At 73.1% G+C, this 115,343-nt stretch carries 85 protein-coding genes and 1 pseudogene (1 of these 86 running past the window's edge); 33 read left to right on the plus strand and 53 right to left on the minus strand.

Annotated elements, in window-relative coordinates; translation table 11 throughout:
- Positions 1-445: 445 nt before the first annotated feature.
- Together IF09_RS0109810 and IF09_RS0109815 are read left to right on the plus strand one after the other, a co-directional pair.
- Entirely contained in the window at positions 446-682 is a 237-nt protein-coding gene (locus tag IF09_RS0109810) for a helix-turn-helix transcriptional regulator (protein WP_030294031.1), read from the plus strand.
- A 74-nt stretch (positions 683-756) separates the two neighbouring features.
- Positions 757-2,034, plus strand: a complete 1,278-nt coding sequence (locus IF09_RS0109815) for a tyrosine-type recombinase/integrase (protein WP_030294033.1) — start codon at positions 757-759, stop codon at positions 2,032-2,034.
- Positions 2,035-2,046: 12 nt separating this feature from the next.
- Here IF09_RS0109815 and IF09_RS0109820 read toward each other — a convergent pair whose 3' ends face one another.
- Both IF09_RS0109820 and IF09_RS0109825 read right to left on the minus strand, forming a co-directional pair.
- Positions 2,047-3,576: a helix-turn-helix domain-containing protein gene (locus IF09_RS0109820; RefSeq protein WP_030294036.1), complete on the minus strand. Its 1,530-nt coding sequence runs from the start codon at positions 3,574-3,576 to the stop codon at positions 2,047-2,049.
- Positions 3,577-3,733: 157 nt separating this feature from the next.
- Positions 3,734-5,644: an amidohydrolase gene (locus IF09_RS0109825; RefSeq protein ID WP_037634482.1), complete on the minus strand. Its 1,911-nt coding sequence runs from the start codon at positions 5,642-5,644 to the stop codon at positions 3,734-3,736.
- 104 nt (positions 5,645-5,748) lie between these two features.
- Here IF09_RS0109825 and IF09_RS0109830 point away from each other — a divergent pair, with 104 nt between their 5' ends.
- The 6 genes from IF09_RS0109830 (at position 5,749) to IF09_RS46880 (ending at position 13,542) form a co-directional block, all read left to right on the plus strand.
- On the plus strand, positions 5,749-6,765 hold the full coding sequence (locus IF09_RS0109830) for a LacI family DNA-binding transcriptional regulator (RefSeq protein ID WP_030294040.1): 1,017 nt from the start codon (positions 5,749-5,751) through the stop codon (positions 6,763-6,765).
- A 199-nt stretch (positions 6,766-6,964) separates the two neighbouring features.
- Positions 6,965-9,682 (plus strand): aconitate hydratase AcnA, encoded by a 2,718-nt coding sequence (gene acnA, locus IF09_RS0109835; RefSeq protein ID WP_030294042.1) that lies wholly within the window; start codon positions 6,965-6,967, stop codon positions 9,680-9,682.
- 313 nt (positions 9,683-9,995) lie between these two features.
- Entirely contained in the window at positions 9,996-11,423 is a 1,428-nt protein-coding gene (ngcE, locus tag IF09_RS0109840) for an N-acetylglucosamine/diacetylchitobiose ABC transporter substrate-binding protein (protein ID WP_037634517.1), read from the plus strand.
- 22 nt (positions 11,424-11,445) lie between these two features.
- Positions 11,446-12,390, plus strand: coding sequence for a carbohydrate ABC transporter permease (locus IF09_RS0109845; protein WP_030294045.1), 945 nt, complete (start codon positions 11,446-11,448; stop codon positions 12,388-12,390).
- Between the two features lie 13 nt (positions 12,391-12,403).
- Complete coding sequence (locus IF09_RS0109850; RefSeq protein ID WP_030294048.1) at positions 12,404-13,339, plus strand: carbohydrate ABC transporter permease; 936 nt, start codon at positions 12,404-12,406, stop codon at positions 13,337-13,339.
- A 65-nt stretch (positions 13,340-13,404) separates the two neighbouring features.
- On the plus strand, positions 13,405-13,542 hold the full coding sequence (locus IF09_RS46880; protein WP_234320952.1) for a hypothetical protein: 138 nt from the start codon (positions 13,405-13,407) through the stop codon (positions 13,540-13,542).
- Positions 13,543-13,650: 108 nt separating this feature from the next.
- Here IF09_RS46880 and IF09_RS46885 read toward each other — a convergent pair.
- Positions 13,651-13,728 (minus strand): annotated as a pseudogene (locus IF09_RS46885) (hypothetical protein); the annotation flags it as partial.
- Positions 13,698-14,264: a hypothetical protein gene (locus tag IF09_RS46890; RefSeq protein ID WP_030294050.1), complete on the minus strand. Its 567-nt coding sequence runs from the start codon at positions 14,262-14,264 to the stop codon at positions 13,698-13,700. The pseudogene IF09_RS46885 and the gene IF09_RS46890, both read right to left, overlap by 31 nt.
- A gap of 509 nt (positions 14,265-14,773) precedes the next feature.
- Between IF09_RS46890 and IF09_RS0109865 the strand changes: the two genes are divergently transcribed.
- The 6 genes from IF09_RS0109865 (at position 14,774) to IF09_RS0109890 (ending at position 23,363) form a co-directional block, all read left to right on the plus strand.
- Positions 14,774-15,976 carry an ROK family transcriptional regulator gene (locus IF09_RS0109865; protein ID WP_030294052.1) on the plus strand — a complete coding sequence of 401 codons (1,203 nt, stop codon included), beginning with the start codon at positions 14,774-14,776 and terminating at the stop codon, positions 15,974-15,976.
- A gap of 117 nt (positions 15,977-16,093) precedes the next feature.
- Positions 16,094-17,209: a substrate-binding domain-containing protein gene (locus IF09_RS0109870; RefSeq protein WP_030294054.1), complete on the plus strand. Its 1,116-nt coding sequence runs from the start codon at positions 16,094-16,096 to the stop codon at positions 17,207-17,209.
- A 279-nt stretch (positions 17,210-17,488) separates the two neighbouring features.
- Positions 17,489-18,277 carry an ATP-binding cassette domain-containing protein gene (locus tag IF09_RS0109875; protein ID WP_030294056.1) on the plus strand — a complete coding sequence of 263 codons (789 nt, stop codon included), beginning with the start codon at positions 17,489-17,491 and terminating at the stop codon, positions 18,275-18,277.
- Positions 18,278-18,306: 29 nt separating this feature from the next.
- Entirely contained in the window at positions 18,307-19,566 is a 1,260-nt protein-coding gene (locus tag IF09_RS0109880) for a sugar ABC transporter permease (RefSeq protein ID WP_030294058.1), read from the plus strand.
- A gap of 264 nt (positions 19,567-19,830) precedes the next feature.
- Positions 19,831-21,747, plus strand: a complete 1,917-nt coding sequence (dxs, locus tag IF09_RS0109885; RefSeq protein ID WP_030294060.1) for a 1-deoxy-D-xylulose-5-phosphate synthase — start codon at positions 19,831-19,833, stop codon at positions 21,745-21,747.
- A 131-nt stretch (positions 21,748-21,878) separates the two neighbouring features.
- Entirely contained in the window at positions 21,879-23,363 is a 1,485-nt protein-coding gene (locus IF09_RS0109890) for an amino acid permease (protein WP_030294062.1), read from the plus strand.
- Positions 23,364-23,426: 63 nt separating this feature from the next.
- On the opposite strand, the gene IF09_RS0109895 is transcribed toward IF09_RS0109890, so the two are convergent.
- The gene (locus tag IF09_RS0109895) at positions 23,427-24,494 is read right to left on the minus strand and encodes an LCP family protein (RefSeq protein WP_030294064.1); all 1,068 of its coding nucleotides are present in this window, start codon (positions 24,492-24,494) and stop codon (positions 23,427-23,429) included.
- Positions 24,495-24,619: 125 nt separating this feature from the next.
- On the opposite strand from IF09_RS0109895, the gene IF09_RS0109900 reads away from it, so the two are divergent.
- Positions 24,620-25,768 (plus strand): hypothetical protein, encoded by a 1,149-nt coding sequence (locus IF09_RS0109900; protein ID WP_158709942.1) that lies wholly within the window; start codon positions 24,620-24,622, stop codon positions 25,766-25,768.
- A 45-nt stretch (positions 25,769-25,813) separates the two neighbouring features.
- Here the strand turns inward: IF09_RS0109900 and IF09_RS41670 are convergent, their stop codons facing one another.
- The 12 genes from IF09_RS41670 to IF09_RS0109960 form a co-directional block, all read right to left on the minus strand.
- Positions 25,814-27,415, minus strand: coding sequence for a glycosyltransferase family 2 protein (locus tag IF09_RS41670; RefSeq protein WP_051832300.1), 1,602 nt, complete (start codon positions 27,413-27,415; stop codon positions 25,814-25,816).
- A gap of 16 nt (positions 27,416-27,431) precedes the next feature.
- The gene (locus IF09_RS0109910) at positions 27,432-28,232 is read right to left on the minus strand and encodes an Ig-like domain-containing protein (RefSeq protein WP_030294069.1); all 801 of its coding nucleotides are present in this window, start codon (positions 28,230-28,232) and stop codon (positions 27,432-27,434) included.
- Positions 28,229-29,047 carry a rhamnogalacturonan acetylesterase gene (locus IF09_RS0109915; RefSeq protein WP_030294071.1) on the minus strand — a complete coding sequence of 273 codons (819 nt, stop codon included), beginning with the start codon at positions 29,045-29,047 and terminating at the stop codon, positions 28,229-28,231. The genes IF09_RS0109910 and IF09_RS0109915 overlap by 4 nt, the downstream gene beginning before the upstream one ends.
- Positions 29,048-29,049: 2 nt before the next feature.
- The gene (locus IF09_RS0109920; protein ID WP_030294073.1) at positions 29,050-30,555 is read right to left on the minus strand and encodes a bifunctional cytidylyltransferase/SDR family oxidoreductase; all 1,506 of its coding nucleotides are present in this window, start codon (positions 30,553-30,555) and stop codon (positions 29,050-29,052) included.
- A gap of 97 nt (positions 30,556-30,652) precedes the next feature.
- Entirely contained in the window at positions 30,653-32,647 is a 1,995-nt protein-coding gene (locus IF09_RS0109925; RefSeq protein ID WP_030294075.1) for an integral membrane protein, read from the minus strand.
- 170 nt (positions 32,648-32,817) lie between these two features.
- Entirely contained in the window at positions 32,818-33,858 is a 1,041-nt protein-coding gene (locus tag IF09_RS0109930; protein ID WP_030294077.1) for a hypothetical protein, read from the minus strand.
- Positions 33,859-34,022: 164 nt separating this feature from the next.
- Positions 34,023-36,152 (minus strand): 3-hydroxyacyl-CoA dehydrogenase NAD-binding domain-containing protein, encoded by a 2,130-nt coding sequence (locus tag IF09_RS0109935; RefSeq protein ID WP_030294079.1) that lies wholly within the window; start codon positions 36,150-36,152, stop codon positions 34,023-34,025.
- Positions 36,149-37,375, minus strand: coding sequence for a thiolase family protein (locus IF09_RS0109940; protein WP_030294081.1), 1,227 nt, complete (start codon positions 37,373-37,375; stop codon positions 36,149-36,151). Before IF09_RS0109940 ends, IF09_RS0109935 begins: the two co-directional genes overlap by 4 nt.
- Before the next feature lie 213 nt (positions 37,376-37,588).
- Complete coding sequence (locus tag IF09_RS0109945) at positions 37,589-38,326, minus strand: ferritin-like domain-containing protein (RefSeq protein WP_030294083.1); 738 nt, start codon at positions 38,324-38,326, stop codon at positions 37,589-37,591.
- Positions 38,327-38,445: 119 nt separating this feature from the next.
- Positions 38,446-39,717 carry an HRDC domain-containing protein gene (locus IF09_RS0109950; RefSeq protein ID WP_030294085.1) on the minus strand — a complete coding sequence of 424 codons (1,272 nt, stop codon included), beginning with the start codon at positions 39,715-39,717 and terminating at the stop codon, positions 38,446-38,448.
- Between the two features lie 125 nt (positions 39,718-39,842).
- Positions 39,843-40,505, minus strand: coding sequence for a helix-turn-helix transcriptional regulator (locus IF09_RS0109955; protein ID WP_007267191.1), 663 nt, complete (start codon positions 40,503-40,505; stop codon positions 39,843-39,845).
- Positions 40,506-40,811: 306 nt separating this feature from the next.
- Positions 40,812-41,468 (minus strand): DUF3000 domain-containing protein, encoded by a 657-nt coding sequence (locus tag IF09_RS0109960; protein WP_030294087.1) that lies wholly within the window; start codon positions 41,466-41,468, stop codon positions 40,812-40,814.
- 187 nt (positions 41,469-41,655) lie between these two features.
- Here IF09_RS0109960 and hemE point away from each other — a divergent pair, with 187 nt between their 5' ends.
- Complete coding sequence (hemE, locus tag IF09_RS0109965) at positions 41,656-42,663, plus strand: uroporphyrinogen decarboxylase (RefSeq protein WP_234320951.1); 1,008 nt, start codon at positions 41,656-41,658, stop codon at positions 42,661-42,663.
- Between the two features lie 17 nt (positions 42,664-42,680).
- Here the strand turns inward: hemE and IF09_RS45535 are convergent, their stop codons facing one another.
- Positions 42,681-42,842, minus strand: a complete 162-nt coding sequence (locus IF09_RS45535; protein WP_158709943.1) for a hypothetical protein — start codon at positions 42,840-42,842, stop codon at positions 42,681-42,683.
- A 176-nt stretch (positions 42,843-43,018) separates the two neighbouring features.
- Between IF09_RS45535 and IF09_RS0109975 the strand changes: the two genes are divergently transcribed.
- Positions 43,019-44,698 (plus strand): replicative DNA helicase, encoded by a 1,680-nt coding sequence (locus IF09_RS0109975; protein WP_051832301.1) that lies wholly within the window; start codon positions 43,019-43,021, stop codon positions 44,696-44,698.
- Positions 44,699-44,746: 48 nt separating this feature from the next.
- Here IF09_RS0109975 and IF09_RS0109980 read toward each other — a convergent pair whose 3' ends face one another.
- Entirely contained in the window at positions 44,747-46,129 is a 1,383-nt protein-coding gene (locus IF09_RS0109980) for an FAD-dependent oxidoreductase (protein ID WP_030294093.1), read from the minus strand.
- Positions 46,130-46,189: 60 nt separating this feature from the next.
- Positions 46,190-47,209 (minus strand): DUF4349 domain-containing protein, encoded by a 1,020-nt coding sequence (locus tag IF09_RS0109985; protein ID WP_037634488.1) that lies wholly within the window; start codon positions 47,207-47,209, stop codon positions 46,190-46,192.
- A 165-nt stretch (positions 47,210-47,374) separates the two neighbouring features.
- Here IF09_RS0109985 and hemG point away from each other — a divergent pair, with 165 nt between their 5' ends.
- Together hemG and hemQ are read left to right on the plus strand one after the other, a co-directional pair.
- On the plus strand, positions 47,375-48,835 hold the full coding sequence (hemG, locus tag IF09_RS0109990; protein ID WP_051832311.1) for a protoporphyrinogen oxidase: 1,461 nt from the start codon (positions 47,375-47,377) through the stop codon (positions 48,833-48,835).
- A gap of 23 nt (positions 48,836-48,858) precedes the next feature.
- Positions 48,859-49,572, plus strand: coding sequence for a hydrogen peroxide-dependent heme synthase (gene hemQ / locus IF09_RS0109995; RefSeq protein WP_030294100.1), 714 nt, complete (start codon positions 48,859-48,861; stop codon positions 49,570-49,572).
- 131 nt (positions 49,573-49,703) lie between these two features.
- Here hemQ and IF09_RS0110000 read toward each other — a convergent pair whose 3' ends face one another.
- The 4 genes from IF09_RS0110000 to IF09_RS0110015 form a co-directional block, all read right to left on the minus strand.
- Complete coding sequence (locus IF09_RS0110000; protein WP_078613175.1) at positions 49,704-51,410, minus strand: alpha/beta fold hydrolase; 1,707 nt, start codon at positions 51,408-51,410, stop codon at positions 49,704-49,706.
- 241 nt (positions 51,411-51,651) lie between these two features.
- Positions 51,652-52,728, minus strand: a complete 1,077-nt coding sequence (locus IF09_RS0110005; RefSeq protein WP_030294103.1) for a TIGR04222 domain-containing membrane protein — start codon at positions 52,726-52,728, stop codon at positions 51,652-51,654.
- The gene (locus IF09_RS0110010) at positions 52,725-54,083 is read right to left on the minus strand and encodes a DUF692 family multinuclear iron-containing protein (RefSeq protein ID WP_030294105.1); all 1,359 of its coding nucleotides are present in this window, start codon (positions 54,081-54,083) and stop codon (positions 52,725-52,727) included. The genes IF09_RS0110005 and IF09_RS0110010 overlap by 4 nt, the downstream gene beginning before the upstream one ends.
- A gap of 127 nt (positions 54,084-54,210) precedes the next feature.
- Positions 54,211-54,978, minus strand: a complete 768-nt coding sequence (locus tag IF09_RS0110015; protein ID WP_030294107.1) for an aminoacyl-tRNA hydrolase — start codon at positions 54,976-54,978, stop codon at positions 54,211-54,213.
- A gap of 71 nt (positions 54,979-55,049) precedes the next feature.
- Between IF09_RS0110015 and IF09_RS0110020 the strand changes: the two genes are divergently transcribed.
- Genes IF09_RS0110020 through IF09_RS0110035 form a run of 4 tightly spaced genes read left to right on the plus strand, consistent with a single transcriptional unit; the run spans position 55,050 to position 57,401 of the window.
- Entirely contained in the window at positions 55,050-55,724 is a 675-nt protein-coding gene (locus IF09_RS0110020; RefSeq protein ID WP_030294108.1) for an AIM24 family protein, read from the plus strand.
- On the plus strand, positions 55,721-56,536 hold the full coding sequence (locus tag IF09_RS44520; RefSeq protein WP_030294110.1) for an ABC transporter ATP-binding protein: 816 nt from the start codon (positions 55,721-55,723) through the stop codon (positions 56,534-56,536). Before IF09_RS0110020 ends, IF09_RS44520 begins: the two co-directional genes overlap by 4 nt.
- Positions 56,533-57,186, plus strand: a complete 654-nt coding sequence (locus IF09_RS44525; RefSeq protein WP_030294111.1) for a hypothetical protein — start codon at positions 56,533-56,535, stop codon at positions 57,184-57,186. Before IF09_RS44520 ends, IF09_RS44525 begins: the two co-directional genes overlap by 4 nt.
- A 14-nt stretch (positions 57,187-57,200) precedes the next feature.
- Positions 57,201-57,401: a hypothetical protein gene (locus tag IF09_RS0110035; RefSeq protein ID WP_030294113.1), complete on the plus strand. Its 201-nt coding sequence runs from the start codon at positions 57,201-57,203 to the stop codon at positions 57,399-57,401.
- A gap of 16 nt (positions 57,402-57,417) precedes the next feature.
- Here IF09_RS0110035 and IF09_RS0110040 read toward each other — a convergent pair whose 3' ends face one another.
- The 5 genes from IF09_RS0110040 to zapE all read right to left on the minus strand — a co-directional run bounded on the left by IF09_RS0110040 (position 57,418) and on the right by zapE (position 62,545).
- Positions 57,418-58,338: a polysaccharide deacetylase family protein gene (locus IF09_RS0110040; protein WP_030294114.1), complete on the minus strand. Its 921-nt coding sequence runs from the start codon at positions 58,336-58,338 to the stop codon at positions 57,418-57,420.
- Positions 58,339-58,422: 84 nt separating this feature from the next.
- Complete coding sequence (locus IF09_RS0110045) at positions 58,423-59,253, minus strand: PPK2 family polyphosphate kinase (protein WP_051832315.1); 831 nt, start codon at positions 59,251-59,253, stop codon at positions 58,423-58,425.
- A gap of 212 nt (positions 59,254-59,465) precedes the next feature.
- Positions 59,466-60,818: an alkaline phosphatase PhoX gene (locus tag IF09_RS0110050; RefSeq protein WP_030294118.1), complete on the minus strand. Its 1,353-nt coding sequence runs from the start codon at positions 60,816-60,818 to the stop codon at positions 59,466-59,468.
- 167 nt (positions 60,819-60,985) lie between these two features.
- Entirely contained in the window at positions 60,986-61,411 is a 426-nt protein-coding gene (locus tag IF09_RS0110055) for an OsmC family protein (protein ID WP_030294119.1), read from the minus strand.
- A gap of 69 nt (positions 61,412-61,480) precedes the next feature.
- Entirely contained in the window at positions 61,481-62,545 is a 1,065-nt protein-coding gene (gene zapE / locus IF09_RS0110060; protein WP_106975026.1) for a cell division protein ZapE, read from the minus strand.
- An 84-nt stretch (positions 62,546-62,629) separates the two neighbouring features.
- Here zapE and IF09_RS0110065 point away from each other — a divergent pair, with 84 nt between their 5' ends.
- The 4 genes from IF09_RS0110065 to msrB all read left to right on the plus strand — a co-directional run bounded on the left by IF09_RS0110065 (position 62,630) and on the right by msrB (position 65,928).
- Positions 62,630-63,403, plus strand: a complete 774-nt coding sequence (locus tag IF09_RS0110065) for a pyrimidine reductase family protein (RefSeq protein WP_030294122.1) — start codon at positions 62,630-62,632, stop codon at positions 63,401-63,403.
- A 148-nt stretch (positions 63,404-63,551) separates the two neighbouring features.
- Entirely contained in the window at positions 63,552-64,019 is a 468-nt protein-coding gene (locus IF09_RS0110070; protein ID WP_078613165.1) for an indole-3-glycerol phosphate synthase, read from the plus strand.
- A gap of 81 nt (positions 64,020-64,100) precedes the next feature.
- Positions 64,101-65,498 (plus strand): UDP-N-acetylmuramate--L-alanine ligase, encoded by a 1,398-nt coding sequence (gene murC / locus IF09_RS0110075; protein WP_030294126.1) that lies wholly within the window; start codon positions 64,101-64,103, stop codon positions 65,496-65,498.
- A gap of 22 nt (positions 65,499-65,520) precedes the next feature.
- Positions 65,521-65,928 carry a peptide-methionine (R)-S-oxide reductase MsrB gene (gene msrB / locus IF09_RS0110080; RefSeq protein ID WP_030294128.1) on the plus strand — a complete coding sequence of 136 codons (408 nt, stop codon included), beginning with the start codon at positions 65,521-65,523 and terminating at the stop codon, positions 65,926-65,928.
- Between the two features lie 50 nt (positions 65,929-65,978).
- Here msrB and IF09_RS0110085 read toward each other — a convergent pair whose 3' ends face one another.
- The 4 genes from IF09_RS0110085 to IF09_RS0110100 form a co-directional block, all read right to left on the minus strand.
- Positions 65,979-66,722: a hypothetical protein gene (locus IF09_RS0110085; RefSeq protein ID WP_030294130.1), complete on the minus strand. Its 744-nt coding sequence runs from the start codon at positions 66,720-66,722 to the stop codon at positions 65,979-65,981.
- 19 nt (positions 66,723-66,741) lie between these two features.
- On the minus strand, positions 66,742-67,671 hold the full coding sequence (locus tag IF09_RS0110090) for a hypothetical protein (protein WP_030294131.1): 930 nt from the start codon (positions 67,669-67,671) through the stop codon (positions 66,742-66,744).
- A 90-nt stretch (positions 67,672-67,761) separates the two neighbouring features.
- The gene (locus tag IF09_RS40050; protein ID WP_234320942.1) at positions 67,762-68,184 is read right to left on the minus strand and encodes a helix-turn-helix transcriptional regulator; all 423 of its coding nucleotides are present in this window, start codon (positions 68,182-68,184) and stop codon (positions 67,762-67,764) included.
- Complete coding sequence (locus tag IF09_RS0110100; protein WP_030294133.1) at positions 68,181-68,813, minus strand: helix-turn-helix transcriptional regulator; 633 nt, start codon at positions 68,811-68,813, stop codon at positions 68,181-68,183. Before IF09_RS0110100 ends, IF09_RS40050 begins: the two co-directional genes overlap by 4 nt.
- Before the next feature lie 333 nt (positions 68,814-69,146).
- Here IF09_RS0110100 and IF09_RS0110105 point away from each other — a divergent pair, with 333 nt between their 5' ends.
- The 3 genes from IF09_RS0110105 (at position 69,147) to IF09_RS0110115 (ending at position 75,743) form a co-directional block, all read left to right on the plus strand.
- Positions 69,147-72,416: a type 2 lanthipeptide synthetase LanM family protein gene (locus tag IF09_RS0110105; RefSeq protein ID WP_051832303.1), complete on the plus strand. Its 3,270-nt coding sequence runs from the start codon at positions 69,147-69,149 to the stop codon at positions 72,414-72,416.
- 41 nt (positions 72,417-72,457) lie between these two features.
- Positions 72,458-72,682, plus strand: coding sequence for a hypothetical protein (locus IF09_RS0110110; protein ID WP_030294135.1), 225 nt, complete (start codon positions 72,458-72,460; stop codon positions 72,680-72,682).
- 130 nt (positions 72,683-72,812) lie between these two features.
- Positions 72,813-75,743, plus strand: coding sequence for a helix-turn-helix transcriptional regulator (locus tag IF09_RS0110115; RefSeq protein WP_030294137.1), 2,931 nt, complete (start codon positions 72,813-72,815; stop codon positions 75,741-75,743).
- A gap of 49 nt (positions 75,744-75,792) precedes the next feature.
- Here the strand turns inward: IF09_RS0110115 and IF09_RS0110120 are convergent, their stop codons facing one another.
- The 9 genes from IF09_RS0110120 to IF09_RS0110160 all read right to left on the minus strand — a co-directional run bounded on the left by IF09_RS0110120 (position 75,793) and on the right by IF09_RS0110160 (position 99,714).
- On the minus strand, positions 75,793-77,052 hold the full coding sequence (locus IF09_RS0110120) for an MFS transporter (protein WP_030294139.1): 1,260 nt from the start codon (positions 77,050-77,052) through the stop codon (positions 75,793-75,795).
- Between the two features lie 20 nt (positions 77,053-77,072).
- Positions 77,073-78,431, minus strand: a complete 1,359-nt coding sequence (locus tag IF09_RS0110125) for a cytochrome P450 (RefSeq protein ID WP_078613166.1) — start codon at positions 78,429-78,431, stop codon at positions 77,073-77,075.
- The gene (locus IF09_RS0110130; RefSeq protein WP_030294143.1) at positions 78,428-85,768 is read right to left on the minus strand and encodes a non-ribosomal peptide synthetase; all 7,341 of its coding nucleotides are present in this window, start codon (positions 85,766-85,768) and stop codon (positions 78,428-78,430) included. The genes IF09_RS0110125 and IF09_RS0110130 overlap by 4 nt, the downstream gene beginning before the upstream one ends.
- Positions 85,769-85,820: 52 nt before the next feature.
- Complete coding sequence (locus IF09_RS0110135) at positions 85,821-92,096, minus strand: non-ribosomal peptide synthetase (RefSeq protein ID WP_030294145.1); 6,276 nt, start codon at positions 92,094-92,096, stop codon at positions 85,821-85,823.
- A gap of 253 nt (positions 92,097-92,349) precedes the next feature.
- Positions 92,350-94,365: a lantibiotic dehydratase gene (locus tag IF09_RS40055; RefSeq protein ID WP_234320943.1), complete on the minus strand. Its 2,016-nt coding sequence runs from the start codon at positions 94,363-94,365 to the stop codon at positions 92,350-92,352.
- Positions 94,366-94,545: 180 nt separating this feature from the next.
- Positions 94,546-94,827, minus strand: coding sequence for an acyl carrier protein (locus tag IF09_RS0110145; RefSeq protein WP_051832304.1), 282 nt, complete (start codon positions 94,825-94,827; stop codon positions 94,546-94,548).
- Positions 94,824-95,978 (minus strand): threonine ammonia-lyase, encoded by a 1,155-nt coding sequence (locus tag IF09_RS0110150; protein ID WP_234320944.1) that lies wholly within the window; start codon positions 95,976-95,978, stop codon positions 94,824-94,826. The genes IF09_RS0110145 and IF09_RS0110150 overlap by 4 nt, the downstream gene beginning before the upstream one ends.
- Positions 95,975-97,480, minus strand: coding sequence for an amino acid adenylation domain-containing protein (locus IF09_RS0110155; RefSeq protein WP_030294150.1), 1,506 nt, complete (start codon positions 97,478-97,480; stop codon positions 95,975-95,977). The genes IF09_RS0110150 and IF09_RS0110155 overlap by 4 nt, the downstream gene beginning before the upstream one ends.
- Positions 97,480-99,714: a lantibiotic dehydratase gene (locus IF09_RS0110160; protein WP_030294152.1), complete on the minus strand. Its 2,235-nt coding sequence runs from the start codon at positions 99,712-99,714 to the stop codon at positions 97,480-97,482. Before IF09_RS0110160 ends, IF09_RS0110155 begins: the two co-directional genes overlap by 1 nt.
- A 226-nt stretch (positions 99,715-99,940) precedes the next feature.
- Here IF09_RS0110160 and IF09_RS0110165 point away from each other — a divergent pair, with 226 nt between their 5' ends.
- Positions 99,941-100,144 (plus strand): MbtH family protein, encoded by a 204-nt coding sequence (locus IF09_RS0110165; RefSeq protein WP_030294153.1) that lies wholly within the window; start codon positions 99,941-99,943, stop codon positions 100,142-100,144.
- Positions 100,145-100,337: 193 nt separating this feature from the next.
- On the opposite strand, the gene IF09_RS0110170 is transcribed toward IF09_RS0110165, so the two are convergent.
- The 5 genes from IF09_RS0110170 to IF09_RS0110190 all read right to left on the minus strand — a co-directional run bounded on the left by IF09_RS0110170 (position 100,338) and on the right by IF09_RS0110190 (position 106,579).
- Positions 100,338-101,282 carry an NAD-dependent epimerase/dehydratase family protein gene (locus IF09_RS0110170; RefSeq protein WP_030294159.1) on the minus strand — a complete coding sequence of 315 codons (945 nt, stop codon included), beginning with the start codon at positions 101,280-101,282 and terminating at the stop codon, positions 100,338-100,340.
- A gap of 446 nt (positions 101,283-101,728) precedes the next feature.
- Positions 101,729-103,294 carry a hypothetical protein gene (locus IF09_RS46315; RefSeq protein ID WP_051832305.1) on the minus strand — a complete coding sequence of 522 codons (1,566 nt, stop codon included), beginning with the start codon at positions 103,292-103,294 and terminating at the stop codon, positions 101,729-101,731.
- Positions 103,291-104,814: an AMP-binding protein gene (locus tag IF09_RS0110180; protein WP_030294163.1), complete on the minus strand. Its 1,524-nt coding sequence runs from the start codon at positions 104,812-104,814 to the stop codon at positions 103,291-103,293. Before IF09_RS0110180 ends, IF09_RS46315 begins: the two co-directional genes overlap by 4 nt.
- The gene (locus IF09_RS0110185; RefSeq protein ID WP_234320946.1) at positions 104,814-105,560 is read right to left on the minus strand and encodes a glycosyltransferase family 2 protein; all 747 of its coding nucleotides are present in this window, start codon (positions 105,558-105,560) and stop codon (positions 104,814-104,816) included. Before IF09_RS0110185 ends, IF09_RS0110180 begins: the two co-directional genes overlap by 1 nt.
- A complete protein-coding gene (locus tag IF09_RS0110190; RefSeq protein WP_030294167.1) occupies positions 105,557-106,579 on the minus strand; it encodes a 3-oxoacyl-ACP synthase III family protein in 1,023 nt (340 codons plus the stop codon). The genes IF09_RS0110185 and IF09_RS0110190 overlap by 4 nt, the downstream gene beginning before the upstream one ends.
- A 200-nt stretch (positions 106,580-106,779) precedes the next feature.
- On the opposite strand from IF09_RS0110190, the gene IF09_RS0110195 reads away from it, so the two are divergent.
- Together IF09_RS0110195 and IF09_RS45540 are read left to right on the plus strand one after the other, a co-directional pair.
- Positions 106,780-108,276, plus strand: a complete 1,497-nt coding sequence (locus IF09_RS0110195; RefSeq protein ID WP_037634493.1) for a hypothetical protein — start codon at positions 106,780-106,782, stop codon at positions 108,274-108,276.
- Positions 108,277-108,301: 25 nt separating this feature from the next.
- Positions 108,302-108,628, plus strand: a complete 327-nt coding sequence (locus tag IF09_RS45540) for a hypothetical protein (protein WP_030294169.1) — start codon at positions 108,302-108,304, stop codon at positions 108,626-108,628.
- Positions 108,629-108,669: 41 nt separating this feature from the next.
- On the opposite strand, the gene IF09_RS0110205 is transcribed toward IF09_RS45540, so the two are convergent.
- From IF09_RS0110205 to IF09_RS0110230, 6 genes are all read right to left on the minus strand, one after another.
- A complete protein-coding gene (locus tag IF09_RS0110205) occupies positions 108,670-110,001 on the minus strand; it encodes a protein kinase domain-containing protein (RefSeq protein WP_030294171.1) in 1,332 nt (443 codons plus the stop codon).
- Positions 109,998-110,846, minus strand: a complete 849-nt coding sequence (locus IF09_RS0110210; protein ID WP_063607352.1) for a PP2C family serine/threonine-protein phosphatase — start codon at positions 110,844-110,846, stop codon at positions 109,998-110,000. Before IF09_RS0110210 ends, IF09_RS0110205 begins: the two co-directional genes overlap by 4 nt.
- Before the next feature lie 92 nt (positions 110,847-110,938).
- Positions 110,939-111,601 carry a vWA domain-containing protein gene (locus tag IF09_RS0110215; protein WP_030294174.1) on the minus strand — a complete coding sequence of 221 codons (663 nt, stop codon included), beginning with the start codon at positions 111,599-111,601 and terminating at the stop codon, positions 110,939-110,941.
- A gap of 36 nt (positions 111,602-111,637) precedes the next feature.
- The gene (locus IF09_RS47885) at positions 111,638-111,766 is read right to left on the minus strand and encodes a hypothetical protein (protein ID WP_266634302.1); all 129 of its coding nucleotides are present in this window, start codon (positions 111,764-111,766) and stop codon (positions 111,638-111,640) included.
- Between the two features lie 57 nt (positions 111,767-111,823).
- Positions 111,824-113,488: a TRAFAC clade GTPase domain-containing protein gene (locus tag IF09_RS0110225; RefSeq protein ID WP_234320947.1), complete on the minus strand. Its 1,665-nt coding sequence runs from the start codon at positions 113,486-113,488 to the stop codon at positions 111,824-111,826.
- On the minus strand, positions 113,479-115,343 hold the 3' portion of the coding sequence (locus tag IF09_RS0110230; protein WP_078613167.1) for a GTPase-associated protein 1-related protein. Its footprint extends 640 nt past the window's final position; the window shows 1,865 of its 2,505 coding nt (coding positions 641-2,505); its start codon lies beyond the right edge, outside the window — the gene reads right to left on this strand; the stop codon is at positions 113,479-113,481. Before IF09_RS0110230 ends, IF09_RS0110225 begins: the two co-directional genes overlap by 10 nt.

Below are 115,343 nucleotides of genomic sequence, written 5' to 3' on the forward strand. Positions count from 1 at the left end.
GGGCGTGCTCCTCTTGTAGTTCCGGCGGCTTGCCGCCGCTGCAAGGGACGTGCCGCGCAGCGGCCCGCTCTTTCACGTTCTAAGACGCACCGCACCACAACAGACACCACCCCCTCTTTTCCTAAGAAAAGAGACGCTGCGTCACCCGTGTCACCACCGGGCACCGAACGGCCCGTGACCTGTGGCTACAGCGGTGACGCAGACGGCCAACGGCTGCGTCATCACGCGTCACCCACGTCACCAGCCCGCGTCACCCGGTGACACGGGTGACGCGGACGGGTGACACAGGACCGACCCCTATGTCACCGAAAACTGCAGGTCAGACAGGTAAATGACACAGGCGCCGCAGTGACGCAGAAATCCCAACCTCGGACACACCCGCAGCCCCGCCGCTTCCCCGGCAGGGCTCAACAGCCCTTGCCCAGCCCAATCCGCTGGAGGAGCAATGCCTGTCCCAAGCGACCCCCGCGCCATCCTGCGCGGCGGACTCCCCGACCGCTACCTCACGCCCGATGACGTCTCCGAACTTCTCGAAGTACCAGTGGAAACCCTCTACCAGTGGCGCAAGAAGCGGACCGGCCCGCCCGGATTCCGCGTCGGCAGGCACACCCGCTACGACCCCGCCGACGTCTACGACTGGATCGCCGAGCAGAAGCGCAAGGACATCAGCCGCGCCGCCTGAACCGACCACACCACCGCCGAGGGCGGGCCCACCCGGGCCCGCCCTCTCCCGTTCCCCCTCGAAAGGCCCCTCACGTGGCAGGACACATCCAAGACCGCTGGTTCAAGACCGAGACCGGCCCCGATGGCAAGACCCACCGAGTCAAGAGCGACCGGCACGGAAGCGGGATGCGGTACCGAGCCCGCTACGTCAGCCCGACCGGTGCCGAGAAGAGCAGGTCGTTCCCCGACAAGCAGAGGCGCCTCGCCGAGGCGTGGCTGACGCAGATCGCCGCCGACATGTCGCGCGGGCAGTACATCGACCCTGATGCGGGCAAGGTGACGTTCCAGGACTACGCCACCACGTGGTTGGCCTCCCAGACGACCGACATGTCGACGATCGACGCGATCGACCAGCGCTTTCGGCTGCACATCTTCCCGCACATCGGCCACCGGCCCATGAGCGCCTTCCTGCCGGCGCACATCCGGGCCTGGGGGCGCGTCCTGCAAGACGCGGGACTTGCATCGTCGTACCAGCGGGTGATCTTCGCCAACGTGTCAGCGGTGTTCGGCGCCGCCGTCGACGACGGCGTCATCCACCGGAATCCCTGCCGTGCGGGATCGGTCCGGCCGCCCCGCAGGGACGTACGGAAGCTCAAGCCGTGGCCGCGTGAACGCGTCCTCGCGGTACGCGAGGCCCTGCCCGTGCCGTACCGGAAGGTGGTCGACGTCGGCGCGGGATGCGGCCTGCGGCAAGGGGAGATCTTCGGGCTTGCCGTCGATGAAGTCGACTTCCTCGGGGGCGTCGTGCACGTCGTGCGTCAGGTGAAGATGGTCAGGGCGAAGCTGGTGTTCGCCCCGCCGAAGGGCGGGAAGCTCCGCGACGTGCCGCTGCCCGACTCCGTGGCGTTCGCTCTCGCCGAGCACATCACCCAGCGGCCGCCGATCAGCGTCACGCTGCCGTGGAAGACGCCGGACGGGCCGCCGGTCACGGCGTCGCTGCTCTTCTACTCACGAGAGCGGAAGACGGTGAATCGCAACTTCTTCAACATGCGGGTGTGGAAGCCCGCGCTAGTCACGGCCGGCGTCATCCCGCCGCGCGAGCCGGGGAAGCGGTTCACTCAGTCACGCGAGCACGGCATGCACGCCTTACGGCACTTCTACGCGTCCGTCCTGCTCGATGCGGGGGAGAACATCAAGGCCCTGTCGGAGTACCTGGGTCACGGCGACCCCGGGTTCACTCTGCGGACCTACACGCACCTCATGCCCAACAGCCAGGCGCGAGCGCGAAGGGCCGTCGACGGGGTCTTCCGCGGGGGCGGAGACACCGGCGACGGCCCACAGACGGCCCAGGAGGACGGGAATCCGTCCTGACCTGCGGCGTACTTAAATGTCGCGGAAGATTTCGATCTGGGCGCCCACCGAGTTGAGGCGTTCCGCCAGTTCCTCGTAGCCGCGGTTGATGACGTAGACGTTGCGCAGGACGGAGGTGCCCTCCGCCGCCATCATGGCCAGGAGGACGACCACCGCCGGGCGCAGGGCCGGCGGGCACATCATCTCCGCCGCGCGCCAGCGCGTCGGGCCCTCGACCAGGACGCGGTGGGGGTCCAGGAGTTGGAGGCGGCCGCCGAGGCGGTTCAGGTCCGTCAGGTAGATGGCCCGGTTGTCGTACACCCAGTCGTGGATCAGGGTCTGGCCCTGGGCGGCGGCCGCGATGGCCGCGAAGAACGGGACGTTGTCGATGTTCAGCCCGGGGAACGGCATCGGGTGGATCTTGTCGATCGGCGCCTCGAGCTTCGAGGGGCGGACCGTCAGGTCGACCAGGCGGGTGCGGTTGTTGTCCGCCGTGTACTCCGCCGAGCGGTCGTGGTCGAGGCCCATCTCCTCCAGCACCGCGAGCTCGATCTCCATGAACTCGATCGGGACCCGGCGGATCGTCAGCTCCGACTCCGTGACCACCGCGGCCGCGACCAGGCTCATCGCCTCGACCGGGTCCTCGGAGGGCGAGTAGTCCACGTCCACGTCGATGTTCGGGATGCCGTGGACGGTCAGGGTCGTCGTGCCGATGCCCTCCACGCGCACGCCCAGCGCCTCCAGGAAGAAGCACAGGTCCTGGACCATGTAGTTGGACGAGGCGTTGCGGATGACCGTGACGCCTTCGTGCCGGGCGGCGGCCAGCAGTGCGTTCTCGGTGACCGTGTCCCCGCGCTCGGTCAGCACGATCGGGCGGCCCGGGGAGACCCCGGCCTCGACCTTCGCGTGGTAGATGCCCTCGGTCGCGGTGATGTCCAGGCCGAAGCGGCGCAGGGCGATCATGTGCGGCTCGATGGTGCGGGTGCCGAGGTCGCAGCCACCGGCGTACGGCAGGCGGAACTGGTCCATCCGGTGCAGCAGCGGACCCAGGAACATGATGATGCTCCGGGTGCGGCGGGCCGCGTCCGCGTCCATGGCGTCCATGTCGAGGCGGGCCGGCGGGACGATCTCGAGGTCCACGCCCTCGTTGATCCAGCGGGTGCGGACACCGATGGAGTTCAGGACCTCGAGGAGCCGGTAGACCTCCTCGATGCGGGCGACCCGCCGCAGGACCGTACGGCCCTTGTTGAGCAGCGAGGCGCACAGCAGCGCCACGCACGCGTTCTTGCTCGTCTTGACGTCGATGGCGCCGGACAGCCGGCGGCCGCCGACGACCCGCAGATGCATCGGGCCGGCGTAGCCCAGGGAGACGATCTCGCTGTCGAGAGCTTCACCGATTCGGGCGATCATCTCAAGGCTGATGTTCTGGTTGCCGCGCTCGATCCGGTTCACGGCGCTCTGGCTGGTGCCGAGTGCGTCCGCGAGCTGACTCTGCGTCCAGCCCCGGTGCTGCCGGGCGTCACGGATGAGCTTGCCGATGCGTACGAGGTAGTCGTCTGCCATGGATGCACCGTATCTCAGATATGAGATGCCTCCTGCTTCGGGTGTGGCAGACGGGTGTTACCGACCGTCAGATGCCCTGATGTCGCTTTCACCCGCCTCTTCGCCCGCCTCCCTCAACGCATCACTCCCATTGCGGACATTCTGCCCATGGTGTGCATCAGTGTCCGCAGGCGTGGTGCCGGCCGCCGTGCACCGCCGCGTACGAGGCCGGGCGCGGACCGGATGCCGCCCGGGCTGCCCGGGCCGCCGCGGCGCGGCCCGTCGCCGAGTCCGCGTCGTGCACCACCCGGCCGCCGACCAGGGTCATCCGTACGCCCGTCCCGCTGATGTCGGCCACCGGACAGCGGGTCACATCCCGGTCCAGCACCACCAGGTCCGCCGCCTTGCCCGGCTCCACCGTCCCCGTCATCCCCTCCTGCCTCAGCTGCCATGCCGTCCCCGACGTGTGCATCCGCAGCACCGAGGTCCGGCTCAGCCCCTCCGACTCCCGGTGCAGCTCGCCCGTGCCGTACGCGCCCTGCCGGTCGATCGCGGTCCGCAGCTGGTTCCACACCTGCAGCGCGTCCACGGGCCAGTCCGAGCCGCCGGTCAGCCGGGCCCCCGCCCGCTCCAGGCTGCGTGCCGGGTACATCCACCGGTGGCGCTCGGGCCCGATGTACGGGAGCAGCGCCTCCATCGTCCAGGTGTCCTCGGCGGCCCACTGGAGCTGCATGCACGCGGCGACGCCCAGCTGCGCGAAGCGCCGCAGGTCTGCCGGGTCCACGATCTGCAGATGCGCCACGGCATTGCGCGCATCCCGCTGTCCTGTCACCCGGCGGGCGTACGCGTATCCGTCCAAAGCCGTCCGTACCGCCCGGTCTCCGAGGCCATGGGCGTGCAGCTGCCAGCCGGCCTTGTTGAACGCGGCCGTGAGCCGGCCGTAGTCCGCCGCCGAGGTGTACAGCTCGCCCCGGTTGCCGGTCGGCTTCCCGTGTCCGTCCAGGTACGGCTCCAACAGCGCGGCGGTCTGCGCCGGGTACTCGATGACCCCGTCCAGGAACACCTTGACCATCCCGAACCGCAGGCCCCGTACCCCCTCGAACTCCTCTCGCAGCCCGCGCGCGTACGCGAGCGAGGCCGCCGGGTCCTTGGTCTGCTCCGCCTCCAGCCGGATCGCCGGCACGATCCGCTGCGGCAGCTTCCCCGCAGCCGACAGGGCCTGGTAGAGCTCCAGCTCGTGCCGCCCCACCAGGGCGTCCATCATCGTGGTGACCCCGGACGCGGCAGCCAGCTCCAGCACCTTCGCGCAGGCCGCCACCAGTGCGGCCCGCGAGGGCTCCGGGATATGCCGCTTCACCAGCTCCTGGGCGTCGTCCTTCAGGACGCCCGTGGGCTGCCCGTCCGGGCCCTTCACGATCCGGCCGCCGACCGGGTCCGGGGTGGCGGCCGTGATCCCGGCGATCTCCAGGGCCCGCCGGTTCACCCAGAGGTTGTGCCCGTCGCCGCCGACCAGCGCGACGGGTCTGCGGGTCGCCAGCGCGTCCAGCACCGAGTGGTGCGGCACGCTCCCGGTCGGCAGCAGCCCGACCGGATTCCAGTCCTCCACCACCAGCCAGGCGTCGGGCTCCGCACCAGCGCCCCCCGTGTCGGCGAGGAAGCCGGCCAGCAGCTCCCGGAGCTCGGGCAGGGTGGTCTCCGCCCCCTCCAGCGAGGGCCGCAGGGAGCGGTCGCCGGCGCCCAGCGGGTGCACGTGCCCGTCGTGGACGCCGCTCATCACGGTGTTCCCGTGCGCGTCGACGACCTCGGTGTCCCGCCCGATGTGCCGGCGCACCGCCGAACCGCTTCCGGTGGCCAGGATCTTCCCGTCCCGGCCGACCGCGACGGCCTCCACCGGTGCCCCGCCGCCGGCGGTACCGGTGAACACCCGCGCGTGGTGGATCACCAGGGCGGCCGAACCGCGCGACCCGGAGCCGGAGGGGGCGGCCGCCGCCGGCCCCGCACCCAGCAGACCGGCCGCGCCCGCCGCGCCGACGGCCCCGAGAAGGCCCCGCCGCGAGAGGGGAGAAGGCGAAGCAGAAGTAGAGGTCATGGCCACTCCAAACGTTGGTGTGGCCCGGACACTGTTTGATTAACCCCTTAACCAGAACCCACCGCCGCCGACGAAATCCGCACCGCCGTCCGTACGATGACCCCGTGCCCGGGCCCGGACCGACCATCGCCGACATCGCGCGCGCCGCGGAGGTCTCCACCGCGACCGTCTCGCACGCGCTGGGCGGCACCGGCCGCGTCGGCGAGTCCACCCGCCGCCGGGTCCGCGAGGTGGCGGCCGCCCTCGGCTACAGCGCCGGCCGCGGCCCCCGCACCCGTACGCTCGGCCTCGCCGTCACCACGTACGCGGGCTCCGCCTGGAACTTCGTCGAGATCGCCTACTTCTCGCGGCTGCTGACCGCCGCCACCGCCGCCGCCCACGCCCGCGGCTACGCCCTCACCGTGCTGCCCGCCGAGCGGGGCGCCGAGCCGCTCTGGCACACCCTCGCCGTCGACGGGATGCTCCTGCTCGACAGCCCGGCCGGCGACCCGGTGCTCCGCGCGCTGCGCGCCCGCGGCCTGCCGGTGGTCTTCGACGGCCGTCCCCCGGACCCGCGGCCCGCGGACGTGTGGGTGGACAACGATCACGAGGCCACCACCCGGGAGGTCCTGGACCACCTCGCCGCGTCCGGGGCCCGGCGGACAGCGCTGCACTCCGCCTACGGCCGGGAGTACTACACCGAGGCCGTCACCACCGCCTACACCCGCTGGTGCGCCGAGCGCGGGGCGGCCGCAGTGGTGGTCCCCTTCGACCCCGAGGACGCAGCGGGGCACGCCTTCGACGCCGCGTTCGCCGCGCCCGGCCGCCTCCGTCCCGACGCCGTGTACTGCGTGTACGACCCCGGCGGCCGCCAGGTGCTGGCCGCCGCCGCCCGGCACGGGCTGCGGATACCGGACGAGCTGCGTCTGGTCTGCGCGAGCGAGGATCCCTCGTACGCGGCCGGAGACCCGGCAGTGAGCACGGTGACGCTGCGGCCGGAGGTGATCGGCGAGAGGGCCGTCGCCGCGCTGGTCGCGCTGCTGGAGTCCCCGGACGGCGTACCGCCCGGCCAGCTGACCGTCCCGGCCGCGCTGACCGCGCGCACGTCCTCCCGTGCCGCTCCGGGCGGGCCTTCGCTGTGATCTGGCCCATGCCGTGCATGACCAGGGCGCGGCAATGCACTAGAGTTATCTCGACATCGAGATATCTGCCGAAGGCGTACCGCAGCCGCCCCTGCTGGTAAGGATTACCTAACTTAGCCTTACCTTAGCGGATTGGCCACAGGGCGTGGCGGCAGGATTGCGGTAAAACGCGCGAATTTCATGCATGAAGGAGACTGTCGTGTCGGCGAACAGCTTCGACGCCCGCAGCACGCTGCAGGTGGGCGACGAGTCGTACGAGATCTTCCGGCTGGACAAGGTTGAGGGCTCTGCCCGCCTTCCCTACAGCCTGAAGGTGCTGCTGGAGAACCTGCTCCGCACCGAGGACGGCGCGAACATCACCGCCGACCACATCCGGTCGCTCGGCAACTGGGACTCGCAGGCCCAGCCCAGCGAGGAGATCCAGTTCACGCCGGCCCGCGTGATCATGCAGGACTTCACCGGCGTCCCCTGCGTCGTCGACCTCGCCACCATGCGTGAGGCCGTGAAGGCCCTCGGCGGCGACCCGGCGAAGATCAACCCGCTCTCGCCCGCCGAGATGGTCATCGACCACTCGGTCATCGCCGACAAGTTCGGCACGAAGGACGCCTTCGCGCAGAACGTCGAGCTGGAGTACGGCCGCAACAAGGAGCGCTACCAGTTCCTGCGCTGGGGCCAGACGGCCTTCGACGACTTCAAGGTCGTCCCCCCGGGCACCGGCATCGTCCACCAGGTCAACATCGAGCACCTGGCCCGCACCGTCATGGTCCGTAACGGCCAGGCGTACCCCGACACCCTCGTCGGCACCGACTCGCACACCACCATGGTCAACGGCCTGGGCGTGCTGGGCTGGGGCGTCGGCGGCATCGAGGCCGAGGCCGCGATGCTCGGCCAGCCGGTCTCCATGCTGATCCCGCGCGTCGTCGGCTTCAAGCTGACCGGCGAGCTGCCGACCGGCACCACCGCCACCGACCTCGTGCTGACCATCACCGAGATGCTGCGCAAGCACGGTGTCGTCGGCAAGTTCGTCGAGTTCTACGGTGAGGGCGTCGCCGCCACCTCCCTCGCGAACCGCGCCACCATCGGCAACATGTCGCCGGAGTTCGGCTCCACCGCCGCGATCTTCCCGATCGACGACGAGACCCTGAAGTACCTGCGCCTGACCGGCCGCGACGCCCAGCAGGTCGCGCTCGTCGAGGCGTACGCCAAGGAGCAGGGCCTGTGGCTGGACCCGGCCGCCGAGCCGGACTTCTCCGAGAAGCTGGAGCTCGACCTCTCCACGGTCGTCCCCTCCATCGCCGGCCCGAAGCGCCCGCAGGACCGCATCGTCCTGGCCAACGCCGCCGAGCAGTTCGCCCAGGACGTCCGCAACTACGTGGACGACGTGGACGAGGCGGGCAAGGAGTCCTTCCCGGCCTCCGACGCCCCGGCGAACCACCCGAACGGTGCCCCGTCGAAGCCGACCCCGGTCACCCTGGCCGACGGCACCTCCTTCGAGATCGACCACGGCGCCGTCACCGTCGCCGCGATCACCTCCTGCACCAACACCTCGAACCCCTACGTCATGGTCGCCGCGGCGCTCGTGGCCAAGAAGGCGGTCGAGAAGGGCCTGACCCGCAAGCCGTGGGTCAAGACCACCCTGGCCCCGGGCTCGAAGGTCGTCACCGACTACTTCGACAAGGCCGGCCTGACCCCGTACCTCGACAAGATGGGCTTCAACCTCGTCGGGTACGGCTGCACCACCTGCATCGGCAACTCCGGTCCGCTGGACGAGGAGATCTCGAAGGCGATCAACGAGCACGACCTCGCGGTCACCTCGGTGCTCTCCGGCAACCGCAACTTCGAGGGCCGGATCAACCCCGACGTCAAGATGAACTACCTGGCCTCCCCGCCGCTGGTCGTCGCGTACGCCATCGCGGGCTCCATGAAGGTGGACATCACCAAGGACGCCATCGGCATCGACACCGAGGGCAAGCCGGTCTTCCTCCAGGACATCTGGCCGTCCGAGGCCGAGGTCAACGACGTCGTGGCGAACGCCATCGGCGAGGACATGTTCAGCAAGTCCTACCAGGACGTCTTCGCGGGCGACGCCCAGTGGCAGGCGCTGTCGATTCCGACCGGCAACACCTTCGAGTGGGACCCGCAGTCCACCTACGTCCGCAAGCCCCCCTACTTCGAGGGCATGACGATGGAGACCACTCCGGTCTCCGACATCGCCGGCGCGCGCGTGCTGGCGAAGCTGGGCGACTCGGTCACCACCGACCACATCTCCCCGGCCGGTGCGATCAAGGCCGACACCCCGGCCGGCAAGTACCTCACGGAGCACGGCGTCGAGCGCCGCGACTTCAACTCGTACGGTTCCCGCCGCGGCAACCACGAGGTCATGATCCGCGGTACCTTCGCCAACATCCGCCTGCGCAACCAGATCGCGCCGGGCACCGAGGGCGGCTTCACCCGCGACTTCACGGTCGAGGGCGCGCCGGTCTCCTTCATCTACGACGCCTCGCAGAACTACCAGGCCGCCGGCATCCCGCTGGTCATCCTGGCGGGCAAGGAGTACGGCTCGGGCTCGTCCCGTGACTGGGCGGCCAAGGGCACCGCGCTGCTCGGCGTCAAGGCCGTCATCGCCGAGTCCTACGAGCGCATCCACCGCTCGAACCTGATCGGCATGGGCGTGCTGCCCCTGCAGTTCCCGGAGGGCGCCTCGGCGGCCGCGCTGGGCCTCACCGGCGAGGAGACCTTCTCCTTCACCGGTGTGGAGGAGCTGAACAACGGCACCACCCCGCGCACGGTCAAGGTCACCACCGACACCGGTGTGGAGTTCGACGCGGTCGTCCGCATCGACACCCCGGGTGAGGCGGACTACTACCGCAACGGCGGCATCATGCAGTACGTGCTCCGCAACCTCATCCGCGGCTGAGCACCTTAGCCGCACCAGCGGCACCAGCGGCACCAAAGGGCCGTATCCCCGTTAAGGGGGTACGGCCCTTCCGCTTTTCCCGGCCCGGGCCAGGTTTCGGGGAGGTCTCAACTCGGAAAAGCTGACGGTCAACCCTGTGCATGATCTTGCTCACACGAGCGGAAGTGGACTATACCTGTGCCCGTCCGGATCACCGCGTTACGAGCGGTACCGGACCGGGGGATGGCGGGGACCTGCGGTGATGTCCGTATGCGCGGTGACCGTCGCGATTTCCGGCCTCCTTCACACTTCTGACGAAGGCGAGGACATGAGCATGGGATCCACTGGTGAGGGCATCGGCCGCCGTGACCTGATCAAGCGCTCCGTGGCACTGGGACTGATCTCGGTCCCCACGATGAGCTTCCTGTCCGCCTGCGCCTCCGGCGGCGAGGACACCTCCACGAAGGGGCCGGGCAAGGGTGCGGTGACCAAGGAGAACCCGTTCGGCGTGGCCAAGGGCGGCAAGCTCGACGTCGTCGTCTTCAAGGGCGGGTTCGGCGACGACTACGCGAAGGCCTGGGAGGCCGCCTTCGACAAGAAGTGGGGCACCACCAGCTCCCACCTGGGTACCCAGGAGATCGCCGCCAAGCTCCAGCCCCGCTTCAACGGCGGCAACCCGCCGGACGTCATCGACGACTCCGGCGCCCAGCAGATCAAGATCGACGTCCTCGCCAAGGGCGGCCAGCTCGCCGAGCTCACCCAGGTGCTCGACGCGCCCTCACTCGACGACCCGAGCAAGAAGGTCCGGGACATGCTTATCCCCGGCACCGTCGAACAGGGAACCCAGGGCGGCAAGTTCGTCGCGCTCTACTACGTCTACACGGTGTTCGGCTTCTGGTACTCGGGCAAGCTCTTCAAGGAGAAGGGCTGGGCCGAGCCGAAGACCTGGGACGAGTTCCTCGACATCTGCACCAAGGCCAAGGCCGCCGGCATCGGCGGACTCGCCCACCAGGGCAAGTACCCGTACTACATCAACGTCGTCATCATGGACCTGATCGCCAAGAAGGGCGGTCTGGAGGCCATGAAGGCGATCGACAACCTCGAGCCGAACGCCTTCGAGGGCAACCCCGCCGCCCTCGCCGCCGTCGAGGCGGTCTACGAGATCGTCGAGAAGGACCTGCTGATGGCCGGCACCAACGGCCTCACCCACACGGAGTCCCAGACCGCCTGGAACCAGTACAAGGCCGCCTTCATCCCCTCCGGCTCCTGGCTGGAGAACGAGCAGCTCAAGCAGACCCCGGACGACTTCGACATGAAGTTCCTGCCGGTGCCGACGCTCGCCGACAGCAAGCTGCCCTTCGAGGCCATCCGGGCCGGCGCCGGCGAGCCGTTCATCGTCCCGGAGAAGGCCGCCAACAAGCCCGGCGGCCTGGAGTTCCTCCGTTCGATGCTGTCCCGCGAATGGTCGACCCTCTTCGCCCAGCAGGCCAACTCCCTCACCGTCGTCAAGGACGGCGTCGACCCGAACGTCAAGCTGCGCCCCGGCACGGCGTCGGCGGTCGCGGCCGTCAAGACGGCCGGCACGAACACCTTCAACTACCTGTACCCCGACTGGTACAGCGAGATGGACACGGAGATCCAGAACGCGTCCAATGAGCTGATGGCCAAGCGGATCCAGCCAAAGGAATGGATCAAGCGGGCCCAGGCTGCGGTAGACAAGGCTGCCAAGGACCCGAACGCCAAGAACAACCACCGCAGCTGACCTCGTCCAAGGGGCGGACACCATGAGCCAAGTAGCCCAGGGCAAGGGAAGGGCCGGCTTCATCGCCGGCTTCCTCATCCTGCCGCTCGCGCTGTACCTGACTTTCGTCATCTGGCCGTACATCCAGACGTTCGGCTACTCCTTCACCAACTGGTCCGGACAGTCGCCCACGTTCGACTTCGTCGGCCTGGACAACTACGCCGCGCTGATGAAGGACGAGGTCTTCCGCGGCGCCCTGTGGCACAACCTGCTGCTCCTGGTGTTCGTCCCGGCCGTCACCATCCTGCTGGCCCTCTTCTTCGCCTTCATGGTGAACGCGGGAGGGCGCAGCGGGGCGGGCGGGGTGCGGGGCGTCCGCGGCTCCTCCGTCTACAAGATCGTCTACTTCTTCCCGCAGGTCCTGTCGCTGGCCATCCTCGCCGTGCTCTTCGGCGCCGTGTACCGCAGCGACGAGGGCGGCCTGCTCAACGGATTCCTCACCAAGCTGGGCCTGGTCGACCCGGCCCACCCCGTCGAATGGCTCAACCAGCCGGACCTCGTGCTGTGGTGCCTGCTCCTGGTGGTGGTCTGGCACGGGGTCGGCTTCTACCTCGTCCTCTTCTCGGCCGCCATGCAGTCCGTACCCAAGGACATCTACGAGGCCGCCCTGCTCGACGGCGCCGGGCGCGCCCAGACCTTCCTCAAGGTCACGCTGCCCCTGCTGTGGGACTCCGTGCAGACCTCGGCGGTCTACCTGGGCATCGCCGCGATGGACATGTTCGTCCTGGTGTCGACCATGACTTCCGGCCAGTTCGGCGGCGGGCCCGACCACCACAGCGAGGTCATGGCCACGGTGCTGATGCGCAACTTCCTGTACTTCGGCAAGAGCGGCTACGCCTGCGCCATGGGCGTGGTCATGCTCGTCCTGACCATGATCCTCTCCGTCGTCACGCTGCGCGCCACCCGCCGCGAGCGCATCGAGTTCTGAGAGGAGATCCCCGATGACTGCAGAGTCCACAGTGATCAAGGCGCCGGGCGAGGCCTCGGCCGAGCGGTCCGGCGGCAGCGGCCGCTCCAAGGAGGGCGGGACCACCGGCTCCGACGGCATGGTGCTGAACGTCTTCTCGCACGGGTTCCTCGCCGTCTGGGCGATACTGATCGTCCTGCCCCTGATCTGGCTGGCGCTCGGGTCGTTCAAGACCGACTCCCAGATCGGCGGATCGGCCCTCAGCTGGCCCTCCAACTGGCACTTCGACGCCTTCTCCCGGGCCTGGGACAAGGGCATCGGCGACTACTTCGCCCACACGCTGATCGTGATGGCGTTCTCGGTGCCGCTGACCATGCTGCTCGGCTCGATGGCGGCGTACGTGCTGGCCCGCTACCCCTTCCCGGGGAACCGGCTCTTCTACTACTTCTTCGTCAGCGGGGCGATGTTCCCCGTCTTCCTGGCGCTCGTCCCGCTGTTCTTCATGGTCAAGCGCCTGGACATGCTCAACACGTACCAGGGTCTGATCCTGGTGTACGTGGCCTACTCGATGCCGTTCACCGTCTTCTTCATGCACTCGTTCTTCCGCACGCTGCCGACGGCCGTGCACGAGGCCGCGGTGATCGACGGGGCCTCCGACACCCGGATCTTCTTCCAGGTGATGCTGCCCATGGCCAAGCCCGGCCTGATCAGCGTCGGGATATTCAATGTCCTGGGCCAGTGGAACCAGTACATCCTGCCCTCCGTGCTGATGCAGCCGCAGACCGGATCGGACCCCGAGCGCTACATGCTCACCCAGGGCCTGATCCAGCTGCAGTACCAGATGGGGTACGAGACGGACCTGCCGGTGCTGTTCGCCGGTGTGACCATCGCGATGATCCCGATGCTGGTGGTCTACCTGTCCTTCCAGCGCCAGATCCAGGCCGGCCTGACCTCCGCCACCCTCAAGTAGCGGGGCGGCGACGGCCGGGGGCGACGCCGATCGCCCCCGGCCGTCCGCCGGGGCTCGCGGTCCCCATGGCCGCCCGTTGCCGGGCCTTCCCGGTCAGCTCGGTCTTCGACATCGCGATGTTCGTGATCATGTGGAACGTGTTCGGCGCCGACAGCGAGGCCGACCAGACGCTGTTCCAGTCCGGCTGCCGGTGCAGACCATGAACCGGCCGATGCCCTTGGCATCCCGGCGGAGCGCGGGGGAGCGTCGGCCTTGGCCCCCGGCAGGGACTCGCCCGAGAGCGCGGCCTGGCCGACCATCAGGTCCTTGGCGGTGATCAGCCGCAGGTCTGCCGGGATCAGGTCACCCGCGGCCGGTTTCACCACGTCGCCCGGGACCACCTGGTCCATGCGCACCTCGACGGTGGCCGCGCCCGCGCCGCTGCGGCCCGGCGCTGCACCGCGCAGGTGGTGGTGACGAGCTCCTTCAGTGCGCCGGCGGCGCGGCCGGAGCGGAACTCCTGCCAGAAGCGCAGCAGTCCGCTGATCCCCACCATCACGGAGAGGATGACGACGCCCGGATCGGCCGGGTCCTGCCACCGCATGACGGCGCCAGGAAGACCAGGACGGCGATGAAGGGGTTCCAGAACGCCTCCGCGAGCCGGACCCACCAGCGCGGGGCGGGGCGCGCTCGTGGGCGACGACGTCGGCGCCGTGCGCTCCCGGCGCAGCGCCGCCTCGGCGTGCGTGAGGCCGCCCGGGGTGGCGGAGAGGTCCTGCAGGACCTGGGCGCCGGGGCGGGTGCTGAATCCGGCGAGCTGCTCGCCGGCGAGCCGGGTACGGGACTCCAGCTCGGCGGCCTTGCGCTCGCGGCGTCCCCCGTCCGGCGGTCCGAGCTTGGCCGGGTACCGGTGGTGAACATGGTCATGACGAATACCTCCCTCCACTGCGTCCGGGCAGCACGGAGCCGCGCGGTCACGGGGAGCGATCACGGGTCGGCGCGGGGTGGCACGAAGCGCCGGCGGGCACGCCGAGGGGAGCAGGCCGCAGGCAGCGGTGCGTGCCGCAACCGCACCGCGTGTACCGCGGCCGTGCGCACTCAGGGAAGGATCAGCTGATCGAGGCCGGCCGACGGGAGCGCTGCAAAGACTTCGACCGGGACTCATCCCGAACACCTCCTTGCGCAGCGCCGTCAGGACAGGGCGCCCGATCCGGCCGGAAAGGCCGCAGAGGACCGGCGCCTCAGCGGCCGTATCACGATCTAGAGGGATGTCTCTCATACTTATGACCGGTAGTGGCCGATTCGTTCCGCGTCAGCCTCTTGACGTCTGGAGGGCCAAAGGCTCGACTTAAGGTTCACAAGTTGGAGAGACGCCGGGGTCTCGGAGCACCAAGCCGCGATGCCGGCTCGGGGGGCGACGGTCGGCCGTCGCTTATGGGCAGGAGTGGATGAGTCGTGCAGACTCCCGGATCGCAGTCTTCGCTGCACCGCGCGAATCTCGAACGGGTCGTGCGGGCGGTGCGGCTCGCGGGTTCGCTGACCCAGGCGGAGATCGCCCGGTCCACCGGACTGTCGGCGGCCACGGTCTCCAACATCGTCCGCGAGCTCAAGGACGGTGGGACCGTCGAGGTCACGGACACCTCGGCCGGCGGCCGGCGGGCGCGCAGCGTCTCGCTCAGCGGCGACGCGGGCATCGTGATCGGCGTGGACTTCGGCCACACCCACCTACGGGTGGCGGTCGGCAACCTCGCCCACCAGGTGCTGGCCGAGGAGTCCGCCCCGCTGGACGTGGACGCTTCCTGGGCGGACGGCTTCGACCGGGCGGAAGCCCTGGTCGGAGAGCTGATCGCGGGCATCGGGGTGGGCCTCGACAAGGTCATCGGAGTGGGGCTCGGTGTCCCCGGCCCGATCGACGTGGAGTCCGGGACCCTCGGCTCCACCGCGATCCTGCCGGGCTGGGCCGGGATCAACCCGCGCCAGGAGCTCTCGCAGCGCCTCGGCGTGCCCGTGTACGTGGACAACGACGCCAACCTCGGAGCGCTCGGGGAACTGGTGTGGGGGAGCGGCCGCGGGGTCAAGGACCTCGCGTACATCAAGGTCGCCAGCGGTGTCGGAGCCGGCCTGGTGATCAACGGGCAGATCTACCGGGGACCCGGCGGCACCGCCGGCGAGATCGGGCACATCACCCTCGACGAGTCCGGCCCGGTCTGCCGCTGCGGCAACCGCGGCTGCCTGGAGACCTTCGCCGCGGCCCGGTACGTGCTGCCGCTGCTGCAGAGCACCCACGGCCCCGAGCTCACCATGGAGCGGGTGGTCGAACTGGCCCGCGAGGGCGACCCGGGCTGCCGCCGGGTCATCGCGGACGTAGGCCGCCATGTGGGTAGTGGTGTCGCGAACCTGTGCAACGTTCTGAATCCGAGCCGCGTGGTGCTCGGCGGTTCGCTGGCGGAGGCCGGTGAACTGATCCTGGCCCCCATACGTGAGTCCGTGGGGCGGTACGCGATCCCCAGCGCGGCACGGCAACTGTCCGTACTCACAGGGTCGTTGGGCAGCCGGGCCGAGGTGCTGGGGGCGCTGGCCCTGGTGCTGAGCGAGATGGGCGATTCGACCCTTCTGGCCGGTTCTCCGAGCCTCAGGCTCTTGCCTTCAGTTAGATAACGGATGGCACCGTTGTCATCTCGTTAAGGATTCACTCCTTGACGGCAAACTGCGGCCGAGGTTGACTCACGTCCACCTCGGCCGCAATGTTGCGGCCTCGTCAGGGAGGTTCAAGAAATGAACACGCGCATGCGTAGAGCCGCCGTAGCCGTCGCCGCCACCGCGATGGCCGCTTCCCTTGCCGCCTGTGGCAGCGCCAAGGAGGCCGGTGAGAAGCCGAAGGAGTCCGGCTCCGCCGCCGCGGGTGGTGCGATCAAGATCGGTCTGCTCCTGCCGGAGAACCAGACCGCGCGCTACGAGAAGTTCGACAAGCCGCTCTTCGAGAAGAAGGTCGCCGAACTCACCGGCGGCAAGGCCGAGGTGGTCTACGCCAACGCCAAGCAGGACGCGACCACGCAGAACTCGCAGGTCGACACGATGATCACCAACAAGGTGAACGTCCTGGTCATCGACGCCGTGGACTCCAAGGCCATCGCCGGCTCGGTGAAGAAGGCCAAGGAGAAGGGCATCCCGGTCGTGGCCTACGACCGCCTCGCCGAGGGCCCGATCGACGCCTACACCTCCTTCGACAACGAAGAGGTCGGCAAGGTCCAGGGCAAGGCCCTGCTCGAGGCCCTGGGCGACAAGGCCAAGGCCGGTGAGATCGTCATGATGAACGGGTCGGTCACCGACCCGAACGCCGCCCTCTTCAAGAAGGGTGCGCACTCCGTCCTCGATGGCAAGGTGACCATCGGCAAGGAGTACGACACCAAGGAGTGGAAGCCGGAGAACGCCAACACCAACATGGCGGGTGCGATCTCCGCGATCGGCAAGGACAAGATCGTCGGCGTCTACTCCGCCAACGACGGCATGGCCGGCGGCATCATCACCGCCCTCAAGGCGGCCGGCATGGACCCGCTGCCCCCGGTCACCGGCCAGGACGCGGAGCTCGCCGGTGTGCAGCGGATCGTTGCGGGCGAGCAGTTCATGAGCGTCTACAAGCCGTACGCCCCCGAGGCCGAGGCCGCCGCGAAGATGGCCGTCGCGCTCGCCAAGGGCGAGAAGCTCGACGGTGTCACCACCTCCAAGGTCGACAGCCCGACCGACAAGGGCATCGCCTCGGTCCTGGTCCCCGTCGTCTCGCTGACCAAGAACAACATCAAGGACACTGTCATCAAGGACGGTGTCTACACGGCCGACGAGATCTGCACCGACAAGTACGCGGCCGCCTGCACCACCCTCGGCCTGAAGTAGGCCGGCCGGGCCTCCCGTAGGCCCTCTGCAGGCCATCCCGGCCCCGAAGCGGGCCGGTCCCGGCCGCAGGCAGGCTCCTCCCGGGCCTGCCGAGGCCCCAGCGTCCTGCCGGCCGGAGGCCCGCCCCCGCGGCCTCCGGTCCACCAGGACCCCCGCGCCTGCCCGGCGCCCCGCCCTCTTCCCCCGCCACCCGCGGGGCGCCGGGCAGAAACGATTCCCCAGTCCACCCCGCTCCTGCACTTACTGCACGACATCCCCGCCGGTCAGGCGGCGAAGGAGATGGTTCATGTGTCCGCTGCGCCCGTGCTGGCGTTGCGAGGGGTCTCGAAGCGATTCGGTGCCGTCCAGGCGCTCACCGACGTAGAACTCGAGATCCATTCCGGCGAGGTGGTCGCCCTGGTCGGCGACAACGGCGCCGGCAAGTCCACGCTCGTCAAGACGATCGCCGGCGTCCACCCCATCGATGACGGAGTCATCGAGTGGGAGGGCAAGCCGGTCTCGATCACCAAGCCCCACGACGCCCAGAACCTGGGCATCGCGACGGTCTACCAGGACCTCGCGCTGTGCGACAACATCGACGTCGTCGGCAACCTCTTCCTGGGCCGCGAGCTCAAGCGCCGCGGAGTCCTGGACGAGGTGGAGATGGAGCGCCGCGCCCGCGAGCTCCTGACCACCCTGTCCATCCGGATCCCCAGCGTCCGCATCCCCATCGCCTCGCTCTCCGGCGGCCAGCGCCAGACCGTGGCGATCGCCCGTTCGATGCTCGGCGAGCCCCAGCTCGTCATCCTCGACGAGCCCACGGCCGCCCTCGGCGTCGAGCAGACCGCACAGGTCCTCGACCTGGTGGAGCGGCTGCGCGAGCGCGGCCACGCCGTCATCCTCATCAGCCACAACATGGCCGATGTGAAGGCCGTCGCCGACAAGGTGGCGGTCCTGCGGCTGGGCCGCAACAACGGCGTCTTCACCGTCAAGGACACGTCGCAGGAAGAGATCATCTCCGCCATCACCGGAGCCACGGACAACGCCGTGACCCGCCGGGCGGCCCGTACCGGGGAGGCTCGCAAGTGAGCACCGAACACCACACCCATGCGGAAGAGGTGGCCCAGCTCGCCAACCCCGCCGCCCCGGCCGACTCCATTCCCGTGGTGGACCCCCGGCTGCTCGTCCGCGAGCAGGGTCTGGCCGGCTACCTGAGCGAGTTCGGCCGCAAGATGAAGGCCGGTGACCTGGGCTCCCTCCCGGTCGTCGTCGGCCTGATCATCATCTGCGGCATCTTCCAGGGGCTGAACGCGAACTTCCTGTCCCCGGAGAACCTCACCAACATCGCGATCACCATGGTCGCCACCGGCATGATGGCCGTGGGCATCATCTTCGTGCTGCTGCTCGGCGAGATCGACCTCTCGGTCGGCTCGGTCAGCGGTGTCGCGGGTGCCCTCTTCGCCGTCCTGGCCGTCACCCACGGGGTCAACGAGTGGGTGGCGATCCTGGCCGCCGTCGCAGGCGGTGCCCTGATCGGCGCAATCCACGGCTTCTTCTTCGCCAAGATCGGCGCACCGGCCTTCGCGGTCACCCTGTCGGGCCTGCTGTTCTGGTCCGGCGCCATGCTGCAGATCCTCGGCAGCAACGGCACGATCAACATCGACTCCGACGGTGTGGTGGGCCAGCTCACCACGTACTTCTTCACGGACGTGGCGGCCGGCTACGGCCTCGCCGCGATCGCGGTGATCGGGTACTTCCTGGCGAGCTTCTTCGACAACCGCCGCCGCGAGGCCGCGGGCGTCCCGTCCCGTCCGATGAGCGAGATCGCGCTGCGCACGGGCCTGCTGGCGCTGTTCACCTTCGGTCCCGCCGCGGTGTTCAACCAGTACAAGGGCCTGCCGCTGGCGGTCGTGCTCTTCGTGGTGGTGCTGGCCGGCACGGACTTCCTGCTGCGACGCACCACGTTCGGCCGGAACGTCTTCGCCCTCGGCGGCAGCGTCGAGGCGTCCCGCCGCGCCGGCATCAGCGTCGTCGGGATCCGTATCGCGGTGTTCACGATCTCGGGCACCTTCGCCGCCATCGGCGGGCTCTTCTGGGCCTCCAAGATCGCGGCGGCCAACCAGAGCGCCGGCGGCGGCGACCTGCTCATGAACGTGATCGCGGCGGCCGTGATCGGCGGCACCAGCCTCTTCGGCGGCCGGGGCCGGACCTGGAACGCCCTCCTCGGTGTCATGGTCATCACCTCGATCCAGTACGGTCTGGCCCTCCAGGGCATCGCCACGCCGATCCAGTACATGATCACCGGCGCGGTACTGCTGGCCACCGTGGTGATCGACTCGGTCACCCGCAAGACCCAGAAGACGGCCGGACGCGCCTGACACCGCGCCCGTCGCGGTAAGACCGGTCACAGTGCCCGGTGCCACCCCGTGTGGCACCGGGCATCCGTGCGTACGTCTGACGTACATCTGTGCGTACGCCTGTGTGGGTATGCGCCCGAATGTGATGTGTGACTTGGGGGTGATCTGCACAGGGATGTGTACAGCCATGACGAAGCTGTGACCCGTGTGCGGCAGCCCGATGACCGCGGTCGCCGACGGAACATTAGACTCGACAGACCAGCAAGCAACTGCAAGGAGGCACGGGTGCTGCTGACCCGCATCAAGGGACCGCGCGATCTGGACCGGCTCAGCCAGGAGGAGCTCGACCAGCTCGCCGCCGAGATCAGGTCCTTCCTCGTCGACGCCGTCTCCAAGACCGGCGGGCACCTCGGCCCCAACCTCGGGGTGGTCGAACTGACGATCGCTCTGCACCGGGTCTTCGACTCGCCCAAGGACAAGGTCCTCTTCGACACCGGCCACCAGGCCTACGTCCACAAGCTGCTCACGGGCCGCCAGGACTTCGCCGGACTGCGCACCAAGGGCGGCCTGTCCGGCTACCCCTCGCGCGCCGAGTCCGACCACGACGTCATCGAGAACTCCCACGCCTCCACCGTGCTGGGCTGGGCCGACGGCCTCGCCAAGGCCAACGAGGTGCTCGGCCGGGAGGACCACCACGTCGCCGCCGTCATCGGCGACGGCGCGCTGACCGGGGGCATGGCCTGGGAGGCGCTGAACAACATCGCCGCCGCCAAGGACCGCCCGCTGGTCATCGTCGTCAACGACAACGAGCGCTCGTACGGCCCCACCATCGGCGGCCTCGCCAACCACCTGGCCACCCTGCGCACCACGGACGGCTACGAGCGCTTCCTGGCCCGCGGCAAGGAGCTCCTGGAGCGCACCCCGGTCGTCGGGAAGCCGCTCTTCGAGACCCTGCACGGCGCCAAGAAGGGCCTGAAGGACTTCATCGCCCCGCAGGGCATGTTCGAGGACCTCGGCCTGAAGTACATCGGGCCCATCGACGGCCACGACATCGAGGCCCTGGAGTCCGCCCTGCAGCGCGCCAAGCGCTTCAGCGGCCCCGTCATCGTGCACTGCCTCACCCAGAAGGGCCGCGGCTACACCCCGGCCCTGGAGCACGAGGCGGACCGCTTCCACGCGGTCGGCGTGATCCACCCGGACACCGGACTGCCGGTCAAGACCGCGGCCGCCAGCTGGACCTCCGTCTTCGCCGACGAGATGGTCAAGCTCGGCCACGAGCGCGCGGACATCGTCGGCATCACCGCCGCCATGCTCCACCCGGTCGGCCTCAACAAGTTCGCCGAGGCCTTCCCGGACCGCATCTACGACGTGGGCATCGCCGAGCAGCACGGCGCCACTTCGGCGGCGGGCCTGGCCACCGGCGGCGTCCACCCGGTCTTCGCGGTGTACGCGACGTTCCTCAACCGCGCCTTCGACCAGGTCCTGATGGACGTGGCCCTGCACAAGTGCGGGGTCACCTTCGTCCTGGACCGGGCCGGTGTCACCGGCGACGACGGCGCCTCCCACAACGGCATGTGGGACATGTCCATCCTCCAGGTCGTGCCCGGCCTGCGGCTCGCCGCCCCGCGCGATGCCGAGCAGCTGCGCGCCCAGCTCCGCGAGGCCGTCGAGGTCAAGGACGCCCCGACCGTCGTGCGCTACTCCAAGGGCGTCGTCGGCCCGGCCGTCCCGGCCGTCGGCCGCATCGGCGGAATGGACGTCCTGCGCGCCCCGGCCCCCGAGGTCACCCGACCGGACGTACTGCTCGTCTCGGTCGGCGCACTCGCCCCGATGTGCCTGGAGATCGCCGGCCTGCTCGACAAGCAGGGGATCTCCACGACCGTCGTCGACCCCCGCTGGGTCAAGCCCGTGGACGAGGCCCTGGCCCCGCTCGCGGACCGGCACCGCGTGGTCGTCACCGTCGAGGACAACGGCCGCACCGGCGGCGTGGGCTCCGCCGTCGCCCAGGCGCTGCGCGACGCGGGCGTCGACGTACCGCTGCGCGACTTCGGCATCCCGCAGCGCTTCCTCGACCACGCCCTGCGCAAGGAGATCATGGCCGAGATCGGCCTGACCGCGCCGGACATCGCACGGCAGGTCACCGGCCTGGTCGCCAAGCTGGACGGGCGGTTCGACAGCGAGCCGGCCGCCGCCGTCGACTAGGACGGGTTCCGGCCACTAGATCGCCGCGCGGTTGCACGTCACGGGCCGGGAGATCACCCTTGGAGGGTGGGCCTCCCGGCCCGTTCGCGTGCGTCGACACCTGTTTCGGAGGTGCGTCGGTGAGTAGGGATATGAACAGCCCCTTCCGCACCAAGACGGTGGAGCAGTCCATCCGTGACACGGAGGAGCCGGAGCACGCGCTCCGGAAATCACTCTCGGCCTGGGACCTGACCGTCTTCGGCGTAGGCGTCATCATCGGTACCGGCATCTTCGTCCTCACGGGCATTGCCGCCCGGAACAACGCCGGTCCCGCCACCGCCCTGGCCTTCGTGGCGGCGGGCATCGTCTGCGCTCTCGCGGCGCTCTGCTACGCCGAGTTCGCGTCCACCGTGCCGGTGGCGGGATCCGCGTACACCTTCTCGTACGCCTCGATCGGTGAGCTGCCCGCCTGGATCATCGGCTGGGACCTGGTGCTGGAGTTCGCGCTCGGCACCGCCGTCGTGGCGGTCGGCTGGTCCGGCTACGTGCGCCACCTGATGCACACCAACCTGGGCTGGGACCTGCCCACCGCGCTGTCCGGACCGGACGCGGGAGGAACCTTCGACCTGCTGGCCTTCCTGCTGATCCTGGCGCTGACCGCGATCCTGGTCGTCGGGACGAAACTCTCGGCGCGGATCACCGCGATCGTGGTCGCCATCAAGGTCACCGTGGTCGTGCTGGTCATCGTCGCGGGCCTGTTCTTCATCAAGGCCGACAACTACTCGCCGTTCATCCCTCCGGCCCAGCCGCAGGAAGCGGGCGGCGACCTGCACGCGCCACTGGTCCAGCTGCTCTTCGGCTACGCACCCACCAATTTCGGTGTCATGGGCATCTTCACCGCGGCCTCGCTCATCTTCTTCGCCTTCATCGGCTTCGACGTCGTGGCGACGGCCGCCGAGGAGACCAAGAACCCCCAGCGGGACATGCCGCGCGGCATCCTCGGCTCGCTCCTCATCTGCACCGTGCTCTACGTCGCCGTGACGCTGGTGGTCACCGGCATGCAGAAGTACACGGAGATGTCGCCGACCGCGCCGCTGGCCGAAGCCTTCAAGTCGGTGAACCAGCCCTTCTTCTCCGGCGCCATCAGTCTCGGGGCGGCCGTCGGCCTGATCACCGTGAGCATGATCCTGCTGCTCGGCCAGACCCGTGTGTTCTTCGCGATGAGCCGTGACGGACTGCTGCCGCGCGTCTTCTCCGTCACCCACCCCAAGTACCGGACCCCCTACCGGGCGACCCTCCTCCTCGGTGTGATCATCGCCGTGGTGGCGGGCTTCACCAGCCTGGAGAAGCTCGCGGAACTGGTGAACATCGGCACGCTGTTCGCCTTCGTGCTCGTCGCCCTCGGCGTGATCATCCTGCGCAAGACCCGTCCCGACCTGCACCGGGCCTTCCGTACCCCGTGGGTACCGCTGATCCCGATCCTGTCGATCGCGGCCTCGCTCTGGCTGATGCTCAACCTGCCGGCCGAGACCTGGATCCGCTTCGGCATCTGGATGGCGATCGGCATCGTCGTCTACTTCGCCTACGGGCGCTCGCACAGCCGCCTCGCCAAGGTCGGCCCCGACGCGAAGTTCTAGCGGAGGAAAGCCGGAAGCCGGCCGTACGGGTCACCCGTACGGCCGGCTTCCGTGTCCGGCCGGTCAGCCCTTGGCAGGGGACTTCTTCGCCTCCGCCGGGATCTTCTGGTCGGTGCGCAGGGCCTCCCACAGCCGGCCCGCCTGCGGCTCCGCGACGACCACGCGGTTCGGGTCCACCTTGTCGTAGGCGACCGGAAGCATGATCGTCTCCATGGTGTCGGGGTCCACGCCCTTCATGCTCTGGGCGAAGTCTGCCAGGGAGGTGAGGGAGGCGAGGTCGGAGTCGGTCGTCAGCGACTTGGTGCCGGCGTCGGCGAGCTTGTAGAGCCGGGCCGGGTTGCCGAGGGCGTCCTGCCTCTTGATCTCCGACAGCATCGCCATCATGAACTGCTGCTGGAGGCCTATGCGCCCGAGGTCGCTGCCGTCGCCGTAGCCGTAGCGGGTACGGACGAACTTCAGCGAGTCGGCGCCGTTCAGCCGGTGCGTGCCGGCGTCGAGCTTGAGCCCGCCCTTGGCCCCGCTCATCGGCTTGTCCAGGGTGACGGTGACCCCGCCGAGCGCGTCGACCAAGCCCTTGAAGCCGGCGAAGTCGACCTCGACGAAGTGGTCCACCCGGATCCCGGACATCTGCTCCACGGTCTTGACCACGCAGGCCGGTCCGGCCAGCGAGTAGACCGAGTTGAACATGACCCGGTTCGCGGCCTTGACGGTCTTGCCGTCGGCGTCCTTGCATTCGGGCCGGCTGATCAGGGTGTCGCGCGGGATGCTCACCGCGGTGGCCTTGGACCGGCCCTCGGGTATGTGCACCAGCATGGCGGTGTCCGAGCGGGCGCCGCTCACATCGCCGTGGTCGAGGTCCGCATTGGCCCCGGCCCGCGAGTCGGAGCCGAGTACGAGGACGTTCTGCGCGCCCGCGACGACCTTCTTCGGGCGGTTGTCGCCGATCGCCTGGTCCAGGTCGACGCTGTCGATGTTGCCGTTGAGATGGCTGTAGGCCCACCAGCCCGCGCCACCGGCCGCGAGGATGAGCACGGCCACCGTCAGCAGCACGATGCGCAGGGCACGTCGCCTGCCACCGCGCCGTGGCTTGCGCCGGGACGGGGGAGTGGTGGCCGAGGGCCGGTCGGTCATGGAGGCAGAGCCCTTCTATTATCGATGGGGTGCATCATAAGACACACTTTCGAGTGGCTGGTTCTTTCCGGTGAAGAGCCCTGCCGCTTGAGCAGGACATACTCGGCAGAAGGGTGGACAGTGGCGTGATCCGAGGCAAAAGCGGGAGCCGGGGCGCCACTTCCGACCGCACCGTGCAGGACGCAGCCCCGGGCGGACCAGGTTCTCGCCGGCCGCCGTCGGTGGCCGGAAACTGGCTGTTCAAGGGCGGCGACGGCCGCCTGACGGCCTACGCGTGCACCCCGCACGGCCTGCTGCGCTGGACCGAGGCCGCGGCCCCCCACGCCGGCTGGACCGGCCCCGACGTTTTCGAGGTCCCCGGCTGGCTGGGCACCGTCGCGATGGCACAGAGCCGCGAGGGGTACGTGCACTTCGTCGCCCTGCGGGCAGGCCAGGACGGCGCGGAGCGCCCCGAAGTCATCGTCTCGACCCAGTTCCAGCCGGGCCGCGGCATGATCGACTGGCACAGCCTCGGCACCCCCGGCCTGCGGGGCGGCCCCGCCGACGACCGGCTGGCCGGGCCGCCCCGCATCGCCGTCAACCAGCGCTCGGGCTCCACGCACGTCCTCGTCTCCCTGCGCCACGGCGGCGTCCTGCGGCGCAGCCGCAACGCCGAGGGCGCGTGGGGCGGCTGGAAGCAGGTGGCGCCGGAGCCGTACGGGGGCGACGTGGCGCCGCTCATGTCGGCGGGCGGGCCGCTGGAGCTGCTCGCCCTCGGGCGGGCCGGAGCCGACCGCTGGGTGGGTGTCGGCCAGGGCCGCTTCCAGCTCGCCGACCGCATCCCCACGCCGGTCGTTCCCGGCACCCCGGTCCTGTGCGAGACGGGCCCGCGCAGGGTGACGTACTTCTGGCGCTACCCGGGCGACGGTTCGCTGGTCGCCTGGCGGGCCGGGCAGCAGGGCGCCCAGGGCGGCGGCCTGATGGCCCTCGGCGGCGCCGGCGGCAGGGGCGCACCCGGCGTGGTCCGGGCCGTCATCGGCGGATACGACTGCACGGTGCTCGCACAGACCGGTGCCGAGGGCGACGTCGAACTCACCGCCTACGTCACCGAGAACGAGGGTTACGGCACCTGGTGGGCCTCCCTCGGCGGCCACGGCGCGCACGCGCCCCAGGTGGCGGTCGACGCGGCAGGCCGCATCGTCGTGGCCGCGTTCGACGCGGACGGCGCACTGATCTGCACCCGCCAGGACACCACCCAGCAGGGGCTGGCCTTCGGCCCCTGGGACGCCGCCTGAGCCGGACGGCAGCGCGGGGCGGCAACGCCGCCCCGCGACCCCCCGTCAGGCGTGCCGCGGCAGCGGCGTCCGCTGCGACACCTCGATGCTGAGACCGCCGGACTCCGTGTAGTACGGGGTGGCCGCCAGCTCCATGCCCTGCGCACCCGGCGCGGGCGCGATCCGCACCGGCATCCGGGCGGTCGTGTCGAGGTCCTCGGCGCGCCGCGGGCCGAGCCGCACCTCCCGGGTCACGCCCTCGAAGCCGACCGCGAGGTGCAGGTCCCAGGTGCCCGGCGGGAGCGGCCAGCCGCTCGAGGTCTGCGCCAGATTGACCCGGCAGGAGAAGCGGCCCATCGCCCGCGGCCTGCCCTTGGCGTTGGTCAGCGCGTCGTCCCGGCGGGCCGTGACCTGACAGCTCTCCACCGCACCGCTCGTCCGCTCGCGCAGCACCACCCGGGTGGCACGGTCCTTCGTCGACAGCTGCTCGAAGAACGCGAAGCCCTCCAGCAGCAGCATCGGCCCGTCCCAGCGGGCCTTCTCCAACTGGTGGGTGACCGTCATGTCACCGGTGATGTCGAACAGCTCGTCCGGCAGGGGGACCTGCGGGTCGCGGAAGAACGGCAGCGTCGTGTACACCCGGCCGTTCTCCACCGTCTTGCGGACGGCCGGACGCTCCTTGTCCGCCTCGAACGCGGCCATCCGCTGCGCCTCGGCGAAGCGGCCCTGCGCCAGCAGGGCGAACCGTACGGCCACCATGCGCGGCAGCAGCGCCAGCGCCCCCGGGGACGCCTGGGTGCGCAGCACCTCGGCAGCGGCCCACAGGGCCTGGTCCCGCTCCGCCGCATCGGTGGCGGACAGCAGCGCGGCCGCGGTCGCCTTGCCCAGCTCCACCTCCAGGTGCCGGGACTGCAGCTTGTCCCGGCGCGGCCCCTCCGGCAGCTGCGAGGCGACCAGGCCCAGCATCCGGGAGACCAGGGCGACCCGGTCCGGCAGCGTCACCCGCTCCGCCGGCGAGGGGCCCTTGACCACGCAGGTCGCGTCGCCGACGACCGAGACGTTGTCCGCCCCGATGAAGGCACCGGCCGTGAAGGCCTGGTCGTCGCCGATCACCATGTCGGTGGGGAAGGCCAGCCCGCGGCGCTGCAGCAGGCTCGTGCGGAACAGCTTGTCCGGCGTCAGCGACCAGTAGACGCGCGAGTCGTAGACGTCGGTGTAGGCCTGGTTCTTGCGGAACATCGACGTCGCGACCGCATGCCGGCCCGAGCTCTCCAGCTTGCCGAGCACGACGTCGGCCTCGTTCGCGTCGGCCGCCGCGACCATCCGCTCCAGCGCGTCGGGCGCCAGCCGGTCCGTGGCCTCCAGGAAGATGACGTACCGTCCGCGCACCTGGCTCAGCGCCCAGTTGCGGGCGCCCGCCGGACTCAGCCCGTGCGAGACCTGCCCCACGCGGACGAAGGCGGGGTACTGGTGCGCCGCGCGCGCGAGCACGGACCCGCTCTCGTCGGTCGAGCCGTCGTCGACGCCGATGATCTCCAGTCGCTCCGTGCCGATGGACTGCACGAAGACGGAGGCCAGGCAGGCGTCGAGCGCGGCGGCCTGGTTGCAGACCCGGACGGCGACCGTCACGTCCTTGACGTCGGCGGGGCCGACGGCGGCGGTGTTCATGGTGTCGGGATCCTCGTCAGTTCTGCGGAGCGGCGGGGCGGGGCCACGGCATCTCCCCGGTGAGTTCGGGCCATTGCCAAGGTCGCGGGGCGCTGTCCGACGGATGCTGCGGGAAGGCGCCCGGGATGTGCTCCAGGGAGCCCACGAAGACGTTCACGTGCGAGGTCAGCTTGGCGGCCGCGGCCGTGCCCACCGTGTACTCGAACCGGTCGTAGCCGGTGAAACCCGGGGCGGGCGCGTACGTGACCCAGCCGTCCTGCGACAGCTGCGCCCGGCCGCCCCGCGGCTGCGTCACGGAGATCGCGGTGCTGCCCGCCGGGGCCGCCGAGAGCACGTTGACGGTGCCCGGCCGGTCCGGTTCGGTCGCGATCCGCAGCCCACGGGCGGTGGCCGGCCGCAGCGGCAGGGGCTCGGCGGCGAGCTTCCCCGTCCGTACGAGCCTGCGGCCCGAGGCGTCCGGGACGCCCACGAGGATCCGGGGCCGGATGCTGCGCGCCGTGGCCGAGTCGCCGACGCGCAGGTGCAGGACCCCCGTCGTCTGCTCCCCGGCGTCGGCGCGGGCCCGGAACCAGCGCTGGCGGGGGAAGTACTCCAGCCCCTGCACGCCGACGATCTCGCCGACGGCGGTCAGCGGTTCCTCCGCCAGGTACGCGCAGCCCCGCGGGGCGCCCTGATCGGGTGCCACGGACAGGCCGAACTGGACGGTCTCGCCCGGGGAGACACCGCGGCGCGGGTCGGCCGAGCTGTACAGGGCCGCGTACACGGCGCCCAGTGACGGGGTGTCGCCGACGGCCTGCCCGCGGCGGAGGAGGTTCACGCGCTGGACTCCTTGCGTGCCGCGGGCGCGGACACCCGGGACTTCGTACGGTGCGAGAACGTCTCCTCGTCCAGCCAGCCCATCTCCTCGTAGGAGAACCGGCGGCGGTCGAGGTCACGGACCCACGGGGAGGGGATGACGCCCTGCTCGGCGAGGCTGCGGGCGACGAACCGGGCGCACTCGATCGCGCCCTCCGCACGCAGGTGCACGTTGTCCCCGTCCTGGACGTTCTCCAGGAGCGGTTCGCCCGGCCGCAGATACGTGAAGACGAGCTTGGACTGCTCGGGCCCGAGCTCTTCCCACCACTGCACGCTCTGGCCGTACAGGTCGACGACCGGAACGTGCTCGTCCTCGGCCAGCTGCCGGGCGGCGAGCGGGTAGTCGCCCAGGAAGCGGGCGACGTTGCCGTGCGCGTCCATGCGGCGCCGTTCGTACGGCAGCAGGATCACCGGGTGGGCCTGGCGCTCGCGCGCGCCGTGCACGAAGGCGGCCATGTTCTCCTGGAAGGTGGAGAACGGCTTGGTGTGCAGGCCGGGGTCCGTCTTCCAGTCGATCTGGCCGAAGCCGAACAACAGGTAGTCGCCGGGCTCGAGGTTGTCGAGGATCCACTGGAGCCGCCCGCGCTCGCGGAAGCTCTTCGAGCTCGCGCGGGCGCGGGCGCAGTTGACGACCTCGACCGCATCGGTGAGGAAGAGGGGCAGGGCCTGGGCCCAGCCCACCATCGGCAGATAGCTGTACGGCCGGGCGACCGCCTCGGAGTCGCCGGCCACGAAGATCCTCCGCGGCGGCTGCTGCTGTCCGGGTGTGTACGTCACGCCTAGACCCCCTGGTCCTCCGTGGTCTGGATCAGTACGGACGCCAGCGCCGCCTCGAAGCCGGAACGCTGCGCCGGAGTCGTGGTCGGGTCCTGCTTGCGTACGTCGATCACGTGGCCGGTCATCTCGGACAGCAGGACGTCCAGGGAGGTCAGGGCGACCGACTCGGACGTGAGCAGCGAGGCCGAGGGCTCCTGGCCGAACGCCTTGGTGCGCATCGGGGTGGCGGTGCGCTCCGGGTTCACGCAGTTGACGCGGATGCCGTCCTCGGCCCACTCGTCGGCCAGCGCCTGGGTCAGGTTGACCATGGCGGCCTTGGTCGAGGAGTACAGGCTGTACTCGGCGCGGCCGCGGGTGTAGCTGCTGGAGGTGAACAGCAGCAGCTGGCCCTGGGTCTCGCTCAGGTACTTGTACGAGGTCCGGGCGATGTTGACGGGCGCGAGGTAGTTGACCTCGAGCGCCTCGCGGATCGTGTCGTTGTCGGTCGCGTCGAGGCGGCCGACGCGCAGCACGCCCGCGGTGTTGACGACGTAGTCGATGCGGCCGGTCTCGGCGTAGGCCTTGGCCAGGGCCTCCTCGACGTGGTCGAGGTTCTCGACGTGCGTGCCGGTGGTGGAGCGGCCCAGGGCGAAGACGCGGGCGCCGAAGCCCTCCGCGATGCGGGAGATGTCGGCGCCGATGCCGTACGAGCCGCCGAAGACCACCACCGTCTTGCCGGCCAGCTGCTCGCGGTACGCGGTCTCGCCGGCCTGGGCGGGCGCGGCGTGGGAGGCGAGCTGGAACAGCTTGTCGGCGATGAAGACGTCGACGGGCTGGGTGACCTTCATGTTGTAGTCGTCGCCGGTGACCACGTGGACCGGGACGTCGGGCAGGTACTTCACGACGACGGAGCAGTCGTCGGTGGCCTGGAAGAAGGGGTCCGCGGCGGCCCGCTCGTACGCGGCGCGGATCGTGGAGAGCCGGAAGCCCTGCGGGGTCTGGCCGCGGCGCAGCCGGGAGCGATCGGGGACCTCGGTGATGAACTCGCCGTCGTCGCCGTGGGTGCGCGTCACGATGACGGTGTCGGACGACGGGATGGCGACGTCGACGGCCTGGTAGCGCTCGAGGGACTCGACGCATTCGCGCACCACGCGCTGCGACAGCAGCGGGCGCACCGCGTCGTGGAAGAGGAGGTTGCAGTCCTCGCCCTCCGCGAGCCCGGCGGCCACGGCGTCGATGGCGATCCGGGTGGTCTCGCTGCGGGTCGAGCCGCCGGCCAGGACCCGGGTGACCTTGCCCAGCCGGGCCCGCTCGACGATGCGGCGGGCGTCCTCCACGAACGCGGGAGTCATGAGGAGGATCACCTCGTCGACGTCCGGCGCGTTCTCGAAGACGTGGAGCGTGTGCTCCAGGATCGGCTTGCCCGCGATCTTGAGCAGCTGCTTCGGTATCTCGAGACCGATGCGCTGGCCTGTGCCCCCAGCGAGAACGACGGCGACGGTGCGGTGGGGGACGGGCCTGGAGGTCAAGGCTCCTTCTTCCTGAGCTGAGGGTGCGGCACGGCGGTCGGGCGGGCAGGGCGGTGGGCGGACGGGCGGTGCGACTCGAGCACCGGGGCGGGCACGCCTACACGGGGTAGGCGGCCTGCTCCGGGTATTCGATGGGGAAGTCGCGCAGCCCCCGCCGGTAGAGGTTGTTGGCGGCCGCGTTGAAGCGGACGATCGACGGCGGGTACTCCTCGCCGAGGAGGTACTCCTTGAGCTGCTCGCGGTACGGGGCCATGAGGTCCTCGCGCGGGTTCAGCGTGGCCTCGATGGCCTCGGCGAGACCGTTGCAGTCCCCGTCCAGCAGGTAGGAGGCGTACGCCGTCCGCTGCTCGTTGCGGAACTGGTCGTCCGGCAGACCGTCGAGGTTGAAGATCGCGTACGGCTTGAGGGTCGCGACGAAGTCGGAGACGACGCTGGACATGTCGCCGATGAGCAGGTCGGACTGGTTGAAGCAGTCGTACAGGGCCGGGATCCGCTCGGTCACCACGTGGTGCGCGGCGTCGGGGACGGCGCTCCAGTACAGGGCGCCGGCCTGGTTGCGGCTGCGCCGGATGCGCGCGGTCCGCTCCTCCTCGGTGAGGTCCGGGTACTTGGAGCGGACGCCGCGCTCGGAGAGGTCGGCGATGCGCTGGTCGATCCGGGCGAGCTTCTTGGCGGCGGCCTTGGAGTCGGTGAGGTTGCGGCCGAAGCGCCGGGCGTTGTCCTCCTCGAGGAGGGCGATGACGCGGCGGTGGGCGGCGGCCGCCTCGGCGGAGCGCGAGCCGGTGAGGGGGTGCGGCTTGTAGATGATGCGGATGTCGCGGTCGTAGTCGAGCAGCGCCTTGATCAGCTTCTCGCCGGCCGGGATGACGGAGGTGTAGCAGGCGTCGTCGGTCCAGCCCTCCCAGGTGGGGGCGTAGATGACGGTGGGTACGGGGCCCGCGACCCGGCCGGTCCAGCGGTGCAGGGGCATCAGCTGGGGGCGGCCGACCTCGACGATCTGGTGGTGCGACACGGCGTGCTTGATGCGCTCGTAGCGGTCGCGGCCCGCCCGGCCGGCCACCCAGATCTCGTCGAAGACCTTGCTGACCCGGTTGCTGCTCGCGAGTTTGTCGCTGTCGCCGTGACCGATGAAGACGTGCTTGACCTCGGCGCGCTGGAGCATGTGCACGTTCTTGCCCGCGTTGCCGGGGTAGAGGGCGACACGGAGTTCGTTCATCTCGATGCGGGCGAGATTGTCCGCCTTCGGAATGCAGATGACGGGAACCGAGGTGGCGTCCAGATAGCGCAGGGTGGCCCGCTCGCGCAGCACGATGATGGGCCGCAGCTCCAGTGCCTCCAGCGACTCCAGCCACATGTTCACCTGGTACATGAAGTCTTTGGAGACGGCGGCGAAGGTGAAGTAGAGCGCGACCTGGGGGCGGTATTCGGCCAGCTGGTGGTTGAGCTCCTCGATGGCCTCGTCGGTAGTGGGCAGCTTGAGCGCGTTGCGCGCGTCGGGCACCAGCACCAGCAGCGAGAAGTAGGCGAGGAAGACGGTGGTGATCATGCCGTACGTGACGAAGCGCCAGTCGTCCGTCGCGATGGTGGTGAGCGAGCCGGCCACCAGCGGGATGTCCAGGTGCAGCGTCTTGCGGACGTGCTTGTTCATCAGGAACGGGTGGGGCATGCGGCGGATGCCGAGCGCCTCCAGGTCCAGCCCGCGCGTGGTGAACGGCAGTTCGTTGCGCATCTTGCGGACGTGCTTGAGGAGCGCGCCGTACGCGAGCTGCAGGATGAACAGGAGGAGCAGGCCGATGGTCGTCATCTGCGCCACGAACGACTCGATGTCGGCGATGGCCCCGCACAGGCCCAGCAGCAGGAACTGCCGGATCAGGAAGCGCATGGTGAGGCCGAAACGCGAGTCGCGCAGCTTCTCCAGCGTCGGCGACTCGGTGTTGTGGAGCATCAGGTCGGCGACGTAGCTGAGCGCGGCGCAGCCCGCGAACAGGGGGAGCGAGACGAAGGCGACGGCGACCAGCATCCCGACGAAGCTGAGGATGAGCCCAGCCGTGATCAGAACGCCGAACACGGCTCGCAGCCGCTTGGAGCCCATGGTGCGGTGCCTCCCCTGTGGAGGTATAAGGATCCTGTGAAGTGTCGCAGTAGTATAAGCAGCCTCATGGACGGCTCTAGAACGGCTGGTGAACCACAGCCCAATGATTTAGGGCTTCTTCACAAAGGCGTGTGACATCAGTCCCTCTTGAGTTCCTGTCATGCGGGTCCTCAGGGGGTGTAGCGATACAGCGCCAGCTCGCGCCGGTCCTTCGCCTTCACGGAAAATCCGACGCACAATGCCGGTCGTCCGCCGGCCAGGCTGACCGCGATTCCCTCGGGTTCCCGGTAGACCAGATCCGGTGCCACGGTCACACGGTGACGCCCTTGTGCTTTGCCGGTGCGGACGTCGATTGCGGAGACAAATGTATTTCCACCGGACTTCCGAGGATTGTCCCCGTTCTGTCCGGTATACGGGTTGCCGGTCAACACGTAGATGAAGTCCCCGTACAGCGCGCAGCCCTGGAACCACTCCTCTTCCTTGACCTGCACCCCGGCCTTGATGACCTGTGCCGGGCTGAAGCGCCCGGCCAGGAAGTCCGCCATCCCGTACACCGAGAACCGGTGTACGCCCTCCTCCTCGTGGCTCACCAGGACCCGCTCACCGGGCAGGTCGAGCGCGGGGGAGACGCCGGTGGATCCGGGAACCGGATCGAAATGGTGGACGGACTCGTCGGAACTGTCGAGGACCGAACCGTCCTTGAACGGCACCCGGACCACCGTGCGGCCGTAACCGCTCTCGGCGTCGGCCCTGCCCTCCACCCATATGTACGTGCGCTGGCCCGTCGGCTCGACGCCGCAGGAAATTCCGTGACCGAAGCCGCGCAGATACATGTGCCCCAGCGTCTGCCCGGAACTGCTCAGCCGGGTCAGGCACATGTCGCCGGAGGTCTTCCGGTCGCCCGCGTCGACCGCTTCCTCCTCGTCGTCGAGCCGGATACCGGCCTGGACGGTCTGCAGGGTGTAGACCTGACCGTTCGTGTCGTCGAAGGCGAACGACTGCGGACCCGTCGTATTGAACAGCGGAGTCGAAGCGAGCAACTGCGCACCGGCCCGCATGTCGAACTCACCGGCCACCGGCCGGGAATCGGCCTGCTCACCGGGCTCGGCGCGCAGCGCCCAGGTCAGACCGCCCGTGGTGAGGCCGGCGGCCACCGCGCCGCCCGCGAAAAGCAGGGTCCGGCGGCTGAAAGGTGTCTTGCCATCCGCCATGGACCGTATTCTGCCAGCTCGGACGGGCAGGTTCGGCGCCGGGCCCGGTGCCGGGTCCCGCCCCGCCCCGCGGAACGGCGGGCGCCCGCCCCCACGAGGGGGACGGGCGTCCGCGGTGCTCACGCACCGCCCGGCGTACGGGCGTACATACGGGCGTACGGGCCTCAGGCCGGGACGCTCGCCAGGCCCGGGGCGAGGAACTTCTTGCCGTTCACGCGCTCCGAGACACCCTCGCGGTCCAGGTACGGCGTGATGCCGCCCAGGTGGAAGGGCCAGCCGGCGCCCGTGATGAGGCAGAGGTCGATGTCCTGGGCCTCGGCCACGACACCCTCCTCCAGCATCAGGCCGATCTCCTGCGCCACCGCGTCCAGGACGCGGTCGCGGACCTGCTCCTCGGTCAGGACGGAGTCGCCCTGTACGAGGAGGGCGGCGACCTCGGGGTCCAGCTCCGGCTTGCCGGAGTCGTAGACGTAGAAGCCGCGCTTGCCCGCCTTGACGACGGCGGCCAGGTTCGGCGAGACGGTGAAGCGCTCCGGGAAGGCGCGGTTCAGGGTCTCCGAGACGTGCAGACCGATCGCCGGGCCGACGAGCTCCAGCAGCACCAGCGGGGACATCGGCAGGCCGAGCGGCTCGATGGCCTTCTCCGCCGTGACGACCGGGGTGCCCTCGTCGATGACGTTCTGGATCTCGCCCATGAAGCGGGTCAGGATGCGGTTCACGACGAACGCCGGGGCGTCCTTGGTGAGGACCGCGGTCTTCTTCAGCTTCTTGGCGACACCGAAGGCCGTGGCCAGCGAGGCGTCGTCGGTCTGCTCACCGCGGACGATCTCCAGCAGCGGGAGGATCGCGACCGGGTTGAAGAAGTGGAAGCCGACCACGCGCTCCGGGTGCTGGAGCTTCGAGGCCATCTCCGACACCGACAGCGAGGAGGTGTTGGTGGCGAGGATCGCGTGCGCCGGGGCGACCGCCTCGACCTCCGCGAACACCTTCTGCTTGACGGACATCTCCTCGAACACGGCCTCGATGATGAAGTCCGCGTCCGCGAAGCCCTCGGCCTTGTCCAGGACACCGGTCACCAGGGCGGTCAGGCGGTTGGCCTTGTCCTGGTTGATACGGCCCTTGCCGAGCAGCTTCTGGATCTCGGCGTGGACGTAGCCCACACCCTTGTCCACGCGCTCCTGGTCGATATCGGTGAGGACCACCGGCACCTCCAGGCGGCGCAGGAACAGCAGCGCCAGCTGCGAGGCCATCAGGCCCGCGCCGACGACGCCGACCTTGGTGACCGGACGGGCCAGCGACTTGTCCGGGGCACCGGCCGGGCGCTTGGCGCGCTTCTGGACCAGGTTGAAGGCGTAGATGCCCGAGCGCAGTTCGCCGCCCATGATGAGGTCGGCCAGGGCCGTGTCCTCGGCGTCGAAGCCGGCCTGCAGGTCGCCCGACTTGGCCGCGGCGATGATGTCCAGCGCGCGGTAGGCGGCCGGAGCGGCGCCGTGCACCTTGGAGTCCGCGATGAAACGGCCCTTGGCGACGGCCGCGTCCCAGGCCTCACCGCGGTCGATCTCCTCGCGGACGACCTCGGTGGTGCCGTTCAGGACGTTCGCCGTCCAGAGCAGCGACTGCTCCAGGAAGTCGGCGCCCTCGAACAGCGCGTCCGCGATGCCCAGGTCGAAGACCTGCTTGCCGCGCAGCTGCTTGTTCTGGTTGAGCGAGTTCTCGATGATCACCGAGACCGCGCGCTCGGCGCCGATCAGGTTCGGCAGGATGGCGCAGCCGCCCCAGCCGGGAACCAGGCCGAGGAAGACCTCGGGGAGCGAGAAGGCCGGGATGGCCTTCGAGACGGTGCGGTAGGTGCAGTGCAGACCGACCTCGACACCGCCGCCCATCGCCGCGCCGTTGTAGTACGCGAAGGTGGGGACCGCCAGCGCGGACAGGCGCTTGAAGACGTCGTGGCCGCCCTTGCCGATGGCGAGCGCCTCGTCGTGCTGCTTCAGCAGCTCGACACCCTTGAGGTCGGCGCCGACCGCGAAGATGAACGGCTTGCCGGTGATGCCCGCGCCGACGATGGAGCCCGCGAGGGCCTCCTGCTCGACCTGGTCGATCGCCGCGTTCAGGTTGGCGAGGGACTGCGGGCCGAAGGTGGTCGGCTTGGTGTGGTCGAAGCCGTTGTCCAGCGTGATGAGCGCGAAGCGCCCGGCGCCGAACGGCAGGTCCAGGTGGCGGACGTGCGCGGACGTGACGACCTCGTCCGGGAACAGCTCGGCCGCGCCCTTCAGGAGCTCAGCGGTGGTGCTCACTTGGAGTCTCCCTCGGCGTTGAAGTTCGGGTTCTCCCAGATGACCGTGGCGCCCATGCCGAAGCCGACGCACATGGTGGTCAGGCCGTAGCGGACGTGCGGCTGCTCCTCGAACTGACGGGCCAGCTGCGTCATCAGGCGCACGCCGGAGGAGGCGAGCGGGTGACCGAAGGCGATGGCGCCGCCGTACTGGTTCACGCGGGCGTCGTCGTCGGCGATGCCGTAGTGCTCCAGGAACGCGAGGACCTGGACCGCGAAGGCCTCGTTGACCTCGAAGAGACCGATGTCATCGATCGTCAGGCCGGCCTGGGCCAGGGCCTTCTCGGTGGCCGGGATCGGGCCGTAGCCCATGACCTCGGGCTCGACACCCGCGAAGGAGTACGAGATCAGGCGCATCTTGACCGGGAGGTTGTTCTCCCGGGCGAAGTCCTCGGACGCGATGATCGCGGCGGTGGCACCGTCGTTGAGACCGGCGGCGTTGCCCGCGGTGACCCGGCCGTGCGTACGGAACGGGGTCTTCAGGCCGGCCAGGTTCTCCAGCGTGGTGCCCGGGCGCATCGGCTCGTCGGTGGTGACCAGGCCCCAGCCCGTCTCACCGGCCGCCTCGTTGGTGTTGCGCACCGAGATCGGGACCAGGTCCTGCTGGATCTTGCCGTCGGCGTACGCCTTGGCGGCCTTCTCCTGCGAGCGCACGGCGTACTCGTCGGCGCGGAGCTTGGTGATCGTCGGGTACCGGTCGTGCAGGTTCTCGGCGGTCATGCCCATGAAGAGGGCGGACTCGTCGACCAGCTTCTCGGAGACGAAGCGCGGGTTCGGGTCGACGCCCTCGCCCATGGGGTGGCGGCCCATGTGCTCGACACCGCCGGCGAGGGCGACGTCGTACGCACCGAAGGCCACGCCGCCCGCGACGGCGGTCACGGCGGTCAGCGCGCCGGCGCACATGCGGTCGATGGAGTAGCCCGGGACGGACTGCGGGAGGCCCGCGAGGATGCCGGCGGTACGGCCCAGCGTCAGGCCCTGGTCACCGATCTGCGTGGTCGCGGCGATGGCGACCTCGTCGATCTTCTTGGGGTCCAGGTCCGGGTTGCGGCGCAGCAGCTCCCGGATCGCCTTCACGACGAGGTCGTCGGCGCGGGTCTCGTGGTAGATGCCCTTCGGGCCCGCCTTGCCGAACGGGGTGCGGACGCCGTCGACGAAGACGACGTCCCTGACGGTACGAGGCACGTTGGCTCTCCTCCAGGTGCGGGTGTGCACTGCTGCGCGGGGGCGCGGTCGGCCGGTGGCTGAGCGCCCGCTCACCCGGCCATGCTACTTGCCGGTAACCGGCGTGCACACCCCCTCCCGGAGGAGCGGCGAAGGTCACACTCCGGCGGCGCCGCTGAGCAAGCGCCCCGGTCTGCGCCCGGCCTCCCGGGGCTCCGCCCCGGACCCCGCGCCTCACACGCGGGCGAGGGCGGATCCGGCAGGGGTGGGAAGGGTGGACATCGCCCTGGCCAGGGGGCCCGAGGAGCGGAGCACGTCCGCGGTGAACCGGCGGCGCCGGACGCCGAGGTGGCGTAGCGCCGGGCCGTGGTCCACGGCGACGATCACGGCCGCCCCCGCGAGCAGGGCCTGCCAGGCCAGGGTGGCGCCCCGGCGGGCCGGCGCCGGGAGGGGTGCCAGCGCCTCGTGCAGCCGCCGGCAGTGGAAGGGGACGTGCCGCTCCTCGTCCGCGAGGATCCGCCCCGCCACCTCCGCCGCCAGCGGATCGGGGGCTCCGTCCCGCACCGCCCGGTAGTACCCCAGGGCCACCGCCTCCGCCACCATCAGCACCAGCAGTTCCACCCGCAACCCCAGCAGCCTGCGCAGCCGTACGAACACCGCGTCGCTCCAGTGCCCGTCCAGGGTCCCGGCCCCGCCCGCCGCCAGCAGCAGCGCCAGCATCCGCGCGTGGTTCTGCTCCTCGGCCACGAAGAGCCGTACCGCCTGCGCGTACACCGGATCCCCGGCCCGGTCCGCCTTGCCGATCAGAGCCGAGCCGTCCCCGTCCTCACCGACCTGGAACCGCTGCAGGCTCCGTACGAGCGCCGGATCGAGCGCGGCCCCCCGGCCCCACTCCGGATCCCCGACCGCCGCGCGGCGCTCCTGCTCGGCCTTGAAGTCGCCTACCCATGCCTCGTACCCGTGGTTGATCATGTTCAAAAAGCTAGCCAGGTTTGAGCATGTTCAAAAGTGGTTCCGCGCCCCTGTTGCGGAACCGGGACAGAAAGAGCCCCCGGCCGCTGGGGCCGGGGGCTCGCTCGGAAACCGGGGCGTCAGGCGGTCGCCGCCAGGGCCGTGACCAACGCCGGCGTCACCTGTTCGATCTGCCACGGACGGGCGCCGTAGTCCGCCAGGGCCTGCGCCACCGTGTCCGCCTCGAGCCGCTGCGGCGGCTCCCAGCACAGCCGGCGGACCGTGTCCGGGGTGATCAGGTTCTCCTGCGGCAGGCTCAGGCCCTCCGCGAGCGCCGAGACGGCGGTACGCGCGGCCGCCAGCCGCGCCGCGGCGGCCGGGTCCTTGTCCGCCCACGAACGCGGCGGCGGCGGACCCGCCGGGGTCGCACCCGGCTGCGGCAGTGCGTTCTCGGGCAGGGCCTTCGCCCGGTCCACGGCCGCCATCCACTGCTCCAGCTGGCGCCGGCCCATCCGCTGCCCGTACCCGGGCAGGGCCGACAGCGCCTGCACGTTGGCCGGCAGCGCGAGCGCGGCCTCGACGATCGCGGCGTCCCCCAGCACCTTGCCGGGCGACACGTCGCGCCGCTGCGCGATCCGGTCCCGGGACTCCCACAGCTCCCGTACGACGGCCATCTGCCGGCGCCGGCGCACCTTGTGCATGCCGGACGTACGGCGCCACGGATCCTTGCGCGGCGGCGCGGGCGGGGCGGCGGCGATGGCGTCGAACTCCTGCCGGGCCCATTCCAGCTTGCCCTGCCGGTCCAGTTCCTTCTCCAGCGCGTCCCGCAGGTCCACCAGCAGCTCCACGTCGAGCGCGGCGTAGCGCAGCCACGGCTCCGGGAGCGGGCGGGTGGACCAGTCGACGGCGGAGTGGCCCTTCTCCAGCGCGTAGCCGAGCACGCTCTCGACCATCGCGCCCAGTCCGACCCGCGGGAAGCCGGCGAGGCGGCCGGCCAGCTCGGTGTCGAACAGGGAGGTGGGAACCATGCCTATTTCGCGCAGGCACGGCAGGTCCTGGGTGGCGGCGTGCAGGATCCACTCGGTACCGGACAGGGCCTCGCCGAGTGCGGACAGGTCGGGGCAGCCGACCGGGTCGATCAGCGCGGATCCTGCGCCCTCGCGGCGCAGCTGCACCAGATAGGCGCGCTGGCCGTAGCGGTATCCGGAGGCGCGCTCGGCATCGACGGCCACGGGCCCGGTGCCCGCGGCGAAGGCCGCGACCACCCGGGCGAGTGCGTCCTCGTCGGCGACCACCGGAGGGATCCCCTCACGGGGCTCGAGCAACGGAATCGGCGCCTTTTCGACGTCGTCCGGGGGGCCGCCCCCGGTGGTGGTGCGCAGGTCTGCTGCGGTCTCTTGGGCGTCGGTCACCGCTCAAGGGTATCCGCGGATACGGCGCGCCCGTCGCCGGAACGTTCCGTCGACGGGCGCGAGGTGGAGGCTCGGGTGTTTCCCCGGCTTCCCCCGGAGTTTCCCGGGGAGCCGCCGGGCGGGTGTCAGTGGATGATCCCGGTCCGCAGGGCGACGGCGACCATCCCGGCCCGGTCGCCGGTGCCCAGCTTGCGGGCGATCCGGGCGAGGTGGGACTTGACGGTCAGGGCGGACAGGCCCATCGAGACGCCGATGGCCTTGTTGGACTGGCCCTCCGCGACGAGGCGCAGGACCTCGACCTCGCGGCCGGAGAGCTCGCGGTAGCCGCCCGGGTGGCTCGGGGCACCCGGGGGGCGGCGGTGCATACGGGCGGCTGCGGCACCGATGGGGGCGGCGCCGGGCCGGGTGGGGAGCCCGATGTTGGTCCGCGTGCCGGTGACGACGTAGCCCTTCACTCCGCCCGCGAGGGCGTTGCGCACGGCGCCGATGTCGTCGGCGGCGGACAGGGCCAGGCCGTTCGGCCAGCCGGCGGCCCGCGTCTCGGAGAGCAGGGTGAGACCGGAACCGTCGGGCAGGTGTACGTCGGCCACGCAGATGTCGCGCGGGCTGCCGACGCGGGGGCGGGCCTCCGCGATGGACGACGCCTCGATCACGTCACGGACTCCGAGGGCCCACAGATGGCGGGTCACGGTGGAACGCACGCGCGGGTCGGCCACGACGACCATGGCCGTCGGCTTGTTCGGGCGGTAGGCGACCAGGCTTGCGGGCTGCTCGAGAAGAACGGACACCTAGGCCTCCTGGGGGAGTGGCGGGACGGCCGGCTCGGGGAAGGAAGCCGGTGCGAACCGTGCGGATGGTCACTGACTCCTTCGGCACGTCACCCGCCCGGCTTTAGGGAATGATCACGATTTGGTGAGTAACAATTCGGGCAATTCGGACGCACGATCGATCATCGGGTGATCAGAAGCCCACAACGGGCGCCCGGTTCCGACACCCCGCCGCCGACGCTCGATCGGCCGTTCTACGGGGCTCGGTGCATTCGGACGGTGCGCGGAGCCTCTGGGCCGACCGGGTGCCGCCGTACGGCCGTGCGGCTACGGGTGGTGCGGACCGCGTCGCTGTGGCAGGGAGACCACACCCGTCCCCGAGTCCGTCGGCCCGACCGGCGGCAGCCCTGCGATCTGGCACAGCAGCTCGCACCACGCCGCCAGGTGCGCCGAGGTGTCCGGCACCCCGCCCACGCCCTCGCGCGGCGTCCACGAGGCTCTGATCTCGATCTGCGTCGCCGGCCGCCGCTCCGCGAGCCCGCCGAAGTAGTGCGAGCTCGCCATGGTCACGGTCCCGCTCGCCTCCCCGTACGCCAGGCCGCGCGCCTCCAGCGCCCCCGTCAGCCAGGACCAGCACACCTCGGGGAGGAGGGGGTCGGCGGCCATCTCGGGCTCGAGCTCGGCGCGTACGAGCGTCACCAGCCGGAAGGTCCCGTGCCAGGCCTCGTGCCCCGACGGATCGTGGAGCAGGATGAGCCGGCCGTCGGCCAGGTCGTCCTCGCCGTCCACGACCGCGGCCTCGAGTGCATAGGCGTGCGGGGCCAGGCGCTGGGGCGGTCTGGTGGGGTCGATCTCGATCCCCGGACGCAGGCGCGCCTTCTTCAAGCCGTCGACCGCGCGTCGGAACGGGAGCGGGACGGAGCTCTCCTTCGCGCTGTCCACACCGTCAGCGCCATCTGAAAATCGTCCCTGAGCCGCAGCCATGCGGGGAAGACTAGGCGGAACGAGCGTCCGTGCGGCGCAGGGACACCCGCACCGGGCCGGGCACTTCTTCATACGTGCGAAGATTTGGCGCGTGAGCGCCAACGACCTTCCCCTCGCGCACGGCTCCGCCGGCGCCGGGGAGACCCCATTCCAGGGCCAGCCGAGTCAGACGTACGATTCCGCCTTCCTGAAGGCGTGCCGGCGGGAGCCGGTGCCGCACACCCCGGTGTGGTTCATGCGGCAGGCCGGGCGCTCGCTCCCCGAGTACCGCAAGGTGCGCGAGGGGACCCAGATGCTGGAGTCGTGCATGCGGCCCGACCTGGTCACGGAGATCACGCTCCAGCCGGTCCGCCGCCACAACGTGGACGCGGCGATCTTCTTCTCCGACATCGTCGTCCCGCTGAAGGCCATCGGCATCGACCTGGACATCAAGCCGGGCATCGGCCCGGTCGTCGCCCAGCCGATCCGCCGCCGCGAGGACCTCGCACAGCTGCGCGACCTCACCCCGGAGGACGTCTCGTACGTCACCGAGGCGATCGGCATGCTCACGGGTGAACTGGGCGCCACGCCGTTGATCGGTTTCGCCGGTGCGCCTTTCACCCTCGCGAGCTACCTGGTCGAGGGCGGCCCGTCGAAGAACCACGAGCACACCAAGGCCCTGATGTACGGCGACCCGGAGCTCTGGGCCGACCTGCTGGACCGCCTCGCGGACATCACCTCGGCCTTCCTCAAGGTCCAGATCGAGGCCGGCGCCTCCGCGATCCAGCTCTTCGACTCCTGGGTCGGCGCGCTCGCGCCGGCGGACTACCGCCGCTCGGTGATGCCGGCGTCGGCCAAGGTCCTGGAGTCCGTCGCCTCGTACGGAGTCCCGCGCATCCACTTCGGCGTGGGTACGGGCGAGCTGCTCGGCCTGATGGGCGAGGCCGGAGCGGACGTCGTGGGCGTCGACTACCGGGTCGCGCTCGACGAGGCGGCCCGCCGGGTCGGCCCCGGCAAGGCGCTCCAGGGCAACCTGGACCCGGCGGTGCTCTTCTCCACCGAGGAGGCCGTGCGGGCGAAGACGGACGAGGTCCTCGCGGCGGCGTCGGGCCTGGAGGGCCACGTCTTCAACCTGGGCCACGGAGTCCTCCCCACCACACCCCCCGACGCCCTGACCCGCCTGGTCGACTACGTCCACACCCGGACGGCCCGCTGAGCGACGCCTCCGCCCCGTCACCGGGTGCGCAGCCGCCACAGCAGAGCGGCGACGACCGCGCTGCCCAGCGCGGTCGAGGCGCCCCGGGCGAGCCCGAGGAGAACGGTGCGCCGCAGGACCGCCGTCCTGCGGCGCGGCGTCGCGGCCGGATCGTTCCCGGCGCCGTCGCTCATGGTCATGGGATCCCCTTCCCGAGTACGTGTCACCAGCGTGCGCCGACCGCGACAGCAGGTGACCGCTTCTCGACGGAACGCGACACATCCGGCGTTCCCGACCGGCATGATCTGCGGTGCCGGCCCTCGCCGACCGTCGCTGCCGGCTCCGGGGGACAGTTCGCGACGCTTTGGGGACAGTGATGACGGACGCACGGGGCAAGCGCGGGATCGTTTTGCCCGACGAGTCCTCGGTGCCCGCAGGGCCGCACCGCGATCTGCTGATCGCCCTGCACCAGGTGTATGCCGCGGCAGGGCGGCCCGGGCTGCGCACGATCGCCCGTGGGGTCACGGAGGACGACCGGCTGCCCAGCACCTTCACGCACCATGTCGTCGGCAAGATCCTCAACGGCTCCGTCGTTCCCTCGCCGCGGCAGGCGCATGCCCTGGGGGCGTGGCTCGCGGAGGAGGCCCACGCCGGGGCGGGCGGCGGGGAGCCGGTACGGGAGGCGGTGGACCGGCTGGTCCGGCTCTGCCGGGCGGCCTCGCCGGCCGGGCGGGAGCCGGACCCCGGCGATGCCGACGTCCATGCCGTGGAAAGTGAGCGCAGGGCCCTCGGGGCGATGCTCGTGTCGGCCGATGCGGTGGCCGACGTCGGGGAACTCCTGGCCGCCGAGGACTTCCTCCTGCCGGTGCACCGGGCCCTCTACGAAGTGATCGTCGAACGGTACGGGGCCGGCGCGGACCCCACCCCGGCCGAAACGGCCCGCGAGACGGCCGCGCGGGTGCCCGAACTCGCCCCCGGACAGGCGGCCGCCCTCGTCGCGGAGCTGACCGCGCTCCTGCCCCGCCGCCCCACCCGCAAGGAGGCCGCGGACGCCGCGGAGGCCGTACGCCGGCGGGCCCAGCTGCGGCGGCTGGTGACCGCGGGACAGCGGATGGCGGAGCTCGGTTCGGCCGCCCTGCGCGGTGCGCCGGGGGACACCCGCGCCTGGCTCGACGACGCCGAGGCAGAGTTCGCCGCAGTGTTCCGGGAGTCGGCCGACGCCGTCCCCGGGCGGATCGCGAACCCGCTGAAGGCCGCGCTCGACCGGATCGACGCAGCGGGCGGTGAAGGTGTCGTCAGCACCGGATGGCAGGACGTGGACACGCTGCTGGGCGGGCTCCGGCCCGGCCGGCTCCTGCTGCTCGCCGCCGCGGCGGGGATGGGGAAGTCGATGCTCGCGCTCGGCATCGTCCGAAGCGCCGCCATCGCCCAGCGCGTGCCCACGCTCTACCTCGCCCCCGACACCGGACAGGAAGTGGCCCTGCTGTGGCTGCTGTCCGCAGAGTCACGGGTCAACCTGAACACCATGCTCGCGCGCACGATGAGCGACGACGAGCGGCTGCGGGTCGTGGGCTGCACGCCCGCCGTCAACGAGGCGCCGCTCACCCTCCACGACCGGGCCGACCTGTCCGTCCGCGAGATCCGCCGGCTGTGCAGGAGGCGGAAGAGGCGCCACGGCCTCGGACTCGTGGTCATCGACCCGGTCCAGTGGATCAGGCCCGACGATCCCCGCGGCCCCCAGGACCGGTCCGCCACCGTGCAGGCCCTGGCGCTCATGGCGCGGGAGCTGCAGGTGCCGGTCGTCCTGGTCGCGCGGCTCACGAGGCAGCCCGGCCACGCGCCCTCCGAGCCGCCGGGCCTGGACGACCTGGAGACCGGGCTGGCCGAACACGCGGACGCCGTGGTCCTCCTGCACCGCGAGGACGCGTACGACCGGGAGTCCCCGCGCGCCGGCGAGGCGGACCTGTGGGTCGTCAAGAACCGCTTCGGACCCACATCGGTGGTCACCCTCCTCTTCCAGGGCCATTACGCCCGTTTCACCGAAGTGTTCTGGTGAAGCCGGACCCCGCGGCCCGCCGCGCATGACCGGCCGCCGCGGCGCGGATCAGACGCCCGCCGAGCGGACGGCGCTCACCGCCTTGCGGGCCGCCACCAGGACCGGGTCCCAGACCGGGGAGAACGGTGGGGCGTAGCCCAGGTCCAGGGTGACCACCTGGTCCACCGTCATGCCGGCCGTCAAGGCCACCGCCGCGATGTCCACCCGCTTCGCGGAGCCCGCGCCGCCGACGATCTGTACGCCGAGCAGGCGGCCCGTGCGGCGTTCGGCCAGCATCTTGACCGTCATGTCCGCCGCCGTCGGGTAGTAGCCCGCCGTCGTCGTCGAGCTGATCGTCGCCGTGACGAAGCGCAGGCCCGCCGCCAGGGCGTCCTTCTCGCGCAGGCCCGTACGGGCGATCTCCAGGTCGCAGACCTTGCTCACCGCCGTGCCCACCACTCCCGGGAAGGTGGCGTAGCCGCCGCCCACGCCCGAACCGATCACCTGGCCGTGCTTGTTGGCGTGCGTGCCCAGCGGGATGTGCCGCATCCGCCCCGCCACCAGGTCCAGGACCTCCACGCAGTCGCCGCCCGACCAGATGTTCTCGTGGCCCCGGACCCGCATCGAGAGGTCCGTGAGGACGCCGCCGGACTCGCCCAGCGGCAGCCCCGCCGCGCGGGCCAGCGACGTACGGGGCTCCACGCCGATGCCGAGGACCACCACGTCCGCCGGGTACTCGTCCCCCGCCGCCGTGGCCACTGCGCGGACCGCGCCCTGATCGTCCGCGAGGATCTTCGTGACCTCGGCCCCGGACACCGTACGGATCCCCATCCGGTTCATCGCGGTGTGCACCAGAGCGCCCATGTCCGGGTCCAGGGTCGCCATCGGCTGCTGCCCGCGGTGCAGGACCGTGACCTCGTACCCCCGGGCGACCAGCGCCTCCGCCATCTCCACGCCGATGTAGCCCGCGCCGACGACGACCGCCCTGCGGCCCTCCGTACGCTCCAGCGTGTCTGCCAGCCGCTGGCCGTCGTCCAGGGTCTGCACCCCGTGCACCCCGTGCGCGCCGATCCCGGGCAGCCGAGGGCGGACCGGCCGGGCTCCCGTGGCCAGGACGAGCTTGTCGTAGCCCGTCCAGGATTCGGATCCGGATTCCAGATCCCGGGCACGCACCCGGCCCCCGGCCAGGTCGAGCTCCACCACCTCCGTGCGCATGCGCAGGTCGATGTCCCGGGCCCGGTGCTCCTCGGGTGCACGGGCGATCAGCTCGTCCCGCCCGGCGACCCGGCCGCCGATCCAGTACGGGATCCCGCACGCCGAGTACGACGTGAAGTGCCCGCGCTCGAAGGCGACGATCTCCAGCTCCGCCGGGCCCTTGAGCCGCCGGGCCTGTGACGCGGCGGACATCCCCGCCGCGTCACCGCCGACCACCACCAGTCGTTCCGTCGCCATCGTCCGCCCCGTCCTCCGCACCGCCGTCTCGTACCGAACACGCTACGGCCGAATGCGTGTTCAGTCCGGGACGTCGGTCTTTTCCGTCGGTTCCGCGGACCGCGCCCCCGGTACGGCCGGGACCTCCTTCGCCGCCGGCCCCGCCTTCGGCTTCGCCGGGCGCAGCCGCCGGTGGAAGCGGAAGCACAGCAGCACGACCGCGGCCGTCACCGCGAACGGCAGCAGGACGGCGACCACCAGGGTCAGGTACCGCACGATCGCCGTGAAGACGTCCCAGCCGCCGCTCAGGGCGCCCAGGAAGGTCGGCTCCTCGTCCTTCGGCTTCTGAGCCGCCCTGGGCGCCGGCTCCGAGACCTCCATCGTGATCGTGCCCATCGAGGTCTGGTCCTTCAGCGCCGTCTGCTGCGCGAGCAGCGACTCCAGGTCCGACTGCCGCTTGCTCAGCTCGCTCTCCAGCATCACCACGTCGCCGAGCGCCGAGGCCCTGTCCATCATGTCCCGCACCCGGGCGACGCTCGCCTGCTGCGACTTGACCCGGCTGTCGACGTCCGCGACCTTCTCGGTCACGTCCTTCGTCTCGACCTTGCGGCTGCGCAGCTTCCCGCTGCCCTCCAACGCGCCGAGCACCGCGTCGAAGCGGTCGCCCGGCACGCGCAGCGTCAGCGTGGACGTCATCCGGCCGTCCTCGCCGCGCCCGGTGGACTCGGTGCCCACGTACCCGCCCGCGCCCTCCGCCGCCGTGCGGGCCGCGGCCAGGGCCTTCTGGGCGTCCGCCGTCTCGAGGGCGAGCGTCGCCGTACGGATGACGTGCGGACGTACGGCGGCCGGCTGCTGCCCGTTCTTGGCCGCATCGGAGCCCGAGTTCCCCGCGGCCGCCGGGGGAGCCGCCGCTGCCGCCCCCGGCTTGCCCTGGGCCGCGCCCTCCCGGGCGCCGACCGCGGCCTTGTCGGCCGAGGCCGGGCCGGCGGTGTCCTGGCCGGCGCCGCAGCCCGTGAGCGCGAGGGCTCCGGCCAGGGACAGGGCGGCCAGGGTGAGCGCGCCGCGGTGTCTCACGGCGGTGCCTCTGGTGATGGTGCGCATCGGTGGTACCCCCCGAGGATCGGCTGATGTCGCCGGTGTGACGTACAGGGGCCCGTCGCGGGTTTCGCTGCGGCGGTCCCGAGCCGGTCCCGATGCGGTCACGGTCCGGCCTCGGTGATCGGTACGGGAACGGTCTGAGACGATGTGTCCATGCACGAAGCGGACATGCGTACGGACGGCGCGGCAGCCCCGGCGGGCGCGGCGGCGCCGGCCCGGCACGCCGTCGTCATCGGCGGCGGCATCGCCGGCCTCGCCGCGGCCCACCGGCTGCTCGCCGACGGCCTGAACGTCACGCTCCTCGAGGCGGGGCCGCGCCTCGGCGGCAAGCTGCTCGCCGGCGAGCTCGCCGGCGCCCCCGTCGACCTCGGCGCCGAGTCCGTGCTCGCCCGCCGCCCCGAAGCACTGGAACTGGCCCGGGCCGTGGGCCTCGGCGAGGCCCTCCAGTCTCCCGCCACCGCCACCGCCCACCTGTGGACCCGCGGCGCGCTGCGGCCCATGCCCCGCGGCCATGTCATGGGCGTCCCCGGCGACCTGGCGCCGCTCGCCGCCTCCGGGGTGCTCTCCGCCGAGGGCCTGGCCCGGATCGAGGCCGAACGCGCGCTGCCGCCCGCCGAGATCGGCGACGACGTCGCCGTCGGCGAGTACGTCGCCGCCCGCCTCGGCCACGAGGTCGTCGACCGCCTGGTGGAGCCGCTCCTCGGCGGGGTCTACGCCGGCGACGCCTACCGCATCTCCATGCGCGCCGCCGTCCCGCAGCTCTTCGAAGCCGCCCGTACGCACGCCTCGCTGGGCGACGGTGTACGCGAACTCCAGCACCGGGCCGCCGCGCAGCAGCCCCAGCAGGCCGCCCGTCCCGTCTTCTCCGGCATCGACGGCGGTATCGGACGGCTCCCGCAGGCCGTGGCCGAGGCATGCCGGGCGGCCGGGGCGCGGATCAGCACCGGTACCGCCGTGCGCGAGCTCCTCCGTACGGCCGGGGGCTGGAGGGTCGTCACCGGCGCGGAGGTCATCGACGCCGATGCCGTGGTGCTGGCCGTCCCGGCCGGGCCCGCCGCCCGGCTGCTCGACGGGCTCGCGCCGGCCGCGGCCGCCGAGCTGCGGACCGTCGAGTACGCCTCGATGGCCTTGGTGACGATGGCGTTCCGGCGCTCCGAGCTGCCCGCCGCGATCACCGAGGGCGGCGCCAGCGGGTTCCTCGTACCGCCCGTCGACGGCCGGACGATCAAGGCCTCCACCTTCTCCAGCAACAAGTGGGCCTGGGCCGGCGCCGACCCCGGGCTCTTCCTGCTGCGCACCTCGGTCGGCCGGTACGGCGACGAGGGCGACCTGGGGCGCGAGGACTCCGAGCTGGTCGAGGTCTCGCTGCGCGACCTCGGGGAGGCCGTGGGCCTCGCGGCCCGGCCGGTCGCCTCCACCGTCACCCGCTGGGACGCCGGCCTGCCCCAGTACCCGGTCGGCCACCTCGCCCGCGTGGCCCGGATCCGCGGTGCCGTCGCAGCCCTGCCGGGCCTCGCGGTGTGCGGAGCGCTGTACGACGGGGTGGGCATCCCGGCGTGCATCGCGAGCGCCGGCAAGGCCGCCGACGTGGTGAAGGCCACGTTGGGCACCCCTGGCACGGACCACTGATCAGCACACGGGACAATGGACACATGACTGCACCAGAGAAGATTCCCAACGCGGGGAAGAAGGCGAAGGACCTCAACGAGGTCATCCGCTACACCCTGTGGTCCGTCTTCAAGCTGAAGGACGTCCTGCCCGAGGACCGCACCGGCTACGCCGACGAGGTCCAGGAGCTGTTCGACCAGCTGGCCGCCAAGGACATCACCGTCCGCGGCACCTATGACGTCTCCGGCCTGCGCGCCGATGCGGACATCATGATCTGGTGGCACGCCGAGACCTCGGACGAGCTGCAGACCGCGTACAACCTGTTCCGCCGCACCCGGCTCGGCCGCGCGCTGGAGCCGGTGTGGTCGAACATGGCCCTGCACCGCCCGGCCGAGTTCAACAAGTCGCACATCCCGGCCTTCCTGGCCGACGAGGTCGCCCGCGACTACGTCAGCGTCTACCCGTTCGTGCGCTCGTACGACTGGTACCTGCTGCCCGACGAGGACCGCCGCCGCATGCTCGCGGACCACGGCAAGATGGCCCGCGGCTACCCCGACGTCCGCGCCAACACCGTCGCGTCCTTCTCGCTGGGCGACTACGAGTGGATGCTGGCCTTCGAGGCCGACGAGCTGTACCGCATCGTCGACCTCATGCGTCACCTGCGTGCCTCCGAGGCCCGTATGCACGTCCGTGAAGAAGTGCCCTTCTACACCGGACGCCGCAAGTCCGTCGCCGATCTGGTGGCCGGACTCGCCTGATACCTCCCCTGGGGGGAAGGAACCGGAAGACCGCTCTCTTGACTGGGGAGCGGCCTCCGGTGGATCGGGAGGCTGGTCCGGATGACGGCCTGACCCCCGAAACGACGCAGCCGGAGATCCCGCCCGGAAGTTCAGACGACTGGCGGCAGCAGGGCCCTGGGTACCTTCCCGGGGGTTCGTGCTGCCCGGTCGTCCAACGACACCGGTGCGGGCTCCGGATGCGGCGCACACGTGACACGCCACCCCGAGGTGTCACCCGTCAGCAAGTACCGCTCCACGTGACGGTCCACGCAGTCATTGCGTCCGCCGACCACTCCGTGGGCCCCGGCCCCCTCCTCGGTGACCAGCGCGGCCCCGTCGCCGAGCCGCCGTTGCAGCTCCAGCGCGCCCGGGTACGGGGTCGCCCCGTCCCGCTCCGCCGCGACGACCAGCGTGCGGGGGACCGCCCCCGGCTGCGCGCCCACCACCACCGGCTGCTTCCGCTCGGCGACCGGCCAGTACGCGCACGGCAGGTTGAGGAAGGCGTTGGCCCAGGTCTCGAACGGCGCCCGGCGCGCCAGTTCGGTGTTGTCGCGGTCCCAGGTCTCCCAGTCCGCGGGCCAGGCGGCGTCGTTGCACAGCACCGCCGTGTACACCGCCCGCTCGTTCTCCCGCGCGGCCGCCGACTCCGGGTCCGGGCGCGCCTGTTCGGCCAGCGGAACCGGATCGCCGGCCAGGAAGGCGCTGAGGGCGGCCGCCCGCTCCGGCCAGACGTCGTCGTAGTACGCGGCCTGCAGGAAGGCGGCCTGGAGCTCACCGGTGCCGACGGTCCCGTCGGCCGGAGTGCGCGCCACCGCGTCCCGCACGCGCTCGTAGCTCGCCTGTACGGCGGCAGGGGTGGCGCCCAGCCGGTACGTGGCGTGGTGCCGGGCGGCCCAGGCGCGGAAGTCGTACCAGCGGCGCTCGAACCCCGGTGCCTGGCCGAGGTTGTTGAGGTACCAGATGTGGCGCGGGTCGGGGTCGACCGCGGAGTCGAGGACCATCCGGCGGACGCGGCCGGGGTGGAGTGTGGCGTAGACGGCGCCCAGGTAGGTGCCGTACGAGGCGCCCATGAAGGTCAGCTTCTCCTCGCCGAGCGCGGCACGGAGCACGTGCAGGTCGCGGACGTTGTCGAGGGTCGAGTAGTGCCGCAGGGCCGCGCCGGCCCGCTGCGCACAGCCGCGGGCGTAGGCCCGGGCGGCGGCGACGCGCTGCTGCTTGTACGCGGCGGAGGGCTCCGCCGGGACCTGGGTGGGGCCCTTCGCGCGGACGGCGGGGTCCTCGCAGGACAGCGGGGCGGAACGGCCGACTCCGCGCGGGGCGTAGCCGACGAGGTCGTAGGCGGCAGCGATGCGCTCCCACTCGGGGAGGTCGCCGACCAGCGGGAAGAACATCCCGGAGGCGCCGGGACCGCCGGGGTTGTAGACGAGCGCCCCCTGGCGCGCGGCGCCACCGCTGCCGGTGGCGGCGACCCGGCTGACGGTGAGGGAGATCTGAGGCCCGTCGGGCCGGGCGTAGTCGAGCGGAACCCGCAGGCTCGCGCACTGCACGCTGGAGGGCAACTCCTCGACGGAGGCACACCGCCCGAAGCGGAGCCCGCCGGCCGTGGCCGCCTGGGCGGAACGGTGGGCGACGAGTTCGGCGCCGGCGTCCGCAGCGGCTGTCCGCGCCGCGGAGCCTGCGCTTGCGGCGGCCGCCCCCGCGGCGTGGCCGACGCCGTCGGGGCCGGGGGCGGTCGCGTGCGCGTGCGGGGTCGGGATGCACAGGGTGAGGGAGAGGACCGCCGCGGCGACTGCGCAGCGGGCGAGCGGAGTCCGCATCATGGGCCGCCTTCATCTCTTCGGATGAGCTGATGAGATGCGCTGGGCGGGGCCCTGTACAGGACCACCGCCGGGTGTCGGCCGCAATCCCCCGGTTGCCCCCCGATGCCGCCCGTAGGGCGGGATCCTCGGGCACCGGGACCCCGCCCGGCCGCACCGCCGTGGGGGACTGCGCGTCACCCCGCTCCCGGTCCAGCACCACGAGCAGCAGCCACCAGATGCGGAGGTGGGGGAATGCCGGTCAGGAACTGCTGCTGCTGCAGCTCGAACCGGACGAACTGCTGCAACTCGAACTGCTGGAACAGCTGGAGCTGCTGCTCGCGCAGCTGCTGCCGCCGGACGAGGACCCGCAGCCCGAGCCCGAGGAGGAACAGCTCGACCCCGAGGACCCGCAGCCGGACCCGGTGGATCCGCAGCCGGACCCGGAGCCTCCGCCGCCGTCGCTGCTGCCGGCGCACCACACGACGGGCAGGACCGCGGCGGAAGACCCGCAGTAGTCCGACGAGGACGAGGACGAGTTCGACGAGGACGGGCCCCGGCGCGCGGAGCGCGACTGCGCGGCCGCCAGCCGGGTGCTGCGCGCGGCCGGCACCAGCTGTTCCCGCAGGTACGGGTCCCGCAGGCCGCGCAGCCCGTACAGGGCGGTCTGCACGTGCGGGGTCTGGTCGTTCAGGTACTGCGTGCGGATCTCGCGCAGCGCCGCCTGCCCCGCCGGGGTGAGCCGCTGCCTGGCCCGGGCGGCGAGGGCGCATCCCATGACGATCCCGCCCATCAGCGCGGGGAAGACCTTGATGGCGAACGGCACCTGCGGGCCGGAATCGAGCGCCAGCGCCACGAAAGTGAGGGGCAGGGAGAACACCACCCACACCGCGCACACCACGGCCTGGGCCAGCGCCCAGCGCCGCCATTTCCGCCCGGAGCCGGGCGCGGCGAGCAGCCCGCGCGCGGCCAGCGCGTCCCCGGTCTCCTGGACGGCGGGGTCGGTCATGGCGGCGTACCGCACCTGGTAGAGCCAGCCGGACGGAGCCTGCCGCAGGGCCTCGATCACGGCCCGCTCGGCGGTGTCGCCGGCCCGCGCGCCGGGGCGTACCTGGACGATCCCGGGACCGCCGACCACCAGCCGGCCGTCCCCGAGCATCGAGACGAGCGCGGAGTCCACGACCGCGCCGGGACCGCCGGCCATGAACGCGGCCTCGGACAGATCGTGCAGACGCGGGGCCGGACCGGCCCACGGCGGGCGGGAACGCCGGATTCCGCGGAGCAGCAGGACGGTGGAGACGACGACGGCGATCCAGATCGCGACGGCGAGTACGTTCATGCCGCACGTCCCACGAGGGACCGGGCCCAGCGCACGATCCGGCGCGGCGGCCGCGCCCCGACCCGGTCCCGCCACCAGGTGGTGAGCCGGTGCCGGGCCGCGGGGTCGGCGGGCAGGTCCTGGATCAGCAGGTGCTCGGCGAAGTCGAGGGCGTCCCGCCGGTATCCGGCGGTCATGGGCCGGTTGCGGGCGTACGCGAGGAAGGCCTCGCGGTACGGGTCCTCACCCCCCAGGATCCCGGGCAGCTCGGGGGCGAGCTTCGCGACGACACCGGCCCGCTTCGCGGCCAGAGCCCGCGCCTGCACCCGTACGCGCTGCCGGTCGAACCCCTCGGGCACGGGCGTTCCGGCCACGAGCGCCGACAACAGCGCCCCCTGCTCCAGCCCGACCCCGGTCCGAGCCCGCTGATCCGGCCCGGCCGGCTCTTCACCCTCCGGCCCCGCCGGCGTTCGAGGCGCGGGGTCCGGGGCGGAGCCCCGGGTGGGGGTCCCTTCCGGCCGGAGTCCGGGGGAGGGGGAAGGGCGGGTAGGGGACAGCCCCGCAGGGCCCGTCACCCCCCGAATGGCGGCCAGTTCCCCGGCCAGCTCCGCCTCCGCCGGAAAATCGTCGTCCCGCTCCAGCAGCACGCCCGCCGGCTCCACCCGCTTCCGCAGCTCCGCCAGGATGTCCAGCACCACCGCCGGCACCGGATGCGCATGCGTGTCGTGCCACACCCCGCCCCGCTCCACACCCCCGGCGACGTGCACGTACGCCAGCGCCTCCAGCGGGATCGCGTCCAGCACGGCGAACGGGTCCTCCCCCCGGTTCACCCGGTTCGTGTGCAGGTTGGCGACGTCGATCAACAGCCGGACCCCCGTCCGCTCCACCAGCTCCGTCAGGAACCGGGCCTCCGTCAGCTCCTCCCCGGGCCACGAGATCAGCGCGGCGATGTTCTCCAGCGCCAGCGGCACCGGCAGCGCGTCCTGCGCGATCCGGACGTTCTCGCACAGCACGTCCAGCGCGTCCCGCGTCCGCTGCACGGGCAGCAGGTGCCCCGCCTCCAGCGCCGGCGATGCCGTCCGGACGAACGCGATGTGCTCGGTGACGAGCGGCGCCCCCAGCGCCACCGCCCGCTCCCCGAGTGCGGCCAGCTTCTGCGCGTCGGGCCGTTCGGCGCCGCCGAGTCCCAGCGAGACCCCGTGCGGTACGACACGCACCCCGCGCTCGCGCAGCCGCAGCAGTGATGCGGGCAGGTGGCCGGGGCAGATGTTCTCGGCCACCACCTCGACCCAGTCCAGGCCCGGCAGCCGCTCCACCGCGTCAGCGATCTCCGGCCGCCATCCGATGCCCACCCCCAGGTGCGCCATGGTCTCCATGTCCCCTCGCCCCCTCTCATCGGTCGTGTGCCGGTGTGATGGCCCCGACGGAGTCAGGCCAATCGCGGAAAGGGACGTTCAGAGCAACATTTGAGGTTCCGGGTGCGCGCTGTCCGGGCCGGCCGGGTCAGCGCGACACGCCGCCCGAGAGCCGCGCCCGCAGGGCCGGATGGTCCGCGACCACCGTCGCCGAGCCGGGGGCGATCTCCGTGAAACCGGCATCCCGGACCACCGGCAGCCCGCTCCCGCTCAGCTCCGCCCACCGCTCGCGCGCCGCCGTCCGTACGGCCAGCCGGAAACCGGAGTCCTGCCAGGCGGTGCGCTCCGCGCCGGTCAGCTCCCACCACGCCAGCTGCGCCGCGTGCCCGGCCTGGGCCATCGCCTTGCCGGCGGACATCTCCAGGTCCGGGTTGAGCCACAGCACCGCAGTCCCCGCGGCGGCCGGGGCGGCCGGCTCCGGGTCGTCCAGGTCGGTCCCCGAGACCTGGAGCTTCGCGAGCTCCTTGGGCCAGCCGTCCAACGGCACCGGCGGGAAGACCCGTACCTCCACCGCGTCACCGTGCACCGTGACGCCGGGCAGGGTGCCGGCCTTGCGCCACTCCGCCCCGCGCGCCCGCCGCACCACCTTCCGGATCCGCGCGTCCTGCCAGTCCCGGACCGCATCGGCCCACTCGCCCTCGCCGTGGGCCCGCTCGTCCGTCAGCAGGACCAGTACCGCCCGGGCCGCCGTCTCCAGCGCGTCCGTCCGGGCGGGCGGCTCGGCCTTCTCGATCCGCACCACCAGGGGCAGTACGAACTGCCGCGCCTCGTCGCGGGCGACGTGCTCCTGCCGGAACGGGCTGTCCGCCCCGACCGCAGGTACGTCTGAAGTGTGGTTCCGGTGCTGGCTGCTCATCCCGCCAAGGATGCCAGCCTCCGCCTTGAGGATGATGCCGCGGGGTCCCGGGCCGGGTGAGGATCGGGGTCATGAAGAGTGATCTTTTTGCCTCCGAGAACCTGGCCCAGCCGTCGGCGGCTCCGGGCATGACCCTGCAGAACGCCAAGTCCGTGAAGTACACCGTCAACGGTGAAATGCTGGCCCGTCAGGGCTCGATGGTCGCCTTCCGGGGGAACCTCCAGTTCGAGCGCAAGGGCCAGGGCATAGGCGGCATGCTCAAGCGCGCCGTCACCGGCGAGGGCCTCGCGCTGATGTCCGTACGCGGACAGGGCGAGGCCTGGTTCGCGCACCAGGCCGGCAACTGCTTCATCATCGACTTCGAACCCGGCGACGCGCTGACCATCAACGGCCGCAACGTGCTCTGCTTCGACCCCACGCTCTCGTACGAGATAAAGATGGTGAAGGGCGCCGGCATGACCGGCGGCGGCCTCTTCAACAGCCTCTTCACCGGCACCGGCAAGCTCGCCGTGGTCTGCGACGGCCACCCGATCATCATCCCGGTCACGGCGCAGAGCCCCGTGTACGTGGACACCGATGCGGTGGTCGGCTGGAGCGCCCAGCTGGAGACGGGCCTGCACCGCTCCCAGTCGGTCGGCTCGATGATCCGGGGCGGCTCCGGCGAGGCCGTCCAGCTGATGCTGCGCGGCGAGGGCTTCGTCATCGTCCGGCCCAGCGAGGTGACCGAGACGGCGGCGGCGCACTGAAGCTGACCGGTGTGGGCCGCCGCTACGGACTGCGGCGGCCCTGGGTGCTGCGCGGGGTCTCTCTCGACCTGCCGCCCGGCGCCCTCGTCCGCATCGAAGGCCCCAACGGCGGCGGCAAGTCCACCCTGCTGCGGATCGTCGCCGGGATCGACACCCCGTCCGAGGGGCGGATCACCGGGCGGCCGCGGCGCACGGCCTACGTGCCCGAGCGCTTCCCGGCGGCGCTGCCGCTCACCGCGACGGCCTACCTCACCCACATGGGACGGGTGCACGGGCTGGCACGCTCCGAGGCGGCGGCCCGGGCGGCCGACTGGCTCGAGCGGTTCGGGGCGGCCGGGTACGCGCACACCCCGCTGGCCGAACTCTCCAAGGGCAGCAGCCAGAAGGTGGCCGTCGCGCAGGCGCTGCTCGCCGAGCCCGGGCTGCTCGTCCTCGACGAGGCCTGGACGGGGCTGGACGTGGCCGCCCGCACCGAGCTGGACCGTGCCGTCGCCGAGCGGACCGCAGCCGGGGGCACGGTGGTCTTCGTCGACCACGACCCGGCGCGGCTCGCCGGCTCGGCCGATGCGCACCACCGGGTCGAGGGGGCCGCGCTGGTTCCCGTACGGGAGGCAGCCGGCGCGGGGCCGTACGTACGGATCGAGGCCGCCGGACCGCCCGGAGCCGAGCCGCCCGCGGGCCTGGCCGCCGCGCCCGCGCCCGGCGGGGGCCTGCTGCTGACGGTGCCCGCCGCCCGGTCCGACGCCGTGCTGCGCGAGCTGCTCACCGCGCCCGCGCCCTGGCACATCAGAGCCGTGGAGGAACTGCCGTGACCGGCCTGCTGCGATACCAGAGCGTGCTGCTGCTGCGCTCCCAGCGCTGGATCGCACCGCTGCTCGTGTACGCGGCGTTCCTGGCCGCAGGGGTCCGGCCGGGCGATCCCCTGCTCGACTCGCTGGGCTTCGCGGCCGCCGGACTGGTGCCGGTGACGGCATGGCTGGTCCGGGTCTGCGTGACCAACGAGCCCGATGCCGCCCGCGACTGTGCGGCCGCCGCGGCCGGTCCCGGACGGGTGCACGCGGCGGCCCTGCTCGTCGCGCTGGGCGGGGCGCTGCTGGCCGGGTCCGTGGGCACGGTGGTGGTGCTGCTGATCGGCAACCCCGGGCGCAAGGTGGAGCCGGAGGACGCCGCCCTGGCCGGGGTGCTGGCGGCCCACGCGTGCGCGCTGACCGGGGCGGCCGTGGGGGCGTTGTGCAGCCGGCCGCTGCTGCGTTCGACGGGCCTCGCGGTCCTGGCGGGCGGCCTGGGCTCCCTGCTGGCCTGGGGCATCGCCGGCTCCCCGGCGCGCAGCGCGGTGACCGTGCTGGTGGAGGGTTCCCGGGCGGAGGCCGTGACGCTGCCGCTGGCGGCTTTCGCGGGGGCGGTGGCGCTGGCCTGCGGGGCGGGCGCGGCGGCCTGCTTCGTCAGCGCGCGCCGGGGCTGAGTACGCTCGGAGTCATGGACGAAGTGGACGCGCCGACCGGAACCGAGTCGTACTGCCCCGCCCCGGCGGCGCAGGCCGGGCAGGTGGCCGGGCCGCCGTACGCGGACTGCGTGGAGTGCAGCAGGCCCACCGAGTACGGGGTCGCGACCCCGGGCCGGGTGCTGTGCCCGGTGTGCGAGTGGCAGGACGCGCAGCGCTCGGCCTGCTCCGGCTGAGGCCGCGCCACCCCGTCTACTTCCCGATGAGTTCGGACACCTTCACGAAGCGGTAGCCGCGCTTGCGCAGCTCCGGGACGATCTTCCGGATGGCCTCCTCGGTGACCGGGGCGGCGCTGCGCGTGCAGTGCATCACCACCACCGAGCCCGGCTTCACCCCGGTGAGGACCTGCTCGGCCACCGCGTCCGGGTCCTTGGCGAAGGCGTCCCCGCTGACCACGTCCCACTGGACGGCCGTGACCTTGGCCGTGGACACGGCGCGCAGCGCCTGGTCGTCGTAGCAGCCGCCCGGGAAGCGGAAGTACGGGACCGTGTTGACCGCGCCGGCCGTGCGGAAGGCGGCGAAGGCCCGGTCCACGTCGGCCCGCGCGGCGGCGGCGTCGAGCGCGGGGAGCCCGTAGCAGGGCGAGGTGAAGGCGTGGTGGCTGTACGAGTGGTTCGCGATCTCGAAGTTCGGGTCGGTGCCGATCGACTTGGCCTGGTCCGGGTACTCCTCGGCCCAGCGGCCCGTCATGAAGATCGTCGAGGGCACCTGGAGCCCCCGCAGGGTCGCGATCAGCCGGGGGTTGTCGAAGTGCTCCCCGTCCGCGGCGCGCTGCCCCTGGTCGGAGGTCATGTCGGCGTCGAAGGTCAGCGCGACGGTCTTGTCGGTCTGCTGCTTCGCCCGCTCGAAGACCGGGGTCAGGCCGTTCGGGCCGGGCGCCAAGGTCGGGGCCTTGGCGGGCGGCGGGGAGGCGGCCGGGGAGGAGCCGGCCGTGTGCGGCGGGGCGGGGGAGACCGGCGGCGCGGAGGCCCCGGGGGTTGCCATACGGGCCTGGCCGCCGGAACCGGCACCGGAGCCGGAGGTGCCGCTGCCGCCTCCGCAGCCGGCGAGGGCGGCGCAGAGAGCGGCACTGAGGGCGGCCGCGACCGCCACATTGCGCACAGAAAGGGTCACGCAGGCAAAATATATGACCATCTGCCAAGCAGATCGCAGCGGCGCGAGGGCGGGCCTGCGAATCGCCCGCCCGCCACGTCCCCCTCAGGTTTCGAGCAGCCGGGCGCGGCACGCCTCGACGTCGAAGCCGGCCGCGGGATAGCGCGGACCGATCTCCTCCAGATGCTCCAGCAGCAGCTTGCTGACCGCCCAGTTGCGGTACCACTTGCGGTCCGCGGGGACGACGTACCAGGGTGCGCTGTCGCCGGAGCAGCGCTCCAGGGCCAGCTCGTACGCGTGCCGGTACTCGGACCACAGGCCGCGCTCGTCGATGTCCGCCCGGCTGAACTTCCAGTGCTTGTCGGGGTTGTCGAGCCGCTCCAGCAGCCGCTTGCGCTGCTCCTCGTAGCTGATGTGGAGGAGCACCTTCACCACGGTCACGCCGTCCTCTGCGAGGGACTCCTCGAACCGGTTGATCTGGGCGTAGCGGCGGTTCAGCTCGCTGCGCGAGACCAGCTCGCGGACGCGGGCGACGAGGACGTCCTCGTAGTGCGAGCGGTCGAAGATGCCGATCTCGCCCGGCAGGGGGAGGGCCTGCTTGATGCGCCACAGGAAGGGGTGGCTGTGCTCCTCGGGGGTGGGCGCCTTGAAGGCCCGGACACGGCAGCCCGCGGGGTTGAAGAAGCCGATCACGTGTTTGACGGTGCCGCCCTTGCCGCTGGTGTCCGTGCCCTGGAGTACGAGCAGGACGCGGCGGCGGTCGCCGGCGGTGCTGGCCGCGTACAGCCGTTCCTGGAGGGAGGCGAGCGGCCCGGCCAGCTGCGCGGTGGCGGCCAGGCCGGCCGCCTTGCCGGCGGGGCCGCCGGGGGTCGCGGCGGGATCGAAGGCACCGAGGTCGATGCGCTCGCGGGCGGGGACGCGGAGCAGCGGCCGCAGCGGGGCGTCGGGGGCGGGCGGCTCGGCCCGCCGGGCCTTCTCGGCCCGCTGCGGGGCCTTGCCGGCCTTTGCGCCCCTGGCGTCCTTGCCCTTCTCGTCCTTCTCGTCCTTCTTCTTGGTCTTCCTGGCCACCGCCACCTACCCCGATCCGATCGATTCCCTCCGATCCTCCACCAGATCGGACGGGGTCGCGAGGGCACGGCGGCCGGTCCTCAGCGCCAGGGACCCGTCACGGCGAAGGTGGTTCCCGGCGCGTAGGCGTTGACGTACATCGTCCGCCCGTCCGGGGAGAAGGTGACCCCGGCGAACTCCCCCCACTCCGGGGCCCCGGGCCGGCCGATGTCGTCGGCGTTGCGGGCCATCGGGTAGACCTCGCCGGCCGGGGTGACGCCGAAGACGTACTGCGCTCCGCCGCCGTCCTCGCACACCATCAGGCCGCCGTCCGGGGCCAGGCAGATGTTGTCGGGGGAGTCCCCGGGCAGCCGGATGTCGGCGGCCGGGCCGAAGAGCACGTCCAGGCGGATCGTGGCGCGCCGCGGGTCGTGGAACCACACCTGGCCGTGGTGGTCGGCGGCCGCGCCCTCGAGGGTGCGGGCGTAGCTGGAGACGAAGTGGACGCCGCCGTCGCCCCAGTAGCAGCCCTCCAGCTTCTGCGCGTGGGTGATCCCGCCCGGCCCGAAGTCCTGGAACCGGATCGGGGTGCCGGCCGCGGAGGGGTCCGGTACGGGGACCCACTCGACCGGGAACTCGGCGCCGGGCTCGTCCACGACGCCGAGGTCGGCCAGTCCCGGGACGCGCATGGCCTGGAGGGTGCCGCCGGCGCGGAGGGAGCCGGGGCCGCGGAGGGGCTGCGCGGGCAGGAACCGGTAGAAGAGCCCGAAGGGCTCGACGAAGGCGTCCTCGGTCTCGTAGACGGTCCCGCGGTACGGGTCCACGGCGACGGCCTCGTGCGCGAAGCGGCCCATCGCGGTGAGCGGGACGGCGCCGGAGCGGTGCGGGTCGGCGGGGTCGACCTCGAAGACGTAGCCGTGGTCCTTGGTGTACCCGGACGTCCCGGCCCGGTCCTCGGTCTCCTCGCAGCTGAGCCAGGTGTTCCAGGGGGTGCGGCCGCCCGCGCAGTTGACGGCGGTGCCGGCGAGGGCGACGCGCTCGGCGGTGACGCTGCCGCCGGCGTCGAGGCCGAGGAGGGTGCAGCCGCCGAGGGCGTGGGGATCGTAGGTGAGGCCGTCGACGGCGGGGACGCGGAGGGCGGCGGTGGTGCGGTTCTCGTGGTTGCGGACGAGGCGGACGCGGCCGGAGCCCGCGTCGAAGGCGGCCATGCCGTCGCAGTTGGCCGGTACGGTGCCCTCGCCGGAACGGAGGGGGCCGCCGGCGCGGGAGAGCACCCGGTAGCGGAAGCCGGCGGGGAGGTCGAGCAGCTTCCCGGGGTCGGGGAGCAGCGGCCCGTACCCCTGCAGGGGCGGGGTGGCGTGGGAGCTCCCGGCGAAGAGGGCGCCGAGGGCTCCGGTGAAGGCGATACCGATGCCGGCTCCGGCGGCGAGCAGGGTACGGCGGGTGACGGACATCGGCGGCTCCCGGGGCGAGGGGGTGACGGGGCCGTGTTACCACGCGGCCCCGCCCCCCGCGCCAGGACGCGCCGAGCCCCGCCCCCGCTCCCCGGGGGCCCGGCCACCGCGCATCAAGCGCCGGCGAGGCCGGATCAGGCCGGCCGGCGGCTCTGCCGGCCGGACCGTCAGATCAGCTCTGCGCTCAGGGTGATCGTCGTGCCCGTCAGGGCCTGGCTGACCGGGCAGTTCTTCTTCGCGTCCTCCGCGGCCGCGGCGAAGCCCTCGGCGTCCAGGCCCGGGACCTCGGCGCGTACCGTCAGGTGGATGCCGGTGATGCCCTCACCCGGCTGGAACGTCACATCGGCCTTGGTCTCCACCCGGGTGGGCGGGGTGCCGGCACCGTCCAGGCCGTGCGAGAGGGCCATCGAGTAGCAGCTGGAGTGCGCGGCGGCGATCAGCTCTTCCGGGCTGGTCTTGCCGTTCGCGGCCTCGGCGCGCGAGGGCCAGGAGACGTCGAACGAGCCTTGACCCGAGGAGTCGAGGGTGACGACGCCGGCGCCCTTGAGCAGGTTGCCTTCCCAGTCGGTGTGCGCGGTACGCGTGGTGGCCATGGTGGATCCCTTCGGAGGATGGGGAACGGCCGGACCGTCGTCCGTACGGAACGGCCGGCGCCTCCAAACCTACTGGGACACCAGGGGTTTCGCGTCGCGCGCCAGCGCAGTGAGCCTCGAGATGGCCCGGAAGTACTTCTTGCGGTAGCCGCCGTTCAGCATTTCTTCACTGAAGAGCCTGTCGAAGGGGACGCCCGATGCCAGCACCGGTATCTCGCGGTCGTAGAGGCGGTCGGCGAGGACCACCAGCCGCAGCGCCGTCGACTGGTCCGGGACCGGACCGACGTCGGTCAGGCAGACCGCCGTTATGCCGTCCGTGAGGGCGCCGTACCGGCTGGGGTGGACCCGGGCCAGGTGTTCGAGGAGGCCCGGGAAGTCGTCCAGGCTCGCGCCCTCGGTGGCGTACGCGGCCTTGGTGACCTGCTCGTCCGAGAACGGCGCCGGCGCCTCCGGCAGGCCGCGGTGGCGGTAGTCCTGGCCGTCGATGCGCAGCGGGCGGAAGTGCGCGGAGAGCCCCTGGATCTCCCGCAGGAAGTCCGCGGCGGCGAACCGGCCCTCGCCGAGCTTGCCGGGCAGGGTGTTGGAGGTGGCGGCCAGCGCCACGCCCTGCTCGACGAGGCGGCTGAGCAGCGAGGAGACGAGGACGGTGTCGCCCGGGTCGTCCAGTTCGAACTCGTCGATGCACAGGAGGCGGTGGCCGCCCAGGGTCTGGACCGTCTGCTGGAAGCCGAGCGCGCCGACCAGGTTGGTCAGCTCCACGAAGGTGCCGAAGGCCTTCAGTGCGGGCTCGGCCGGGGTGGCGTGCCACAGGGAGGCCAGCAGGTGGGTCTTGCCGACGCCGTAGCCGCCGTCGAGGTAGACCCCGCGCGGGCCGGTGGCGACGGGGGCCTTCTTCGTGAACCAGCGGCGCTTGCCGCCGCCGCTCGCGTGGGCTCCGCCCAGCCCGGCGGCGAAGCCGCTGAGCACGGTGACGGCCTCGGACTGGCTCGGCTGACCGGGGTCCGGGTTGTACGTGTCGAAGCGCACCGAGTCGAAACGGGGCGGCGGCACCATCTCGGCCACCAGCCGTTCGGCGGGCACCCGCGGCTCGCGGGCGCACAGGGCCTGCGGGCCGACGTCGGCCGGGCCGGCTATCGGGGGTCGCCCGTAGGTGGATCCGGAGGTGGAGAGTGATGTTGACACAGCTCTTAACTCTACGGGGCGTGGCACACTGCACCGATGCGACGCCTGTTCCCTGTGACCGATCAGACACCAGCCGACCACGGTGACCGCGAGTGGTCGCTGGACGAGCTGGCGGATGCGTACGCGTACCCCGAGCCCGGCCCGGAGGGCCACTGGCTGCGGGCCAACATGGTCTCCACCCTGGACGGCGCGGCCCAGCACGACGGGCGCTCGCAGCCGATCTCCGGCGAGACCGACATGCGGATCTTCGGGACCCTGCGGGCCCTGGCCGATGTGGTGGTCGTCGGCGCCGAAACGGTTCGCCAGGAGGGCTACCGCCCGGCCCGGGCCCGGGAGGCCTTCGCGGCCCGGCGTGAGGCCGCCGGGCAGGGCCCCGCGCCCGCCATCGCGGTGGTCACGGCCAGCCTCGACCTGGACTTCTCGCTCCCCCTCTTCACCTCCCCCCTGGTGCCCACCCTCGTGGTGACCGGGGCGACCGCGCCCGCCGACCGGGTGGCCGCCGCCGTCAAGGCCGGGGCCGAGGTCGTGGTGGCCGGCAGCGGGGCCGGCGCGGATCCGGCCCGGGTGGTGCGGGAGCTCGCGGAACGGGGGCTGCGCCGCCAGCTCACCGAGGGCGGCCCCCGGCTGCTGGGGCAGTTCGTGGCCGCGGACGCGCTGGACGAGCTGTGCCTGACGATCTCGCCGATGCTGACGGCGGGCGGCGCCCAGCGCATCTCCGGAGGGCCCTCCGTCGCCGTGCCGCACCGGCTGGCGCCCGCCTCCGTACTGGAGGAGGCCGGGTTCCTCTTCACGAGCTACCGTCGGATCTGAGAAGGGGCGGAATTTCTTGTTCCGCTTAGCTTCCGGTGGGCACATACCTGGGCAGACATACCCCCGCAAGGCCCCGTGCGAGAGCGGGGCAGGATGGTTTCCGCAGGGGCCGGCCGACCGGTCCTGGCCCATGAAGGAGAGGGCGTCCGTGTTCACGAGCGTATTGATGATCGAGCAGCCGCTGACCAGCGTCGACGTGGACTTCGTCACCAGCCTGCACGGGGACGACCCGGTCTCCTTCCTCGTCCTCATGCAGCCCCGGGGCGACCAGGACCGGCTGCTGCGGGCCATCGACGACGTGGCGCTCGGCGAGCTCCCCGAGGCGCTCCGCGAGGCCGACGTACCCGAGGGCCACGCCGCCCGCGGCCCGGCCGAGCAGGCGCTCGTCCACTCCCTGGAGGCCCTGCGCAAGAAGGGCGCCCAGGCCAGCGGACAGATCATCGAGGACCACCCGCTCGACAAGCTGAAGAGCGTCGTGGAGGAATCGAACGCCGACGAGGTGATCGTCCTGACCGCCCCGCACTTCGTCGAGGAGTTCTTCCACCGGGACTGGGCCTCCCGCGCGCGCCACAAGGTCGGGGTTCCGGTGCTCAAGCTCTTCGCCCACAACGAATAGGCTGGCGTCCGACACACGCGCCGGGACGGTCCGCACGCCGAGACCCCCGACGTACCGACCCGCACTCTGGGGAGATCCCGTATGACGCCGCCCGGCCTGCCGAACGCCATGGAACGCCCGCACTTCATCGGCATCGGCGGCGCCGGGATGTCCGGCATCGCGAAGATCCTCGCCCAGCGCGGCGCGCAGGTCGCCGGCAGTGACGCCAAGGACTCCGAGACGGCCGGGGCGCTGCGCGCCCACGGCGCCACGGTCCACATCGGGCACGCGGCCGGCCACCTCGCCGACGACGCCACCTGCGTCGTCGTCTCCAGCGCCATCCGCGCCGACAACCCGGAGCTGGCCCGCGCCGCCGAGCTCGGCATCCCCGTCGTGCACCGCTCGGACGCCCTGGCGGGCCTGATGGACGGCCTGCGGCCGATCGCGGTCGCCGGTACGCACGGCAAGACCACCACCACCTCGATGCTGGCGGTGTCCCTGTCGGCCCTGGGCCTGGACCCCTCGTACGCCATCGGCGGGGACCTGGACGCCCCGGGTTCCAACGCCCACCACGGCGAGGGCGACATCTTCGTGGCCGAGGCGGACGAGAGCGACCGCAGCTTCCACAAGTACACCCCGCAGGTCGCGATCATCCTCAACGCGGAGCTCGACCACCACGCGAACTACGCGTCGATGGAGGAGATCTACGAGTCCTTCGAGACCTTCGTCGGCAAGATCGTGCCCGGCGGCACCCTGGTCGTCGCCCACGGCCAGGCGGGCGCCGCCGAGATCGCCGGCCGGGTCCGCGGCGGCGAGGGCCTGAACGTCGTCACGTACGGCGAGGAGGAGGGCGCCGACGTCCGGATCACGAAGATCACGCCGCGTGGTCTGACCAGCGAGGTCACCGTGGTCATCGGCGGCCGGATGCTCACCTTCACCGTCTCCGTGCCCGGCCGCCACTACGCGCACAACGCCGTCGCGGCCCTCGCCGCCGGTGTCGCCCTCGGCATCCCGGCGCACAACCTGGCCTCCGCCCTCGGCAAGTACACCGGCGTCAAGCGCCGGCTCCAGCTCAAGGGCGAGGCCGCGGGCGTCCAGGTCATCGACTCCTACGCGCACCACCCGACCGAGATGACCGCCGACCTGGAGGCCATCCGGGGCGCCGCCGGGGACTCCCGGATCCTGGTCGTCTTCCAGCCGCACCTCTTCTCCCGCACCCAGGAGCTGGGCAAGGAGATGGGCCAGGCCCTCTCCCTCGCCGACTCCGCGGTGGTCCTGGACATCTACCCGGCCCGCGAGGACCCGATCCCCGGCATCACCAGCGAGATCATCATCGCGGCGGCCCGGACCGCGGGCGCCGACGTCACCGCCGAGCACGACAAGGCGGCCGTCGCCGACGTCATCGCGGGAATGGCCAAGCCCGGTGATCTCGTTCTCACCATGGGCGCGGGCGACGTCACGGACCTCGGTCCGGCGATCCTCGCCCGGCTGACGGACTGAGTGACGAGGGAGCGGGAGAGTCATGTCGTACGAGGTCGAGAAGACGGACGAGCAGTGGCAGGCGGAGCTCACGCCGTCCGAGTACCAGGTGCTGCGCCTGGCCGGCACCGAGCCGGCGTTCCGTGGTGAGTACACCGACACGACGACGGCCGGCGTCTACTCCTGTCGCGGCTGCGGCTCCGAGCTCTTCCGCTCCACGGAGAAGTTCGAGTCGCACTGCGGCTGGCCGTCCTTCTTCGACCCGAAGGACTCCGACGCCGTCGAGCTGAAGGCGGACGTCTCGCACGGGATGGTCCGCACCGAGGTGCTGTGCGCGAAGTGCGGCTCCCACCTGGGCCACGTCTTCGAGGGCGAGGGCTACCCCACGCCCACCGACCAGCGCTACTGCATCAACTCCATCTCGCTGCGGCTGACGCCCGACGAGAGCTGACGCCGCCCGGTCCCGGCTCCTCCCCGCCTGGCTCCCCGGCCTTCCGGGGATCAGACCGCGACGCGGTCCACGGCGGGGAGGAACTGGTCGTAGAAGCGGGTCTTGAGGTGGAGGGCGCGCTCCTCCAGTTCGCGGAAGCAGCCGGTCGACTCCTCCTGGGCGAGGAGTTCGGTCACCCGCGTGGCCAGGCGGTCCGAGTGGGAGCCGGACAGCAGGGAGAGCGTCGCCAGGGAGTGCGTCTTCGCGTCGTGGACGTGGTGCGGGTAGTAGAAGCGGGAGCGGTTCCTGCCGTCCTCGGTCAGCAGGGGGGTCATCCGCTCCCACAGCTGCCCGTACTCGACGGAGACCAGCACCTCGCCCCAGAACCGCAGGATCGTCAGCAGCCGCAGGTCGGCATTCGCGTGGCCGCCCGCGTCGGCGATCAGCTCCAGGGTGTCCCGGATGGCCTGCTGCGTCTCGGCCGTGGGCCGCGAGGCCGCCAGGGCCGGGCGGGACACCCCCAGCCGGCGCATGTCCTCCGTCATGTCCTCGCGGTGCGAGGGCGTGAGGCCGTGACCGTCCGGATACTCCTCGCGCAGGATGACCCGGGCGATCCGCAGCCCCTCCTCGTCGCGCAGCAGGTCGATCGCGAGGTCGTAGGAGGGGGTGAAGGCGAGCGAGACGAAGCGCCGCTGGAGCAGGAGCGCGCGGAAGTCCTCGTCCTGGAGCCCGGCGGCGTTCGCCAGGACCGGATGCGCCTTGAACTCCTCGATCAGTGAGTCCTCGAACGCGTCCAGAGCGTGCAGATCGTGCATGGCCGTACCTTTCCGTGGATCACAGGCTGATGCTTGCCACCGACGTGCGCCAGTCGAGGAGATCCACGTCCTTGCCGACGCTCCACAGCGTGCGCAGCTCCTGCTGGACCTCCTCGCCCATGACGGTGTCGCCGCCGTCGATCTCGATCTGGGTGGAGTCGATGGCGAGTTGGCCGTGCAGGAAGGAGCTGACCAGAAAATGCTGGTCGACCTTGAACACGGCGATGGAGGGCAGGGAATTGTAGAGCCGCACCTGGAGGCGCGCCCGGCTATCGGCGGGAAGGTCCCCGTTCAGCTGGGCGAGTCCCGCGAGGCAGGATTCGACGCCGGCCCTCACGTTGACCGCCAGCGCGGGGTCCCGCACGGCTCGGAGCGCCTCGTCGCGCAGTCCCGCCACCGGGGACGAGGGGTGCAGCAGCAGGATGCGTACGTGGATCTGCTGATCGACGAGCGCCTTGCGCAGGGCGGCCCTGAGATGGTGCAGGTTGGGGATCCAGGTCTGCAGGATCACCAGCTCCTCCCCGGCCCGCTCGAGGAACCCCGTGAACTCGTCTTCGGGGAAGCGGCTGTGCACCCCGACCACGCCGCCGTAGTGCTGCCGCTTGAGGCGCTGGGCGATGGCGTCGATGTCCAGTTTGGACAGGTGTGCCTCGACGTTGTCGTGCAGGGCGTCGATCTTCGTCCGGACGCTGGTGTCCAGGGCCTTGACGTCGTCCTGCACCTCGTCGAGCCGTTTCAGGCGGTCGAGTTCCAGCAACAGGAACACCGTGACCGTGCTCAGGATGAGCAGCGTGACTTTGGGGAGCGCGCCTCCGGGGGCGAGTGCGTCGAGCCAGCCGAAGAGGTCCGCCAGCAGGACCACCACACCCGACGTGGCCAGCAGGCCGAGCGCGATCTGCTCCACCCTCCGGCGGACGTCCGCGCTCCGACGGCGAATTCCATTGCTCATGTCACCCCAACCCCCCTCCTGATCCGCCTACTTGAGCGCCGACCGTACACCTGCGGCGTGATCGGCAAGTGCGCCTTTTTGGCCAACCCCTCAGATGAGGCTGTGCCGTACCGCACAGGCCACCGCGTGGGCGCGGTTGCGGGCCTGGAGGCGGGACATCAGCTCGTAGATCACGTTCTTGATCGTGTGCTCCGAGCAGGACAGGGTGCGGGCGATCACCGCATTGCCGTGGCCCTCCGCCATCAGCGTGAGCACCGCGGTCTGGCGGGCCGTGAGCCGGGGGGCCTCCGGCGGGGCCAGGGACCGGAGCCCCGGTGCGGTCGCGGCGGAGGGGCCGGCGACGACGGCCGGGCCGGCGGCCGGGCCGGCGGTCGTGGCCGCGCCGAGCAGGCGGACCAGGGCCGGGTACGGCATCCGGCCGTCCCCCGCCTGGCGCAGCAGGCTCAGCCGGTCCGGCGCCGCCGGGACCCGTACGGGCGCGCTCTCGCGCGTGAGTTCGGCGACGGCGCTCACAGCAGGCCCACCCGGAGGGCGTAGGCGACCGCGTGTGCGCGGTTGCGCAGCCGGAACCGCTGGGTGATGTCGTGGACGACGCTCGTCACGGTGCGCGGCGAGTAGCACAGCTGCTTCGCTATCTCGTTCGTCTCGTGGCCGTCCGCGACCAGGCGCAGCACGCTGCGCTCCCGGTCGCTCAGGCCGGCCGCCGCCCACGGGTCCGTCCCCCCGTCGGACCCGCTGCCCGTCCGGCCGGCGCCGGAGCGCTCCAGCAGCCGGTCCAGCAGGTCCGGCGGCAGCGTGCAGTCGCCGCGGGAGGCGGCCAGTACGGCGCGCGAGAGCCTCGCGACGTCCGCCTCGCGCCGCCGCAGCAGACCGCGGGCGCCGGCCGCGATCGCGTGCAGGGCGCCGTCGGGCGCCAACTCGCCCGCCACCAGCACCACATCGGGGCGGGCCGGGGCCTCGCGGACGGTGCGCAGGACGTCGAGCTCGGGCCGGCCGACCTGGTCCACGGTCATGACCACGACCCGCGGCGCGCCGCCCGGCGCCGTCAGGCACACCTCCGGGCAGGCGACCAGGGTGCTCTTGGTTCCGGCTTCCAGCACGGGGTCGAACGCGACGACGTCGACAGGGACGGGTACTCCCACCAGGTCCTCCGATGATCATCCGCCGGCCGGGGTAGCCGGACGGGCGGAAGGGGCACTGGACACAGGCTGCGGGGCACCGGCAGGGTGCGGCATCGGGCCCCGGCCCCCACATTTCGTGAACGTGCCCCTCCGCAGGCACGGGCCCCTGCGCAGCCAGCCCTCGAGCTGCCCGCGACCTGCCGGAACCCGTGCGGAACCGGTGCGCCGCCGCCCCGCCCGAAGCCCGCCGCACCACCCCGTACGGCGGGCCCCCGGGGGCCATGGGGGCGGGTCCGCGGAATATGGGGGATCGGCCCCCATGTGCGCGGCGCCGCGCTCTGCGAGGTTTCTCCTGTGACTGACACCGCCACCACCGCCGAAGAAACCCAGGTCGGCGGCCTGGCCCCCTCCTGGTGGGCCCGGGCCCTGAACCTGCGGGAGCGGCTCGCCGCCCCGGGTACCCCGGGACCCGCACCGGCCGACGCCCCCCACGGCCGACCGGCTTCGTGGTCCCTGGGGGACACGGAGGGCTTCGCGGCCCGGCTGGCGGGCCTGGGAGCCGGCGAGGACATGGTGTACGCCCTCGCGGCGGAGGCCCCCGGCCGGCTGGCCGCCCGTACGGCCAAGCCGCAGTGGGCCCGGTACATCGAGCAGATGGTGGCCGCGGCCCCCGCAGAGGCCGGCCGGCCGGTCCCCGCGGCGGCGGACGCGGACGGCGCCGCGGTGTTCCTGCCCGCGCTGCGCCCCCTGATCGCGGCCGCCTGGGCGGAGGCGGCCGGACCGATCGACCTCGCCGAGGGCGAACTCAACGCCGTGCGGGCCGCATTCGAGGAGCGGCTCGGCGACCGGCTGATCCGGCAGTCGGCCCGCACCCTGGTCCGGGAACTCCACCGGGCCCGTACGGAGGGCCTGCTGGCGGGGGAGACCCCGCGGGAGCGGTTCGCGGCCTTCCTGGCCCGGCTCGGCACCCGTCAGGGCCTCGCCGAACTCTTCACCCGCTACCCGGTGCTGGCACGGATGCTGGGCCAGACCTGCGGCCTCGCCGCCTCGGCCACGGTGGAGCTGCTGGACCGTTTCACCGCCGACCGGGCGGCGATCGTCGAGGGGCTGCTGCACGGCTGCGACCCGGGCGCCCTCGTACGGGTGGACCTCGGCCGGGGCGACGTCCACCAGGGCAACCGGTCCGTGGCCCTGCTGGGCTTCGCCGACGGGGCGACCGTCGTCTACAAGCCCCGGCCGCTGGACCAGCACCTCCTGCTGGACCAGGCGGTGGGCTGGGCCAACGGCAAGGTGCCGGGCCTGGGCCTCAGGACCCCGCGCTCGGTGCGCGGCGACGGGTACGGCTGGCTGGAGTTCATCGAGCACGGCTGGTGCGCCACGCCCACCGAACTGGACCGGTTCTACCGGCGCCAGGGCGCGCTGCTCGCCCTCCTCTACGCGATCGACGGCGTGGACATGCACTACGAGAACGTCATCGCCTGCGGTGACCAGCCGGTGCTGGTGGACGCCGAGACCCTGCTGCACGCCGGTCTGCCGGCCGCAGTGACCTGCGGGTCCGACCCGGCGGCGGACGCCCTGGCCTCCTCGGTGTACCGCACCTGCCTGCTGCCGAGCCTGCTGATCGGCGAGAACGGCGCCATGGACATCTCGGCGCTGGGCGGCGGGGACGGCGGCTCGTACCCCAGCGACGGGCTGCGCTGGGAGGCCGCCGGGACGGACGGGATGCGGCTGCTGCGCGGCCCGGTGGCCAGCGCGGCCGGGCAGAACCGGCCGGCGCCGCAGGGCCGGGCGGCCGGCCACGCCGATCACCGGGCCGCGCTGCTGGAGGGGTTCCGCGCCGGGTACGACGCGATCGCCGAGCACCGGGCCGAACTCCTGGGCAGCGACGCCCAGGGTGAGGAGGGCGGCGCCGACGGCGGTCTGCTGGCCCGCTGGGCCACCAGCCCCGGGCGCCTGATCGCCCGCTCGACCCGCCTCTACACGACCCTGCTGGACGAGTCCACGCACCCCGACGTGCTGCGCGACGCCCTGACCCGCGACGCGGTGCTCGCCGTGCTCTGGGCGGAGTCCGAGCACGACCCGGCCCGCCAGCGGCTGATCGAGGACGAGATCGCCGACCTGTGGTCCGGGGACGTGCCGCTCTTCTTCCACCACCCCGCCGGCACCGCGCTGCGCACCTCCCGGGGCACCCGCCTCGACGGGGTGCTGCCGGCCCCGAGCCTGCGCTCCGCCCGCGACAAGATCGCCGCCATGGGGGAGGTGGACCGCCACGACCAGGAGTGGATCATCTCGGCGACGCTCGCCGTCACCGGGGCCAACCTCAGCGTCGGCGGCCCCCGTTCGACGCTCGCCGGGCCCGCCGCGCCGGCCGTGGTACCCGAGCCCTCCCGGCTGCTGGCCGCGGCCTGCGGGATCGCGGACGAGATCGCGGCCCGGGCGGTGCACGGCGGCGGGCGGGTCAACTGGCTCGGCCTGGAGCAGGTGGCCGGCGAACACTGGGCCGTCCTGCCGATGGGCGGCGGGCTCGCCCAGGGCTACTGCGGGGTGGCATTGTTCCTGGCCCAGCTCGGCGCCCTGACCGGCGCCGAGCGGTACACCGCGCTGGCCCGGCAGGCCGTACGGCCGCTGCCCGCGCTGCTGGCGACGCTGGCCGGGGACCCCGGGCTGGGCGCCGCGGTGGGACCCGGCGCGCTGCACGGACTCGGCGGCATCGTCTACACCGTGGCCCGGCTGGCCCCGCTGCTCGGCGAGGGCCTGGGCGACTGCCTGCCCGACGCCCTCGCCGCCCTGGAACGCGCGGCCGAGGCCGATGCCGAGGACGGCGCCGAAGGGCCGGCCGATCTGGCCGACGGCCTCGCCGGGGCCCTGGCCGCCGCGGTCGCCGCGCAGCGCACGTACGGGGCCGGCGCGGAGGCGGTGGCCCGGCGGCTCGCCGCCCGGCTGCTGGTCCGGGCCGAGAAGCGGCTCGCCGAACAGCGCCCGGCGGCCCCCGGCTTCGCCCACGGCGACGCCGGAATCGGCTGGGCCCTGCTGCGCCACGCCGCCGCCTCGCAGGATGCGGGGCAGCCGGACGCCGCGTACGCCCGCACCGGTGCCGCGCTGCTGCGCCCGGCGCTGGACGAGGCACTGCGCCGCCCCACGAACCTCGGCTGGCACACGGGCCTCGCGGGCACCGCGCTGGCCGCCGCCGACGCACTCGGCCCCGACGCACTCGGCCCCGGCGTACTCTGCCCCGGCGTACTCGGCCCCGAAGCACTCGGCTCCGGCGTGCCCGTGGCAGAACTCGACCGGTGCGCCGCCCTGCTGGGCGCGCCCTTCGAATCCTCCGACCTCAGCTTGCACCACGGCGCCCTCGGCTCCCTGGAGCTGCTCGGCCTCCTCGCCGGTCAGGGCCACGAGGGGGCCCGGACCGCACTCGGCCACCGCGCCGGGGAGGTCCTCGGTCGGCTGGAGGACCACGGCCACCGCTGCGGCACCCCCGACCACGTACCGTCCCCCGGTTTCCTCACCGGGCTCTCCGGGATCGGATACGCCCTGCTCAGGCTGGGCTTCCCGGAGGCCGTCCCGTCCGTCCTGCTCCTCGAACCCGATCGGCACCGCAGCACCGCAGCACGTCAGCACTGAGCACCACTCCCCGTCAGGCAACGAGAAAGGTACTCACCACCATGCAGAAGCCCCAGGTCAACGCCCAGTCCGTCACCGCCGCCGACGAGGCCGCCGCCGCGGCCGAGGCGCGGATCGAGGACCCGGCCGGCGGGATCACCCTGTCGGGCCGGAACAAGGCGTGCGCCCGGGCCCGGGCTCTGGCCGGTGTGGTGCTCACCAGCGGCATCGTGATCACCCTGAGCTCGATCGACACCAGCGTCTCGGCCCCGAACGTCACCTGGTAGCCCGTCTCCCGTCACCTGGCGGTCCGTGTCCGATCTTCTCCGGATCTTTCCCGGATCTCCACGCCGCCCCTGTTCGGAACGGCCAACTTTCGTCGCACAATGAGCCGTTCACATGAACTAGATTGCGGACATGCGTTCCCGTTCGCGGTACATCGTCGGTCGTGACTCGCAACTGCGCGAGATCAAGCAGGCACTGACCGACGCGGGCGAAGGGCGCGGCGGGGTCGTCTTCCTGGTCGGCGAAGCCGGAATCGGAAAGTCCCGGCTCGCCGCCGAAGCCGTGGGCATGGCCTTCGGCGCGGGCATGCGGGCCCTACGGGGCCGGAGCAGCACCACCGGCCCCACCGTCCCTTTCCGGCCACTCACCGAAGCGCTGATGTCGCTCTTCCGCAGCGGCCCGCTCGACGGCACCTCCCTGGACGACCTGCCGCTGGGCCCCTACCGGCCCGCGCTCGGCAGGATCATCCCGGACTGGAGCAGCGACGCCCAGAACAACAGCTCCATGGTCGTCCTCGGCGAGGCCGTGCTGCGGCTGCTCATCGCCACCGGCAAGGAGCACGGCCAGCTCCTGTTGCTGGAGGACCTGCACGACGCCGACCCCGAGACGCTCGCGGTCGTCGAATACCTGGTGGACAACCTGGAGTACACGAACGTGGTGCTCCTGGCCACGATCCGTACGGAGCCCTGCGACGCGCTCGACATGGCCGACTCGGCCCGTCGGCGCGGCGTGGGGACCGTACTGGAACTCGCCCCGCTCACCCGCCCCGAGGTCCGGGCGGTCATCGCCGCCCAGCTGGACACCGAACCCGAACTGGTGCCGCAGGCGGCCCTGGACCGGCTCTGGGACGACAGCGCCGGCAGCCCCTTCCTCGTCGAGGAACTCCTCCAGGGCATGATCGGCAGCGGCGCCCTCGTCCGCTTCGAAGACGGCTGGCGCGTCGTCGGCGACCTGCGCAGCGATGTGTCCACCGCCCTCGCGCGCGGGATCCTGCGCCGCATCGACCGGCTCGGCCCGCAGGGGCTGACCCTGCTGTCCGCGGCCGCCGTGATCGGCCGCCGCTTCCCGCTGACCGTGCTCCAGCGGATGACCGCCATCGACGACCGCGGACTGCTCAGCCACCTGCACGCCGGCGTCGCGGCGCAGCTCGTCGTCCCCGACGAACCCGCCCCCGACTGGTACGCGTTCCGCCACTCGCTGACCGCCGAGGCCCTGCTCACCCAGCTCACACCGGGCAACCGGGCGACGATGGCCGGTCGTGCCGCGGACGCGGTGCAGGCGCTCTACCCGGACCTCGAGGGCGACTGGTGCCCCCTCGTCGCCGAGCTGCGCTCCCAGGCGGGCGACGAGGCCGAGGCCGGCCGCCTGTTCACCGACGCAGGCCTGCGCGCCCTCGCGGCCGGCGCGATCGGCTCCGCGATCACCCTGCTCAGCCGCGCCGAACGGCTGCTCGCCGCCAGCCAGGACCCCGCCGGGCGCACCGACGCCCTGGAGGCCCTGCTCCCCGCCCTCGCCGAAGCCGGCGACTTCGCCCGGGCCTTCGGCTTCGCGGAGAACCTGCACACCCTCGGCGGCAGCGGCCTGAGCGCCTCCCGGCTCGCCGCGCTGCACACCCGGCTCGCCAAGGTGGCCCACACCGCCGGCCGCTGGGAGGACGGCAACAGACAGATATCCCAGGCCAGAGCCCTCCTGGGGCCCCGGCCCGACGAAAGCTGCACCGCCTCGATCGACGTCACCGCCGCGTACCTCGCACTCGACACCCCCGGCCCGGACCGCACCCAACTGGCCGAGAAGCTCGCCCACTCCGCGCTGCAGGCCGCGCAGCGCCACGGCTTGGCGACCGTCGCCTGCCAGTCCCTGGAACTCCTCGCCACCCTCGCCCGCGAACGGGACTTCGACGAGGCAACCGCCCTGCTGGAATCCGCCCTGCAGACCGCCGAACAGCACCAGCTCCCGCTCCAGCGCATGTACGCGCTGACCCGTATCGGCGGGAACTACTGGCTCACCGAGGGCGCCACCGCCCCGCTGCTGGCGGCCCGCAGCGAGGCCCAGCGGCTCGGCTCGGCCACCATCGTCTACACCATCGACGGCATCATGATCCTCGACGCCGTCCTGCGCGCCGAGTTCACCGCCGCGCAGCAGTCCGCCGAGGAGTGCCTGGCCGTCGTACAGCGCCTGCGGCTGGCCCCGGCCGCCCGCTACGTCCTGATGGCCCGGGCGGCGATGGCGGCCCACCGGGGCGACCGCCCCGCGATGGAGAGCGCCCTCGCCGCGTTCGCCGACTGCGACGGGGCCGGATCCCAGGAGGAACCGCTGACCCGCGGCCTCGCCCGGGCCTTCTGCGCGCTGACCGAGGAGGACCGCCCCGGAGCCGTCCGTGAACTGCGCGCCGTCGCCGACCTCGAGGACACCAACCCCACTACGTACTACCTCAGCGGGCGGTACGGCATCGGCCTGCTCCTGGACGTGCTGTCGGGGGAGGCCGACCGCGCCGCGTACGAGGAGATCGCCGCCACCGCACCCGGGCGGATGCGCTGGAACCGGCAGTTCGTCCTCTTCGCCGGCGCCGTCCTGCTGGGCCGCGAACGCCGCCCCGAGGAGGCCGCGGCCGCCGCGGCCGAGGCCCTGCGCGCCGCAGCCCCGTACGCCACCGCACTCCACCTGGGCCTGCGGCTGATCGCCGAAGCGGCGTACGAGGACGGCTGGGGCGAGCCGGTGGCCTGGCTGCGCCGCGTCGAGGAGCACTTCCACCAGGGCGGCGTGGCCGCGGTCGCGGGCGCCTGCCGCGCGGCCCTGCGCCGGATGGGCGCCCCGGTCCAGCAGCGCCGCACGGGATCGAGCACGATCCCGGACGTCCTGCGCTCCCGGGGCGTCACGGTCCGCGAGTACGAGGTCTTCCGGCTCCTCGCGGAGCGCCTGGGCAACAAGGACATCGCCGACCGCCTCTACATCTCCCCGCGCACGGTCGAGAAGCACATAGCCGCCCTGGGCACCAAGACGGGCCGGACCAACCGGGCCGCCCTCTGCGAACTCTCCGCGTCCCTGGCCCCGTCGGCGCCCTGACGCGCCGGTCTCCCCGTGCCGGGACGACGCGGGGGGCGGCCGGTGCCGGTCAGCGCATCTCACGGACCGTCCGCGAGCCGAGGATCCCGATCGCGGTCACCGCCAGGACCGCCGCCGAGAGGGCGAACATCGGGCCGGTGCCCGACTGTGCCATGGCTCCGCAGACGATCAAGGAGAGCGGGGCCACCGCGTAGCCGATGACCATGTCCACCGAGATCACCCGGCTCAGCACCGAGCCGTCGATGGTGCGCTGGATCCAGCTGAGGCCGAAGACCCCCTGGAAACCCATCCCGAAGCCCATCGCCAGGACCGTCGCGAGCGCACCCGCCGTACTGCCGATCAGGCCGAGCAGCCCCGTGCCGATCGCGAGCCATCCCGCGAGGGCGGCGATCAGCAGGCCGATCCGGGGGCGGCCGCTCACGGCGCCGCCGACGAGGGTGCCCAGCATCGCCCCGCCGGCCAGCGCGCCGTTGAGCAGGCCGAGGGTGGTCGAGCCGCCGTGCAGGTCGACCTTGGCCAGGGAGGCGAAGCCGACGGTGAACGGGCCCGCCTGGCAGAAGGTCACCGCCGCGTCGACGGCCAGGATCGTACGGATCCGCGGGTCCTCGAAGGCGTACCGCAGCCCGGCGCGGATCCGGGCGCCCAGCGAGAGGGCGGCCGCCGGCGCCGCCGCGCCCGCGACCGGGGCGTCCGGCCCGGGGCGGGGCAGCGGGCGGATCCTCGCAACGCACAGGCCGCACAGGGCGAAGCACACCCCGTCGACGAGGAAGGCGACCGGTGCGTTGGAGAAGGCCACCACCATGCCGCCGACGGCCGGACCCAGCACGGCCGACACCTTGGCGGCGACCGCGAGCAGGGCGTTGGCCGGGGCGAGCTGTTCCTTGTCCACCACCGACGGCAGGATCGACGCCCGGGCCGGCTGGAAGAACGCGTCGACCGCGCCGAAGGCCGCGGCGGCGCAGCACAGCATCCACACCGTCAGGGACCCGGCCAGGCCGGCCAGGCCCACGGCGGCCATCAGGACGGCCCTGGCCCAGCTGGAGAGCGTCATCAGCGTCCGCGAGGACCACGTGTCGCTGAGGGAGCCGCCGACCAGGGTGAGCAGGGCCCGCGGCACCGCCTGGAAGGCGAGGACGTAGCCGAGGGCCAGGGTGGACTGCGTGAGGCCGAGCGTGATCCAGGAGAAGGCGATGTAGCTGAACCCGTCGCCGAGCAGGGACAGGGACTGCCCCAGCCACAACAGGCGGAACGACGGCAGCCGGGCGGGGGCGCTCAGCCGGGACCGCGCGTCCACCAGGGTGGAAGCCATGAAAAATCCCTTCGCCGGGGTCAGTAGCGGACGGGCAGGGCCGTCAGCGCGCGGTTGAGGAGCGAGAGCTGCCAGGTGTGCTGCTGCCGGTCGAGCAGCTCCAGGCCCGGGTACTCGCGTACGAGCACGTCGACCACCGCGCCGGCCACCAGCCGGGCGAACGCCGCCCCGATGCAGAAGTGCGCGCCGAAGCCGAACCCGAGGTGCGAGGCGCTGCCGCGCCGGACGCTGAACAGGTCCGGATCCGCGAAGCGCGCGGGGTCCCGGTTGGCCGCCGCCGTGACCAGGAACAGCCGTTCCTCCGCGCGGACGGACCGCCCGTCGAGGTCGAAGTCCCGGGCGGCGGTGCGGATCGACATCTTCGACGGGCCGTCGAAGCGCATGGCCTCCTCCACCGCCATCGACACCAGCTGCGGGTCCTCCCGTACGGCCGCCAGCTGCTCGGGGTGCTCCAGCAGGGCCAGTACGGCGTTGACGATGAGGTTGCTGGTGGTCTCGCCGCCGGCGAACGCCATCTGCGTCAGCATCCCGACGAACTCCTCCTCGCTGACCGACTTCCCGATCTGGCCGCCCGCCAGCACCGCGCTGATCAGGTCGTCCTTGGGGTCGGCGCGCCGTTGCTGCACCAGGTCGGCGAGGTAGTCGTCCAGGTTGACCAGGGACTGGAGCGAGGTGCGGTACTCGCGCTCCTCCTGGGCCGCGCCCAGGACGAGGTCGCCGACCCGGGCGTTCCAGTACCAGAAGGACGGGCCGTGCGCCTGGGGGACGCCCAGCCAGCGGGCGAAGACGAGGGCGGGCAGCGGCCGGGCGATGTCGGCGACCAGGTCCCCGATCCGGCCGGGGACGGCGCGGCGGGCGAGCATGGCACGGGTGGCGCGCTCGACGAAGGCCCGGTAGCGGCCGATCGAGCGGGCCGCGAACTGCTCCTGGAACACCTGGCGCAGCCGCCGGTGCTGCGGGGCGTCGTTGAAGACCATCCAGCGGGACAGGATCGCGAAGGCCCGCTCCGCGTCCTCGCGGGCGCCCTCCGGCACGGCGTCCATCAGCGGGCGCACCCGCTCGGCGGAGACCGCGGGGTCGCGCAGGCAGTGCATCAGCTGGGCGTGTCCGGTGACGAGCCAGGCCCGGTGCATGGCGGACCAGTACACGGGGTCGTGGTCGCGCAGGGAGTTGAGGTATCCGTACGGGTCGGCGTTGACGGCGGGGTCGAGGAGGTAGCGCTCGGTGAAGGCGGCCGCGGGGGCCGGCGGGCTCGTAAGGGTCACAGGAGCCGGCGGGGTGGCCGGCGGCGCGGTCCTGCCGGTGATCGGGCACACCAGGGCGGACGGGTCCGTGCTCGTGGTGGCGTTCGAGGTCGTGTTCGCGGTCAGGACGGTCATCGGCGTGCCTCCGACTGGATCCGGCCGAGCACACCAGCGGTCTTGTGCATCAGCCGTTCGGACATCATGGACATGTGATCGCCTTCGGTGACGTGGACGGTCAGCCCGCCGAGCGCGACCTCGCGCCAGCGCTCGACGTAGGTCCGGAAGTCCACGTCCAGACCGGGCATCGGTTCGCCGTCGGGCAGTCCGGCGGCCGCGCTGCCCACCAGGAGGTGGACGTGGCCGGGGTAGGGGCGCAGTGCGTAGCCGGCCAGGGCGGTGAGCAGGGAGTGCCACACCTCGATGGGGGCGTGCTCCACCAGGGACGCCTCGCCGGGGCTCATGCCGGCGCCCAGCAGCAGGGCGGTGAGCTCGGCCACGGCCGCCTCGCGCTCCGCGGACGGCGGCATCGTGCGGACGCGGTCGCGCATCCGCAGCCCCCGCTCCATGTCCCGGCCTACCGCCGCGAGGCGTTCGCGGGACGCCGGGTGGGGCAGGTGCGGCTCGATCAGCGTGAGCGGGGCGACGGTGTGACCGGCCTCGTGCAGCTGGGTGGCCATCTCGAGGGCGATGTTGGCGCCCATCGACCAGCCGAGCAGGTCGTGCGGCCCGTGCCCGCCGTGGGCGGCCATCTCGGCGGCGTAGTTGGCCGCGATGCCGGCGATCGTGGTCGGGTCCACGCCGCCGAGCAGGCCCCGGGCCTGGAAGGCCCGGACCGGCTGCCCCGGCGGGAGGGCCCGGGCGAGCGGCACGTACCAGGCGCCGCTGCCGCCGCTGGGGTGCACGCACCACAGCGGGGCGCCGTCGCCCTCGCGCAGCCGGACCTCCGAGGTGACGGCCTTGGCGCCGGCAGAAGTCTCCGCGGCTTCCGCCGCCCGGGCCGCCGCCTCCGTGGCGCGGGCGGCGAGCCGGGCGATCGTCGGCAGTTCGAGCAGGTCCCGTACGGAGACGCTCAAGCCGCGGGCGGCGGCCTGCGCGGCGACCCGCACGGTGGAGAGCGAACTGCCGCCGAGGGCGAAGAAGTCGTCGTGGACACCGACCTGGGAGATGCCGAGGACCGTGCGCCACACCTCGGCGAGCACCACCTCGGCGGGCGTGCCGGGCGCGACGTAGTCGGTGGCGCTGTGCAGGCGGTCGGCCGAGGGCAGCGGCAGGGCCCTCTTGTCGATCTTGCCGCTGCTGTTGACCGGCATCGCATCGAGGAACACGAACCGCGCGGGGACCATGTACGCGGGCACCTTGGCCCGCAGCGCCCGGCGGAAGGGCTCGACGACGGGCTCCACGCCCGCCTCGGGCAGCACGTACGCCACCAGCGCCGGCTCCGGCAGGTCGCGCCGCAGCAGGACCACCGCCTGCTGCACCTCGGGCAGTTCCCGCAGCCCGTGCTCGATCTCGCCCAGCTCGATGCGGAACCCGCGCAGCTTCACCTGGCTGTCGCGGCGGCCCAGGACCTCCACCGCGCCGTCGGGCAGCTGGACGCCGATGTCGCCGGTCCGGCACAGCCGGCTGCCGGGGGCGCCGTACGGGTCGGGGACGAACGCGGCGGCGGTCAGGTCGGGGCGGTTCACATAGCCCCGGCCGATGGCGCGCCCGCCGAGGTAGACCTCGCCCTGTACCCCGACGGGAACGGGCTGGAGGTCCTCGTCGAGTACGTAGGCCTGCGTGTTGCGCATCGGCCAGCCGATCGGCGGCCGCTTGCAGTCCGGCTTGAGGAGGGTGGAGACGGACCACACCGCCGTCTCGGTGAGCCCGTAGACGTTGTAGAACCGCCGTCCGCGCGCCCACTTCCGGGGGAGTTCGGCCGGGCAGGCCTCGCCGCACACCTGGAGGATCCGCAGCGCCGGGAAGCGGTCCTCGCCCAGGGCCGCCAGGGCGCTCGGCGCGAGCATCGCGACGGTGATCCCGTACTCGAGCAGCGTGTTCGCCAGATCGGCACCCGCGCGCAGCGCCTCCCTGGGCGGGGTGCACAGCTGGGCGCCGTTCGCCAGTGCCCACGTCAGGTCCAGGATGGAGACGTCGAAGCTGAGGGAGGCGAACTGGAGCACCCGGTCCTCGGCGGTCACGGGGAACAGATCGCGCTGCCCCTCCAGCATGTTGGTCAGGCTGCGGTGCTGGATGGTGACGCCCTTGGGCGTGCCGGTGGAGCCGGAGGTGTAGAGGACGTACGCGGCGTTGTCCGCGGTGACGGGCAGCGCGGGCACCGGCGCGCCGACGGGAGCGGCCCAGGTCTCCGGGTCGTCCACGACCAGGGTCGGTCCGTCGAAGGGCACGACCCCGAGCAGCGAGGACTGGGTGATCAGCACCGGCATCCCGCTGTCCTCGACGATGAACTTCAGCCGGTCGGCCGGGTGCTGCGACTCCAGCGGCAGGAACGCGCCGCCCGCTCGCAGGACCCCGAGCACCGCCCGGACCATCTCGGCTCCGCGGTCGAGGCAGATGCCGACCGGCACCTCCGGGCCGACCCCGAGCGCCCGCAACCGGTCCGCCAACTGGCGTACGGAGTTGTCCAGCTCGGCGTACGTGATCTCCCGTTCGCCCTGTCGGACGGCCACCGCGCCGGGCGTGAGCACCGCGTGTTCGGCCACGCACTCGTGGAACATCAGGGAGGTGTTGGGAAGTTCGGGCCCCCGGCCCCACTCCTCCAGCGCCCGCATGCGCGCCTCGCCGGCGAGCGCAGGCGCCGCGACCGGCGCCTGGGGCCGCCCGGTCATCGCCTTCAGCACCTCGCACATCAGGTCGGCGAGCTGCTCGGCGGTGGCGGGGGCCAGGTAGTCCGGGTCGACGTCGAGGACGAGGGACTCCACGCTCGCGTTGAGCATCAGCGGGAACGCGGTACGGGCGATCTCCAGCGAGTCGTCCCAGCTGTCCCCGGACAGCCGGTGGAAGTTGACGTAGTTGAACAGGGTGTCCGCCACGCTCGGCGCACCGGGCCTCAGCTGTGCCATGCGGGCCAGCGGCACCCTGCGGTACGGGAGCATCTCCTGCTCCGCGGCGAACGCCGCCTTCAGGTACTCCAGCCAGCTGCCCCGGGGGCGGCGGACCCCGAACGGGACGGTGTTGAGGAACAGCCCGCGCATCCGGTCGGAGCCGGGCACCTCGGGCCGCCCGTTGGTGACCAGGCCGACCGAGTGGCCCTCGGCGTCGCCGTCACGCTCGGCGAACAGGCTCATGGTGTGGTGGAACGCCGTCAGCAGGACGGTACGGCGGGGCACCCCGGCCAGCCGGGCCAGCCGGCCGATCGGCTCGGCCAGGGCCGCGTACGAGCGGCGCACCTCGTGGACGAACTGCCCGCCGTCGGAGGCCTCGGTACCGCGCCGGGTGAACCGGACCGGGCTCAGGTCGCCGAGCGCCTTGCGCCAGAACTCGAGCCCCTCCTCGTCGACGAGCGCGGCCCGCTCCAGGGCCACGTACTCGGCGTACGGGGGCGCCGGCGGCAGCTGCGGGGTCCGGCCCTGGGCCACGGCCTGCCGGTGCAGGTCGAGCAGGTCCGCGATCAGCGAGGTCAGGCTCCAGCCGTCGAGCACCACGTGGCAGTCGGTGAGCGTGAGCCGCAGCTCCTGGTCGGTGAGCCGGTGCAGGTGGATGCGGACCAGCGGCGGGGCGGCCAGGTCGAAGCGCCGGGCGAACTCCGCGTCGACGTAGCGCCGTACGCAGGCCCACTGCTCCTCGTGGGGCAGGCTCCGCAGATCGCTGTACCCGACCGCGAGTCCGGCGGTGCGGTGCACCAGCTGGAGCGGCTCGGAGAAGGAGGCGAGGTCGATGGAGGACCGCAGGATGCTGTGGCCGCGTACGACGGTGTCCACCGCGGTCTGGAAGGCGGCGAGGTCGAAGCCCTCCGGCACGGTGATCTTGAGGTCGGTGACGTTGTGGTAGGCGCCGCGGCTCGGGTCGGCCAGCATCTCGTGCAGCATCCCGGCCTGCAGCATGGTCAGCGGGTAGGCGTCCTCCAGCCCCTCCGGCAGCCGGGCCGCGTCGGCCGGGTCGAGCTGGGAGAACGGCTCCACGGGCGCGGGGCCGGTGTCGGCGGCGGCCTCCGTCGCCAGCGCCGCGAGGTCGCCCAGGGTGCGGGCGCGGAACAGGTCCGGGACGCTCAGGCCCAGCCCGGCGGAGCGGGCCTGGCCGATCACGCGCAGGGCCAGCATCGAGTCGCCGCCCAGGTCGAAGAAGTTCGCCGTACGGCTGATCCGCTCGGCGCCCAGCACGTCCGACCAGATGCGGGCCAGCGCCTCCTCCGTCGCACCGGCCGGCGGGACGTGTCCGGCGGGCGCGGCGGCCCCTTCGGCGGCCACCGCCACCAGGGACTTGCGGTCCACCTTGCCGTTGGCGGTGATCGGCAGCTTCGGGTGCCGGACGAACAGCGCGGGCACCATGTAGTCGGGCAGCGTGAGCCGCAGCCGGTCGCGCAGGTCCGGGGCGTCCAGCGGCCGGCCCTCGGTCAGCACCACGTGGGCGACCAGGCGGGCGCCGCCGTGCGCATCGGGCCGGGCCACCACCGCGGCGTCCCGTATGCCGGGCAGGGCGCGCAGCGCGGTCTCGATCTCGCCCGGCTCGATGCGGAACCCGCGGATCTTCACCTGGTGGTCGGCCCGGCCGGCGTACGCCAACTGCCCGTCGGGCAGCACCCGTACCAGGTCGCCGGTGCGGTACATACGGGTCCCGGCCGGACCGAACGGGTCGAGGGGGAAGCGCTCGGCGGACAGCTCCGGCCGGTTGCGGTAGCCGCGGGCGACGCCGCCGCCGGCCACGTACAGCTCTCCGACCGTGCCGTGCGGCACCAGCCGGCCCGCCCGGTCCAGGACGTAGCCGTGCTGGCCGGCCAGCGGGCGGCCGATCGGCGAGTACACGGGGGAGACCGTGTCCTCCTCGGTGATCAGCCGGTAGGTGACGTGCACGGTGGTCTCGGTGATCCCGTACATGTTCACCAGAGCGGGCCGCTCGCCCTCGGGTACGGCGAACCAGTCGCGGTAGTCGCGGGCGTCGAAGGCGTCACCGCCGAAGATCACGGTGCGCAGTGCGAGCGCGCCGAACTCCTCGCCCTGCTGCGCCAGATGGGCCCGCAGCCCCTTGAAGGCGGCCGGGGTCTGGTTGAGCACGGTGACGCGCTCGTCGCGCAGGACGGCGTGCACGGCGGCGGGGTCGCGGACCTCGTCCTCGGTCAGCACCACGACGCGGCCGCCGGAGGTCAGCGGCCCCCACAGCTCCCAGACGGAGAAGTCGAACGCGGGGGAGTGCAGGAGCGTCCACACGTCGTCGGTGCCGAAGCCGAAGTGGCGGTCGGCGGCGCCCAGCAGCCACGCCAGGTTGCCGTGGGTGATCTCGACGCCCTTGGGCTGCCCGGTCGATCCCGAGGTGTAGATGACGTACGCGAGGGTCTGCGGCCCGGGGAACACGGCGGAGAGCGGCTCCCCGGTGTCGTCGGCCGAGTCGCCGGCCGTGCCGTCGGCGGGGCCCTCGAGCGGGATCACTCCCACCGGCAGCCCCTGCACCGCGGCGCGGCCGACGGCGTCCGCGACCACCCACTCCACCCCCGCGTCACCGACCGTGAACTCCCGCCGGGCCCGCGGGTGGGCGGGGTCCAGCGGCAGGTACGCCGCACCCGCCCTCCATACGCCGAGCAGCGCCACGGCCAGGTCGACCGAGCGGCCCAGGCAGACCCCGACCAGGGATTCCGGGCCGATGCCCGCGGCCCGCAGCCGCCGGGCCAGGGCCAGGGAGGCCGCGTCGAGTTCGGCGTACGTCAGGCTGCGGCCGCCGCCGGAGACGGCCACGGCGGTGGGGGCCAGCCGGATCCGCTCGCCCAGGCGCTCCAGCGCGAGCCGGGGTGCCGGCTCGGGTACGGCGTCCGCCGACGGGCGGTTCGCCGGGCCGTCGGGGCCGAGCAGTGCGGCCCGCTCGTCGGCGGTGAGCAGGTCGGCCATCCCGAGCGGGACGTCCGGGGCCTCGGTGAACGCCTGCAGCACCGCGACGGTGTGCTCGGCCAGCCGGGCCACCGAAGCCGCGTCGAACAGGTCGGGGCGGTAGACGAACCGGAGCCGGATGCGGTCCGCGTCCTCGCTGACGTCCAGCGTCAGGTCGAACTTCGCGGTGGTCAGGTCGATGGGGAAGGCCGTTCCCGTCGCGTCGCCGAGGGCGTACGCGCCCTGCTTCGCGGCGGCGGAGTGCGAGAACAGCACCTGGAACAGCGGGTTGCGCGACAGGTCCCGCTCGGGGCTCAGCTCGTCGACGACCCGCTCGAAGGGGAGGCTCTGGTGGGAGAGGGCGCCCAGGACGCTCTCCCGGGTCCGGGCGAGGAGCTGTGCCGAGGTCGGGTCGCCCGACAGGTCGGTACGGATCACCAGGGTGTTCACGAAGAACCCGACCAGCTGCTCGATCTCCGGGCGTTCCCGGTTGGCGACGACGGTGCCGATCGCGATGTCGTCCTGGCCGCTGTGGAAGGCCAGCGCCGCCTGGAAGGCCGACATGAGGGTCATGTACGAGGTGGTGTCGGCCCGTCGGCCGAGCTTGGCCAGGGCCGCCGTCAGCGGCTGGGGGAGCTCGACCGTGTGCACGGCGCCGGCGCAGGTGCGCACGGCCGGCCGCGGGTGGTCGGTGGGCAGTTCGAGCGGGGTCAGGCCGGCCAGGGCCGTACGCCAGTAGCCCAGCTCCGTGCTCTCGTCGGCCCCGCGCTGCCAGTGTGCGTAGTCGGTGTACTCGACCGGTGGCGCGGCGAGGTGCGGGGGCCGTCCCTGGGTTCTGGCGCGGTAGCAGGCGCTCAGGTCGCCGGTCAGGATGTCCAGCGACCAGCCGTCCGAGACGATGTGGTGCATGGCCAGGACGAGGACGTGGTCCTCGGCGGAGATCCGCAGCAGGGTGGCCCGGAACGGGGGCGCGGCGGCCAGGTCGAAGGGGCGCAGCGCCACCTCCCGTACGGCCTCGGCGACCGCCCCGGGGCCGCCGCCCCGGACCGCCGGGGGCAGGTCGACCACGTCCAGGCCGGGTGCGTCGGCGGCGGCGAGCACGTGCTGGGCCGGTACGCCGTCCTCGTGGGTGAACACCACCCGCAGCTGCTCGTGGCGGGCGACGAGGTCCCCGATCGCGGCGCTCAGCGCGGCCGCGTCCAGCGGGCCGGTGAACCGCCAGGCCGCGGGCATCAGGTATTCGACGCCGCCGGGGTCGAGCTGGTCGAGGAAGTACAGCCGCTGCTGGGCGGCCGACAGCGGGGCCTGCGCGGGGCGCGGGTCGAGCCGGGGGATTCCCACGGGCGCCGCGGCGGCCTTGCCGCGCAGGCGCATTTCGAGGAGCCGGCGGGCCGCCGGGGAGAGACCGCCGGGGTTCGTGGAAGAGGTGGTGGAGGGTTCGACCTGTGCAGTGGTCATCGGAAGTGCCGTCCAATCAAGGCTGGGATCGGGGCGGGGATCGCTGCGGCGATCAGAAGTCGGAGGTCAGGGACAGGTCGATCTCGTCGTCGCTCATCGAGGAGATCTGGTCGATGAGCTGTCGTTCCACTTGCATGGCGAGCAGTTCGACCGTCGGGTGGTCGAACAGGTCGCGTACCTGGATGGGGCAGTCGAACGCGGTGCGCAGGCGGGACGCGGCCGCCACGGCGCGCAGCGAGTGGCCGCCGAGGGCGAAGAAGTCCTCCCGGATCCCGACCTCGGGCAGCCCCAGGACCTCGGCCCAGATCTGGGCCGTCACGACCTCGGTCGGGGTGCGCGGCGCCACGGACGCGGCGGGCGCGGCCAGGACCGGGTCGGGCAGGGCGGTGGTGTCGGTCTTGCCCTGCACGGTCCGCGGCAGGGCGTCGAGCAGGACGAACGCGGCGGGCACCATGTAGCCGGGCAGCAGCGTCCGGCACCAGGCGGCCAGTACCTCGGCGTCGAGCCCCTGGCCGGCCGCGTAGCCGACGAGGGCGCGCTCGCCGCGCAGTTCCCGGACCAGTACGGCTGCGCCGTGCACGCCCGGGTGCTGTTCCAGGACGGCTTCGACCTCGGCCGGTTCGATGCGGAAGCCGCGGATCTTGACCTGGTCGTCGGTGCGGCCGAGGAACTCCAGTTCCCCGGAGGGCAGTCGGCGGACCAGGTCGCCGGTGCGGTAGAGCCGGCCGCCGTCTCCGCCGAACGGGTCGGGTACGAACCTCTCGGCGGTGAGGGCGGGCTGCCCCAGGTAGCCGCGGGCCAGCTCCGGGCCGCCGATCAGCAGCTCGCCCGGCACGCCGACGGGTACGAGCTGCCCGACGGCGTCCACGACGTACGCCCGGCGGGAGCCCAGCGGTCTGCCGATCGCCACCCGGCCCTCGACCGGTGCGGTGACCGTGTGCGCGGTGGCCGAGATGACCGACTCGGTCGGGCCGTACGTGTTGACGACCGGCACGTCGGGGAGGTGCGCGAACCAGCGGGCCAGCGGCGCCGAGGGCAGTGCCTCGCCGCCGGTGACGAGCAGGCGCAGGCTCTTGAGGTCCCCGGCGACCGCGTCGAGGCGGGCGACGATCTCCTCCCAGTAGGCGGGGGTGGCCTCCATGACCGTGACGCCCCGGGTGCGGACCGCCTCGGCGAGCTCCTCCACCGCCCACACCTCGTCCGGCCGGACCACCACCGAGGCTCCCGCGCCGAGGGCGGGCAGCACCTGCTCCAGGGAGGCGTCGAAGGAGAAGGATGCGAAGGCGAGGACGCGGTCGTCCGCCGTGATGCCGAAGAGCTCGCGGGCCGCGGCGGCGTGCGCGCCGAGCGCATGGTGTTCGACGCCGACGGCCTTGGGGCGGCCGGTGGAGCCCGAGGTGAAGATGACGTAGGCGACGTCGTCGGGGGCGGGGGTGTGGTGCGGGGCGTCCGGGTCGGGCACGACGGTGTCGACGGGGACGGTCCGCGGCCCGAGCTCGGTGGCCAGGGCGTGGGTCGAGGCGTCGCTGAAGACGCTGTGCACGCCCGCCTCGGCGCACATGAACCGCAGCCGGTCCTCCGGCAGCCGGGGGTCGAGGGGTACGTAGACCCCTCCGGCCCGCCAGATCGCGGCCATCGCGGCGACGGAGCGGATGCCGCGGCGCAGGCACACGCCGACGGGTGTGCCCGGCCGTACTCCGGCGTTGGCCAGGGCGCGGGCCAGCCCGCCGGTCAGGCCGTCGAGTTCGCCGTACGTCAGGCTCTCGTCCCCGCAGAGCAGCGCCACCGCGTCCGGCGCACCCGACACCCTGAACGGCGTCGTCGGGGCGGCCACTGCGGAGCCCGCTGCCCCGGCCAGCTCCTCGTACTCGGCGGCGGACAGCAGCTCCAGCCGCCCGACGGCCTGCTCCGGATCGGCGACGACCGACTCCAGCACCCGGCCCACGTGCCCGGCGAACCGGGTGACCGTGGCGGCATCGAAGAGATCGCTCGCGTACTCCACGTTCAGCGCGAACCGGTCGGGATAGAGCAGGAAGGTGGCGGTCAGGTCGAACTTGGCCGAGCCCCACGGCAGGACGAAGTGCTCCACGTCGAGGCCCTCGACCCGCGGGCCGCCGGCGGCGCTCTCCTGTACGTCGAACATCACCTGGAACAAGGGGTTGCGCGACGGATCCCGCTCCGGCCGCAGCTGTTCCACCAGCCGCTCGAACGGCACCTCCTGGTGGTCGAAGGCCCCGAGCACCGACTCCCGGACCCGGCCCAGGAACTCCGTGAACGAGGGCTCGCCGGACAGGTCCCCGCGCAGCACCACCGTGTTCACCAGCAGCCCCACCAGCCGCTCCAGTTCCACCTGGCCACGGCCCGCGACCGGCGTGCCCACCGCCACGTCCTGCTGCCCGCACCAGCGGCCCAGCACGATCTGCACCACGGCCAGCAGCACCGTGAACCGGGTCACCCCGTGCCGCCGGGCCAGCTCACCGAGGGCGGCCTCCAGCTCCTTCGGCAGGTCGATCTCGACCGCGCCGCCCCGGCCCGACCAGCCCGCCGGGCGCGGCCGGTCCGTCGGCAGCTCCAGTACGGGCACGCCGGCCAGGGCCCCCTCCCAGTAAGCCAGCTGCCGGTCCAGCACCTCGCCGGCCATCCGGTCGCGCTGCCAGACCGCGAAGTCCCCGTACTGGACGGGGACGGGCGGCAGTCCGGCCGGCCGCCCGGCCACGCGGGCGGCGTACGCCTGCGCCAGCTCCCCGATGATCACGTCCTTCGACCAGCCGTCGGTGGCCACGTGGTGGAAGGCGATGACGGCGACGTGGTCCTGCGGGTCCAGCTCCCACACCCCGGCCCGCAGCAGCGGCGGCCCGGCCAGGTCGAAACGGCGGGTGGCGTACGGGACGGCCACCTCCCGGAGCCGGGCCAGCCGTGAGGCTTCGTCGTCGCCGGGTGGGGCCGACTGCCACACGAGCGGTACGCGGACCCCGTCGACCACCCGCTGCGCGGGCCGGCCGTCCACCTCGACGAGGGCGGTCCGCAGCGCCTCGTGCCGGGCCACCACCTCGTCGAGGGCGCCCTGCCAGGCATCCCGGTCGAGCCCGCCGCGCATCCGCCACGAGAACCAGAGCACGTACTCGTCGCCGACGTCGGACATGCGGTCCAGGAACCACATCCGCTCCTGAGCGAAGGACAGCGGCAGCAGCCCCGAACGGTCCACCGGGACGACGGTCGCCGCACCCGCCTGCCGGGCGGCGGCCACCAGCGGCCCGAACTCGCGGATCCGGGGGTTCTCGAACAGGGTGCGCAGCTCCACCTCGCGGCCGAGCCGCTCCGCTATCCGGGAGACGGCCATCGTGGCGAGCAGGGAGTGGCCGCCCAGGTCGAAGAAGCCGTCGTCGATGCCGACGCGGTCGACCCCCAGGACCTCGGCCCAGATCTCGGCGACCACCTGCTCGGTGGCGTCGCGCGGCGCGATGAACTCGAGGCCGCCCGCGGCAGCCCGGTCCCGTTCCGCCCGCCCCCCGTCCGGCCGGGCCGCGGGCAGGGCGGCCCGGTCCAGCTTGCCCGAGGTGTTCACGGGCAGCGCGTCGAGCGCCACGAAGTCCGCGGGCACGGCGTAGTGCGGCAGCCGGCCGGCGCAGAAGGACCGCAGTACGGTGGGCTCCACCGGGCCCCCGGGGCCGGCCACCACGTAGCCGGTCAGGCTCTTGCCGCCCTGGGCGTCCGCGCCGACGGCCACCGCGGCGGCCACCACACCCGGGCACCGCGCCAAGACCGCCTCCACCTCGCCGAGTTCGATGCGGAAGCCCCGGATCTTGACCTGGTCGTCGGTGCGGCCGAGGAACTCCAGCTCCCCGGAGGGCAGTCGGCGGACCAGGTCGCCCGTGCGGTACAGCCGGCCCCCGTCGCCGTCGTCGCCGTACGGGTCCGGTACGAACTTCCGCGCGGTGAGGGCCGGCCGGCCGAGGTAGCCGCGGGCCAGTTCCGGGCCGCCGATCAGCAGCTCGCCGGGCTCGCCGACCGGCACGAGCTCGTCGTGCGCGTCGACCACGTACATCCGGCGGGAGCCCAGCGGCCGCCCGATCGGCACCCGGCCGGGGTCCCCCGCCGCGCCGATCTCGTGCGTGGTGGCGGTGACGGTGGTCTCGGTCGGGCCGTACGCGTTGAGCACCCGTACGTGCGGGGCCCGCGCCTGCCAGGCGGCCAGCGCCGCGGCCGGGACGGACTCCCCGCCGAGGACCAGCAGGCGCAGCGCGGCCAGCGGGGCCGCGGTGCGGTCGGTGAGCGAGAACGCCAGTTCGGCCCAGTAGGTGGGCGGCAGGTTCAGGACGGTGATCCCGTGCCGCCCGACCACCGAGGGGAGCTGCGCGGGCAGCCACTGCTCGTCCGGCCGGACCACCAGGGTGGCCCCGCAGCCGAGGGCGGTCAGCAGCTGGTCCAGCGAGGCGTCGAACGAGAAGGACGAGAAGGCGAGCACCCGGTCCCGGGCGGTGATCCCGAACTCCTCGCGGACGGCGGCGACGTGTGCGGCGATCGCCCCGTGCTCGATGCCGACGGCCTTCGGCCGGCCGGTGGAGCCCGAGGTGAAGATGACGTACGCGAGGTCCTGCGGGCCGGGGGTGTGGTGCGCGGCGCCCGCATCGGGCCCGGCGTCCTCCACCCGGAGCACCTGCGGGCCGAGCGCGGCGGCCAGTTCGACGGTCGCCGCATCGGTGAGCACGCAGTGCAGCCCGGCCTCTTCGGCCATGAACCGCAGCCGCTCCTCGGGGAGCGCGGGATCCAGCGGTACGTAGACCCCGCCGGCCCGCCAGATCGCCGTCAGCGCGGCCACGGACCGGATCCCGCGCCGCAGGCACACGCCCACCGGGGTCCCCGGGCGGACGCCCGCCGCCCGCAGGGCCGTGGCCAGACCGCCGCCGAGCGCGTCCAGTTCGCCGTAGCGCAGGGTCTCCTCCCCGCAGACCAGGGCCACCGCGTCGGGTGCGCCCGTGACGGTGAACGGCCCCGCGGTCGTCGGCGCGGTGCGCCCCGAGCCCGCCATGGCGAGCAGGCGGCGACGCTCCTTGCCGGGCAACGGCGCGAGCCGCCCGGCGAGTTCGGCCACCGGGGTGCCCGGCGAGGCCGTCACGGCGCGCAGGAGCTCGACGTAGCCCTCGGTGAAGCGGACCATCGTGCTCTGGTCGAACAGGGCCGTGGAGTACTGGAGCCGCGCGGCGATGTCACCGTTGGCGCGCAGGCTCAGGTCGAGGAACACGTCCAGCGGCGTGCCCGTCAGCGGGGTCCGGACCAGCGCCACGTCCAGCGCGTCCAGCCGGGCCGCCGACGGAACGGTGTTGAGCAGCGTGAAGGAGGCCTGGGCGAGCGGGTGGCGGGACAGGTCGCGCTCGGTGACCACCTCGCCGACCACCCGGTCGAACGGGGCTTCGGAGTGCGAGAAGTCCCGCAGGGCGCCCGACCGGACCCGGTTCAGCAGGGCGGCGAAGGTCGGATCGCCGGACAGGTCGGTACGCAGCACGATCGTGTTGACGAACGGGCCGATCAGACCCGCCACTTCGGCGCGACCGCGGTCGGCCAGGGTGGTGCACACGGCGATGTCGGAGCGGCCGGAGTAGTGACCCAGCAGGGTCTGGTACACGGCGAGCAGCAGCATGTAGCGGGTCGCACGCTGCTCGCGGGCCACCCGGTCGACCTCGGCGACCAGCTCGGCCGGCAGCTCGAAGCGGACCACGTCCCCGGAGCCGTCCCAGAACGCCGGCCGGGGCCGGTCCGCGGGCAGCGCGAGCGGGGCGACTCCGGCCAGCCGCTCGCGCCAGTACCCGAGCAGCCGCTCCATGCGCGGCCCGCCCAGCCGTTCGGCCTCGGTGCGGGCCACGTCGGCGTACTGCAGCGGCGGCGCGTCCACCGCCTCGCCCCGGTAGCCGGCGTCCAGTTCGCGCAGCAGCACGTCCCACGACCAGCCGTCCACGGCGATGTGGTGCACCACCAGCAGCAGGACGTGCTCCTCGGGCCCGAGGCGGGTGAGCGTGGCCCGCAGCGGGTGCTCCTTCGCCAGGTCGAGCGGGCGCGCCAGCTCCCGGTCGAAGAGCTCGGCGGTGCTGTCCGCCTCCACCCGCGCCAGCCGGCTGCGGCCCGCCGGGTCCACCACGGGTACGGGCTCCCCGTCGACGGCCGTGAACCGGGTGCGCAGCACCTCGTGGCGGTCCACGATCCCCGTCAGCGACCGCTCCAGGGCCGGGACGTCGAGGGCGCCGCGGATGCGCAGGGCCAGCGGGAGCAGGGACTCGGCGGAGCCTCCGGTGAGCTGGTCGAGGAACCACAGCCTCCGCTGCGCGAACGACACTCCGTCACCGTCACGTACGGCAAAGCCGGCTTCGCTGCCGTGCCTCGCCGCTCCGCCGTGCGCTGCGACAACCTTCACTGTGGGCCTCCAAGCGGTGTTTTCCTCAACACTGCTGTCTGCGGAGATCCGTCAGTAGGGAAGAAGACGCAGCCGCGCACGCAGCCGCGGGGGGTAGAACGCGCAACGGCGGCACCGCACGGCCCGGTGCTCCGCCGTGCGCGCCGCCGTCGAAAGCGTCGCCGTGCTCTTTCGGTCAGCCCTCGTCCACCGCCACGAAGCGCAGCTCCGAGGTGTACGCCTCGCCCTGGTCGTCGGTCAGCCAGGCCTGTTCGGGGCTCGGCAGCATCTCGGTGAACACGGCCCGGCCGTCCGGCTCCTTGCGGGCCATCCTGCGGACCGCCTTGGCGAGGATGTTCACGTACACCGGGCTGTCGAAGTCCACGTAGAACGGGCGGGTCTCGGTCGGCAGTACGACGAACACGAACCGCGGCAGCCGGCGCCTCTCCCGCCACTGCCGGGCCCGTACGAACCGGCGGGCCTCGTCCTTCTCCTCGGCGAAGTCCATGTCCGACGGGGCCGGCCGCCAGGTCTCGCGGGCCACGACGAGGCGGTCCACCGTGACCCGGGGGGAGTGCTCGGCCGCGTCCGGCAGGATCTGGAACAGGTCCATCGCCAGGGTGGTCAGCACGTGCGAGAACACGTCCACCGCGGGGAACTCGGACCCGTCGGGCAGGACCACCGCCAGCTCGCCGTCCGTCCGTTCGGTCACCGTCACGTCGGCGCTGAGCACCGTACGGGGCCGGGCCGGATCGGCGGTGAAGTCGACGAGGGCGACGTAGTAGTCCTCGGGGCGGACCAGGCAGTGCCGGATCCGCGCCGACAGCCGCGAGCGGTGCTCCTTGGGCAGCAGCGGCATCAGCCGGGGGCCGGGATGGTCCCGGTCGGTGAGCCGGAGCAGCTCCTCGGCGTCCGGATGCTGGTTGACGAACAGCGAGGCGCCCAACGTGTTGGCGGCGACGTGCAGTTCGCCCAGGACCAGCTCGAAGTCACCGCGGGCCACGGCCTGTTCGCAGGACGCGGCGATCATGATGTCGGGACTGAGGTAGCGGGCGGCGGTCCAGCCGCCGCCCGGGCCGCCGAACTGCTCGGCCACGGGCCCCGCGACGGCCTCCAGCGGCAGCCTGACCCGGCGGGTGCCCGGCGGGGGCGAAAGGATCGCGTCCCAGCGCCGGCGGAACTCCTGCTGGAGCTCGGCGGACTCCGCGCGGGCGGCGCCGTGCAGGATGGGCATGCAGGCGAACCAGAACGCGGCGAGGTCGACCGGGCCCTGCCCGGCCAGCCGGCGGTACACCTCCCGGGCCCGGGCCATCACCGCGTCGGCGAGCCGCGCGGTGAGCCAGCCGGCACTCGTCAGCAGCGGGTCCAGCGGGGCGAGGGCCTCGTGCACGGTCCGCCCGAGGGCGGCGGTCGCCGCCCGCCGGCAATCGGAGTACACCAGGGCCCGGCAGGGCGCCGTACCGGCCGCCTTCTCGCGCACGGCGGCGGTCTCGGTCAGCGCGACGAACTCGCCCTCGAGCTCCGTCAGTGCGGCCACCAGGGCCTCGGGCCCGACCGCCGCCCGTACGCGCTCCCGGCCCCGCTCCAGGACGTCCAGGGCGGCCAGGCCGGGCTCGCGCAGCTCCCCGTCCCCGACCCGGTCCAGCCAGGCCCGCAGGTGCCGCTCCGGGCGGGCATCGGCGGGCACCTCCAGCTTCCACACCACCCACCGGCGGGCGACCAGGTCGGCCAGGACCGCGGACACGTCCACGTCCGGCAGCGCGGCGCGGATGTCCCGCGCGGGGCGTACGCCGTCGCACAGCGCAAGCACGGCACGCGCGTCCTCGCCGAGGGCCTGGCTCGGGCGGCCCGGCACCGTCACGTCCATGCCGGTCTGGCGGACGAACGGCACGCGCCGGGGCGCCACCCATTCCCGTACCGCCGGATCGGTGTCGATCCGCGCGGCCAGGGCGTCGACCGCCCAGCTGGCGAAGTACACCTCCGATCCGGCGATCAGGCCGGTGCCGGGGGCGCCGGCGTGGACGCGGACGCCCTCGGCGGACAGGTCCCAGCGGCCCCAGCCGACGGGGCCGAAGAACCCGATGGTGTCGTTCTTGACGCAGAACCGCTGCCAGTAGTGGGCGACCAGCTCCTCGCGCTGGCGGCGATCTCCTGGAGCGTGTGCGCCACCTCCACCTGGGCTTCGGCGAACAGGGCGGTGAACTCCCCCCACCGCTCACCGGCCAGGGCGCCCGGGCCCTCGCCGGGCTCGAACTTGTCGGCGGCCGCGGCCAGCCCGTCCGGGGCCAGCCGCAGCACGCCCCCGGCCGGGAATCCCGCCCCGCGCAGGGCGAACTGGTCCCACAGCCGCCAGCGGCCGCCGGGCACGTAGGTGTCTGTCATGGCCTGCCCCTCATGCCCGGACGAAGTCGGCGTGGACGACGTCGGCGAGGTCCGCCGGCGAGGGGTAGGCGAAGACCAGGGCCACCGGGACCTCCGCCCCGAGCGCCTCCTCGAGCCGTGCGGTGATCCGGAACGCGGTCAGCGAGTCGCCGCCCCATTCGTAGAAGTCGCTCTGCTCGTCGAGGTCGGCCACCCCCAGCGTCTCGCGGTAGATGGAGACGACCAGTTCGGTCAGGGCGGCGCCGGTCAGCTGCGCGGTCAGGTTCTGGGTCTCGGTCGCGGTCGCGGTCATGAGGTCTCCTCCAGGAGCGAACGGGTGGTGTGAGAGGTGGGGGTGGCGCAGGTGGTGCGAGTCGCGTGCGTGGTGCGGTCGGTACGGGAAGCGGTGGCGGCCGTGGCGGCCGCTGCGGCCGACGTCAGGGCCGCGGTGGTGTTGCCGCCGGAGACGACGGCGACGGCGCGGCCGGTGCCGCGCCCCGCCCGCATCGCCCCGGCCAGGGCGACCGCGCCGGACGGCTCGGCCTCGATCCCGCGCCGCCGCAGCAGCGCGGCCGCGGCGAGGATCTCCGCATCGGACACGGTGACCAGGTCGTCGACCCGGTCCCGGATGACCGGGTACGGCACCGCCCCCGGCTGCTGGCCGCGCAGCCCGTCGGCGACGGTGTCACCGGGCGCCAGCCGTACGGGGTGCCCCGCGGCCAGGGACCGGGCGTAGCGGGGGGTGCCGGCGGGCTCGACGCCCACCACCCGCACCGGGTGCCCGTACGCCGCGAGGCAGACCCCCGCGAGCAGCCCGCCCCCGCCGGTCGGCACGTACACGGTCTCGACGTCGGGCGCCTCGGCGAGGATCTCCAGGCCGACCGTGCCCTGCCCGGCCACCACCAGTTCGTGGTCGGAGGAGGGCACGAGGACCGCACCCGTCTCCTCGGCCAGCGCCCGGGCCCGCTCATCGCGCTCGGCGACGCCGCCCGGCACACCGACCGTCTGCCCGCCGAGGGCACGGATCAGGGCGGTCTTCGCGGGGTGCGCCCCGCCGGCCAGGACCACGGTCACCTCGGCGCCGAGCGCGGCCGCCAGCCGGGCCAGCGCGATGCCGTGGTTGCCCGAGGAGCCGGTGACGATCCGCCGGGCCCCCAGCGCCAAGACCGCGTTGGCGGCCCCGCGCAACTTGAACGACCCGCCGTACTGGAGGTGCTCGGCCTTCAGCAGCAGCCGCCGGCCCGTCCGGTGGAGGTCGGGCGCGGGCAGCCCCGGCAGCAACGGGGTACGCCGGACATGCCCGGCGATGCGTGCGGCGGCGGCCTCCACGTCGGCCGGGCCGAGCGGGCCGAGCGGGCCGAGCGGGCCGAGCACGGCGCCGGCCGGTCCGCCGGAGGCGGCGGACCTGGCGGACATGACGGGTGGGGCGGGCGCGGCGGGTGCCGTCGCGGGTGCGGGGGTCATGACCGGCGTCCTGTCTGCGAGAGGGCACGGCGGTCGGCCTTCCCGCTGCGGGTGGTGGGCAGTTCCGCCAGCCGCACGAACCGCCGCGGCATCAGGTGCGGGGGCAGGCCGGCGGCCAGGTGGGCGCGCAGCGCGGCGTCGGTGGTGCCCGCCAGGTCGCCCGTGACGTGGGCGACGAGGAACACCCGCCCCTGGGCGTCGGCCTCGCTGGTGACGACCGCCCCCGTGACCCCGGCGTGCGACAGCAGCGCCCCCTCGACCTCGGCCGGGTCCACCCGATAGCCGCGGATCTTCACCTGCCGGTCGCCGCGCCCCAGGTACTCCAGCCCGTCGGGACCCGTCCGGGCCAGGTCGCCGGTGCGGTACAGCCGCGCACCCGGCGGACCGAACGGGTCCGGTACGAAGCACTCGGCCGTACGGGCGGCCCGCCCGCGGTAGCCGCGGGCCACGCCCGCGCCGCCGATGTAGACCTCCCCGACGTCCCCGTCGGGCACCGGGGCCATCCCGGCATCCAGGAGCCGTACGACCACGCCGTCGATCGCGGTGCCGACGGTGTCGGTCAGGACGTCCGGCCGGGCCGGCACGGCGTACCGGGTCGAGGTCATCGTGCACTCGGTCGGGCCGTACTGGTTGACCAGGCTGCCCCGGACCAGCGGCCGCCCCCCGGCCGCAAGGAACGGCCGCAGCGACTCGCCGCTGGAGACCACCAGGCGGACCCCGGCGAGCAGCCGGGCCCCGTCCGGCTGCCCGGCCAGGAACGACAGGAACGACGGGGTCGTGCTCAGCAGCGCGCTCACCCCGTGCTCCCGGACCACGGCGCCGAACTCCTCGGGCCGCAGCAGCGCCGAGCGCGGCACCACCACCAGCCGTCCGCCCGCCAGCAGCGGGGCGAAGGTGTCCCGCAGCGACGCGTCGTAGCCGAGCGGGGCGAGCTGGAGGGCCACGGTGTCGGGCCCCAGCCCGTAGTCGCGGGCGATGAAACGCAGGTACGAGTCCAGCCCGAGGTGCTCGACCAGGACGGCGCTGGGCTCCCCGGTGCTCCCGGAGGTGTGGCTGACGTACGCGAGCGAGCGCTCGCCGGGCGGTCCGCCCGGCCGCCCGTCCGCACCGGCCGCGCTGCCGGGCCGGTCCAGGAGGACGGGCGGCCCCGGGACCGGCAGGTCGAGCCCGCCCGCCAACGCCGAGGTGGTCACCAGCAGCTCCGCGCCGCCGCTGCGGGCCAGCGCCGCCAGCCGGGCCGGCGGCTGCTCCGGGTCCAGGCCGAGGAAGGCCGCGCCGCAGCGCACCACGGCGGCCGGTGCCACCACGGCGTCCACGCCACGCTCCACGGCCACCGCGCACACCGTCTCCGGGCGGGCGCCGCGGGCCCGCAGCACCGCCGCGAGGGCGTCGATGCGGGCGGTGAGCTCCGCGTACGTCACCTCGCCGGCGGGGGTGGTGACCGCGACCCGGTCCGGGTCGAGAGAGGCGTGCGCGGCGATGTCGTCGACGAAGGTCCGCATCACGCGCTCCTGTCCGAGGCGCGCTCCCGCGCGGGCCGCGAGACGTCCGTGACCGTCTGGTCGACGGCGACGAAGCGCAGCTCCGAGGTGAACGTGTCGCCCTGGTCGTCGGTCAGCCAGGCCTGCTCCGGGGTCGGCAGCATCTCGCTGATCTTCAGCTTGGCCCCGGGGTCCTTGCGGGCCAGCCTGCGCGCGGCCTTCGCGAGGATGGTCAGGTACACGGGGCTGTCAAAGTCCACGTAGAAGGGCCGGGGTTCGCTCGGCGAGACCACGAACACGAACCGCGGCAAGTCGTGTTCCTCGCGCCAGTGCCGGGCCCGTACGTACCGCCTGGCCTCGGACTTCTCTTCGGCGAAGGCCAGTTCGGACGCCGGGAAGGCCCAGGTCTCGCGCGCCACCACCATCTTGTCGATGCTGATCCGCGGCGTGTGGTCGCCCTCGGGGCGCAGCGTGAACCGGTCCATGACGCGCTGCGTCAGGGTGTTCGCGTACACGTCGAGCAGATCGAACGCGGCCCCGTCGGGCAGTACCGCCATCAGCCGGCCCTCCCGGTCCTCCACCACGACGTCGGCGCACAGGACCGTGCGCGGGCGGTGCGGATCGCCGGTGTCGTCGACCAGCGAGACGTAGTAGTCCTGCGGCCGGTCCAGCGAAGGCCTGCTGCGCGCCGACCACTTCAGTGGCAGTTCCTTGGGCAGCATCGGCAGCAGCCGCGGCCCGGGGAAGTCGCGGGTGGTCTCCGCGATCAACTCGTCGCGGTCGGGATGCTGGTGGACGAAGAGGGAGGCGCCCATCGTGTTGAGCGCGCTGTGCATCTCGCCCAGCACCATCTCGAAGTCGCCGCGTGCCACGGCGTCCGGGTTCTCGGCGAGGAGCAGCACGTCCGGGCTGAAGTAGCGGGCCAGCGACCAGCCCGCGCCGGGCTCCTCGAACTCGGCCCGCACCTGCTCGGCGATGTCCGCCGACGACACCCGTACCCGGCGCGCCCCCTCGGGCACCGCCAGGATCCGCGCCCATTTCGCCCGCAGCTCCGCCTGGACGGCGTCCAGGTCCCGGCCCGCCTCCGGGTACGGGGAGGGCAGGCAGCCCAGCCACATCGACCCCAGGTCCACCGGGCCGGCCGCCCGCAACCGCTCGTACACCTCGCGCAGCCGTGCACCGACCCGCTCGGCGAAGCGGTTGGTCAGCCAGCGCGCCGCCGTCAGGCACTGCGCGAGGGGGGTCAGCTCGCCCAGCAGGGCGGTGCCGAGGGTCGCCGTCGCCGCGCGCCGGGCGTCCGAGTACACGAGCCCCCGGCAGGGGGCGGTCCGCTCGCCCTTGGAGCGCTGGGCGTCGGTGGCGGTCAGCGCCGCGAAGTCGGCCTCCAGGGCGCCGATCGCCGAGGTCAGTGCCTCGGCGTCCAGGCCGGCCGCCTGGACGGCGTCCCGCCCGCGCTCCAGGACGGCCAGCTTCTCCAGGGCCGGCTCGCGCAGGGCCGGATCGGCGATCCGCTCCAGGACGGCCCGCAGCTCCCGCTCCGGGTAGGTGCCGGTCGGCACGTCGAGGCGCCAGTGCACCCACCGTTTGGCCAGCAGCCACTGCACGGTCTCGGTCGCCTCCGCCACCGGGATCCCCAGCGCCCCGGCGATCGCGGCCACCGGCCGGGTCCCGTCGCACAGGTCCAGTACGGCCCGGGCGGTCGCGCCGATGGGCTGCGCAGGCCGGCCCGGCAGATGCACGGACAGGCCCTCGGCCCGTACGAAGGACACCCGGCGCGGGGGTATCCAGGCCCGCAGCGCGGGGTCCGCGTTCAGCGACTTGGCCAGGGCGTCGATGGCCCAACTGGCGAAGTAGACCCGCGAGCCGGCGAGGAACCCGCCGGAGCCGGGGTCGACCTGCACCCCGTCCGTGGCGAGATCCCAGCGGCCCCAGCCGACGGGGCCGAAGAACCCGATGGTGTCGTTCTTGACGCAGAACCGCTGCCAGTAGTGGGCGACCAGCTCCTCGCGCTGGCGGATGTCCTGAAGCAGCTCGGCGGTGCGGACGGCGCCGGTGTCGAAGGCCCCGGTGAACGCTTCCCAGTCCGGGCCGGCGAGGGCGTCGCCCGGACCGAACTTGTCGGCGGCGAGGGCGAGTCCGGGCGGGGCCATGCGCAGGACCCCCTCGGCCGGGAAACCCGGACCGCGGAGTGCGAAGTGCTCCCACAACCGCCACCCGCCGGTGGGCAGGTGCACGGTCTCTGGGGTGTCCGACATGGCGGAGCTCCTTCCAGCCTGATGGGGTGGCGTGGCCGGCGGCGCTGTACCTCTCGGACGCCACCCTGGCTGCCCCGAACACTGCCGCCGCGCCGGCCGGCGCCACCAGGGAAGGAGCGGCAGCACCGACCGCCGGTCCTTCTGCGCGTTTGTCCCTATGGCGGGCCGGATCCCGGCGTCACGCTGTGACCCATCGAGACCGAAGAACTCCGGGAGGACCGAAGCCATGAGTGACACCGACGAGAGCGGCTACCGGGTCGTGCACAACGACGAGGAGCAGTACTCCCTCTGGCGGGCGGACCGCGAACTGCCGGCGGGCTGGCACGCCGAGGGAACGGAGGGCACCCGGCAGGAATGCCTGGACCACATCGCCGCGGTGTGGACGGACATGCGCCCGCTGAGCCTGCGCCGCAGGATGGCGACGGCCTGAACGGCGGCCTGAACGGCGGCCTCAACGGGGATCTGAACGGGGGCCTGAACGCCGGTCGGCGAGGCTGAGGCGCGGGGGAACCGAGCCCCACCGACCGGTTCCACCGGAGGTCTTGTTGGGCCGCGAGCACCTCGGGTGGTGCGCCCTGTTCGGCCGCGAAGCCGGCCTGCGTGACGTGGGCCCCGGTGCCGGCTCAGGACAGCGGGTGTGCGGGCAGCCCCCGGCGGGCCGGGCCGAGCGTGGCCAGGTAGTCGTCCAGTGTGCGGTGCGGGGTCCAGCCCTGGGACCGGGCCCGGGTCAGGTCCAGGACGACCGGGTGGGCCAGCTGGTCCACCGCGTAGCGGCTGAGGGCCGGTTCGCCGCCGCGGGCGAGCAGCTCCGCGGTGCGGGCCGCCGTACGGGCCACCGCCGGCGGGAGGTGCCGGATCCGGGCGGCGACGCCGTGCGCGTGCAGGACCCTGCGTACGGCCGCATCGCGCGCGTAGGGCGCCGCGTCGGCCACGTTGTACGCGCCCGGGGCCCACCCGGCGGCCGCCGCGAGGGCGGCATCGGCCAGGTTCTCCACCGCCGTCAGGCTGAGCGGTACGTCCGGTCCCGGCAGCAGCAGGGTCCCGGCCCGGACCCGGGAGAGCAGCCTCGGCAGCAGGGTGCCGTCGCCGGGGCCGTAGACGGCCCGCGGCCGCAGCACCACCGCCCCCGCGGCCAGCGCGAGGGCCTCGCCCGCCGCCTTGGTGCGGCCGTAGGCGTTCAACTGCCCGGTACGCGGATGGTCCTCGCGGACCAGGGTGCGGTCGCGCCGGGGGTCGTAGACGCTGGCACTGCTGACCCACACCACGGGCCGGTCTCCGGCCGCCCGCAGCAGCCGTTCGGTCCCGGTGACGTTGACCGCGTACATCTCCGCCTCCGCGGGGGAACCGGGGGCCGGGTCGCCGACCGCCGCCGCGCAGTGCACGACGACGTCGATCCCGGCCAGGTCCGGCAGTTCGCGGGCCGCATCCCAGAACCGGTGCTCGCCGACGGGCCCGGGCCGCCGCCCCAGACACACCACCTCGGCCCCGCCCGCCGCGGCAGCCCGCGCCACGTGCCCCCCGCAGAACCCGCTCGCCCCGGTGACGGCAACCCGCAGCCCCCGGTCCACGGTCCTGCGACCGCCACCGGTTGTGCGGTCCGCCCCGACGGAATCGGCTGCACCGGCTGCCCGGTCCGTGCGGCTCGCACCTGCTGCTGTCGTACCGGACGGGCCAGTCGCACCGGCGGCATCGGCGCTGCGGTTCGCATCGGCCGCCACGGCTGTACGCCTGGCCCCGGCTGCCCCGGCTGCCCCGGCTGCCCCCGCTGGGCGCGCCGCACCGGACGTCCTCGCCGTATCGGCCGGACGGGCCGTGCGGCTCGGGCCGGCGGTCAGGGCCGCACGCCCGGGCCCGGCCTCGCCAGCCGCGCGGGCCGCACCGGCCGTACGGGGAGCACTGGCCGTCCGCGCCGCATCATCCGCTCCGGCGGAACCAGTCGTGCGGTACGCATCGGCGGTGCGCGCAGAGCCGGTTGCTCCGGCTCCGGCTCCGGTGCGGCCGGTCGGATCGGCGTTCATGAGGTGGCCCTTACGGTCAGTACGCGCCAGCCCGGCAGGGCGGCCCGGCGGTCGACCCGGGCGCGGCTCACCACCGGGCGGTGGGGGGCCAGGGCCGCCAGGGTGTCGGCGAGCTGGATGCGGGCCAGGCGGGCCCCGGGGCAGGCGTGCGAGCCGGCGCCGAACACCAGGTGGGCCAGGGCGGGGTCGGCCGGGGCGAGGGCGTCCGGGTCGCGGCGGTGCGCCTGCGCGGCATGCCGGGCGACCAGCAGCAGCCGGTCGCCGCTGCGGACCGGGCAGCCGCCGACCGTCCCGTCGGCCGCCGCCACCCGGGGCAGCAGAGGCGAGGCCGCAGTGACCCGCAGCAGCTCGTCGGCCAGCCGGAGCCGCAGCACCGGGTCCGCGGCCTGGTCCCACAGACCGGCGTCGGCACACCACGCCACCGCCCGCGGCAGCGCGGCCACGGTGGTGTTGACGGCGGCCACCGCCACCATCGCGGCCAGCGCATCGCCCCCGCCCGCCCGCTCGGCCAACGACAAGGTCAGGGCCGAGACGGCCCGGCCGGACCGGGACGCCCTTTCGGTGACCGCCTCGCCGGGGTTCCCGGCCGAAGGGGCGGAGACCGCCGGGGCATCGCCCAGTGGCGGCATGGAGCCGTGCGGGGCGCGAGGGCACCCGGGCACGGGTGTGGGGGACGGCGTGGCGAGGGGGCGGGCCAGGAGGGACTGGAGCGTACGGGCCGTGCGGGCGGCAGCAGCGTGCGTGGCCGGGCGGTGCGGGCCGGGCAGATGGGTGCGCACCGACGCGGCCGCGGCGTCCGCGGCGGCCTGGGCCACCGCCACCGGGTCGGCGTCCGTGGCCAGCAGCCGGCAGACCACCGACCCGGCCAGCTCCCGCGCGAGCGCGACCATGTCGACCTCGCCGCCCTGCGCGAGCGGTGCCAGCCGGCGGGCCAACAACGACTGCCACACCGGGCGCAGTCGTTCCACGCCGGCCGCACCGAGCTCCTCCGCAAGCCCCCGCCGGTCCGCCCGGTGCCCGCTGCCCTCCTGATCGAACAGCACGCCGCCGGTGGTGCCGGCCGCCGTGTGGTCGCACTCTGCCGAGCCGACGAACCCGACGCGCGCCGCACTGCCGGTGGCGTCGGCCGCCGTACGGTCGGGCTCCGCCGACCCTGCGAGCGCCCCGCGTGCCGAGCCGGTGGTGGTGTCGGCCGTCGTGCGGTCGGGCTTCGCCGAACCGGCGGGCGTCGGGAGTGCCGAGCCGGTGGTGGTGGTGTCGGCCGTCGTGCGGTCGGGCTTCGCCGACCCTGCGGGCGTCGGGAGTGCCGAGCCGGCGGGCGTCGGGCGGGCCGGCGGCGGGGTCAGGGCCGTGCGGGCTGCGGCGCCCGTGGTGCCGGGGGCCGTGCGGTTAAGGGGGAGGCGGGTCAGGGCTTCGCGGTAGGCCGTGGCGTCGTGGACCAGCAGCGTGCGCCCGAGGCGTCGTACGGGGCGGCCGCGGCCGGCGGCGAGCAGGGCGAACAGCAGCGGGTGGCTGCGTACGTACACCCGGCGGTCGCGCCGACGGGCCCGGGACGGGGTCATCGGGTCCCCCTCAGGCGGGCCGCCGCCAGCGCCGCGGCCGCCGCGCGGTCGGGTTTGCGGGAGCGTCCCGCCAGCGGGATCCGCGCGAACAGCACGGCGTCGGGCCGGGCGGAGCCCATCCGCCCCAGCGGTCCCGCCAGTGCGGCGCGCAGCCCCGGCCCGGCGGCCCCGGGCTGCGGCTGTACGAGGGCCACGAGCCGCTCGTCGCCCGCGGACTCGGCCCCGCGGCCCGCCGGGATGCCGACCAGCACGGCCAGCTCCACCCCCGGTACGTGCAGCGCCGGCTCGTACAGCCCCGGGTAGATGTTCTCGGCCCTGCGCAGCACCATGTCCTTGCTCCTGCCCTCGAGGACGATCCGCCCCGCCCCGTCCAGCCGCGCCCGGTCTCCCGTACGCACCCACGGCTCGGGCTCCTCGCCCAGATAGCGGTCCCGGGCCGCGGCCCCCGCCAGCAGCAGCTGGCCGTCCTCGTCCGGCTTCGCCGTGACGCCGGGCAGCGGGGCCCCCACCAGGTCGCCGGGACCCTCGTACGCCGCCTTCTCGCGCGCCTCGACCGCGGCGGCCGGGAACAGTTCCGTCAGGGCGTACACGCCCCACGCCTCCTCGGCACCCGCACCGCGCACCCGGGACAGCAGCTCGGCGCTCGCCGGCGCCGAGCCCGTCCACACCCGCCCCCGGAAGCGCGCCCCCACGCCCAGCGCGTCCCGCAGCTGCGGCGGGGTCAGATAGGTCTCCCGCGGCCGCAGCCGGCGCAGCTGCCGGGCCAGGACCGCCGGCGACCGGGCCGGGAGCGCCACCGGGGCGCCGTGCACGAGGGAGGGCACGAGCACGAAGAACGTGCCGCCGAGCACCGGATCGCCCGCACGGGCCGGATCCGCGGCGCCGAACAGCGCGGAGACGGACGCCATGCCGGCGGCCAGGCTCGCCCGGGTGTGCACCACGGCCCGGGGCCGCGAGGTGGTCCCGGAAGTGAAGACGATCACCGCATCGGCGTCGGAGTCCCCGTACGCCGGGCGGCGCCCCTGTCCGGGCACCCCGGAGCGCGCCGCGCCCAGGTCCAGCGCGGGGGCGCAGCCGGGCAGCCGGCGCCCGACGGTGGCCACGGGGGCGCCCAGCGAGGCCAGGTCCGGCAGGGCGAGCCGGGCCCGGCTCGCAAGCGGGCGGGCCCAGCCCGCGACGGCCTGCGCGGCCGCGTCGGCGAGGACGAGCGAGGGTCCGGCCAGCGCGAGCCGGGCGCGCAGTACGTCGGGCCCCGCGCCGGGGTCGAGCACGGCCCCGCGCAGCCCGAGCCGCCACAGCGCGAGCAGCACGGCCAGCGCCCGCGGCCCGGGCCGGACGGCGACCCCGACGGTGTCCCCGGCGCGCAGCCCGCGCGCGTGCAGGCCCGCGGCGAACGCATCGGCCAGGTCGGCGAGTTCGCCGCGCGTGGCCCGGACCCGGGTGGCCCCGGTCCGGCCGGCGGTGAGTACGGCAGCCCGCTCGGGGCGGGCGCGCAGCGCGTGGTCGAGTCGGTCGAGCATCAGCGGGGGTCCGTTCCGTGGGTGCCGCTGCCCTGGTCGAGGTACCAGCGGGCCGTGCCGGCGATCCCGTACGCCTTCAGCCGGCGCGTGGAGTTCTCCACGACCATCCGCCGGCAGTGCGTGATCCGGTCGGTGTGCCGGCGTACGGCGTTGAGGAAGAGCCGGTCGGTGGGCGAGGGACGCCGCGGCATCCCGCCGACGGCGAGGTACAGCTCGGCGGTGATGGCCATGTTGTTCCCCGCGTGCATCCGGTACGGGGCCTTGAAGCCGCCCCGCCGGGCGGCGTGCTCCGGCCGCAGCCGCCCGAACAGCGCGGCCAGCCGGACCAGCCCCGCGAAACCGGCCCGGCCGAGGGGCCCGTGCTCGTCGCGCCGGGCGGTGATCCGCCCGCACACCAGGCCCGGGCGGGCCGTGAGCGCGGCCCGTGCCGCGCCCGTCCAGCCGGGCCGCGGCAGGCAGTCCGCGTCCGTCCGCGCGAGCAGGGTCGCGCCCCGGCCGATGGCGTACCGGAACCCGGTGTCCACGGCGGAGCCGACCCCCTTCTCCGGCTCCTCGATCACCTCCACCGCGAACGGCGCGCTCGCGGCGAACTCCCGTGCGATCGCGGCCGTGTTGTCCGCCGAGGCGTTGTCGACGACCAGCAGCGTGAAGTCCCGGTCGCGCTGGGCCGCGAGCGCCCGCAGGGTCTCGCCCAGCCGGGCCTCCTCTTGATGGGCGGGCACGACCACCCACAGCCGCCCGGTCACGACTTCTCCCAGACCATCGTCATGATGCTGATGCCGCCGCCCAGACCCACGCACAACGCCCTTTCTCCCGGTTCCAGTTCCCCGAACACCCGGTCCAGCTGCACGCCGATGCTCGCGCTCGCGACGTTCCCGAGCTCGGGCACGGTCACCACCAGCTTGCCGGCCGGCACCCCGGTGAGCTCCGCGAACCGTTCCAGGTACGGCACCGTCACCTGGTGCACCAGCACCTTGGCGAAGTCGTCCCAGTCCATCCCCGTACGGTGCAGCGTCCGGTCGATGACCGCCGTACCCACCTTCTCGAAGACGCCCCGCAGTTCGTGCCCGTCCCCGCGGAAGTACGTGTACGCATCCCCGCGCGGGTGCCGCGAACCGCCGCCCGGGATGCCGCCGACCTCCCAGTGCTCGGAATGCGTCTCTGTGTCCACGTCGAGGATCCCCCCGCGCTCCACCGCCTCCACGACGACGGCCGCCCCCGCGTCGCCGAACGTGTACCCGGCGAAGCCCTCGCGAAGCTCCGCGAGCCCGGCCGGCGCGTACTGCACCGCCCGGCTCGGCGTCTCCCCGGTCACCACCAGCGCCCGCCGGGCCCGCCCGGCCAGGATCATCGCCCGGGCCAGGTCGATGCCGTTCACGAAGCTGTTGCAGGCGTTGGTGACGTCCAAGGCGTGCGCCCGGGAGCCGAGTTCCGCCTGCACGATGTGGGCGGTCGCGGGCTCGACCATGTCGCGCGACGCCGAGGCGAACACCAGCAGGTCGATGTCCATCGGGGTGAGCCCGCCGGCGGCCAGCGCCCGGCGCGCGGCGCCCACGGCGAGCGTCGAGGCGTACACGCCCTCGCCGGCGACCCGGCGCGCGACGATCCCGGTGGCCTGCGTCAGCAGCCTCGGCGGCAGGACGAGGCCGCTGCGGCGGGCCACCTCCTGCTGGAGGTCCTCCGAGGAGCGGACCTCCCCGGGCAACAGGCTGCCGACGGCGGTTATCCCGGCGCGCGGCGACGGATCAGACGACTGAATGAGCATGCCCCCACCATGCGGCCCCGCGAGCGGCGGGACCTGAGTACGGATGCTCAGATCGGCCCCGCGCGCTGCACATCCGCCATGAGTACGTACGCGTCCCCCGGGCCGGGAGCGGTCACGCCCAACGGCCGGACAGCCGGGGCCCGTTTCCGTAGGGTGTCCCGAAGGCCGAAGGACACACGGGGGACACGGGGGAGAGGCACATGGCAGCACGCCGGTTACCGGCGCTGGCGCAGTACCGCACCGATGCGGTGACCCGCCGACTGTGCGCAGGAGCGCACCTGGACGAGGACTTCGCCCGCGACGTGGACGTGGAGCTCACCGCGGACGGGCTGCGCGCCACCGGTCTCTCGCTCGGCATCGACCTGGTGGCGCTGGCCCGCCACGCGCGCGCCGCGGTCCGGCGGACCGACGTACGGGACCGGCGCCTGGCCTGGATCTGTGCCGTCGGCGTGTGGGCGGCGGTGCCGCTGCTGCTGTACGCGGTGGTCACCGCCCGGTGGGGGCTCGCGTACGCGGCCGCCGCACTGGTACTCCTCGCGTACGGGAGCGCCTGGTGGCTCGTCCACCAGGCCGAGAGCCGCTCCCGTACGGCGGCGCTCGCCGTGGAGCACGGCGCGGACCGCCCGGCGGACCTGGCCCCGGCCGTCGAACCGGAGGCGGAGCAGCGGCTGCTGGAGACGAAACGGGCCAACGTGGTCCCGTACACGGCGAGCGCCGAGCGCACCAACCCCTTCGTCGGGAGCGGCTCCAAGCTCAAGGAGATGGTCTGGCAGCCCATCGACGTCAGCCGCCCCGCCGAGGACCCGGCGGGCAACGGCGCCAAGCTGCCCGTCAAGCCGTTCGATGCGGTCGACCTGCACACCTACGTGGCCCGCGAGATGGAGCACATCGCCGGCCTCAAGGGCCTCCAGGTCCGCAACCGGCTCTACGTCATGGGGACCAACGTCCCGTACGTGGGGCCGGAGCTGCTGCCGGACCGGCTGCGCCGGCCGCGCGCCCAGATCCCCAAGCAGCTGGTCCAGGCGGGCCTGATGCAGTCCGGCGCCGGCATGCGCACCTACCTCAGCCTGGTCCGGGCCGGCGAGGGCGGCCGGGCCATCGTCTCCATGCACCTGCGGGCCCGCCTCCACCACCCCAGCCTCACCTGGGAGGTGTCGGCGTACGGCATCCCGCCGCTGCAGGCGCGCTTCGACCGGGTGAACCGGCTGCCGCTGGACGGGTTCGAGCGCTGGTGGAGCCTGGTCTGCTTCGCCACGTCCCGGACCGGGACCGCCCTGCTCAAGGCCTCCTCCCGGCTCATGCAGCGGGCCTCCGAGCAGCGCAGGCGCGCCCGCGCCCTGGAGAAGGTACGGCGGGAGATCGACAAACGGCACGCGCTCTACGACTACGGCGCGGTGGACAGCATCCGCGAACGCGTCGCGGACTGGGAGCAGCTGGGGTTCAGCGAACGCACCGACTCCCAGGACTTCCTGCAGCGCCTACAGCAGGGTGTGCTGATAGCGACGGAGCGGTTCCTGAAGGACCACAACATCGACACCAGCTCCTACGACCAGGCGCAGCAGGTCATCAACACGCACACCTACACCTTCCAGGGCAGCGTGCAGGCGGGCGTCATCGGCGACAACGGCACCGTCAACCACCACAACGGACCCGGTGCGCAGGCCGGGCACTCCGGACAGGGCCGAGGGACGCCCTGACCGCCATCACCATCGGGAGAGACAGATGGGTACCTTCAACTTCAACGAGAACGTCACCGCCGGCATCATCGGCGACAACGGCACCATCAACATCGGACGGCAGGACACCGCCGCCGAGACCCTGCGGCTGGCCGCCGAACTCGCGCAGTGGCTCCGCGACCAGGGCGCGGCCCAGGAGCGCATCGCCGCGGCCGAGACCCTGCGCGGTGAACTGGACCGGGCCGCGCAGGAGCGGCGCGCCGCCGAGCCGGGGGTGATCCGCCGCTCCCTGGAGACGATCACCCTCGGTCTCGGCGCCGGCAGCGGCGGACTCGCCCTCGCCCAGGAGATCGGCCGCCTCCTGGCGAACTGAAGCCGGTCCCTGCAGGCCCGGAGCCCCGGTGGCCCCGCCGCCTACTTCGCTCGCACGACGGCCCGCGCGCCGCCGAAGTCCAGCTCCAGGCCCGAGCGCAGCGGAACCGTCTGCCCCGGGTCGATGCGCTGGGTGGAGCCGTCCGCGCGGGTCCCCGTCCACGTCGAGTCGGACCGGTTCGCCAGACCGAACCGGCCCGGCTTCTGAGGGTGTTCGGTCAGCTGCGCCACCAGCGTCGCATCGCCGTAGTCGTGCCGGGCCGGCTCCGGGGCCAGATGGTGCGCCTGGACCCGCGAGGACCGGTGCAGCAGGATGTGGTGCTCGGTGCGCGGCGGCGGAGTGGTCAGCACCAGCCGCGGCGGCAGCACCAGCGTGCTCCCGCAGCTCCAGCACGTCCCCGGACCGGCGGCCCGCGGCTCGGTCATGTTCTGCTTCCCGCACTGCGCGCACTCCACCACCGCGTCGAGCACGGCCCGCAGGGTGTCCCGCCACTGCGACTCCCGGACCCGGGTCGTGGGATCGTGCAGGCCCGTCGTGAAGTTCTTGGTGAACAGGTCCCGCAGGGAGTCCGGGGCCGTCGCCCAGGTGGCCAGTACCGTCGCCTGCTCGGTGGGGTCGGGCGCGTTGGACCGGTCCTGTGGGTCGAAGACGAACAGCGGCTGCTTCCCGTACAGCTTGCGCTCCGCCGCCTCGTCGAGGCAGTGGATCGCCAGCTCGCGCCGGCCCTTGAGCGGGTGATGGTTCATCAGCAGCATGAACAGCAGCACCGACAGCGAGTGCAGATCGCTCTGGGTGCCGGGGGAGACCCCCGGATCACCCCGCACCAGCTCGGGCGCCATGAACTCCATGGTCCCCGAGATGCCGGTGCTGTCGCCCTCCACCACCGCGTTGTCGTTGTCGCAGACCAGCACGTCGCCGGTGGCCGGGTCGAAGAAGATGTTGCCCCAGGAGATGTCCCGGTACGCGATCCCGCGCGAATGCAGGGCCTGGTACGCCTCGACGGTGTACAGGCAGGCCGTCAGCAGGGCCCGCGGCGTCGTGCGCAGCTGCCGCCGGAACAGCAGGGGAAGGCCCTTGAACCGGTCCGGGCGGATGTCCATCAGGTACCCGAACCCGCCGCGCCCGTCGGCCACGAAGTCCAGGGGCCACAGGAAGCGGTCGTCGTCGAAGCCGCGGCCCACCAGCTGGCGGACGATGTCCTCCTGCGCGGGGGTCGCGCAGGCCGGGTAGTACCACTTGAGCGCCTGGTCCCCGGCGGGGGTCCGCACCCGGTAGACCTCCCCCTGACCGCCGGCGCCGAGCAGGTCGAAGACCTCCACGCCCATGCCGCTGTCGGTCGTCAGCAGGCTTCCGCTGTCGAGCATGCCGCTCATTCGTCTCTCCCGTGCGGGTCGGTCGGTGGTGCCGCGTCTGTGGTCGTCGCCCCGGTGGCTGTGGCCGGTGCCGGATGCCAGGCCGCCACCAGGGTCGTGTCGTCCCCGGAGTGCTGCGAGGCCTTGGCCAGCCATTCCGGCAGGACGGCCCGGACGGTGTCCGCGCCCTCCGCCGACAGCCGGTCGTCCAGCCCGGCCATGAACTGCAGGAAGCCCCGGTCCGAGGCGAAGCTCTTGGACAGCCCGTCGGTGGAGAGCGCGACCAGCCGGGGCGCCCGCCAGGGGGCCGTCACCGGCGCCCAGTGCGTCCGTACGCGCAGCCACGCCGCCGGGCTGCACAGCGACTCCGTCTCGTCCCCCAGGTCCGCCTCGGCGGGCGCGAGCGGTACGGTCACCCGCCCGTCGTCGTCCACCACCGTCAGCTCGCCGTCGCCGAGCTGCCAGGCCGCGAACACCCGGGGCGTGAGCACCGCACCGACCAGCGTGCTCCCGTACAGCAGCAGCTTGTGCTCCTCGGGCAGGCCGGGCTCCTCGTGGGAGCTGGTCCGCTCCCAGTTGCCGAGGACCTTCTCCCGCCATGCGCTGACCAGCTGGCGGGGCAACGCGTGCTCGGCGTAGTGCATCAGCCAGGCCAGGCTCGGCGGCCGCTCCTCGCCGCGGGGCTGGGCGAGCGCCGCGAACCGCCGGGCCTCCTCGACGAAGAGGTCCACGGCGAAGCGGGAGCCCAGATGGCTGCGGGCGTGCACCGCGGAGCCGTGGCCGTCGGCCACCGCCATGATCAGCGGTTCCTCGGCCGTACCGCGCCCCCCGGCCTCGCAGTAGTCCTGGTTGCGGGTCTTGTTCACCCCCTGCACGCTCTCCCGGAACGTGGCCCAGAGCGGTACCGGCCCCGGCGCGTGCGGCGGTACCGGCGGTGGTTCCGGTGACACGGGCCCGCTCACCACACGTCGTCATCGTCGTCGTCGAGCACCGGCGGGGCGTACGGCGGCTGCTTCGCCATCGCGTCCGCGGAACCCGCCACCGGCTGCGAGGCAGCCTTGACGGCGGCCGTCGAGGCCCAGCGGATCGCCGCCGCCAGCTGCTTGGGGCTGTTCGCGTCCAGCGGCTGGAGCTCCGGATTGCCCAGGAACTCCTGCAGCACGGTGCGGTCGGCGTCCGCACCGATCGCGATGGCCACCCGTACGGCCTTGCGCCCCCACGGGGTCGCGTCGACGGCCCGCAGCCCCGCCTTCCAGTCGTCCGTCGGCACCCCGTCCGAGACCAGCGCCAGCACCGGCTTCAGCGCCCGCTGCGGCATCGGCGGGGTGTCGAGCTCCCGGGCCGCCAGCTGGAGGGCCTCGCCCAGGTTGGTCATGCCGTCCACCTGGACGTCCTGCCAGGTGAAGTTCTCCACCGGAACCGGGTCCTGGTGGTGCCAGCGGGCCGTGGTGGAGAACGTCATCGTGCGCAGCAGCAGCTGGGCCGCCGGATTGTCCTGCGCCACCGAGCGCATCTCCGGAACGGCTTCTCTGATCGCGTAGTTGAGCTGGCCGATCTTCTCGCCCTGCATCGAGTACGAGCAGTCGAGCAGCCAGATGAAGTGGACGGGCCGGTTCGCCATCGGCCCGCCGGGGATGTCACTCACCGCTAATCTCCTTCAACTCCCGAGCCATTGCGGCACGTACCGCACGAGCGCCGCCAGCCCGGCGGCCGCCGTCATCACGACCGCCACCACGAACAGGACCAGCATCAGCAGCCGCCCCCGCGCGATCTGCGGTGTCACCATGGGGTGTTGCTCCTTTTCTGAATGACTCCTGGACCCTAGCCTTCGGTCCGGCCCGCGTCACAGGCTTGATCGATCCGGTGCCGTCCGGCCGCTGCGCCCCCGCGGCCGCGGCAGGCGCGGGGCCTCGGCCTCGGCCGCCGGCCCGCCGATCCGCAGTCCCGTACGGGACAGCAGCCACAGCACCGGTTCCGCCGCCCGCCGCTGCTCGGACGCGAGGGCGCCCGCCCCGGTGGCGGCATGGGCGCTGACCGCCCAGTAGCGGGCCGCCGCGAAGTCGTGGCCCAGGGCGCGGACCAGCTCGCCCAGTCCGATCTCGGCCAGCCAGGCGTCGACCGCGCCGTCCGGCCGCGGCAGCGAGTCCAGCCGGTCCAGCACGTCCCGCTTCGTCACCACCGTCGCCACGCCGAGGCGCCGCCGCCGGCCGCCGAGGCCCTGGAGCTCCCCGGTGAACCCCGCGTACGTCTCCACCGGGCCGAGGTCGGCGGGCCGGGCGGCCACCGCCAGCTGCCCGTCGCCCCCGCGCAGGCTGCGCCGTACGGCGGGCGAGGCCAGCACGTCCGCGACCAGCAGGACCCCGTCCGCGTGCGCGAGGTACTCCTGGCGCCGGGTGGTGTCCGCATCGCGCAGCGACTCGCCCATCGGGTCGTACAGGTACAGCAGCCGCTGCCGCCGCAGCAGTCGCAGCCGGCCGCTCCCGCGCCCGACGAGCAGCATCAGCGCCCGGGGCTGCCCGCCCTGCGTCTTCAGCGCCCATCCCGTCGTCTCCACCTGCCGGCCCAGCGTGTTGGCCTCCCGCCGGTCGGCGGGGGACGCGAACTCGACCGTCAGCGCCGACTCGTGCGACCAGGCCCGCAACCCGTCGAGAAGCGCTGCCATCAGCATCGTCTTCCCTGCCGAGGTGCCCCCGATCAGCGGTACGTGCACCACCCGCGTGGTGCCCACGGCCGGCGGCAGCCCCTGGTCGCAGTGCGGGCAGCGGGCGGTGAGCCTGCGCCTCCCGGCGAGCGCGGTGGTGGGCAGCGCCCGCCCGCAGCGGCAGACGTGCCGCAGCGCCCCGTACCGGCCCGGCCGCAGCTCGCGGTGCGCGGCGCCGCAGCCCGGGCAGACGTGCACGGCCAGCGGGAACGGCCGGTAGCAGCCGGGGTACGGGCACTTCATGCGGATGCCGCGGGCCAGCTTCCACAGCCGCTCCACGCTCCGCCCCGCCAGCACCCCGGCCAGCGCCACCGCCGAGACCAGCAGCAGCTGGGCGGCGAACGCCAGCGCGACGCCGACGAGCAGGGCGCAGGACAGCAGGGCGGACAGCAGCGCGGCCAGCGCCGTCGCCGGTGCGAGCAGCCGCAGCAGGAGCCGTCCGAGGGCGTGCTCGGCGCGGTCCCCGGTCGAACCGTTGCGGCCGCTCAGCAGTCGGCGGCGGACGATCTCGTCGAGCCAGTGGTGGACCAGCAGGTACCGGACGGTGTGCGCGGCAGCCTGCGCCGCGGCCACGGCGTCGAGCCACATCTGCCGCGCCCAGTAAGCGGGTTGCCCCGGCTCCGCGCCGCCGTACGGGCTGACGCGCGGGTCGGGGGTCCCGGGCGTGCGCGGCCCGAGGGCGGCCCAGGCGGCACCCAGCGCCAGCGCCAGGAACCGCCACAGCCCGTACCCGAGGCACACGGCCGCCCCGATCGCGCCGGTGGCCGCCCCGAGGACCTGCAGGACGAGCCCCGCGTTCACCTCCACCGCCCCTCCCCGGCGGAGTCGCCGGGGGCGATGGGCCCGCCGGAGCCGCCCCGCAGCGGCGGGCCGCCGGGCGGGGGCTTCGCCCCGCGGCGCCCGGAGCCGCCGAAGCGGTCGCGGAGCCGGCCGAAGGCGCCGGGCCGCTGCCAGCCGCGGAAGTCCTCCGCCCAGCGGCCGCCGAGCCGGGCCAGGGCCTCCTCGAGCGCCTTGAGCTCCGCCGGTGCCAGGCCCCGGACGACCGGGCGCAGCACGCCGTCGAGCAGGTCGGTGCGGGCCTCCTGCCACACCGGGCCCGCCTGCGGCTGGGAGGACCAGGTGGCGAAGCACTCCGCCGCGTACCGCGGGTCGCGCCCCAGCCGGTCCGAGACCTGCGGCTGCCGGGCGGCCCGCCGGTACGCGGCCAGCAGCTCGGCGTCGTTGCTCTCGACCAGGGCCCGCACCTCGCTCCCGGGCCGGTCCTCGGCGAGCAGCCGGGCGGCCACCGCCGCGTAGGCGTGCTCCCGCGCCGTCGGCGTGGGGTCCAGCGTCCGCAGGTCCAGGGCCTGCCGGACCCAGCCCGCCCCCGTCTCCCCGGCCCGCAGGTTGCGGGCCAGCTCCAGCAGCAGCAGCGAGGACCGCAGCGGGGCGGGGAGTTCCGCGGAGAACCGCCGCAGCAGCTCCACCGCCAGCTCCTCCGCGTACCGGTCGTCGGCCGGAGCGCAGACCGCGGCCTGCGCGAGCAGCTCCCAGGTGCCGGCCTCCCGGTGGGCCCGGTCGCCCAGCGCAGACAGGACCAGCCAGGCCTCGCCCGCGGTCGGCGGCTGCGCACCCCACACGAGCCGCATCGCCGAGCGGAGCACCAGCGGCTCCTCCTCCAGGGAGGCGCCGGAGTGCTCCACGAGCCCGGTCAGCGCCTTCACCCGGTCGCCGCCGGCCCCGCCCACCGCTCGTGCGCACATCCGCAGGTGCGGCAGCGGCTCGGCCCCGGTCAGCCGCAGCGGGATCAGGGCGAACAGCCGGGCCCCCGCGGCCGGATCGCCCGCCGCGAGCGCGTCGAGCCGGTCGAGTACGAGGCTCCGCAGCTCGGCCTGCCCAGCCGGTTCCGCCAGTGCGGCCCGCATCGCCTCCCCGTACGCCCGCTCCGGATCGGCGATCAGGGCGCGCGCCAACTGCCGTGCCACATCGGGCAGGAGATCTGCGGTGCCCACCCCGAGCTCGGCGGCGGCCCGCAACAGCCCGGCCCGGTCGTCCGGTTCGCGCTCCGGGTCGGTGAGCGCCGCCCGCAGCTCCGGCCCCAGTCCGGCCGCGAGCCGGGCCCGGGCGGCCTCGCCCAGTACCCCGGCGGGCGGGACGGCCCCGCCCGAGCGGACCGCACCGGCCAGGGCCAGCTCCACCAGCGGCTCGCTCACCGCCGGGGGTGCCCAGCCGGCCAGGGCCGTCAGCAGCCGCCCGCTCGCGGCGGCCTCCTCGGGCCCCCGGTCCCCGGCCGGGCCGCCCAGCGCCCGAGCCAGCGCGTGCAGCCGTACGCCGTCCAGCGCCTCCCGGTGTCCGGCGGCCCAGTCGGCGGCCGCGGCCCGGCCCGCCGAGTCCAGGCCGATGCCCGCGGCGAGGGCGAGCGCGGCCAGCGGGCCCGCCTCGTACGGGCCGCACCGCCCGCCGGGCAGCCGCCGGACGTCCGCGAAGAGGTCCTGCCGCTGCGCCTGCCAGATCAGCGCGGCCGTCTGCGCCCACGGGTCGGGGTCCGGCGCGGGAGCCGCCGCGCGAGCGGCGTCGTACACCCGGTAGCGGTGCTCCTGCCCGGCGAGGCTCGGGCCGTCCTCCGGCACCACGCCGATGATCTGCTGCCGGGCGAGCTGCGGCCGCCGGGTGTACGTGGTGA

Source organism: Streptomyces katrae, from assembly GCF_000717655.1.
Classification (GTDB): Bacteria; Actinomycetota; Actinomycetes; order Streptomycetales; family Streptomycetaceae; genus Streptomyces; species Streptomyces katrae_B.

Coding starts and splice junctions, on each gene's coding strand:
- IF09_RS0109810 (WP_030294031.1), top strand. CDS start 446: ATGCCTGTCCCAAGCGACCCCCGCGCCATCCTGCGCGGCGGACTCCCC.
- IF09_RS0109820 (WP_030294036.1), bottom strand. CDS start 3,576: ATGGCAGACGACTACCTCGTACGCATCGGCAAGCTCATCCGTGACGCC.
- IF09_RS0109825 (WP_037634482.1), bottom strand. CDS start 5,644: ATGACCTCTACTTCTGCTTCGCCTTCTCCCCTCTCGCGGCGGGGCCTT.
- ngcE (WP_037634517.1), top strand. CDS start 9,996: ATGGGATCCACTGGTGAGGGCATCGGCCGCCGTGACCTGATCAAGCGC.
- IF09_RS0109845 (WP_030294045.1), top strand. CDS start 11,446: ATGAGCCAAGTAGCCCAGGGCAAGGGAAGGGCCGGCTTCATCGCCGGC.
- IF09_RS0109850 (WP_030294048.1), top strand. CDS start 12,404: ATGACTGCAGAGTCCACAGTGATCAAGGCGCCGGGCGAGGCCTCGGCC.
- IF09_RS46880 (WP_234320952.1), top strand. CDS start 13,405: ATGGCCGCCCGTTGCCGGGCCTTCCCGGTCAGCTCGGTCTTCGACATC.
- IF09_RS0109870 (WP_030294054.1), top strand. CDS start 16,094: ATGAACACGCGCATGCGTAGAGCCGCCGTAGCCGTCGCCGCCACCGCG.
- IF09_RS0109875 (WP_030294056.1), top strand. CDS start 17,489: ATGGTTCATGTGTCCGCTGCGCCCGTGCTGGCGTTGCGAGGGGTCTCG.
- IF09_RS0109890 (WP_030294062.1), top strand. CDS start 21,879: ATGAACAGCCCCTTCCGCACCAAGACGGTGGAGCAGTCCATCCGTGAC.
- IF09_RS0109895 (WP_030294064.1), bottom strand. CDS start 24,494: ATGACCGACCGGCCCTCGGCCACCACTCCCCCGTCCCGGCGCAAGCCA.
- IF09_RS41670 (WP_051832300.1), bottom strand. CDS start 27,415: ATGAACACCGCCGCCGTCGGCCCCGCCGACGTCAAGGACGTGACGGTC.
- IF09_RS0109925 (WP_030294075.1), bottom strand. CDS start 32,647: ATGGGCTCCAAGCGGCTGCGAGCCGTGTTCGGCGTTCTGATCACGGCT.
- IF09_RS0109930 (WP_030294077.1), bottom strand. CDS start 33,858: ATGGCGGATGGCAAGACACCTTTCAGCCGCCGGACCCTGCTTTTCGCG.
- IF09_RS0109945 (WP_030294083.1), bottom strand. CDS start 38,326: ATGATCAACCACGGGTACGAGGCATGGGTAGGCGACTTCAAGGCCGAG.
- IF09_RS0109960 (WP_030294087.1), bottom strand. CDS start 41,468: ATGGCTGCGGCTCAGGGACGATTTTCAGATGGCGCTGACGGTGTGGAC.
- IF09_RS45535 (WP_158709943.1), bottom strand. CDS start 42,842: ATGACCATGAGCGACGGCGCCGGGAACGATCCGGCCGCGACGCCGCGC.
- IF09_RS0109975 (WP_051832301.1), top strand. CDS start 43,019: ATGACGGACGCACGGGGCAAGCGCGGGATCGTTTTGCCCGACGAGTCC.
- IF09_RS0109980 (WP_030294093.1), bottom strand. CDS start 46,129: ATGGCGACGGAACGACTGGTGGTGGTCGGCGGTGACGCGGCGGGGATG.
- IF09_RS0109985 (WP_037634488.1), bottom strand. CDS start 47,209: ATGCGCACCATCACCAGAGGCACCGCCGTGAGACACCGCGGCGCGCTC.
- hemG (WP_051832311.1), top strand. CDS start 47,375: ATGCGTACGGACGGCGCGGCAGCCCCGGCGGGCGCGGCGGCGCCGGCC.
- hemQ (WP_030294100.1), top strand. CDS start 48,859: ATGACTGCACCAGAGAAGATTCCCAACGCGGGGAAGAAGGCGAAGGAC.
- IF09_RS0110000 (WP_078613175.1), bottom strand. CDS start 51,410: ATGCGGACTCCGCTCGCCCGCTGCGCAGTCGCCGCGGCGGTCCTCTCC.
- IF09_RS0110005 (WP_030294103.1), bottom strand. CDS start 52,728: ATGAACGTACTCGCCGTCGCGATCTGGATCGCCGTCGTCGTCTCCACC.
- IF09_RS0110010 (WP_030294105.1), bottom strand. CDS start 54,083: ATGGAGACCATGGCGCACCTGGGGGTGGGCATCGGATGGCGGCCGGAG.
- IF09_RS0110015 (WP_030294107.1), bottom strand. CDS start 54,978: ATGAGCAGCCAGCACCGGAACCACACTTCAGACGTACCTGCGGTCGGG.
- IF09_RS0110020 (WP_030294108.1), top strand. CDS start 55,050: ATGAAGAGTGATCTTTTTGCCTCCGAGAACCTGGCCCAGCCGTCGGCG.
- IF09_RS0110035 (WP_030294113.1), top strand. CDS start 57,201: ATGGACGAAGTGGACGCGCCGACCGGAACCGAGTCGTACTGCCCCGCC.
- IF09_RS0110050 (WP_030294118.1), bottom strand. CDS start 60,818: ATGTCCGTCACCCGCCGTACCCTGCTCGCCGCCGGAGCCGGCATCGGT.
- IF09_RS0110055 (WP_030294119.1), bottom strand. CDS start 61,411: ATGGCCACCACGCGTACCGCGCACACCGACTGGGAAGGCAACCTGCTC.
- IF09_RS0110065 (WP_030294122.1), top strand. CDS start 62,630: ATGCGACGCCTGTTCCCTGTGACCGATCAGACACCAGCCGACCACGGT.
- murC (WP_030294126.1), top strand. CDS start 64,101: ATGACGCCGCCCGGCCTGCCGAACGCCATGGAACGCCCGCACTTCATC.
- msrB (WP_030294128.1), top strand. CDS start 65,521: ATGTCGTACGAGGTCGAGAAGACGGACGAGCAGTGGCAGGCGGAGCTC.
- IF09_RS0110085 (WP_030294130.1), bottom strand. CDS start 66,722: ATGCACGATCTGCACGCTCTGGACGCGTTCGAGGACTCACTGATCGAG.
- IF09_RS0110090 (WP_030294131.1), bottom strand. CDS start 67,671: ATGAGCAATGGAATTCGCCGTCGGAGCGCGGACGTCCGCCGGAGGGTG.
- IF09_RS0110110 (WP_030294135.1), top strand. CDS start 72,458: ATGCAGAAGCCCCAGGTCAACGCCCAGTCCGTCACCGCCGCCGACGAG.
- IF09_RS0110115 (WP_030294137.1), top strand. CDS start 72,813: ATGCGTTCCCGTTCGCGGTACATCGTCGGTCGTGACTCGCAACTGCGC.
- IF09_RS0110120 (WP_030294139.1), bottom strand. CDS start 77,052: ATGGCTTCCACCCTGGTGGACGCGCGGTCCCGGCTGAGCGCCCCCGCC.
- IF09_RS0110125 (WP_078613166.1), bottom strand. CDS start 78,431: ATGACCGTCCTGACCGCGAACACGACCTCGAACGCCACCACGAGCACG.
- IF09_RS0110130 (WP_030294143.1), bottom strand. CDS start 85,768: ATGACCACTGCACAGGTCGAACCCTCCACCACCTCTTCCACGAACCCC.
- IF09_RS0110145 (WP_051832304.1), bottom strand. CDS start 94,827: ATGACCGCGACCGCGACCGAGACCCAGAACCTGACCGCGCAGCTGACC.
- IF09_RS0110150 (WP_234320944.1), bottom strand. CDS start 95,978: ATGACCCCCGCACCCGCGACGGCACCCGCCGCGCCCGCCCCACCCGTC.
- IF09_RS0110155 (WP_030294150.1), bottom strand. CDS start 97,480: ATGCGGACCTTCGTCGACGACATCGCCGCGCACGCCTCTCTCGACCCG.
- IF09_RS0110160 (WP_030294152.1), bottom strand. CDS start 99,714: ATGTCGGACACCCCAGAGACCGTGCACCTGCCCACCGGCGGGTGGCGG.
- IF09_RS0110165 (WP_030294153.1), top strand. CDS start 99,941: ATGAGTGACACCGACGAGAGCGGCTACCGGGTCGTGCACAACGACGAG.
- IF09_RS46315 (WP_051832305.1), bottom strand. CDS start 103,294: ATGACCCCGTCCCGGGCCCGTCGGCGCGACCGCCGGGTGTACGTACGC.
- IF09_RS0110180 (WP_030294163.1), bottom strand. CDS start 104,814: ATGCTCGACCGACTCGACCACGCGCTGCGCGCCCGCCCCGAGCGGGCT.
- IF09_RS0110190 (WP_030294167.1), bottom strand. CDS start 106,579: ATGCTCATTCAGTCGTCTGATCCGTCGCCGCGCGCCGGGATAACCGCC.
- IF09_RS0110195 (WP_037634493.1), top strand. CDS start 106,780: ATGGCAGCACGCCGGTTACCGGCGCTGGCGCAGTACCGCACCGATGCG.
- IF09_RS45540 (WP_030294169.1), top strand. CDS start 108,302: ATGGGTACCTTCAACTTCAACGAGAACGTCACCGCCGGCATCATCGGC.
- IF09_RS0110205 (WP_030294171.1), bottom strand. CDS start 110,001: ATGAGCGGCATGCTCGACAGCGGAAGCCTGCTGACGACCGACAGCGGC.
- IF09_RS0110215 (WP_030294174.1), bottom strand. CDS start 111,601: ATGGCGAACCGGCCCGTCCACTTCATCTGGCTGCTCGACTGCTCGTAC.
- IF09_RS47885 (WP_266634302.1), bottom strand. CDS start 111,766: ATGGTGACACCGCAGATCGCGCGGGGGCGGCTGCTGATGCTGGTCCTG.